Annotated in this window: 78 protein-coding genes and 2 pseudogenes; 36 read left to right on the plus strand and 44 right to left on the minus strand. The window is 38.4% G+C overall.

Translation table 11 applies throughout. The features are described 5' to 3' along the window. A partial coding sequence (locus L656_RS0102525) for an ATP-dependent DNA helicase (RefSeq protein ID WP_029750603.1) occupies positions 1-509 on the minus strand: 509 nt, incomplete at its 3' end. A 342-nt stretch (positions 510-851) separates the two neighbouring features. Between L656_RS0102525 and L656_RS0102530 the strand changes: the two genes are divergently transcribed. Both L656_RS0102530 and L656_RS0102535 read left to right on the plus strand, forming a co-directional pair. Further along, complete coding sequence (locus L656_RS0102530; protein ID WP_024598079.1) at positions 852-2,135, plus strand: cation:proton antiporter; 1,284 nt, start codon at positions 852-854, stop codon at positions 2,133-2,135. A 283-nt stretch (positions 2,136-2,418) separates the two neighbouring features. Beyond that, complete coding sequence (locus tag L656_RS0102535; protein WP_024598080.1) at positions 2,419-4,275, plus strand: cytochrome c/FTR1 family iron permease; 1,857 nt, start codon at positions 2,419-2,421, stop codon at positions 4,273-4,275. A 112-nt stretch (positions 4,276-4,387) separates the two neighbouring features. Here L656_RS0102535 and L656_RS0102540 read toward each other — a convergent pair whose 3' ends face one another. After that, entirely contained in the window at positions 4,388-4,621 is a 234-nt protein-coding gene (locus L656_RS0102540; RefSeq protein ID WP_024598081.1) for a hypothetical protein, read from the minus strand. Positions 4,622-5,040: 419 nt separating this feature from the next. On the opposite strand from L656_RS0102540, the gene hisG reads away from it, so the two are divergent. The 10 genes from hisG to L656_RS0102595 all read left to right on the plus strand — a co-directional run bounded on the left by hisG (position 5,041) and on the right by L656_RS0102595 (position 12,979). After that, positions 5,041-5,940 carry an ATP phosphoribosyltransferase gene (gene hisG, locus L656_RS0102550; RefSeq protein ID WP_024598082.1) on the plus strand — a complete coding sequence of 300 codons (900 nt, stop codon included), beginning with the start codon at positions 5,041-5,043 and terminating at the stop codon, positions 5,938-5,940. A 5-nt stretch (positions 5,941-5,945) separates the two neighbouring features. Continuing rightward, complete coding sequence (gene hisD / locus L656_RS0102555) at positions 5,946-7,247, plus strand: histidinol dehydrogenase (RefSeq protein ID WP_024598083.1); 1,302 nt, start codon at positions 5,946-5,948, stop codon at positions 7,245-7,247. Beyond that, positions 7,237-8,346: a histidinol-phosphate transaminase gene (gene hisC / locus L656_RS0102560; RefSeq protein WP_024598084.1), complete on the plus strand. Its 1,110-nt coding sequence runs from the start codon at positions 7,237-7,239 to the stop codon at positions 8,344-8,346. The genes hisD and hisC overlap by 11 nt, the downstream gene beginning before the upstream one ends. Beyond that, a complete protein-coding gene (hisB, locus tag L656_RS0102565; protein ID WP_024598085.1) occupies positions 8,343-9,404 on the plus strand; it encodes a bifunctional histidinol-phosphatase/imidazoleglycerol-phosphate dehydratase HisB in 1,062 nt (353 codons plus the stop codon). The genes hisC and hisB overlap by 4 nt, the downstream gene beginning before the upstream one ends. Next, positions 9,401-9,991, plus strand: a complete 591-nt coding sequence (gene hisH, locus L656_RS0102570; RefSeq protein ID WP_024598086.1) for an imidazole glycerol phosphate synthase subunit HisH — start codon at positions 9,401-9,403, stop codon at positions 9,989-9,991. Before hisB ends, hisH begins: the two co-directional genes overlap by 4 nt. 33 nt (positions 9,992-10,024) lie before the next feature. Continuing rightward, positions 10,025-10,759 (plus strand): 1-(5-phosphoribosyl)-5-[(5-phosphoribosylamino)methylideneamino] imidazole-4-carboxamide isomerase, encoded by a 735-nt coding sequence (locus L656_RS0102575; RefSeq protein ID WP_010552951.1) that lies wholly within the window; start codon positions 10,025-10,027, stop codon positions 10,757-10,759. After that, on the plus strand, positions 10,741-11,520 hold the full coding sequence (gene hisF / locus L656_RS0102580) for an imidazole glycerol phosphate synthase subunit HisF (protein ID WP_024598087.1): 780 nt from the start codon (positions 10,741-10,743) through the stop codon (positions 11,518-11,520). The genes L656_RS0102575 and hisF overlap by 19 nt, the downstream gene beginning before the upstream one ends. Beyond that, positions 11,511-12,125 (plus strand): bifunctional phosphoribosyl-AMP cyclohydrolase/phosphoribosyl-ATP diphosphatase HisIE, encoded by a 615-nt coding sequence (gene hisIE, locus L656_RS0102585; protein ID WP_024598088.1) that lies wholly within the window; start codon positions 11,511-11,513, stop codon positions 12,123-12,125. Before hisF ends, hisIE begins: the two co-directional genes overlap by 10 nt. Positions 12,126-12,233: 108 nt before the next feature. Then, entirely contained in the window at positions 12,234-12,788 is a 555-nt protein-coding gene (locus L656_RS0102590; RefSeq protein WP_024598089.1) for a hypothetical protein, read from the plus strand. 2 nt (positions 12,789-12,790) lie between these two features. Then, on the plus strand, positions 12,791-12,979 hold the full coding sequence (locus tag L656_RS0102595) for a DUF1289 domain-containing protein (RefSeq protein WP_002960277.1): 189 nt from the start codon (positions 12,791-12,793) through the stop codon (positions 12,977-12,979). A 39-nt stretch (positions 12,980-13,018) separates the two neighbouring features. On the opposite strand, the gene L656_RS0102600 is transcribed toward L656_RS0102595, so the two are convergent. Beyond that, entirely contained in the window at positions 13,019-13,567 is a 549-nt protein-coding gene (locus L656_RS0102600; protein ID WP_024598090.1) for a gluconokinase, read from the minus strand. Between the two features lie 149 nt (positions 13,568-13,716). Between L656_RS0102600 and gntU the strand changes: the two genes are divergently transcribed. Beyond that, positions 13,717-15,060 (plus strand): gluconate transporter, encoded by a 1,344-nt coding sequence (gene gntU / locus L656_RS0102605; RefSeq protein WP_024598091.1) that lies wholly within the window; start codon positions 13,717-13,719, stop codon positions 15,058-15,060. A gap of 95 nt (positions 15,061-15,155) precedes the next feature. Here gntU and gntR read toward each other — a convergent pair whose 3' ends face one another. The 5 genes from gntR to L656_RS0102630 all read right to left on the minus strand — a co-directional run bounded on the left by gntR (position 15,156) and on the right by L656_RS0102630 (position 22,716). Continuing rightward, positions 15,156-16,166, minus strand: a complete 1,011-nt coding sequence (gene gntR / locus L656_RS0102610; RefSeq protein ID WP_024598092.1) for a gluconate operon transcriptional repressor GntR — start codon at positions 16,164-16,166, stop codon at positions 15,156-15,158. Positions 16,167-16,370: 204 nt separating this feature from the next. Continuing rightward, positions 16,371-17,987: a M56 family metallopeptidase gene (locus L656_RS0102615; protein WP_024598093.1), complete on the minus strand. Its 1,617-nt coding sequence runs from the start codon at positions 17,985-17,987 to the stop codon at positions 16,371-16,373. Between the two features lie 11 nt (positions 17,988-17,998). Further along, complete coding sequence (locus tag L656_RS0102620; protein ID WP_002960288.1) at positions 17,999-18,379, minus strand: BlaI/MecI/CopY family transcriptional regulator; 381 nt, start codon at positions 18,377-18,379, stop codon at positions 17,999-18,001. Between the two features lie 258 nt (positions 18,380-18,637). Beyond that, complete coding sequence (locus tag L656_RS0102625) at positions 18,638-19,909, minus strand: O-acetylhomoserine aminocarboxypropyltransferase/cysteine synthase family protein (RefSeq protein WP_002960290.1); 1,272 nt, start codon at positions 19,907-19,909, stop codon at positions 18,638-18,640. A 287-nt stretch (positions 19,910-20,196) separates the two neighbouring features. After that, entirely contained in the window at positions 20,197-22,716 is a 2,520-nt protein-coding gene (locus L656_RS0102630) for a putative bifunctional diguanylate cyclase/phosphodiesterase (protein WP_024598094.1), read from the minus strand. A 205-nt stretch (positions 22,717-22,921) separates the two neighbouring features. On the opposite strand from L656_RS0102630, the gene L656_RS0102635 reads away from it, so the two are divergent. Then, positions 22,922-23,128, plus strand: coding sequence for a ParD-like family protein (locus L656_RS0102635; protein ID WP_024598095.1), 207 nt, complete (start codon positions 22,922-22,924; stop codon positions 23,126-23,128). Continuing rightward, positions 23,121-23,897, plus strand: a complete 777-nt coding sequence (gene map, locus L656_RS0102640) for a type I methionyl aminopeptidase (RefSeq protein ID WP_002960299.1) — start codon at positions 23,121-23,123, stop codon at positions 23,895-23,897. Before L656_RS0102635 ends, map begins: the two co-directional genes overlap by 8 nt. A 109-nt stretch (positions 23,898-24,006) precedes the next feature. Here the strand turns inward: map and L656_RS0102645 are convergent, their stop codons facing one another. The 3 genes from L656_RS0102645 to L656_RS0102655 all read right to left on the minus strand — a co-directional run bounded on the left by L656_RS0102645 (position 24,007) and on the right by L656_RS0102655 (position 30,335). Beyond that, complete coding sequence (locus L656_RS0102645) at positions 24,007-26,178, minus strand: S46 family peptidase (RefSeq protein WP_024598096.1); 2,172 nt, start codon at positions 26,176-26,178, stop codon at positions 24,007-24,009. A 98-nt stretch (positions 26,179-26,276) separates the two neighbouring features. Next, a complete protein-coding gene (locus tag L656_RS0102650) occupies positions 26,277-28,367 on the minus strand; it encodes a bifunctional diguanylate cyclase/phosphodiesterase (RefSeq protein WP_024598097.1) in 2,091 nt (696 codons plus the stop codon). A 180-nt stretch (positions 28,368-28,547) separates the two neighbouring features. Then, positions 28,548-30,335 (minus strand): M61 family metallopeptidase, encoded by a 1,788-nt coding sequence (locus tag L656_RS0102655; protein ID WP_024598098.1) that lies wholly within the window; start codon positions 30,333-30,335, stop codon positions 28,548-28,550. Between the two features lie 204 nt (positions 30,336-30,539). On the opposite strand from L656_RS0102655, the gene L656_RS0102660 reads away from it, so the two are divergent. The 6 genes from L656_RS0102660 to L656_RS0102685 all read left to right on the plus strand — a co-directional run bounded on the left by L656_RS0102660 (position 30,540) and on the right by L656_RS0102685 (position 37,635). Next, a complete protein-coding gene (locus tag L656_RS0102660; protein ID WP_024598099.1) occupies positions 30,540-32,075 on the plus strand; it encodes a GGDEF domain-containing protein in 1,536 nt (511 codons plus the stop codon). 65 nt (positions 32,076-32,140) lie between these two features. Beyond that, on the plus strand, positions 32,141-33,484 hold the full coding sequence (gene ppnN, locus L656_RS0102665; RefSeq protein WP_024598100.1) for a nucleotide 5'-monophosphate nucleosidase PpnN: 1,344 nt from the start codon (positions 32,141-32,143) through the stop codon (positions 33,482-33,484). Positions 33,485-33,494: 10 nt separating this feature from the next. Further along, on the plus strand, positions 33,495-34,268 hold the full coding sequence (gene xni, locus L656_RS0102670; protein WP_007580680.1) for a flap endonuclease Xni: 774 nt from the start codon (positions 33,495-33,497) through the stop codon (positions 34,266-34,268). 69 nt (positions 34,269-34,337) lie between these two features. Beyond that, on the plus strand, positions 34,338-34,721 hold the full coding sequence (locus L656_RS0102675; RefSeq protein WP_024598101.1) for a DUF3192 domain-containing protein: 384 nt from the start codon (positions 34,338-34,340) through the stop codon (positions 34,719-34,721). An 11-nt stretch (positions 34,722-34,732) separates the two neighbouring features. Then, positions 34,733-36,421, plus strand: coding sequence for a hypothetical protein (locus L656_RS0102680; RefSeq protein ID WP_024598102.1), 1,689 nt, complete (start codon positions 34,733-34,735; stop codon positions 36,419-36,421). 206 nt (positions 36,422-36,627) lie between these two features. Beyond that, positions 36,628-37,635: an isocitrate dehydrogenase gene (locus tag L656_RS0102685; RefSeq protein WP_024598103.1), complete on the plus strand. Its 1,008-nt coding sequence runs from the start codon at positions 36,628-36,630 to the stop codon at positions 37,633-37,635. A gap of 57 nt (positions 37,636-37,692) precedes the next feature. Here L656_RS0102685 and L656_RS0102690 read toward each other — a convergent pair whose 3' ends face one another. Beyond that, positions 37,693-40,689 carry an immune inhibitor A domain-containing protein gene (locus tag L656_RS0102690; protein ID WP_024598104.1) on the minus strand — a complete coding sequence of 999 codons (2,997 nt, stop codon included), beginning with the start codon at positions 40,687-40,689 and terminating at the stop codon, positions 37,693-37,695. Positions 40,690-41,177: 488 nt separating this feature from the next. On the opposite strand from L656_RS0102690, the gene L656_RS0102695 reads away from it, so the two are divergent. Together L656_RS0102695 and ilvN are read left to right on the plus strand one after the other, a co-directional pair. After that, positions 41,178-42,902, plus strand: coding sequence for an acetolactate synthase 3 large subunit (locus L656_RS0102695; RefSeq protein ID WP_024598105.1), 1,725 nt, complete (start codon positions 41,178-41,180; stop codon positions 42,900-42,902). Continuing rightward, a complete protein-coding gene (ilvN, locus tag L656_RS0102700) occupies positions 42,902-43,399 on the plus strand; it encodes an acetolactate synthase small subunit (RefSeq protein WP_007580691.1) in 498 nt (165 codons plus the stop codon). The genes L656_RS0102695 and ilvN overlap by 1 nt, the downstream gene beginning before the upstream one ends. Positions 43,400-43,491: 92 nt before the next feature. Here the strand turns inward: ilvN and L656_RS0102705 are convergent, their stop codons facing one another. From L656_RS0102705 to L656_RS0102780, 15 genes are all read right to left on the minus strand, one after another. Continuing rightward, positions 43,492-43,767, minus strand: coding sequence for an HU family DNA-binding protein (locus L656_RS0102705; protein ID WP_002962474.1), 276 nt, complete (start codon positions 43,765-43,767; stop codon positions 43,492-43,494). A 210-nt stretch (positions 43,768-43,977) separates the two neighbouring features. Then, positions 43,978-44,517: a DUF3833 domain-containing protein gene (locus tag L656_RS0102710; protein WP_024598106.1), complete on the minus strand. Its 540-nt coding sequence runs from the start codon at positions 44,515-44,517 to the stop codon at positions 43,978-43,980. Between the two features lies 1 nt (position 44,518). Next, a complete protein-coding gene (locus L656_RS0102715; protein WP_024598107.1) occupies positions 44,519-45,007 on the minus strand; it encodes a chalcone isomerase family protein in 489 nt (162 codons plus the stop codon). A 55-nt stretch (positions 45,008-45,062) separates the two neighbouring features. After that, positions 45,063-45,563 (minus strand): DUF2878 domain-containing protein, encoded by a 501-nt coding sequence (locus L656_RS0102720; RefSeq protein WP_024598108.1) that lies wholly within the window; start codon positions 45,561-45,563, stop codon positions 45,063-45,065. Beyond that, positions 45,541-46,803, minus strand: coding sequence for an SAM-dependent methyltransferase (locus L656_RS0102725; RefSeq protein WP_024598109.1), 1,263 nt, complete (start codon positions 46,801-46,803; stop codon positions 45,541-45,543). Before L656_RS0102725 ends, L656_RS0102720 begins: the two co-directional genes overlap by 23 nt. 37 nt (positions 46,804-46,840) lie before the next feature. Continuing rightward, positions 46,841-47,578, minus strand: coding sequence for a DUF1365 domain-containing protein (locus L656_RS0102730; RefSeq protein WP_024598110.1), 738 nt, complete (start codon positions 47,576-47,578; stop codon positions 46,841-46,843). Further along, positions 47,571-48,827, minus strand: a complete 1,257-nt coding sequence (locus L656_RS0102735) for an NAD(P)/FAD-dependent oxidoreductase (RefSeq protein WP_024598111.1) — start codon at positions 48,825-48,827, stop codon at positions 47,571-47,573. Before L656_RS0102735 ends, L656_RS0102730 begins: the two co-directional genes overlap by 8 nt. After that, positions 48,824-49,534, minus strand: coding sequence for an SDR family NAD(P)-dependent oxidoreductase (locus L656_RS0102740; protein ID WP_024598112.1), 711 nt, complete (start codon positions 49,532-49,534; stop codon positions 48,824-48,826). The genes L656_RS0102735 and L656_RS0102740 overlap by 4 nt, the downstream gene beginning before the upstream one ends. A 2-nt stretch (positions 49,535-49,536) precedes the next feature. Continuing rightward, a complete protein-coding gene (locus tag L656_RS0102745) occupies positions 49,537-49,965 on the minus strand; it encodes a nuclear transport factor 2 family protein (protein ID WP_024598113.1) in 429 nt (142 codons plus the stop codon). A gap of 1 nt (position 49,966) precedes the next feature. After that, a complete protein-coding gene (gene phrB, locus L656_RS0102750; protein ID WP_024598114.1) occupies positions 49,967-51,361 on the minus strand; it encodes a deoxyribodipyrimidine photo-lyase in 1,395 nt (464 codons plus the stop codon). Then, a complete protein-coding gene (locus L656_RS0102755) occupies positions 51,361-52,314 on the minus strand; it encodes a YbgA family protein (RefSeq protein ID WP_024598115.1) in 954 nt (317 codons plus the stop codon). Before L656_RS0102755 ends, phrB begins: the two co-directional genes overlap by 1 nt. Before the next feature lie 8 nt (positions 52,315-52,322). Beyond that, positions 52,323-53,003, minus strand: coding sequence for a ChrR family anti-sigma-E factor (locus L656_RS0102760; RefSeq protein ID WP_024598116.1), 681 nt, complete (start codon positions 53,001-53,003; stop codon positions 52,323-52,325). Continuing rightward, positions 52,996-53,619: a sigma-70 family RNA polymerase sigma factor gene (locus L656_RS0102765; RefSeq protein WP_024598117.1), complete on the minus strand. Its 624-nt coding sequence runs from the start codon at positions 53,617-53,619 to the stop codon at positions 52,996-52,998. The genes L656_RS0102760 and L656_RS0102765 overlap by 8 nt, the downstream gene beginning before the upstream one ends. Before the next feature lie 68 nt (positions 53,620-53,687). Beyond that, complete coding sequence (locus tag L656_RS0102770; RefSeq protein ID WP_024598118.1) at positions 53,688-54,266, minus strand: LON peptidase substrate-binding domain-containing protein; 579 nt, start codon at positions 54,264-54,266, stop codon at positions 53,688-53,690. A gap of 235 nt (positions 54,267-54,501) precedes the next feature. Continuing rightward, entirely contained in the window at positions 54,502-54,774 is a 273-nt protein-coding gene (locus tag L656_RS0102780) for a hypothetical protein (protein WP_024598119.1), read from the minus strand. A 299-nt stretch (positions 54,775-55,073) separates the two neighbouring features. On the opposite strand from L656_RS0102780, the gene L656_RS0102785 reads away from it, so the two are divergent. After that, positions 55,074-56,759, plus strand: coding sequence for an alkaline phosphatase D family protein (locus tag L656_RS0102785; protein WP_024598120.1), 1,686 nt, complete (start codon positions 55,074-55,076; stop codon positions 56,757-56,759). A 64-nt stretch (positions 56,760-56,823) separates the two neighbouring features. On the opposite strand, the pseudogene L656_RS01000000121840 reads toward L656_RS0102785, so the two are convergent. Both L656_RS01000000121840 and L656_RS0102795 read right to left on the minus strand, forming a co-directional pair. Continuing rightward, positions 56,824-58,309 (minus strand): annotated as a pseudogene (locus L656_RS01000000121840) (cellulase family glycosylhydrolase). A 388-nt stretch (positions 58,310-58,697) separates the two neighbouring features. Continuing rightward, on the minus strand, positions 58,698-59,048 hold the full coding sequence (locus L656_RS0102795) for a hypothetical protein (RefSeq protein ID WP_024598121.1): 351 nt from the start codon (positions 59,046-59,048) through the stop codon (positions 58,698-58,700). 185 nt (positions 59,049-59,233) lie between these two features. Here L656_RS0102795 and trhA point away from each other — a divergent pair, with 185 nt between their 5' ends. The 3 genes from trhA (at position 59,234) to L656_RS0102810 (ending at position 62,700) form a co-directional block, all read left to right on the plus strand. Beyond that, the gene (gene trhA, locus L656_RS0102800) at positions 59,234-59,863 is read left to right on the plus strand and encodes a PAQR family membrane homeostasis protein TrhA (protein ID WP_024598122.1); all 630 of its coding nucleotides are present in this window, start codon (positions 59,234-59,236) and stop codon (positions 59,861-59,863) included. Between the two features lie 369 nt (positions 59,864-60,232). After that, positions 60,233-61,663, plus strand: coding sequence for a hypothetical protein (locus L656_RS0102805; protein ID WP_024598123.1), 1,431 nt, complete (start codon positions 60,233-60,235; stop codon positions 61,661-61,663). A 98-nt stretch (positions 61,664-61,761) separates the two neighbouring features. After that, a complete protein-coding gene (locus L656_RS0102810) occupies positions 61,762-62,700 on the plus strand; it encodes a HEPN domain-containing protein (protein WP_024598124.1) in 939 nt (312 codons plus the stop codon). Between the two features lie 134 nt (positions 62,701-62,834). On the opposite strand, the gene L656_RS0102815 is transcribed toward L656_RS0102810, so the two are convergent. Continuing rightward, positions 62,835-63,140, minus strand: coding sequence for an MGMT family protein (locus L656_RS0102815; protein ID WP_024598125.1), 306 nt, complete (start codon positions 63,138-63,140; stop codon positions 62,835-62,837). Continuing rightward, a complete protein-coding gene (locus tag L656_RS0102820) occupies positions 63,130-64,032 on the minus strand; it encodes a LysR family transcriptional regulator (RefSeq protein ID WP_024598126.1) in 903 nt (300 codons plus the stop codon). The genes L656_RS0102815 and L656_RS0102820 overlap by 11 nt, the downstream gene beginning before the upstream one ends. Before the next feature lie 122 nt (positions 64,033-64,154). Here L656_RS0102820 and L656_RS0102825 point away from each other — a divergent pair, with 122 nt between their 5' ends. Then, positions 64,155-65,237 carry an efflux RND transporter periplasmic adaptor subunit gene (locus L656_RS0102825; RefSeq protein ID WP_024598127.1) on the plus strand — a complete coding sequence of 361 codons (1,083 nt, stop codon included), beginning with the start codon at positions 64,155-64,157 and terminating at the stop codon, positions 65,235-65,237. A gap of 2 nt (positions 65,238-65,239) precedes the next feature. Next, complete coding sequence (locus L656_RS0102830; RefSeq protein WP_024598128.1) at positions 65,240-68,308, plus strand: efflux RND transporter permease subunit; 3,069 nt, start codon at positions 65,240-65,242, stop codon at positions 68,306-68,308. 110 nt (positions 68,309-68,418) lie between these two features. On the opposite strand, the gene L656_RS0102835 is transcribed toward L656_RS0102830, so the two are convergent. After that, complete coding sequence (locus tag L656_RS0102835) at positions 68,419-68,751, minus strand: PBPRA1643 family SWIM/SEC-C metal-binding motif protein (protein WP_010552992.1); 333 nt, start codon at positions 68,749-68,751, stop codon at positions 68,419-68,421. 242 nt (positions 68,752-68,993) lie between these two features. Between L656_RS0102835 and L656_RS0102840 the strand changes: the two genes are divergently transcribed. Continuing rightward, on the plus strand, positions 68,994-69,248 hold the full coding sequence (locus tag L656_RS0102840; protein WP_024598129.1) for a hypothetical protein: 255 nt from the start codon (positions 68,994-68,996) through the stop codon (positions 69,246-69,248). A 49-nt stretch (positions 69,249-69,297) separates the two neighbouring features. Further along, entirely contained in the window at positions 69,298-69,882 is a 585-nt protein-coding gene (locus L656_RS0102845; RefSeq protein ID WP_024598130.1) for a hypothetical protein, read from the plus strand. A gap of 190 nt (positions 69,883-70,072) precedes the next feature. Here L656_RS0102845 and rluF read toward each other — a convergent pair. The 10 genes and pseudogenes from rluF to L656_RS0102895 form a co-directional block, all read right to left on the minus strand. Then, positions 70,073-71,085 (minus strand): annotated as a pseudogene (gene rluF / locus L656_RS01000000121845) (23S rRNA pseudouridine(2604) synthase RluF). Between the two features lie 86 nt (positions 71,086-71,171). After that, positions 71,172-72,242, minus strand: a complete 1,071-nt coding sequence (locus L656_RS0102855) for a DUF418 domain-containing protein (protein ID WP_024598131.1) — start codon at positions 72,240-72,242, stop codon at positions 71,172-71,174. A 30-nt stretch (positions 72,243-72,272) separates the two neighbouring features. Beyond that, positions 72,273-73,487 (minus strand): EAL and HDOD domain-containing protein, encoded by a 1,215-nt coding sequence (locus L656_RS0102860; RefSeq protein ID WP_024598132.1) that lies wholly within the window; start codon positions 73,485-73,487, stop codon positions 72,273-72,275. Between the two features lie 89 nt (positions 73,488-73,576). Then, positions 73,577-75,112 (minus strand): glycogen synthase, encoded by a 1,536-nt coding sequence (locus tag L656_RS0102865; protein WP_024598133.1) that lies wholly within the window; start codon positions 75,110-75,112, stop codon positions 73,577-73,579. Positions 75,113-75,195: 83 nt separating this feature from the next. After that, entirely contained in the window at positions 75,196-76,497 is a 1,302-nt protein-coding gene (glgC, locus tag L656_RS0102870; protein ID WP_024598134.1) for a glucose-1-phosphate adenylyltransferase, read from the minus strand. 14 nt (positions 76,498-76,511) lie between these two features. Continuing rightward, entirely contained in the window at positions 76,512-79,049 is a 2,538-nt protein-coding gene (locus L656_RS0102875) for a glycogen/starch/alpha-glucan phosphorylase (protein ID WP_024598135.1), read from the minus strand. Further along, positions 79,042-81,105, minus strand: a complete 2,064-nt coding sequence (glgX, locus tag L656_RS0102880) for a glycogen debranching protein GlgX (protein WP_024598136.1) — start codon at positions 81,103-81,105, stop codon at positions 79,042-79,044. The genes L656_RS0102875 and glgX overlap by 8 nt, the downstream gene beginning before the upstream one ends. Then, positions 81,098-83,338, minus strand: a complete 2,241-nt coding sequence (gene glgB / locus L656_RS0102885) for a 1,4-alpha-glucan branching protein GlgB (RefSeq protein ID WP_024598137.1) — start codon at positions 83,336-83,338, stop codon at positions 81,098-81,100. Before glgB ends, glgX begins: the two co-directional genes overlap by 8 nt. After that, positions 83,339-85,333, minus strand: coding sequence for a 4-alpha-glucanotransferase (malQ, locus tag L656_RS0102890; RefSeq protein WP_024598138.1), 1,995 nt, complete (start codon positions 85,331-85,333; stop codon positions 83,339-83,341). 9 nt (positions 85,334-85,342) lie between these two features. Next, positions 85,343-85,645, minus strand: a complete 303-nt coding sequence (locus L656_RS0102895) for an isoamylase early set domain-containing protein (protein WP_007580752.1) — start codon at positions 85,643-85,645, stop codon at positions 85,343-85,345. 383 nt (positions 85,646-86,028) lie between these two features. On the opposite strand from L656_RS0102895, the gene L656_RS0102905 reads away from it, so the two are divergent. Continuing rightward, positions 86,029-86,973: a hypothetical protein gene (locus L656_RS0102905; protein ID WP_024598139.1), complete on the plus strand. Its 945-nt coding sequence runs from the start codon at positions 86,029-86,031 to the stop codon at positions 86,971-86,973. 29 nt (positions 86,974-87,002) lie between these two features. Here L656_RS0102905 and L656_RS0102910 read toward each other — a convergent pair whose 3' ends face one another. Continuing rightward, on the minus strand, positions 87,003-87,431 hold the full coding sequence (locus L656_RS0102910; RefSeq protein WP_024598140.1) for an Lrp/AsnC family transcriptional regulator: 429 nt from the start codon (positions 87,429-87,431) through the stop codon (positions 87,003-87,005). A 195-nt stretch (positions 87,432-87,626) separates the two neighbouring features. Between L656_RS0102910 and L656_RS0102915 the strand changes: the two genes are divergently transcribed. Genes L656_RS0102915 through L656_RS0102930 form a run of 4 tightly spaced genes read left to right on the plus strand, consistent with a single transcriptional unit; the run spans position 87,627 to position 92,230 of the window. Next, entirely contained in the window at positions 87,627-88,832 is a 1,206-nt protein-coding gene (locus L656_RS0102915) for an aspartate aminotransferase family protein (protein WP_024598141.1), read from the plus strand. A 50-nt stretch (positions 88,833-88,882) separates the two neighbouring features. Continuing rightward, positions 88,883-89,917, plus strand: coding sequence for an arginine N-succinyltransferase (astA, locus tag L656_RS0102920; RefSeq protein WP_024598142.1), 1,035 nt, complete (start codon positions 88,883-88,885; stop codon positions 89,915-89,917). A gap of 7 nt (positions 89,918-89,924) precedes the next feature. Continuing rightward, positions 89,925-91,391, plus strand: a complete 1,467-nt coding sequence (gene astD / locus L656_RS0102925; protein ID WP_024598143.1) for a succinylglutamate-semialdehyde dehydrogenase — start codon at positions 89,925-89,927, stop codon at positions 91,389-91,391. A gap of 35 nt (positions 91,392-91,426) precedes the next feature. After that, positions 91,427-92,230, plus strand: coding sequence for a DUF1338 domain-containing protein (locus L656_RS0102930; RefSeq protein WP_024598144.1), 804 nt, complete (start codon positions 91,427-91,429; stop codon positions 92,228-92,230). A gap of 71 nt (positions 92,231-92,301) precedes the next feature. On the opposite strand, the gene L656_RS0102935 is transcribed toward L656_RS0102930, so the two are convergent. Continuing rightward, positions 92,302-93,036, minus strand: a 735-nt coding sequence (locus L656_RS0102935; RefSeq protein WP_024598145.1) for a flavohemoglobin expression-modulating QEGLA motif protein, incomplete at its 5' end; no start/stop codon positions are given.

The raw sequence follows: 93,036 nt of genomic DNA on the forward strand, positions 1-93,036 counted from the left end.
TCGGCTGTTGAATTTACATAAGGCAATACTTTGGCATCATCTTCTATACCAATACAATCGGCCAAATCGCCCGATTGCGTTTCGCTTGCAAACTTAGCTACCATAGCTAGTTGATGCATTACGTCAGAGTCGTCAGTAGGCACATGTGCAACATGCTGATTAAGTCGATAGGTACATAGGTAATTGGCACGCCCTTTTAATAAGGCGGTTTTTTTAGAGGCGCCAAGCGCTTTCACTAATTGAGGTAAATCGCGGTGGTATAACTGCTCTTGCAAGGCTTTTGAGCCTGTCGATATTATCGTTCGGCCTTTTGATTTTAGTGCTGGAGCTAAATAGGCAAACGTTTTACCCGTACCAGTACCTGCCTCAACGACCAATTGCGAACTGTTTTTTAATGCATCTGCAACAGCTACTGCCATATCAATTTGTGGTTGGCGAGGCGTATATCCATCTAAGGATAACGCCAAAGGTCCGGTTGCACTAAACAGCTGTTTGATAATACCAATCACTTTAAAGTAAATAATAGCGGGATTTTACGTAAGCAAAGCATTAAGGGCAAGCAATTACAAAACCCACTTTTATTTTGTAGGTTAACACGGCTTTATTTTCCGACTCTAGAGAGTAATTTATTATTCAATTTTACAATATACCCTGTATTTATAACGTACATTTAATTTAATAATGACAATATTTACAAAGCCACATTTCTTATTAACCATTACTGAAAATAATCCTTATTTAAAGCTATATAAAGGCATAAATACTGTGACTCTCAAATATTACAGGAGTACCATACGCGGGTTTATAATCCTCCTTTTTGTGTGTCGTTTAAAAATAGTTAAGGTTAATCAATGAATGCTTGGTACCTCATTTGTTTTCTCTCTGCAATTGCAATATTTATAGCCTTTGCAAACCAGTACATCCTCAAAATGCAAACTACCATTGCCATTACAACCGGCTCTGTGGTTATTTCTTTATTACTGATCATTGCCGTTAAATTATTAGGCGATCAGAACGCATTAGCAATGACCCAAATTGTTTCCAGTATTAATTTTAACGAGTTGCTACTCAAAGGCATGTTAGGTTTTTTACTTTATGCTGGCGCACTGGAAATTAACCTTATGGCGCTTCGTAAACAGCGATGGGAAATTACTGCCCTGGTATTATTTTCAACCATCGTGTCCACATTTATAGTGGGTTATTTAAGCTTTTATTTATTCCCCGTTTTTGGTTTTGATGTTCCTTTTATTTATTGTTTATTGTTTGGCGCGCTTATTAGTCCAACCGACCCTATCGCTGTACTTGCTATTATTAAACAAATGCGAGCGCCAGAAGGTATATCGGTTCAAGTAGAAGGTGAGTCGCTATTTAACGACGGTATTGGTTTAGTAATATTTACCACTATATTTTCTGTTGCTTTTTATGGCACAGATGCACAATTTGGTGACATAGCAGAGCTATTCTTTGTTGATGCAATAGGGGGCATTGCGTTTGGTTTAGTCATTGCATTAGTTGGCCACTTTTTAATTATTAATAGCCGCGATGTAAATATTCGCCTATTAATTACCTTAACTATCCCAACTGCAGGTTTTGCTGCAGCAAATATTTGGGAAATATCTGGCGCACTTGCCATGGTAACGAGCGGCATATTAATGGGTAATATTACCCGCACCAAAGCAACCGAGCGCACGGGGCCTGAAGACACTCGTTACGTAAAAGATTTTTGGCATGCAACCGACAGCTTTTTAAATGCCCTACTGTTTTTAATAATTGGTATGTTGATAGTCACTATGCCAATTACCCTTGGCGAAATTGGTTTAGGTTTATTAATGGTGCCGGCTGTATTACTTGCACGCTTTATAAGTGTAGGCGCACCATTTGTAATTTTTAAACGCTTTAGAACTTACGATAAACACAGTGTTAAAATTTTGACCTGGGGTGGACTACGTGGTGGCCTTGCTCTGGCAATGGCAGCAGCAATCCCACGCGAGCAAGTTTTTGTAGGCGGCTCTGACCTACATAACCTAATAGTAATTGTTACTTACGTAGTGGTTATATTTTCTATTATTGTACAAGGCTTAACTATTTCGCCGCTTATTCAAAGCAGCATTAAGTCCGCTGAGCAAGCAAAGTAATAAATGCTTTACCTGCAACACACTCAGTAACCAAGTTATTAAAAAAATCACTTGGTTACTGTTACTCACGTGTTACAAAAACACTTTAAAGTTCTATAAATTGTTATCCTTTTTATTTATCTGCTTTGTTTAAATTAATCTGCTTGAAATGCAAATGAAAACAATTATAATTTTGGCTTTTCCTCTGCAGGGCTTTTCAATGTCCATAAATAATTCTCACATGTTTATTAACTTTGTGTCTGTAAGCAAGCGTCAGCTTAATTTCATTTTTGCACTTTTGATCATGATGACGGCAAGCTTTAGCGTTTCTGCCTCACCCGATCAACAAATAAAAATAAAGCAAATTGCACAGCTTGCAGAGTACGTAGGTGTTGATTACGTGGCAGCTGTTGGGAATGGTGAAATACTCGACCCCGACGAATATCAAGAAATGACTGAATTTTCGAACGTCATTATTGAGCAAGCTGGGCAGCTATCAAGCCAAACAAATGAGTTTGATACAGTAAAGGCACAAGCTAAAGCTCTGCATACAGCGATTGCCAATAAAGCGAGTGTTGCCAATGTACGCGCAGCAAGCTCTGCGCTTCGTGAGTCGCTACTTACCTTTATGCCGCAACTATCGTTACCTACATCACTACTTCCTGTTGAGCAAACCAAAGCGCTTTTTGCTGCTAACTGTTCAATGTGTCACGGCCCAAGTGGTCAAGGAGACGGCCCGCTTGCAAAAGACTTATCGCCAGAGCCTACCAACTTTACCGATGAAGAACGCGCAACTAACCGCTCATTAATGGGTTTGTTTGACGCTGTTAGTAACGGTATTAACGACACGCCAATGGTTGCTTTTACTCAATTTAATGAACAACAACGTTGGTCTTTAGCTTTTTATGTAGGTAGCTTGGCATTTAAAGATGTTCAAAAACCACAAAATTTAGCGCAAAACATTACCGCTTCGCAGATTGTAAACTTAAATCCAGCACAATTGTCGGCAGGTCAAAGTGAAACACAAGCACATTACGTTAAATGGCTTCGTGGTAATCCAGAGCAACTATTTACCGGTAAAAAGAATCCGATAACGGTTACCCGCACGCAGTTACTAGCAGCGCAAGCCGCGCATGCTAAAGGCAATTACTCACAAGCAAGTGATTTAGCAATTAGCGCTTACCTAGATGGCTTTGAACTTATTGAAAACAACTTAAATGCCTACGACGAAACACTGCGCAAAAACATCGAAGTACAACTGATGAACCTGCGCCAAACATTTAAAAACGAGAAAGATGCAGCCATCGTTGGCGAAAAAGTAAGTGCAGCGCTAGCTCAACTCGCTAAAGCAGATAGCATGCTAAACGAAACTAAACTAACTGATGGTGCACTCCTCTCAGCAAGTTTGGTTATATTGCTACGCGAAGGCCTAGAAGCACTCCTCGTTATTATTGCCCTTATGACCGTACTTATTAAAACTAAACGCCAAGATGCGCTTAAATATGTACATGTTGGTTGGGTAACCGCACTTATTGCAGGTGGTTTAACGTGGGCTGCGGCGCAAACATTAATAGAAATAAGTGGTGCAAGTCGCGAAGTAATGGAAGGTGCTGGAGCATTGTTTGCAGCTGTAATATTGCTGTATGTTGGCGTATGGATGCACAGTAAAACGAGTGTACAGCAATGGCAAAAATACATAAAAGACAATATAGATAAGCGTCTTGAGTCGGGTACATTATGGGGTTTAGCAGGGCTTTCTTTTATTGCCGTATACCGTGAAGTATTCGAAACCGTGCTGTTCTATCAGTCTTTATTAACACAAAGCTCGCCGGCTCAATATTCATCTATTGCATCGGGTTTTGCCATAGCTGTAGCAATACTGGCTATTATTACGTGGGTATTAATTAAATACTCAATTAAATTACCGGTTGCTAAGTTTTTTGCAATTACCACTTACCTATTATTTGCACTCTCGTTCGTGCTTATGGGCAAAGCAGTTATTGCACTGCAAGAGGCCGATATAATAGGTATTGCTTCACTGCCAATTAGCTTTGATATAGCATGGCTTGGTATAAAATCGACATGGCAAGGTATTGTGGCTCAGGTATGTGTGTTCGCAATATTTAGCTTTTATATATTTAAAAGCAAAAGCCAAGAGTAATGCCAATCTGCTTAAGAGTTTAAGCTAATTGGCATAAGTAAAATACCTAGTAAAAAGGCCCGCAAGGGCCTTTTTGATTTGATTGCTTATGTATTTAGTAAAATTGCTGTTATCAAGCCCATGTATCTAAATGGGGGTTTTCGTCATCATCTAAGTTGGACTTTTTACTATTTTGATCATCAAGCATATTGAGCTTTTTCTTTTTTTGTAACTCACGCCTTTTTTTATTCTCTAGTTCAACTTTTTCAGCGGCAGCCCCACTTTGCACACCCGCAATATGAAAAGCACTTTTTGACTCAACTTCTAGCCTAGTTATTCTTCCTAAATAAGGGATCATAATATCCATGCGTACTTCCTTATTTTTTCATTTTATTCATTAACCACTTGGTTTGAGTGATAAACAACCAATTGTTGGCGAAAATTGCGCTTATTATCTTAATATTATCGACAGTTATAACATATGCTTTAATTAAGCTAAAAAAAACTTGCCATAATATAGCTGTTTATGTTTTTATGAATGCGAAATTTATTTAAACAGATAACAATCGCACGTTCACAAAACAACGGGCAGTTAAATAGGATAAAAAATGCGCTTAAACCTGACAACAGTACATCATCACCACCATTCACCGGAATAACCTGTCAGGTCTTTCGCTGAGAGGTTATTCCTAAAAGGAACCTCTGGCGATTCAAATAACATTGATTCATTTTCGCCCTGAGGTTCCCCTCGGGGTTTTTAGTTTTTAAATTAAAGGAAAATGAATAATGAACAACAGTAATCGTCTACGTATCGCCATCCAAAAAGGCGGCCGCCTATCAAAAGATTGTCAAGATCTGCTTAAACAGTTAGGTGTTAAACTTAACCTTCGTGAACAACGCTTAATTGCACACTCAACTAATATGCCAATTGACGTACTACGTGTACGCGATGACGATATTCCGGGTTTAGTAATGGACGGTGTATGTGACCTAGGCATAGTTGGCGAAAACGTACTAGTAGAAGTTCAAGCAGAACGTGAACGCCAGGGTGTTCCAAGTGAAGTAACCAAACTTTCAAAACTAGACTTTGGTTACTGTCGTCTTGCACTTGCATGGCCACAAGAGCTTGGCGCTCGCGATAAGAGCTGGTTTGAAGGCAAACGTATTGCTACTACCTACCCAGAAATTTTAACTCAGTGGTTAAAGCGCGAAGGCATTAACGCAAGTACTGTAATGCTTACGGGTTCTGTTGAAGTAGCACCGCGTGCGGGTTTATCTGATGCAATTTGTGATTTAGTATCTACCGGCGCAACACTTGAAGCTAACGGCTTAATTCAAGGCGAAACAATTTTAGAATCAAACGCGTGTTTAATTCAAAATAAAGATCTTCAAGATGCAGACAAACTAGCACTAATCAATAAGCTTATGCCGCGCCTACGTGGTGTTAGACAAGCTAAAGAAAGCAAATACATCATGCTACACGCACCAAAAAACAAACTTGATGAAATTTGTGAGATTTTACCAGGTTCTGGTCAGCCTACTCTACTTGCCCTTGCTGGTAACGATGAATACGTAGCACTTCACATGGTAAGCAGCGAAACATTATTTTGGGAAACAATGGAGCAGTTAAAAGTCCTAGGCGCTAACTCTATTTTAGTTATGCCAATTGAAAAAATGATGGAGTAAGTGCCATGCTTCGTTGGAATGAGGAATCTTCACAAGTACAAGCAGCGGCGCTAATGCGCCCTGCAGTTTCTGCCAGTGCCAAGGTTGAAGCTATATGCAAAACTATTTTAGCTAACGTAAAAGAGCAAGGCGATGAAGCCTTACTTAGCATGGCTAAAAAGTTTGATAATAGAGCTAACCCTCGCTTATGTGTTCCGCTTGATGAAATTAACGCATCAGAGCAAGCACTAAGTGCAGAGCTTAAATACGCAATTGATACAGCTTATGCAAACGTTAAACGTTTTCACGAAGCGCAATTGCCAAAAGATATTAAATTATCGACCCAACCAGGCGTTGTATGTGAACTGAAATATCAAGCCATCGAAGCAGTCGGTATTTACGTACCCGGTGGCAGTGCTCCACTGCCATCGTCGGTTATTATGCAGGGTGTATTAGCGCAATTAAGCGGCGCAAAAACCGTTGTACTTGCTACACCAGTACAAGGTGATAAAGCGATTAACCCTGCTATTTTATATGCAGCTAAGTTATGTGGCATTACTACTTTAATAGAAAGTGGTGGCGCAGGCGCAATTGCAGCAATGGCTTATGGCACCGAATCGGTTCCTAAAGTGAACAAAATATTTGGCCCAGGTAATAGCTTTGTAACAATGGCTAAACAGCTCGTTGCGCAAACTATTCCAGGTATGGCAATTGATATGCCAGCAGGCCCATCTGAAGTATTAGTTATTGCAGATGAACGTGCGAACCCAGAATTTATAGCCGCCGATTTACTCTCACAAGCAGAGCACGGCGCAGACTCGCAAGTTATTTTATTATGTAACAGCGAAAGTATTATAGAACAAACTCAGCTGGCACTTACACGCCAGTTAGCTAACTTAAGCCGCAAAGAAACAGCCGAGCAAGCGCTCGCTAATTCTTCACTTATTTTGGTTGATTCAGTTGCGCAAGCATTTGATGTATCGGCGCAGTACGGTCCAGAACATTTAATTTTACAACTAGGCGATGCAACACCGTACCTAGATAAAGTTAAAAATGCAGGCTCAGTATTTGTAGGCGACTACACGCCAGAATCTGCAGGCGATTACGCATCGGGTACTAACCACGTGTTACCAACCTATGGTTACAGTGCAACATATTCTAGCTTAAACTTGCTTGATTTTTTCCGTACATACACAGTGCAAACAATTACTAAAAGTGGATTAACTGAGCTTTCAAAAGCAATTTTACCACTTGCAGATGCAGAAGGCCTTGATGCCCACGCTAATGCTGTTTCAATTCGTTTAGAGGCAATTAAAAATGAGCAATGAGAGCGCACAAGCGTCTAGCTTATTACCTAAAAATATTGCAGCCCTTGCTGCATACAGCTCTGCAAAAAGTGAAAAGCTAACCGGTACTACGTGGCTAAATGCTAACGAAAGCCCGTATGCTAAAAATCTTGAACTGAGTATTGAAGATTTAAATCGCTACCCCGATCCACAACCGCAACTGGTTATTGACAGGTATGCCGCTTATACAGAGCTTGCAAGTGAAAATGTATTAATGACCCGCGGCGCAGATGAAGGCATTGAGCTTTTAGTACGCACATACTGTGAACCATCTAAAGATAGTATTGCGCTATTTTTACCAACCTACGGTATGTACAAAGTAACCGCCGATACACACAACGTTGGTATTAACGCGCTTACCCAAGAATTATTATTAAGTGGCAGTGCTGACGAAATAGTCGCAGCTGTTGGCAACTCAAAACTGGTATTTATTTGTAACCCAAATAATCCAACGGGCAGCTTAACGCCACTAGATAAAGTGAAAGCGATTGCAACAGCACTTGCAGGTAAGGCATTAGTTATTGTTGATGAAGCCTATATAGAGTTTTGTCCAGAGCAAAGCGCCACTAAGCTTATTAATGAGTTTAGTAATGTAGTGGTTTTACGTACGCTCTCAAAAGCCTTTGCGCTAGCAGGCCTTAGAACAGGCTTTACGCTTGCACAAGCAAGCGTTCTTGCGCCAATTCGTAAAGTTATTGCGCCGTATCCAGTATCGGGCGTAGTAGCAAGTATTGCAGCGCAAGCAATTGCACCCGATGCAATTACATCGATGCGCCGCCAAGTGACTATTTTAAATAGCTTAAAAGCTAAGTTAGTGGATTGGCTAAACGCCTCCCCTGCTGCATTAAAAATTCTCACTGGTGAAGGTAACTTTGTTACTTTAAAATTAGCCGATAAAAACTACTTTAAAATTGCACTTGAGCAAGGTTTGGTTATGCGCGCTTTTACTCTATACGGTGAAGACGACTGGCTACGCATTTCAATTGGCAGCGAACAAGAACTTGAACAAGTAAAAATTTGGTTAGATGGCTTACAAACGCCGGCTACCAAAGCATCTTTAGCAGGAAACGAAGTATCATGAGTAACCCCTATTTATTTATCGACCGCGACGGCACTATCATTGAAGAGCCAATTACCGACAAACAGGTAGATAGCCTAGAAAAGCTAGCATTTTTACCTGGCGTTATACCTGCGTTATTACAATTACAAGCTGCAGGTTACCGTTTAGTAATGGTATCTAACCAAGATGGTTTGGGCACAGACAGCTTCCCGACTGCTGACTTTGATATAGCACAAGACAAAATGATGGACATAATGCAAAGCCAAGGCATTAGCTTTGAGACCGTATTAATTTGCCCACACTTTAACGAGCAAAACTGTGATTGCCGTAAACCTAAAACAGGCTTACTTACCGAGCTTATGCGCTCAGGCAAAGTAGATTTAGCACGCTCTTTTGTTATTGGCGACCGTGAAACTGATATTGGCCTTGCTCAAAACCTATGTTGTGAAGGTATTTTATACGACGGAGATTGGAGTGCGATAGTAACTAAATTGACGACTGCAAACCGCGAAGGTCGTGTTACACGCAACACTAAAGAAACCCAAATTGATGTAGCCATAAACTTAGATCAAACTAAAAATGGCAGCATAGACACCGGACTTGGCTTTTTTGATCACATGCTTGATCAAATTCGCACGCACGCAAACATTGGCTTAAACATTAAAGCCAAAGGCGATTTACACATAGACGAGCACCACCTTGTTGAAGACATTGGTATTGCTCTTGGTGTTGCACTTAAACAAGCGCTTGGCACTAAATCGCAAATTGCACGCTATGGTTTTGCGCTTCCTATGGATGAGTGTAAAGCTGAAGCACAAATTGATTTATCGGGACGTGCATCATTTGTATTAAACGCTAACTTTAGTCGCGAAAAAGCAGGCGATTTAGACGTACAAATGGTTGAGCACTTTTTCAAAAGCTTAAGTGATAATGCCGCTATTAGCCTTATTTTATCGGTAAGCGACGGTAACTGTCATCACCAAGTTGAAGGCTTATTTAAAGCATTTTCACGTGCTCTTCGTATGGCAGTAGCACAAGACACGACCCAACAAACAGCCAGCTCTAAGGGATGTTTATGATTGCCATAATTAATACCGGTTGTGCCAATATTAATTCCGTACGCTTTGCGTTTGAACGCTTAGGCCAAACGCCAACAGTAATAACATCACCAGAGCAATTAGCCGGATATGAACGCGCTATATTGCCAGGTGTAGGTCATGCGTCGGTTGCTATGAAACGCCTAGTCGATAACGGCTGGCAACAAGCTATAAATGAATACCAGCGCCCGCTTATGGGTATTTGTTTAGGCATGCAGTTACTGTGCGAAAGCACCGAAGAAGGTAACGTACAGTGCTTGGGTAAAATACCAGGGCAAGTAAAAGCGCTTGATGTAGGCAATTTAACGTCGCCGCATATGGGTTGGAATAACTTAACCGTTAATAAAGAGCATGCATTAACTAAAGGGCTAACATTCGATGAGCAAGTGTACTTTGTTCATAGCTTTGCTCACACCGTAAACGACGCCACACTAGTGAGTGGCGAATACGGTCAAACCTTTTCAGCCATTGTTGCTAAAGACAATTACGCGGGCATGCAATTTCACCCAGAGCGCAGCGCAAAAGTTGGCGCACGTTTATTACAAAATTTTGTTGATTGGCAGTTGTAAGCTGCCCATTAACTAACAATAAAGAGATTATTTGTGATTATTCCAGCATTAGACGTATTACAAAATCAAATTGTGCGCTTGTACCAAGGTAAATACGACACAGCACAGTTTTACCCTTTCGAACTTGGCGCGCGTTTAAAAGAATACGCCGACAGCGGCGCAGGTAAACTACACCTTGTTGATTTAGAAGGTGCACGCGATCCAAGTAAAAAACAGTGGAAACATATTCAAGCTGCAACCAAAGCACTTAATGTACCGTATCAAGTGGGCGGCGGTATTCGCTCAGAGCAAGATGTAAGTGATTGGCTAAAAGCCGGTGCAAACCAAGTTGTTATTGGTTCAATGGCAGTAGAAAAACGCGAACAAGTAAAAGCCTGGATTGAACAATTTGGCGCAGAGCACTTTGTAATTGCCCTTGATGTAAATAAAACAGCCACGGGCTGGGCACCTGCTACGCACGGTTGGTTAAGTGAATCTGAATTTGGTTTACTTGAGCTGGTAGATTTTTATGTTGGCTTAGGTGTTATCGACTTTTTATGCACGGACATCAGTAAAGATGGCACCATGACTGGTCCATCGTTTGAGCTTTACGAAGATTTAACTCGCCACAACAGCACAATTAAAGTGCAAGCCTCAGGGGGCGTAAGCTCACTTGACGACATTAAAAAGCTTAAAGAGCTCGGTGTGGGCGGCGTTATTTTAGGTAAATCATTGCTTGATGGCGCATTTAGCGTTGAGGAGGCACTGGCATGTTATCAAAACGCATAATTCCATGTTTAGACGTTAAAGACGGTCAAGTAGTTAAAGGCGTTAAGTTTAAAGGTCATGAAATTGTTGGCGATATTTTAACAATGGCTAAAGCCTACAGCGAAGCTGGCGCCGATGAACTGGTTTTTTACGAAATCAGCGCAAGCGTTGAAAAACGCCTACTTGATGTAAATTGGGTAGAGAGCATTGCACGTAATATCGATATACCATTTTGTGTAGCCGGCGGGATTAAATCAGTGGCTGATGCAGCGCGCGTACTTGAGCGCGGTGCAGACAAAATTAGCATTAACAGCCCTGCTATTGCACGCCCTGAACTTATTAAAGAATTACACGATGAGTTTGGCAAACAATGTGTTGTTGTAGGTATAGATAGCTTTTTTGATGAAACGACCGGTGAGTATTTAGTTTACCAATTAACCGGCGATCCTAATGCATCAAGCCGCACGCGTTATAAAACACAAGAATGGGTTAAACGTGTACAAGACCTAGGCGCAGGCGAAATTGTATTAAACTGTATGAACCAAGATGGCGTTCGTAACGGTTACGACAACGAGCAGTTAAGTAAAATTCGCGAGCTATGTCACATTCCTTTAATCGCCTCTGGCGGTGCAGGTAGCATGCAAGATTTTGTTGATGTATTTAAACAAAGTAAAGTGGATGGTGCATTAGCCGCCAGCGTTTTTCATAAAAATGTGATTAACATTGGCGAACTAAAACAATTTTTAACCGATAACCAAGTGGCAGCAAGATTATGCAAGTAACACAACAAAACCAAGCTCAAGTCGATTTCGCTAAAAGTGACATGATCCCTGCTATTATTCAAGATGCCCGCTCTGGTGTTATTTTAATGCAAGGCTTTATGAACAGCGAAGCACTAAACGTTACGCTTGAGAGCAATAAAGTAACGTTTTACTCGCGTTCAAAATCGCGTTTATGGACTAAAGGTGAGTCATCAGAAAACTACTTAAATGTAGTGTCTGTGCATACCGATTGTGACTACGATTCAATTTTAGTCCTTGCCAACCCAGAAGGCCCAACGTGCCACTTAGGTACACAAAGCTGTTTTGGTGATGATGCAAAACCAAGTTTAAGCTTTTTAGCACAGTTAGAAGATGTGATTGTTGCGCGTAAAAACGACGATCCTGAAAAAAGCTACACAGCGTCATTATTTGCAAAAGACTTAAGCCGTAGTTGTCAAAAAGTAGGTGAAGAAGGCGTAGAAGTTGCCCTTGCCGCTATGAAACACGATAACGATGAGCTAACAAACGAGTCTGCTGATTTAATTTATCACCTGACAGTATTGCTACAACGCCAAGGCTTAGCCCTTGAAGATGTAGTTAAATGCTTGCAAGGTCGCCATAAATAGCATTAGTTGTGACTAACAAAGAGGCTCATATTTATATGGGCCTTTTTATTTTTACAGTAAATCACGTGTGATATAGTGCGTGGCTAAATTAATCGGTTACTGTGAACTATGAAAAACTATATTATTCCTTCTATTGGCGCATTTACTTTAGTTAGCGCGTTTATTTTAGCGGGCTGTACCAGCAAAACTAATCAGACTACAACTACAGCAACCACTACTACAACGAATCACTCTGTAAAAACCACAGTAACAACCAATGAATGCAGCACCATAAATAACCTTATAAGCAGTTATGAGTCTGGTTTTAATTCAATAAAAACAGATAAAGTAAATAACCAGTTTACTAATCAATGGCGTACTAATACTCATATTATTGGAGCAACCTGTACAGTTACATTAAATAAGTCTGAGCAAGCAAGCTACCAATGCCAAACACCTGTTAAAACACAAACGAAAACAATAAAGTCTCATCAAACACTTGCTAAGCAATTACGCCAATGCTTAACCAAAACAGGTTGGTTTGAAAGCCAAAAAGAAACAGCAAGTTCAATTTACAGCACCTTTGTACTTGATACTAAAAATCCGGTTATTACACTTTCTACCAATCAAGAAGGTAATGGGTTTTCTACTCGCTTTGAAATTGCACCACCGTTAGGACTTTAATAATGCGCCAATTAAATCAAAACAAAAAACCATCAAAATTTAAAACTGATTGCTTAGGAATATGCGAGAGGCGCAGCGGTTACTGCACCGGCTGTGGGCGTACCAACGAAGAAATTTTTGATTGGATAATATTATCTGAAGATGAAAAAAAAGCGATTTTAGAAACACCACGAGCAGATGCTAACTCATAACAAATAAAATCCTAAATGTTAAAAGTAACAGTTAACTGATTAACTAAAAACTTTTTGCTTGTTGTGGCTATTCATTTTAGTTGCGCTAATACAGCTTTCGACTACTTGCTCAAATGAGTTATTAATATCTATATTTATAACATTGGGCTCATCTTCTTTTGGAACTTCTAGCGCTTCAAATTGGCTTTTGAGTAAGTCAACAGGCATAAAATGCCCTTTTCTGTCCTGCATACGGCTTTTAACCAGCTCAAAATCACCAAAAAGATGTAAAAAGGTAATGCCTATATTACCGTCACATATTTGCTCTCGGTATTTCTTTTTTAATGCAGAGCAGACTATTACCGCGACTTCATTTTTCTTTTCAATGCTAAATGCAGCATCACGTATTCTTTCTAGCCAAGGCACACGATCAGCATCATTTAAAGGCTGCCCAGATGACATTTTTAATATATTAGCCTTGGGATGTAAGTCGTCTCCGTCGATAAATTTAGCGCCAATGCGCTTTGCTAATGCATCACCCACACTTGACTTTCCTGTGCTTGAAACCCCCATTACAATATAAACACGACCTACATTTGTGTTACTCATGTATTTACCCTCGCCTTAATTTAATAATTAATTATTTTCAATGTATATATTATATTGAGTTACGGGTAACATGTTACGCGTAACAAATACGAAAGTGAAGTTAAACACACACTAAACATATAATTCACACTGAATATAAGTAGGGAAAAATGTCAGATTTATCATTAATACTAACAGCGGTAGGCTCCATATTTTTATTGCTTTTTTTAGTAATGAAAGTACGACTACATGCTGTAGTCTCTTTGATCCTTGTTTCTATGATTGCAGGATTATTCTCAGGAATGAGCCCTGAAATAATTGCCGCTACAATTCAAAAAGGAATGGCCGGAACACTAGGCTTTGTAGCGGTGGTAGTCGCTTTAGGTGCCATGTTTGGCAAAGTAATGGAAGAAACCGGCGCGCTGGATCGTATTGCCCACACACTTTTACACCGTTTTGGAGAAAAAAACGCTAATTGGGCGCTTACCTTTACGGGCTTTATTTGTGCCCTCCCCCTGTTTTTTGATGTGGCCGTTGTACTTTTAATCGGTATTGTTTTTGCTGTGGTAAGAAAAGGCGGTGGCAGCGTTGTTAAAATTGGTATTGGGCTACTTGCTGGGATAGCGTCTTGTCAGGCGTTTCTTATTCCTGCGCCAGGGCCGATTTTGGTTGCCTCTCAATTAGGCGCTGACTATGGCTATATGATTTTATTTGGCCTTATTGCTGCTATACCAGCGATGATTATAGGAGGTCCAATTTGGGGCTCTATTATTTCTAAATCTATTCATGTAGAACTCCCACAGCACGAACAAATCGACGATAACCAAAGAGTTGGTAAAGGCACACCTAGTTTTGGATTAGCATTAGGTTTGATTGCTTTGCCATTAATTATGATTAGTTTAAATACTATTGGTAGTCGCTTTGTTGAAAAAGACTCTGATTTATATAATTGGTTAGCCTTTATAGGTCATCCATTTACAGCAATTTTAGTTGCCTGCCTAATGGCATTTTATTTACTCGGCGCAAGGCGCGGTGTCCCTAATGCTAAAATCATGGAAATTTGTGGTAGTGCCTTACAACCTGCAGGAATTATTATTCTTGTCACTGGTGCCGGTGGGGTATTTAAACAAGTATTAGTTGATTCAGGAGTAGGTACGGCACTAGGTAATTACTTAGCTGGCTCAGGCTTACCGATTGTAATACTCGCTTTTGTATTATCAGCCGCTGTGCGGGTTATTCAAGGTTCTGCGACAGTAGCTATGCTTACAGCGTGTGGCTTAATTATTCCAATGCTTCAGCCTTTAGGGCTTGATGGAGCGCAGCTTGCCGCTGTCACTATCGCTATTGGTGGGGGCTCTATTGTGCTCTCCCATGTAAACGACTCAGGATTTTGGCTAGCGAGTCGCTATCTCGGTTTGAGCGAAATGCAAACTCTTAAAACATGGACGGTAATGGAAACCATTATTGGTACTGTTGGCGCACTTGTCGCTATGATGATTTCTCTGTTTTTATAAAATTACAGGGTATAGAGTTATCATCACACATATAAAAATCACCTAAGCCTTTTGTTATTTAGGCTCAGGTGATTAGGCTCATGTACTTAGAGGATTTAAACACTCTCACCTAGATGAACTATATAACCAGTATCAATTACTTGCTTATAATTAATGCTAGCATCCAAATCGGAATTAATCCGGCTCAACAACTCTCTTCCCGCAACATTACCTATCTGATAACGAGGGGTGATCACACTTGCTAATTGAGGCACCATTGCTTGGCCAATATCATGACCATGAAAACCCACAATCCCCATTTGGCTAGGCACTAAGATGTTGCTTCGCTGGCATTCAAAAATAGCCCCAATTGCTAAATCATCATTAGTACAAAACAAACAGTCAGTATCTGGGTAGTCAGTACGCGCTTTTTGTAAAAGTTCAGCGCCTAAACTATAAGATGAAGCTTGATCAGTCATCACACTTTTAGGCGTAAAGCCTTTAGCTAACATAGCATCTGAATAACCTTGAAATTTTAGGCGTGTTCGTACATCGAGCCTTGCACCTATATAAACAATATTGCGATAGCCTTTATTTAAAAGCGCTGTCGTCATATCAAAAGCGGCTTTAACGTTATCAAAACCAACCGCTTGCTGCATAGGAGAGTGATGAGTATCCATTATTTCAATCACAGGCACGCCTGACATTTCAATCATTTTTAGCGTTCTGTCTGTGTGTGTGGTTTCTGATAAAATTAAACCATCAACGTGATACGACAATAAATACTCAACCCGTTTTTCTTCAATTTCAGGGTTGTAACCATAATGGGCCAACATTGTTTGATACCCTGCAGGCCCAGTCACATCTTCAATGCCTCTTATAACTTGAGCAAATACGTGGTTCGTTAACGATGGGACTAGTACACCAATAGAGTAGCTTTTAGCATTAGAGAGTAAATCAGGGGCTTTATTTGCAATGTAACCTAGCGTATCAATAGCTGCACTAATTTTAGTGCGAGTAGACTCTGATACTTTTTCGGGATTGCGTAAATAACGACTCACCGTCATTTTGGTTACACCAACCGCATCGGCAATATCTTGAAGAGAAGAACGTTTGTTTTTTTTCATCACACACAATTAAATAAGATGTTACTTGTAACATACCAACTATTGCGAAAAATCACTACTTTTAGCCATTTTTATTTAAGTTATCGCTAAGCGGTTGCCCAGAGATTTAAATAACCTAGACCTATTTTAATGAATAAATCTGTATTTGTACCAATAACATTAAACAGAGGCTCAGATACTCCGAGCCTCATCGTAATTAAAAACTTATAGCAATCTCAACAATTGCGAACCAGATACGCCGCTTTGTGGTAATAACGCGGGGGTAACTGCAAATGCTTCTGGTATTTTACTTTTGATTTCATCCATCTTTTTACGGTTATTTTGTTTATCATAAACATAATATTTAAGGATATTTCCGTATACATCATCTTTTGCATCAACCTGCTCTAGGGTTTTTAATGCTTTATCGTAATCATCAAGGTAAATGTATGCCAGTGCTAAGTTATCAGCTGAGCCAACATGTAGCTTACCTTCAAGCTGTTTTGATAAATTTTCAAGCTCTGCAACAGCAAGCTCATAACGCCCTAGCTGTATATAGGCCGTTGCTAGTGAATTTTTTAAAAAGTAAGGTGGGTTACTGCCCTGCTCGTACCATTTTTCGTAAGCACTCAGTATGTCTTCATATTGCTCAAGTTTAGAGTAAACGTGATTTAGCAGCCTAAAGCTTTGTAGTTTGATTTCAGCTTCTTCAAAACCAGTAAGTTTGTCTCTATTCAAGTGCCAATCTTGAATGCCTTGCGCAGCTTGGTTTAACAGTTCAGGGTTATCACTTTTTGCCCCAGCAGCACTTTTTAGAAGCTGTGCAAGTTGTTGATTATAAACTTCACTTTTAACAGGAGCCTGAGACGTATTATTACTTTGCTGTTTGTTATCTGAACTACCGTCTACAATTTGCGCTGCAGCTAAAGCACTAAAAGACATTGCCGCCGCAACCATAACCAAATATTTACTTTTCATTGTTTTTTCCTTGTTTAACATTTTGATCCTCTGAATATTAAAACTCTTAGAGTGAGCAATATTCAAAAGTGGGGGGGTAAAAAAGTTAGGCGAGCTTTTAGCACTTTGCTCTTGTAGCAATAAACTGGCTAAATCCAATTGGTATTTACCTTTTAGCTTTTGCATACACAACTCATCACAGCTAAGTTCGAGTTGCTCTTTTGCTAAACGAGTTAACTTTAAGCAAATAGGATTCCACCAAAAAACGCTTTCTATAAAACAAATAAGCCACGTCCAATAAATATCACCTTGTTGTAAATGAGTTACCTCGTGTTGAATGACTGAATCTAATTCTTTACGGTGTGTCATCGTCGACTCTAACCAAATAACAGGCTTTATTAACCCGGTAGCAAAAGCAGGTTCTGTATGGGTTGTTAGTCTAATTGGATACTGATTGTTGATGTGGTTAAGTTCAGGACTTGGCTTTGAGTTAATGTATAAATTTTTTATAAGCTTTACATATAAGCCCACGCGTAATAAAAACAATCCAAAACCAGCTAAAACTAAAACCATGAAAACATTACTAAGTGATGGCAATAAGTCCCATATAACCATATCGCTTTGTAATTCGTCCTTAGTTGCTACTTGTTCAGCATTTGGTATTAATGCTTTAACATCGGGAATCAATTGCGCCACGTTAAATGTGTAACGATTTGCCCCTTCAAATAAGGATAACTGGGAAAAATATTGCCAAGGGACAAACCAACATGCCAAGGCAATCATTAAAATGTAAAAGTTTAATCGTGCTGGGGCATTTTTAAGCCCTTTTACTGTAAGCAAAATACATAAGCTAATAAGTGTGCAAGTTAGTAAATAATCCGTCATTACCCTCTCCTTTAATCTAATTTCTTATTTTTTAAAAGCGTTTGTAAATATTCTATATCTTCATCATTTAGCTTTTCTTCTTTGATAAAGTGGGCAATTAAACTACGAGAATTACCTTTAAAAAATCGTTGCATAAAACTAGGCATAGCTTGCTCCGATAATGTGTCTTGAGTAACTATTGTTCTAAAAACAATAGCTCGCCCTTCATGTCCACAACGCTCAATCGCTCCTTTGTGTTCTAACCTATCTACAATAGTTTTAACTGTTGTATAGGCTACTTTTTTATCTTTTTGCTTATCAGCTAAAAGCACCTTATGTAGTTGACTCGCGGTACAGGGTTCTTCCTGCCAGAGCAGCTGCATAATATCCATTTCAAAATCACTAAGTTTCATTGTCGCTCCTATTACTACACTTGTAGTGGTACTGTTACAAATGTAGTAGTAAGTAATCTTAGTGTCAATACAAAATTGACATGTGAATAAAAAACAAACGGTAAAAATATAAAAGCCTTAGGAAGGTTTTATAAAAAAGGTATATAAAATAAGGAGGTATACTTATTAATAGATTTTAAAAAAACATAAAAAACGATAGTTTATTTTCAACTAACGCTTTTTATGCTTTAAAGTTTTTTATGAAAGGTAGTGAGGTAACTATGCTTTATCGAGCGCTTGGCTTACATCGGCAATTATGTCTGCAATGTTTTCAATACCAACCGACAAACGAATTAAATCGCGGCTTACGCCCGCATTAGCAAGCTCTTCATCATTTAATTGGCGGTGTGTAGTTGACGCAGGATGACACGCAAGCGACTTGGCATCGCCAATATTAACTAAGCGTAAAATCATGTTTAGCGCATCAATAAAACGAGTACCTGCTTCTAGGCCACCTTCAATACCAAAGCTTAAAATACCCGATGCTTTACCACTGGTAATTTTTTGACTCATTTCGTTATACGGGCTTGATTTAAGCCCTGCGTAATTAACCCAAAGCACTTTTGGATGATTTTCTAAATACTCAGCCAAGTGCTGTGCATTTTCGCAGTGGCGATCCATTCTTAAGCCTAAGGTTTCAAGGCCGATTAAAATGTCAGATGCGTTTTTAGGCGCAAGCGCTGCGCCAGTATTTCTAAGTGGCACTACTCTGCAGCGTCCAATAAATGCAGCTTCAGCAAAGGCTTCGGTATACACCACGTTGTGATACGACGGATCGGGCTCGTTCATCATTGCAAAACGCGTAGCATTTGCTTTCCAATCAAATTTTCCTGAGTCGACAATCATGCCACCAATGGCTGTACCGTGCCCGTTTATATACTTTGTCAGTGAGTGAACCACTATATCGGCGCCCAGCTCAAATGGGCGGCATAAATACGGCGTAGCCACGGTATTATCAACTATAAGCGGCACACCTTTGCTGTGTGCAATACGTGCTAAACGCTCAATATCAACAATATTACCTGCCGGGTTACCAATAGATTCACAAAAAACAGCGCGGGTGTTGTCGTCAATTGCATTCTCGAACGCGGTAAAGTCATCGGCCTTTATCATGCGTGCTTCAATACCTTGCCTAGGTAAGGTATGTGCAAATAAGTTATACGTGCCACCATATACTTGGCTGGTACTCACAATATTAGTGCCTACTTCACACAAACATTGAATAGCATACGTAATAGCGGCCATCCCAGAGGCAACAGCTAGCCCACCAATACCCCCTTCCATTGCAGCAATACGTTGTTCAAGTACGGCATTAGTTGGGTTCATTATGCGGGTGTAAATATTTCCAGGTACTTTTAAATCGAATAAATCAGCGCCATGCTGCGTATTATCAAATGTATAAGAAGAAGTGTGATAGATAGGCACGGCTGCCGATTTGGTCGTAGGCTCAGATTCGTAACCGTGGTGCAGTGCTAATGACTCTAATTTCATAATTTATTCCTTCAATTAATTTACCACTAACCTAGCACTTCTTGGTTATAAAATGCACATGAAATATATTAAAGGGTGTTGAGGTGATTTGATTTAAGTTAAGGCGGTTAATAGCTATGAGTTCAGGATTATGTTCTTTTGAACTTTTTAGAAAAACCATATAAAAAAGACTTTATATGGCTGTGTTCTTCCATTAGGTATTAATGAATTAGTATTAAGCACTAAATAAAACAAGCTTAATCGAAATGTGTATTAGAAACTTTAGAGGACAACATAAATTACTAATATTATTTGTATTGTATGGCTCGAATATATTCAATAAGTTGGTCAACAGGAAGCGGCTTTGAGAAAAAGTATCCTTGGATCCTAATATCTTTATATCTAGATAAATGTGTAATTAGCTTTTCATCTTCAACACCCTCTACTACCACTTTTTTGCCTAAGTCATAACAAACTTTGATAATGGTATCTAAAAGCTTTCGTTCTTTCGTGTCTTTATCAGCTCCAAGAGTAAACTCTCGATCAATTTTAATAATGTTCGCGGGCTGATTAGCAAGATATGACAAACTTGAAAAACCAGTCCCAAAATCGTCTATAGCAACATTCAAACCTGAATTAATTAATTCGAGTAATGTTTTCTCTATAGATGTCTTTTCTTGAAAGGAGGACTCAGTGACTTCAACAGTGAAATTTTTATATGTGATGTTATTTTGAGTAAGTAAATGGAGTAAGTCGATAGAAAAGTTGTCTTTAATAATCTGCTTGGTTGAAAAATTAACTGCTACGGTTATATTTTGCAGTTGTGAGTGTTTTTTTATATCGTGAAGGACTTGATTTAAAACTTGTTTACCTACTTGAACTATTTGACCCGTAGTTTCTGCTACAGGTATAAATTTTGCCGGAGAGATCCATTCACCGTTACAACACCACCTAACTAGCGCTTCAACACCTACAATTTGGTTCCCATTCAAGTTATGTATAGGTTGGTAGAACACTTCTAATTCGTTGTTCTTTAGAGCCGAGTGTAAATTATTTCGGATAATAATTTTTTCGCTGTGTTTATCATCCATTAATTGTTGATAAAAGTGTATTTGATTTCCTCCAAGTTCTGTAGATTTTTCAAGGGCTATATTTGCTTGCTGAAGGTTAAGCTTAAAATTAAATGATTCGGGGGTTTGATAAAATACCACTCCAGCACTTGCAGTAAGATTGAAGTCAAATGTATCTATACAGTACGCTTTAGATAAATCGAGTATTAAAGCCTCTATTTTTTGCTTAAGGATAGCTGGTGTAGTATCTGTAAAATATAAAACAAAGCTATCGTTAATTCCCTTAGAAATTAATACTCGGTTATCGACATTTATGCTTATTCTTTCAGAAGCTTTTTTCAGAATTTTATCACTGATTTCATAACCTAAAGAGTTATGTATCTCTTCATAAAAATCTAGTTTAACTATTACAGTTGCAAAATTACTACATCCTCTAACCGATCTAAGCTGCAGAAACTCTTCTTCCAAAGCTTTCAATCTCAGTAAACCAGTTAATTCATCATGCTTTGTACTAAACTCTAAGGCTCTTGATGAATCAGCTACCAGTACAAAAATAAATATAAATAGAAACGTAAACCATAATATTAATTGATCAATTATGGTATCAATGTGTATTGCTTCATAGTCATTGATAAAGGTATAGACATTATGTTCAACTAAATCCATCACATTTATTTTTTCAGTGATAAAATGGTTATAACGACTAGTTAGCTTGTTTAAATCAGCCTGAGTTTTATTTTTATAGTCTACTGAAAAGTATATATTTGGAGTTAATTCTAAATATGTATCATACCGGCTAAGATATTTTAAATAACTTTTCTCTAATAATAAGTTCATATCTAGTAAATTTAATATATAAAAACGACTTTGATTCGCAAGTTTAACGGGAGCTAAAAACATTAAAATTGGTATATCGGAGTCTAAAGTTAATGAGTTAGCTGCAAATTGGACTTCCTCTATATCTCTTTTAAGCCATAATTTTATTGTAGGTTTTTCTAGCATTCCATTTAAGTAAAAACTGCTAGAAAAATTATCGCCTGAAATATAATTTAATTCATTATCAAGAACTAAAACACCTTTGATTATACTATAATCACTAATGTAATTTTTTGAGTCTATATTAATTAGACGCATAAAATCTTCAAAACTAACTTTTTCTACTCTAGTCTTTATTCTAGCTAGAGCTTTTTTCTGTGAAGCCAAAGAGCGGTTTATCATTGTTTCTAATAAGTGTATTTTTTCTCTTGCATTAGCATCTTGGGTTCTGACTAGATTCAAAGATGACTGATGCCACACAGTTGAACCGATTAATACAACTATAAATACGACTAATTTTATTTTTTTCATTTCATTTATTTTTATATTTTTATGAAAAGCTTTGATAGTAATTGCTGAAAAACAAGTAAACATAAAAATGGCGTACAATGATAAAGTAAATGGGTTGTTATCAAGACTTCCCAGATCGAAATTAACCTGCATATGAAATAAAAAAGAAAACTGAATAAATAGAAAACACAGTGCAGCAACTGTAGCTATTGCGATGCAATACTTCTTTGTATATAGGCTTACTTTTTTTATGGTTGCTAAAACGCCAGCAATTAACAATGAAATTATTGCCGTCGTGGGGCTTATCACCTTCATTAATTCATACCCAGAAAAAGTAGATTCAACCATTCCTAGTGTAAAAATAATACAGTGAAAATACAAAATAGCGCTATATAAAATACTAGTCGCACTTCTTGTCACATTCAATCTCATATCATAACCCATTAAATTTATCAGCTGCCCCAATGTAGTTTAAAAGGATTGCTTATATAATTCAATGCAAACATAAAGAACTACTTTTTAATCGTTTTTCTTGTGAAGTGGCCGAGAAACATACTTTTAGATTGTAAGACCTCCAAGTTGACATCCATGTTTTCACTATATACGATATATGTATAAATCATATATGGTACATGTAATGGGAATAGTAAAAATATCAGACGGGCTGCATGAAGAAATTAGAAAGTCGAGTAATATCATGTCCAGATCTATCAATTCACAAGCAGAGTTTTGGATTAAAATAGGCATGCTTGCTGAGTTAAATCCGACACTTACCTACCATGAAATAATTAAAAAACAATTAATAAAAGAAAAGCTTACTATTCAGGAGCTTTTGCATGAGTAAAGCAACAATAAAAACTGATGCAGAAATTGAGCTCATGAGAGAATCAGGAAAGCTTTTAGCTCAGGTATTTAAAATGCTTGATGATTTTATTTGCGAGGGCATAACTACGTTAGATATAGACACTAAAGTAGAAAGCTATATTACCAACGAGTTACATGCTCGTCCTGCCAGTAAAGGCCAATATGGCTATCGGTATTCATTAAACTCATCTGTTAATGACGTAGTGTGCCATGGTGTACCCAATAATATTTATAAATTAAAAAACAAAGATATTTTGAATATTGATATTACCTTAGAGAAAAATGGTTATATCAGTGACTCAAGTAAAATGTATACTTTTTCAGCGACAAGCTCAGAAGCTAAACGTCTGGTTAAAACGACTTATGATGCTATGTGGGAAGGTATTAAGGTGGTAAAGCCAAAAGCAACGCTTGGTGATATTGGCAATGCTATTCAAAAGCACGCTGAGTCTTCTGGTTATAGTGTAGTACGTGAATATTGCGGTCATGGTATTGGTAAAGAAATGCATGAAGAGCCGCAAGTTTTGCACTATGGTAAACCTCATACAGGGTTAGTACTTGAAGCAGGTATGACCTTTACTATAGAGCCTATGATCAACCAAGGTTCCAAAAAGGTAAAAACTAAAAAAGATGGATGGACAGTCGTAACAAAAGACAAGAAACTTTCTGCTCAATGGGAGCATACCGTTCTAGTAACAAAAACGGGCTTCGAAGTTTTAACACTTCGCGATGAAGAGAAGCGTGCTTAGCAAAACTAAGTTAGGTTATGCTACTGACGTATACAAACCGTAACCCATTATGATTAATAAAAAGGCGCTTCCTTTACGGTAAGCGCCTTTCTCTTATCTCACTAATTACTTATTTTACGATTGTCATTTCGTCTAACAAGTTTTGTGCATTATCTACTTTATCCATTACCCACAGCATGTAGCGTGAATCAACGTGGATTGAGCGATTAAGCTCAGGGTTGTAATCCCAGTCACCAATTATACTTTCGTAAACACCGTCAAACAGTAAGCCTACAAGCTCTGCTTTACCGTTAAGTGTTGGCGAACCTGAGTTACCACCGGTAGTGTCTACATTTGATAAAAAGTTAACGGGTACTGTATTCATGCCACCCGTGTAATCACCGTAAAGCTTGGCTTTAATTTGCTCTTGTAACTTTTTAGGTGCATTAAATGGGTCAACATCGGTGTTTTTAGCAAGTAATCCTTCAAGCGATGTAAACGGTGTTGCTACCAAGCCATCTTGAGGTGAATAGCCACCTACAGTGCCATAGGTTACTCGTAGTGTGCTGTTGGCATCGGCGTATACAGGTTTGTTTTTAGCTTTGTTAAACGCAATTATTGCGCTCATTAACTCTGGGCGAGCTGCTTGTAATTTACCTGCAAGTGCTTTTGATTTATCTTCCTCAGCTTTCATTACTTTAAAGATTGCTTTAGCGTACTGCACAAATGGGTCTTGGCTTTGATTTAGCTGGCTAAACGATTGCTCAAATAATGAATTGCGAACAGTGGCATTATCGAGTCTTGACTGCTCATACATGCTATCAAGTAACGCGCTTTGGGTTGCTTTATCAAACCCATTTTGTACTTTAAATACGTTATCAACGTCGCTAAAACGCTCTTCTTTTGGAAGTGCTGCATACAGTTCTAAAAAGTGCAGTAAAATAGCTTTGTCTACTTTGCTATCATAACGGCGCGTCATGCGCTCAAGCCCTGCTTTAATGCGAGGTAAGTCACGTTCTTGATAACCAGATTCGCGTTCGCTATTTGGCTTTTGTTTTTCATAAGCTAAACGGTATAAACGTCGTGCTGTGCTGATCATTTGTGAGCGATGTACATAACCTAACATACGGTCGCGTTCGCTGTGCTCTTGTGATTGCGCAATTAGCTCAGATAGCTCACCTAATACGCTTCCGTATTGCTCTTTACGCTCACTATCGCTATTGATCCATTGTGTTAACTCTTGCTCAAACTGTTTTTTGCGCTCAAGCATAGTGCCTTTTTTGAAGCTTTCGATCATCGAACCAAAGTTTTTAATATAGTTGTTATAACCTGCAATGGTGCTTTCGTAAGCAATACGCGCTTTACTGCCGTCTTCTGAGTTTTCTTCGATAAGCGACACGTATTTTGAATTATGAACACGTGCTTTAGGGTAGCTGTCGTTAAATACGTTATCTACCTCTGTTGCTATACGGTAGCGGTTAGTACGTCCTGGGTAGCCTGTAACCATTACAAAGTCGCCTTCTTGCACGCCTTTGGCACTTACTTTTAGGTAAGAGTCAGGTACGTAAGGTACGTTGTCTTCGCTGTACTCAGCTGGTTTTCCATCTTTGCCTACATAAGCGCGGTAAAAACCAAAGTCACCTGTGTGGCGCGGCCACATCCAATTATCTATATCGCCGCCGTATTTTCCTACGCCCATTGCCGGTGCATAAGTTAAGCGTACGTCTTTAATTTCAAGTGACTTAATTAGGTAAAACTCTAAACCACCATGAAACGAATACACATTACAACGATAGCTTTCGTCGGCTTCACACTGGGCTACTAGCGCTTTTTCATTTTTTTCGAGTGCGTCGTAACGTGCTTTTGCTGTTAGCTCGTTAGTACCTTTAATTACTTCATCTGTTACGTTGGTAACCGTTTTTGTTACATAGACGCGTGAGCCCGGCGCTGCTGGTAAATCTTCTTTAGGACTTTTAGCTAAAAAGCCATTTTCTAAAATATTGTTCTCAGGCGTTGAGTTGTACTGAACCGAGCCATAAACACAGTGGTGGTTTGACACAACTAAACCCTTAGGCGATACAAACGATGCTGTACAACCACCTAGGCTAATTACTGCATTCATTGGGAATTCGGTTAATTTAGAAATAGATTCAACATCAATTTCAAGCCCTTTGGCTTTTAATATTGACTCTAACTCTGGAAGTTGGTGTGGTTGCCACATGCCTTCGTCGGCTATGGCACTACTTGAAAGTGATAAAGAAAATGTGGCTACTAATGTAGCTACAAGAGGTTTTAAACGCATTATAGAATCCTTTTTATTTGTTTCTATAACAGGTTACTCGCGATGGGACAATAAGGTCAATAGCCGTGCAATGAATTGTTACAATCGAGTGTTTAATCTTACTTTTTATCAAAATTCATCGAAAAATCAAGAAACTGTTTTGCTGGTATTGGTTTACTAAAATAGAAGCCTTGCATAAAATCACAACCCAATTCGTTCAATAAAGTATGCTGCTCTTTTGTTTCTACACCTTCGGCTACCACTGTCAGTCCTAAGCTGTGTGACATAGCAATAATTGCCTTTACGAGATTACAATCTTCATTGTTTAGTACAATACCGTCAATAAAACTTCTATCTATTTTGAGTACATTAAAAGGGTATTCTCTCAAATAACTTAATGACGAATAACCTGTACCAAAGTCATCCATTGATAAGTTAATGCCTAATGCAGTAATTTCAGTCAGTATATCAACAACATTAGTGTGGCAACTCATCAATACTCCCTCAGTTATTTCAAGCTCTAAACTTTCGGGGTTTACGTTTGCTTCACTCAATGAGTTTTGAATAAAACTGAGTAGTCCTACGTCTCTAAATTGGCGAGGAGATAAGTTAACAGCCATGGTGTATTTTTGTTGGCGTTTACAGGTACTTTGCCATGTGTTTAAAAAGTGTAATGCTTGGCTAATTACAAACTTACCAATAGGTACAATTAATCCTGTATTTTCGGCGATAGGTATAAACTCATCGGGTGTTACATTACCTAGCACAGGGTTATGCCAGCGTAATAACGCTTCTGCACCAATGATGTGTTTATTTTTGGCGTCAAATTGGGGCTGGTAGAATAACTCAAATTCATTACGCTCAAGGGCGCCACGCATCTGCTCTTCTATTACTAGTCGGCGCTGAATAATTACGTTCATTTTTTTAGTAAAAAATGAATAAGTATTACGACCATATGATTTTGCTTGATACATTGCAGTGTCAGCATTTCGTAATAAATCAGCAACGGTTGTACCATTTTCTGGGTATATGGCTACACCAATACTTGCTGTTAGTATGTGTTCCCGGCCCTCAATTTTAAAAGGGGCTCTAAAGTTATTGACCAATTTTTCAGTGATTTTTAGCGCTGCATGGTGATCAGTTATACCTCGTAGTAATACGATAAACTCATCTCCACCTAGGCGCCCTACCGTGTCGTCTTTTCGCAGTGCCTCTTGCAGCCTTTGCGCTGATTCAATTAAAAGTTTGTCTCCTGTTTCATGGCCTAAAGAATCATTTATTTTTTTAAAATCATCTAAATCCAAAAACAGTACCGCCGCTTTCTCGTTATTTCTTTGTGCTTCAATAAGCAATTGCGACAAACGATCAAGTGCTAAAAAACGATTTGGGAGTAAAGTTAGACTATCGTAATACGCTTGATGTCTAATTATTTCATCTGATTTATGCTGTTCTGTAATATCTCGAATAATAACCATTAACTGGTTATGTTCTGTTATTTTATTTATTCTTGCTTCAAAAAAAACGAGCCCATGGGGCAAAGCTAGCTCGTATTTAAAGCTCATCATCTGCTCTTTTTCTAATACAAGGCTGATATAGGTTTCAAATTTTTTGGCTACTTCCTCAGGTAATACATCACCCATTTTTTTACCAATAAACTGCATTGGCTTGGTATAAAGATCGGTTTCATTGCTCGCATGATACTCTAGGATAGTTCCATCATTTTCCATCAGGAAAAATAAATCAGGGATTGCCCCAAAAATAGTTTTTAGCATATCCTCATTAAATGAAGCCTCTGCTTGTGCTTTTTTCACATCCGACAAATCGATATCAATACAGTACATTTGTTTTGTATTGTATTGATTTGTAAACATAACGTGGCTGGAAAAAACCGATACGTTGTTTCCATCCTTGTCTTGTAAGATAATTTCAGATGCTGGAATTTCTATATCTTTTTTTACCCAATCACTGTGCGCGTCAATAACAAATTCACACATTGGCTCTGGAATTATAAGATCTTCTATTTTTTTCCCTATGGCTTCTTCTTTGGTATAGCCATAAAGTCGCTCACTGCCTTCATTCCAATAAATAACACGACGTTCATTGTCATAACCTTGAACAGAAATAACATTTACTGCATCAAATAACTGATGCAAATAGTCGTTAATTACAAATTGATGGGTTAAGTTTGAAGTCGGGTTATCTGATTTCATTTTAAGGCTATATCCATAATAATTTTATTTAATAATAGAGAAATACTAAATAATAATTAAATTTAACTTTAATGTTAAATTTCCATATACATTTTATACGTCATTATGCAAAACAAAAAAAGAGCCGAAGCTCTTTTTTTAATGGTAGTTATTTATATTTAAACACTATAAAAACTGAGTTTAATTTTTTGTCACATCATTTGGATGTTCCACGCCAATCCATGCTTTAAATAGTGCTTTTTGCTCAGGCGTTGCCTCTTTATCAGCAACTACTTTTTTAGGCTTATCAAACTCTTCTGATAATACTAATGTTAAGCTTTCAAGAGCATCGCGACGAAGATAGTCAATAGTTACTTTATCGCCTGTTTTAAACGTTTCTAAGCTGGTTTTTAAATCTTTACCTACGTGATGTTTGTTTATAGCAACAATTTTATCATCGGTAGTTAAACCAGCTTTCCACGCACTGCCACCACGGCGAACGTAACTTAACGTAAGTACCTCACCTGTGTTTTTAGCAGTAGCATCAATACTTGCAAGCGCTTTTGCTTTTTCAGGACGCTCAAATTTCAAGCCTACTTTAGTAAGTAAGTCGTCAAAGTTGATACTTGCAGGTGACTCTACGTTGTCTTGCCACCAGCTAGAGTAATCACGCCCGGTTAAATCTTTTAAAATATTAAGCACATCTACGTCTGTAAAGCCTGCTGGTATTTTATGATTGTCATAAAGTGATTTGTGAACGTCTCGGTAACTTATTTTACCTTGGCTTTTTTCTAGCAAGTCGATATCTAAAGCAAGTGAAATTAACGAACCTTCTGAATAAATATTGGTGCTGTAGTTACGTGCATGATCGCCACCTTGGTTAATCCATTTATCAAAGCTTGTTTCGCTTGCGCTTTGCACTTCACGGCCCGGAGTTTGTAAATGACGATTAATGGTTTTACTCATCACTTTAAAAAATTCATCTGTTGTTTGAATGCCTGAGCGCACTAATAGATGATCTTCAAAGTAACTTGTTGAACCTTCGGCTATCCACAGTAGTTTTGAGTAGTTCATGTTAGTGTAATCGTACGGCACCAAACCTTGAGGGCGGTATGCTTTAACATTCCACGTATGAACAAATTCATGCGCAGCGGTACTAATAAACGCTAGGTAATCTTCGCGGCTACCAAATCTATCGCGTGGACGTTGAATAATTGTTGAGTTTAAATGCTCTGTTGCACCACCGGCAAACGATGTAGCATGAACCATAAATACATAACGTTCATATGGGTAGCCATCCCAAATTACATTACCAGTAGCAACCAATTTTTTAAGATCGGTAAGCATTAGTTCTACATCGTAGTTACCATCACCCCATATAACTAAATCGTATTCACGGCCATCTACTTCAAATGTGTGTAGTTGGTTAATACCCGTTTCGATTGGAGAATCAACAAGTACGTCGTAATCTGCTGCTTTAAATGTATTTGTCCCTTTTAAATTATCCATACCCGATACAGAGCGCCACTTTTTAGGCACGTCTAAATTAACGGTTACTGGCTCTTGGCGAAATGATTCACTAAACATAAAAAAGCCTGACGCATCTATAAATGCATGGCTGTCGTCAATGTGACGTGCGCGCTTACCAAGCTCATTTGCATACACTTGGTAGTCAACATTAACTTCTGTTGGCTCATTAAGATGTACACGCCACGTACTGTGATCTATTTTTTCCCACTTTAATTCTTTGCCGTCTTCATCTTTAGCTTTGAAATAACGAACACCATTGGCAAGGTTAAGCATTTCATAGCGACCGGTTCGCCATGCTGGAAGTTTTATATCAAGATGTGCTTGCGCTGTTTTTGGAAACTCTACACTTACATCGCCTAAATGGTGTTGAGGTTGTGAGATTTCTAAAGAATAATTTACATCGGCAAATACAGGTGCTGAACACGCAGCTAAAATAGATAGGGCTAATAACTTTTTCATAGAGACTCTTAGTGGAAACTTAATTACCTATAAGACTAACAAGCCCCTATTTAAAAGTGAATTAAATACGACAAATTGCCCTGTATACGAGTTTATACGTAGTAGCTTATTAAAATTTCTAAGTTTTTTACTAGATAACTACACATAATAAAAATTTGTTGTAAACTGAAGATAATAAAATTAATTTGATGGCGGTACGCTTAAGTGTCTGAAAGATCTAATCCAACAGATAAAAAACTCAAACAAGCAATTGATGCTCGTATGGCTGTTGAGAGTGCACGCAAACATCAAGTTGATATTTTGTGTGACTTTGCAGCTAAACTTTCGCTAAGCTGCAAAGGGCTTGATATTGAGTTAGATAATCGCCTTGCTAAATTTAGAAGTGCACTCAACAAAGGTATGAGCTTTGAAGACCTCTCTCCTCTTGTTAGTGAAACTTTGATATTACTTAAAAATCAAGAATCGATTCAGCAAGCTCAGCAACGTGATTTATTTAACAGTGTACAAAATGCAGGTAAACAGTTACAAAAAACCAAAGGCTTACCTGATGAAACTCGCAGAGCCCTGAGAAATTTACTCGATCAAGAGATTAATAACGTTCAATCAACTCATGGTTATATTCCGCTACTTGATCAACTTATTCTCTTTTATCACGAAGCATTACTAACTAAACAAAACCCTGAAGTTAATAAGCAACGGCCTGCTAAACAGGCTCGTGCAAAAAAACTACTTGAGCTAGCTAATGAACTTATACTTGAAGAAGAAGCTACACTACAAATTAATAGTATAAAAAATAGTATTACGGAAAGTGACACTATAGATGCACTACTCGATGTCGCCATAAAGATAATTGAAGTCGTAGTAAAAAATATTAGTAATGAGCGTAAGTCTGCGCAAAGCTTTTTAGTTTCGTTAAATCAAACCCTCGAAGATTTACATAATTCTATTGTCTCTACTAGCAGGCACTCTGAATCGATGAGTGTTGAATTTGATTCGTTAAATAAAAGCATTGAACTAAAAATTAAAAATCTCAACGATCAAACGCAAAAAGCAACGTCGATTTCATCTTTAAAAGAACTCGTAGATAACGAATTAAAATCACTAAGCGAAGACTTTTTAGCAAAAGAAAAGTTAGAGCGAAAAGATAGAGAAATGCTTAGCGCTAGCTTTAGTGAAATAAATAAACGAATTGTTACTTTAGAAGACAAGTTAACAACGTATAAAAAACGCTTAAACGAACAGCGCTTTAAAAGTTTACTTGATGGGCTCACAAAACTGCCTAACCGAGCTGCATTTGATGAACGTTACAGCCATGAAATGCACTTGTTTAATGTTCAGCCCTCTGATGTTACGCTTGCAGTTATTGATGTTGACCACTTTAAATCTATCAATGATAGATTTGGCCACACCGCTGGTGACATAACACTTCAAGTTATATCAAAAGCGTTGCAAAAGTCGGTAAGAAAGTCCGATTTTATAGCGCGTTACGGCGGTGAAGAATTTGTATTGTTAATGCCAGGTGTGTCGCTTGAAAACGCAACATTACCTCTGGATAAAGTTAGAAAGGTAATTAAAAATATACCTTTTAAATTTAGAGAAAAACAAATTGAGATCACTATTTCGGTAGGTGCTACTCAGTTTAAAAAAGGCGATACTCTGTTAAAGGCATTTGATAGAGCAGATGATGCTCTTTACGAGGCCAAAAATTCAGGACGAGATAGACTTTGTACCAGTAAATAATGTCATAGCTATTATAAATTTTATGACAAGTAGTTTTTTACGATTTAGCAGTAAGGAGAACGTCTATGTTAATACAGTTAAACCCAACTGGGGTTTTAGATTTACTGTCGCAATTAGAAGTTGATTTATTAGAGCAATCTTCTGCTAGTGAGCGTTATAGGTTATTTAGAAACTGCGTATTAGCAGTACTTAATGTAGGTAGCCATACCGACGAAAGTAGCGATATATACGACAAATACAAAGATTTTGATATTCGTTTAGTAAGCCGCGAACGAGGCATTAAAATTGAGCTTGAAAACCCACCCGAAACCGCATTTGTTGATGGCGAAATAATTACCGGAATTCACGAGCATATATTTTCTGTTATTCGCGATATTTTGTTTATTTGTCAAAAATACGAAAAAGATTTAAAAGAGCAAAAAGCCATTACTCATATGGTGTTCGATATGCTCAGAAATGCAGGTGCTTTGCGTGTTAATAGCGAGCCAAGTATGGTTGTTTGCTGGGGCGGACACTCAATAAACGAAATTGAATATAAATACACAAAACAAGTTGGTTACGAACTAGGCTTACGTGGGTTAAATATTTGTACTGGTTGTGGCCCTGGTGCCATGAAAGGGCCAATGAAAGGTGCCACTATTGGCCATGCAAAACAGCGCAATACCAATAACCGTTACTTAGGCCTAACAGAGCCAAGTATTATTGCTGCAGAGCCACCAAACCCTATTGTTAACGAATTAGTTATTTTACCTGACATTGAAAAGCGCCTTGAAGCTTTTATAAGAACAGCCCACGCTATTATCATTTTTCCTGGTGGCGCAGGGACTGCTGAAGAATTGCTATATTTATTAGGCATATTACTGCATCCAGATAACACCAAACAATGTTTACCTGTTATTTTAACTGGCCCAAAAGAAAGTGAAGCGTACTTTAAAGAGCTGTGTGAATTTATTGAAATGACGCTGGGTAAAGAAGCATTGGATAAGTTTGAAGTTATTATTGATAATCCGCAATTAGTAGGTCAAAAGCTAAGGTCGGCTATGGCCAATGTTCGTGATTACCGTAAAAGTGAAGGCGATGCCTACTACTTTAACTGGACATTAAAAATAGATAACGATTTTCAACAACCTTTTGCACCAACACACGAAAATATGGCAAGTCTTGATTTACATCTTGATCAACCAAAACAGTTATTAGCGGCTAATTTACGCAGAGCTTTTTCAGGTATTGTAGCTGGAAATGTAAAAGACGAAGGCGTAAAAGCCATTAAGCAAAACGGTCCATACATTTTAAGTGGCGAGCCTGCCCTTATGGAAAATATGGATACGTTATTACAAGCATTTGTTGATCAGGGCCGTATGAAACTCCCTGGCAGCAAATACATTCCGTGTTACAAAATAAAAGCATGAGTTTTATAGTTTGAAACCCCATTTACTTCTTATTGATGCGCTTAATTTAATTAGGCGCATTTACGCCGTTGACGCAAATCAAAAACATCACAGCGATGAGCAAATGATACAAACGTGCTGTGCACGTGTAGCTCATGCGTGTAAAAAGCTTTTAGATACAAGTAATGCAACCCATGCGATTGCAGTATTTGATGGTGACAAAAGCTGGCGTTATCATTTTTATAAAGACTACAAACACTCACGTGCGCCAATGCCTCAAGTACTAAAAGATGCCTTAGAGCACTTTAAAACCGCAATAGAAGAAACTGGTATTGTTGTATTTGAGCCTATTAACGATGAAGCCGATGACATTATTGCAACGCTTGCGTTTAAAGCATCAAATAATCAAATAGCTAATACTGTTGTTTCTACTGATAAAGGCTTTTTACCCTATTTAGGCCCCTACATTACAGTTTATGATTACTTTAAAAAACTCTATTTAGATGAGACTAGTATAAAAGAGCGTTTTGGTGTTGAGCAAAATAAGCTCGTTGATTTTTGGGCTTTAGCTGGTGATAAAACAAATGATATTCCTGGAGTAAAAGGAATAGGTACCAAGTCTGCGCAGCAAATAGTTAATAACTATAATTCAATTGAGCATGCGGCCGAAGATGAGTCTCTAAGCCCAAGTATTAAAGCAAAGTTAGCCGCTAATATGGATATGTACGTAATCTCAAAGCACCTGGTTAGTTTACGCACCGATATAAATTTAGGCTTTAGTTTAAAGCAGTTAAGACTTAATTAGTCGCAAGTTAATAGCCTCTGAACATTACAAAACATATACTATTATTAGTTACCGGAGTCAGAGTAAATCATATTGAAAAAATTTATCCGATATTTAATCTTAGGTTTAGGGCTATATGCACTGATAGCAACGTTGGTGATCACCTTTTATAAAGACGATCCTCAGGCTATGATCTGGCAAGACCGAGAAGCTTTTAATAAACGTTATATCGAAAAACTATCACTTGAGCAGCCAACAACACTAAATACTGTGCTTGATTATTTAGGCAGCCCTGACCTTACTTATGCCAAACGCGATGGTGAACAGGTATTTCAGATAGTTTTTTATCGTACACAGCATAAAACATCTGACGGTATAACCACTATGGATGAATGTACTGGGTTATTATTTAAAAATGGGCAGCTATTTTTATGGGGTCCTAGTGCATATAATAAATATCAAGAACAAAATTAGGTGAAGGTTTAATGGATGAAGCTGTTTCAACTACTTTAGAGCAGCTGCTTAATAATACGCAGCTGTTTTTAAGCTATTATAACAATAAACAAAAGTGGACAGCCTTATACCCCATGGCAAGTAAGTTAGCTGAGCAATATAGAGTGCTCTATAGCGAACAGCCATTCGCATTACAAGCACGTTTAACACTTTATAATCCTAATTATTCTTATGCAACCAACTTAGTTGTTAGTCAGAGTGTAATAACCGCTGCACTTTGTAAATCTCAACACTATAACAATGCCCTAAGCGAGCTATACATAGCAGCTTCACTTATTGAGCATTTATGTGTAGGAGCGCAATTAAACAAGCTCTGTGAGCAAACACCTTTTCAAGACTCCGATAAAAAAACATGGCAAGTGCGTCATCAACTAGCAGCAAAAGTTATACTATCCGGTGGCGATTCTGCCAAACCCGTTACGCAATTGTTAGCTAAATTAAGTAAATATAAACAAGCATTAGTAAGTGCCCCTAAAATTATGCTTTACGATGGGGGCATAACACTGATTGCTTTAGCAAATATTATTAGCATGAACATCACTAGCAATACGGCTAATAAACATATGAGTTTATTTAAAGCACTTGCTGATTTGTACATTCGCACTCCCAACTTATTTGCACTGCAGCTAATCAAATCACTTATAGCTCATTTGGGGCCACTGTTACCGGGAAGCCGCGTTTTTTATGCCGAGCAAACCATGATTTATTTAGCGACTGATGCGCAGCAAAAACATATTTTAATTAGTACCGCTAATCCAAATAAATTAGCTTGGTTTAGCGTTAAAGCAACTCTTAACGACAACCCAAAACAATGGCATTGCGCTGATAAAACTATTAACTTTAAAGTGTTCAACAGTGAACATGTAAAGTCGAAAAGTGCAGTTGACGTTGATAAAGCACAGTCTTTACTTGAACTAATAAGTAATATTAAGTTGCAGCACGAATATAGCTATAAAGGGTTAAGCCAACTAATGGCGGTTCACCCTCAGGTAGTCGCGAATTTATGTGAGGCAGTAAAACCTTACAATAAGGAGCATCAGGCCGCTAAAGACTTAAAGCATAGCTTATCGATGGTCGGTTATTATAATGCGCCTGCGATAATTCAAAGAGTTGTTTTTGAGCAATTAGTTAATGTTACCCCACACCCTCTGCAAGCATACGTTACTAACAGATTAAATTGTTTAGTGAAAATAATGGCCTTATTAGTCAGTAAAAATAAACACGACCAATTTGAACACATTACATTACCTTTATATGCTTATGCTCATTTTTTATTAACGCAATGCAGTACACAGCTTTCTCGTAAAACGCTGATTGACGAGACACCAAATAAAACATTGAGTGCTCCTATTAGCTCATTTTTTGGAGTGGATTCAATTAATAACGAGCAACTAACGCAACAACTTACCCACTTATTAAGTGACAACCCATGGACAACGGCACTTTTAGAAGCAGAGCAAACACCTAAAAAACATTTAACTGACTCTCATAAACTCTGGATCACGCTTAAAATTGTTGCGCAGAGTGTTTTTAAACCGGAACTTGCGCTTACAGCGTGGCAACTGCAAACATTAAACGAACAACTGAAAATACTAAAGTGGCAAAATCTAACTGATTTCAATCAAAAATTAGAATCGCTTGCGCTATTTAATAGTATTTAATTTATAGAGGACTATTTAACGTTCTTATACCCATTATAACTTTGGTGTATACCCGGTATTTCCTGTATAAACTAGCAAAATGGGCGATAACTTGGTATAAATGCGCCCTTAAATTTTCAAGCACGTTCACATAAATGACCTAACAAGCTATTACTCTCTCAGGGTAATAATTTATGTGCAAATCAAACTCTTTAAAGGAAAAGTCAATGGCCAAACAAACCATCACAGTGATCAAAGGCGACGGCATCGGTCCGAGCATTATCGACTCAGCACTTGAAATATTAAAAGCCGCAGGTTGCGACTTTGATTATGAATTTGTTGATGCTGGCCTAGCTGCACTTGAAAAAACAGGTGAATTACTTCCACAAGACACGGTTGATACAATAGCTAAAAACAAAATCACTCTTAAAGGCCCATTAACAACGCCTGTAGGTGAAGGTTTTACGTCTATTAACGTAACACTTCGTAAGCAATTTGGTTTATACGCTAACGTACGTCCTGTTAAATCATTTGTTGGTACTAAAGCTCGTTACGACGATATTGATATCATTACTATTCGTGAAAACACGCAAGGTATGTACTCAGGTGCAGGCCAAATAGTAAGTGAAGACGGTAATGAAGCAGAAGCAAAATCAATAATTACGCGTGAAGGCGCAGAAAAAATAGTAACTTTTGCATACGAGCTAGCGGTACGTGAAGGCCGCAAAAAAGTAACAGCTGTTCATAAAGCTAACATTTTAAAATCAACATCTGGTTTGTTTTTAAAAGTTGCGCGTGAAGTAGCTGAACGTTACCCACAAATTGAATCAAACGAAATGATTGTTGATGCAACGTGTATGAAACTGGTAATGACACCTGAAGAGTTTGACGTAATTGTAACGACTAACTTATTTGGTGATATTTTATCTGACCTTTGTGCTGGTTTAGTTGGCGGTTTAGGTATGGCTCCAGGTGCTAACATTGGTGAAGACGCAGCAATTTTTGAAGCTGTACACGGTAGTGCTCCAGATATTGCTGGCAAAAACCTAGCTAACCCAACGTCTGTAATTTTAGCATCTATCCAAATGCTTGAGCATTTAGATATGGGCGACACAGCAGAGCGTATTCGTAGTGCTGTTGCTGATGTAATAAAATCTGGCGACCGTACAACTCGCGATTTAGGCGGCAGCCACGGTACAACTGATTTCACTCAATCAGTAATTGACCGTTTATAATTAATATTTGTTATTAATTTCAAAAGCCCGCTAATTTAGCGGGCTTTTTTGTGTTTGCTAGCTGCGTTTTATCCTAGGTAAGCATAAAAGTAATAACACTAATAAACCTGCCAATGATCCGCCACTTGAACCAGAACTACTTTGCTGCTTTTGCACTGTAAGGGATAGCTCTTTAGTAAAAGTATCATTTGTTTGAGTATCAGTAACACTCAACGTTACATTAAATGCCCCGTCAGCTTGATAAGTATGTATTGGGTTTTGTAAATTTGACACCGCACTGCCATCACCAAAATCCCAACTGTAAGTATAACTATTAAAGCCACCGGTCACTTGCGCATTAAATTGAGCGCTTAAATCATTTACTGTAACGTTTGCATCTATGCTAAGCGGAACAACTGCAGTTACATCAACCGCTTTAGTTTGCTCCGTGCCTTCGTTATCTGTCACTGTAAGCGTTACTTGGTAATCACCAGAGTATAAATAATTATGGGTGATCGATTGCGTCGTTAAAGTACTTCCATCCCCTAGCTGCCAATTATAAGTATACGGTGCTACTCCACCTGTAAACGAAGCTTGAGCTATTAATATTCCTTGGTTTACTTCATATTCAATTTCATTTACAGATAATGGTTTAACTAGTGTAACTTCAACTACAGTTACTTGCTGTGAAGTACCACTGCTAGCAGTAAACTCAACATCGTAGGTGCCATAGTTTTGGTATGTATGCGTTGGATTTAACTCTGTGCTTGAGCTGCCATCGTCAAAAGTCCACGCAAATTTATCCGCAGGTGTTAGGGCTAAACCTTCTATATTAAAATCAACGATTAAACCTGTTTTGGTAAAATTAATACCCTTAATAACATCGTAATTAAGCTGTACTTCTATGTCTTCACTGTCAGATGACTGGTTTATAATATTAAACCCAAAACCAACCTGTGGAAGCATAACGCCTGATGGCTGTTGCGCTGAAAAACTATAGTCGGTTTTATCAGTAAACTCTGTGATAGCTGATAAATCATCATCACCTAACCCTGCCCTTTGTTGATATAGGCTAAAAGCAGCATCACGTATTTGAATTGCTGAAGCAGCGGAAGTTTGCGTGCTGCCTTTATTTATTGAACGCTGATCGGCATCTACCACTAATGCAAAACCACTGCCCGGATGCTCTGTCGTGTTGTTATCTGCTTGAGATTCATCGCTATACCACAACAATAATCCTGGTGAGTACTGCTCTGCTTGCAAACTGCTGTCAACACCTGTGTACGAACGCAATTGTAAATAGTAATGTGATGGCGATGCGTACGTATAACTACCAACTTTTGCAAAGCCATTAAATTCAGTGTTAATTTGATCTTGTGCATTATTGTGCCAAATTAAGGTATCACTTTGCTCAATACGCATATCATCAACAACAAAACCATAATAATGTGTGTTCGCATCTGTAATATATTCAATTTTCAAATCTATTATTTGCCCAGCATAAGCTGATAAATCAAACTTATGAGTTAAATATCCATTGGGTTGCTTAGCATCGCTATTTAAAAATGAATCACCTGAAATATACGGACCAATATTGCCATAATATGGGTTAACTGCTTGTGTATAATTACTAGCAATAGGCTCCCCATTTACTTTTACTTGTACTAAATCGTAATCGCGCTCAATACTGTAATAAGCAATAAAGCTTAAAGTAAGTGCCTCAGTTGTGCTTGGCAGCGCTATGGTATTAACTAAGCTGTTGCTAACATTGTCACCCGTATTTGAATAGTATTGAAAATCACCTTCTACTGGCGTTTTAAATTTTTCAAGCCTTGGAGGCAGTGTTACTTTTATTTGGTTTTGTAGCTGTGAAGTGCTCGCAGTATTAATTAATGTCTGCTGTGAGTTAGCGTCTATCTCATCCATATCAAGCGTTAGCTGATTAACCCAATTTCCCTGGTATCGATTTTGTAAATACTCAAGTGCGTAAGGGCTAAACATAACGGGCTCTGAACCTCTTGGCGAACCTGCCCAACTTCCTGTAGACATAACTGACCAAGACGCGACGGGCTCACCTACCGTGTTAGATTGTAAGTCGTATTCATCCAATAATCCCAAGTCATGCCCAAACTCATGTACCACCACGCCAATACCAGCATCAATTGGATTAATTGTGTAACCAAAGAGCTTAATACTGCTGCCTGCAATCTCGCTCGGCCCGCTATTTTCGTCAAATACATAATAACGATGGGACCAAATAGCATCGGTGCTTAGGTAGCCACCACCTGCTTCTTCGCCAATACTTGAATGAAAAATCATTACATGGTCAATAATGCCATTAGGCTCGTTAAGGATTCCATCGCCATCAATATCATCTAAATCAGTTAAATCATAATCGGCTAAATTAATATTAAACTTTGCAACTGCCTTCTCCACAGCCTCTTTGACTAAAGCGGGCGCATTTTTATCTCGTGTTGTACCTTGGCGTTCACCATATACTTTTGCGTTATTATCAGCGCTTACCCAACCATATACTTGCCCGGTAAAGTTTAAACTATTACCAGACGCTGCTTTATAATAATCAGCAGCTGTTGATAAGCTTTGCCCATCAGGACCCGCATAACCTTGGGTATTAAAAAGCATTTGCTGATAGTGCTCAGTTGAATATTCAACGTAAAACATCTCTGTATCTTGATCTACAAGCTGATTATCGTCATGTTTGAGATCAGGAAAATCAATTAAGATAGCTAACACTTTTACATCATTAATGCTTTGATCTGGCACTAGCGACGTTGAAAAAGCGGCTTGTTGTTTATTTGTGTTTGAAAAATCAGTAGAGGAGGATTTAAATTGCCTAAAGCCATTTTTAATTGAGTGATTGGCAACCTCAATATTACTCATATACGACTTAAATGAACTATCTAACTCACTTGAAGGTACTTGGTCTCTTTTTTTAAGCCAATATAAAATACGTTCTTCGTTAGTTATACCAACATCGTGTGGGCTTAAACTATTAGCCGCTACGATAGGGCTTAATAGCGTAGATAAAAGCGCAATTAACGTCACTTTTTTCACTGTGTTTTCCTCAAACAGAATTATGTAGTAATCATACCTAATAATAAAAATTTAAACATGCGATAAAAACATATAGTTAACATATGTTCTGATAATTATGGGTTCATAAATACTTTTATATTCTAATTTTATAGTACAGCCAATAAATGCATAATTTCTGCTAGGTAACTCACTTAACGTTAATATTTTTGCAGTTTTAAATTAATAAAAGACGAAAAACGAATTTAAAATGCAAATAAGCACTTTCAAGGTTGACATGAAGGCTCAAAACCCTTAAAAATAAACCCATACAGAATTTTTAATTTAAAAGCAGTGTTTTGCTAATAGGGTAAAAACTATGAACACACATATTAACCTTTTAGTCGTACTCGTACTGGTCTTAGTTATAAGCCCAGCGGGGATGTATTAAAAGGTGATACTGCTTTTTAAAAACCCTCGCACTACGCGGGGGTTTTTTTATGCATAAAAAAGCGCACAGAGGAATGAGGATGAGCAAACAAGAATATAATGGCTCTGAACTAGTAGTTCAGGCATTAAAAGAGTTAAAGGTAAAATACATATTTGGCTACCCCGGTGGTTCGGTTTTAGACCTATATGATGCACTTTTCCAGCAAGATGATATTGAGCATATACTAGTTCGTCATGAACAAGCTGCAACGCATATGGCTGATGGTTATGCCCGTGCTACAGGAGACGTTGGTGTTGTACTTGCAACCTCAGGCCCAGGCGCTACAAATTGTATAACGGGTATTGCAACAGCATACATGGATTCAATTCCTATGGTTGTATTATCAGGCCAAGTGCCTACAAATTTAATTGGTGATGATGCATTCCAAGAAACTGATATTGTTGGCTGTTCTCGCCCGGTAGTAAAACACAGCTTTAACTGTCGAAGTGCTAAAGAAATCCCAACAATCTTAGCTAAAGCCTTTTACATAGCCAGCACAGGCCGCCCGGGGCCTGTTGTAGTTGAGCTTCCTAAAGATATGCTTAACCCTGCCATTAAGTTTGAATACGAATTTCCTAAAACAACAGAGCTAAGAACATACAGCCCTAATACTAAAGGGCACTCAAAACAAATTCGTAAAGCGGTAACGACTATTTTAGAGGCCAAAAAACTGGTTATCTATTCTGGCGGTGGTATTGTTATTTCAAATACGTCAGAGCAATTAACGCATTTAGTTGAATCGTTAAATGCACCCATTACAAATACACTAATGGGGCTTGGCGGTATATCAGGTGTACATCCAAACTTTGTAGGTATGCTTGGCATGCACGGCACACTTGAGGCTAACAAAGCAATGGCCAATGCTGATGTGATATTAGCGCTTGGTGCACGTTTTGATGATCGTGTAACAAATAACGTTAAAAAGTTTTGTCCTAATGCCACAATTGTACATGTAGATGTAGATCCAACTTCAATTTCAAAAACAATCAAAGCGCACATACCGGTTGTAGGTTGCTTAGCAACAGTACTAGAACAACTACAAGCTGGAATTGATAAAAGCCCAATTAAAATAGATCGCAGCGCACAAGAAGATTGGTGGCGTCAAATTATTAGTTGGCGTGAACAAAAATGTTTAAGCTACAACACTGATGGCGACAAAATTAAACCACAAGCCGTAATTGAAGCTGTTTATAAAGCCACTAATGGCGATGCTTATGTAAGTTCTGACGTTGGTCAGCACCAAATGTTTGCAGCGCAATATTACCCATTTAAGCACCCTCGTCAGTGGATAAATTCAGGCGGCCTAGGCACTATGGGCTTTGGCTTACCTGCAGCAATGGGTGTAAAACTAGCCTTTCCAGACAAAGAGTCTGTATGTATTACGGGTGATGGCTCTATTCAAATGAATATTCAAGAGCTATCTACCTGCTTACAGTACAACCTAGCGGTAAAAGTTGTATCACTTAATAACCGCTCTTTAGGTATGGTACGCCAATGGCAAGATATGGTTTACGGCGGACGTCATTCATCATCTTACATGGACTCGCTACCTGATTTTGTTAAGTTAGTTGAAAGCTACGGGCATGTAGGAATACAAGTAAATACACTTGATGAATTGCAGCCTGCTATAGATAAAGCAATGTCAATTAACGACCGGCTAGTCTTTTTAGACATAAACGTTGATGAGAAAGAACATGTATACCCAATGCAAATCAAGTTAGGTGGCATTGATGAGATGTGGTTACGTAAAGGAGTAAAAGCATAATGCGTCGTATTTTATCTATTCTATTAGAAAACGAACCCGGTGCACTGTCGCGTATTGTTGGACTATTTTCACAACGAGCATACAACATTGACAGCCTAACCGTTGGCACAACTGATGATCAATCATTGTCACGTATTACTATTACTACTATGGGTGACGACAGAGTTGTTGAGCAGATCACAAAGCAAGTTAACAAGTTAGTAGATGTGCTTAAAATTATCGATTTAACAGAAATGAGCCACATTGAGCGCGAGCTATTACTTGTTAAAGTATTTGCTCAAGACGAGACGACTCGAGCAGCGGTTACTCGCGTAGTTGATGTATTTCAAGGTGTAATTTTAGATATGGGCCGACAAAGCTATAGCCTGCAACTAGTGAGCAGTACAGACAAAATAGAATCGTTTTTAGACACACTTCGCCATGAAACCGATATTATTGAAGTTGTACGTTCTGGTGCTGTTGGTATTGGGCGAGGCGATAAAGCGCTAAAAGCATAACACTCATCTATTAAAGCCGTTATATAGCGGCTTTTTAAACATAAAAAAAAAGAGCTAAATAGCTCTTTTTTTAATTTAATTCGTTAAACCTATTAAGGGTTTACTTGGTCTTTAAGACCTTTACCTGCTTTAAAGCTTGGGATAGTTGCCGCTGCGATTTGGATCTCAGCACCCGTTTGTGGGTTACGGCCAGTGCGAGCTGCACGTTCTTTTACTGAGAAAGTACCAAAACCAACTAATGCTACTGAATCACCTTCTTTTAAAGAAGAAGTTACAGCACCTGTAAACGCGTCAAGAGCACGAGTAGCAGCGGCTTTAGAGATTTCTGCATCAGTAGCAATTTTTTCAACTAATTGAGCTTTATTCATTGTTAGATTCCTATTCGTTATTATTTTGCCTTCGCAAAACCTATCTTTATGCATTTTTAAAGAGTTAGCAACAGCAAATTGCATTTTTTGCTTAAATTCTTAAAAAATGAGTAAAATTTAAATAATTCTCGGTAAAATACAGCATGTTGGGTTAACAAAGACTTAATTTGAGTACAATTTTGGCGCAAGTTAAGCAACTGGGTAAATAAGCTATATTTTTTCGATAACTAAGGTCACTTCCCCGACCTCGACTCCAAACTTAACAATAGACGTGCGGTTTATCAAGCGCGATTGTGTAACCAAGTACATCCAATCGTCAAAATTCACTTCCAAAGTACTGCCATCGTATGGAAGTTCAACATCATAATTCCAGTGAAATACACTGCCATCACTTTTACCTTTTGCTGTACCTATAACATCAGCTGCCGACCCCGTTAAACTATTGTCTTCATTTAACGTTATTTTCCAGATTCGCTTTTGGGTTTCACCATCATCATAAACAAAGTCTTCTTCAATAACGCCCTGGTTACCGTCCCAAGTCGCATTCATATCTACGACAAGCTTTCGGGTCAATTCGCCTTTAAAGTCTTGTACAACACCATAGGCTTTCAAATTTCCGCTAAAAAACGTTTTAAAGTCGAAATTTGGCGATGTATTTTTATAATGTTCAACATTTGGTGCCGAACAGCTAATTAAAAGTAGAGCCGAGACGGTCATTACAGCTGCTTTCAACGTGTTTAATATGTTCATATTAATTCCCTAATAGTTGCTTTCGTAGTTTTGGCTCAGAGGTTTTTTTATCAAGCCAAATGGCTAAAAAGTCACTCGAAAATTGAGGCTCATTAATTTCACCAATTTTTTCATCATTATGATAAAAAGTGCTCATACCTTGCTCATTTGTGATTAACGTTAGCGAGTCACCCTTTTTTATATCAGGCCAAATAGACAACAATTTACTGCCATATTTGTCAGCTAATTCTTTTTTTCCAAGATGTTCCCACTGCTCATTTGTTGCTTTAATTATTTCTTTAGCTTCAAAGTCGCGTAAATAGGTAAGCTTAAACTTAACAGGATGTGTTCCTGCGCTGTAATTACCTGAAGGGGTAAATAGCACAGCGTCATATACATCCCAAAATAAATACTCCATTCGTGCTTCGCCTACTTTATTAAATTGTGTGTTAGCTAAAACAATTGAAGTTGTAAGCAAATAAAAAGTAACTGCCTTTAATAAAAATTTCAAAATAAGTTCCCTTTGAATAAGTGAGTAATGTTGCAAAATGAAAATTTGTGGGCGTTCAGCGATTAATAAACAACTTAATTTTTTGGTTTATAAAAAGGATAGCGGTAAACACTGCAGACCATATCGCTCCGTAAACAAGCCAAAATTGCCATAAAGGTAATCCTAGGCTTATTACTTCAAAACGAGCACCTGCCCAATAACTTGCAGGCGCAAAAGCAATACATACCAAAAAGGCCTGCCAAAGTTTTAATCTACTTAAAAAAACCATAGAGGTATTTAAAGAAAGTAATAATGCAGCCCATAAAAAAGCGAGCCATAGGGGGAAGGGATATACTTTAAATTCTAACAAGCCTAGCTTTACCGCTATAAATTCTAATAACAGGGCTAAAGGTAGGGCTTTAATTAATAGTAAGGAGTCTTGTTTTTTCTGCTTTGACAACAAAAACATTAAAACAATAATCAAGCCACTAAAAAGTAGCGAATCAGCTTCAAGCAGTAATGATAAAAACCACACTGCTTGAAACAAAACAAAATTAGTAATTGAGCGCAATATCATCGTTATCGCTAATAAAACGTGGTTTACGCGCCATTAAATGCACTGTACTTGTTGCTCTAGCTCTAAATGCACCTTCACAATAAGCAAAATAAAATAACCATAAACGATAAAAACGTTCATCAAATTTAGAGCGGTCCAAATCAGGCCAGCTTTTTATAAAACGAGTACGCCAATCCGCTAATGTTCGTGCGTAGTGAGCGCCAATATCATTAACAGTATGAATAACCATATCGGTATTATTTTTGATTTGCTCACTCATTTCGTTAAGTGATGGCAAGCACCCACCTGGGAAAATATACTGTTGGATAAAGTCAGAGTTTTTTAAGTAGTGCTTATAACGCTGATCGCCGATAGTAATTGCTTGAATAAGCATTGCGCCGTCGTCTTTTAAGAGCTCACCACACTGAGTGAAGAAGCTAGGTAAATAGTCATGACCAACCGCTTCTATCATTTCAATAGAAACAAGTTTGTCGTATTTACCTTTTAGTAATCTGTAATCGAGCTTGAGTAATGTTATTTTATTCTCAAGACCAAGTTCAACAATTTTTTTAGCTACATAATCATGTTGCTCATCAGATATGGTGGTTGTTGTTACATGGCAATCGTAATGTGTGGCTGCGTATATAGCAAAAGCCCCCCACCCTGTACCAATTTCAATTACTGAATCATTTTTTTGAAGCTCAACTTGCTCACAAATGCGTTTAAGCTTGTATTGCTGCGCATCTTCAAGTGTTGCTTCTTTTGTAGGATATACAGCACTTGAGTAAAGCATTTCTTTACTTAAAAATGATTCGTACAAATCATTACCTAAGTCGTAATGAGCAACAATGTTCTTTTTAGAACCCGATTCTGAATTTTTATTTTTTATGTGATTAAATCGGTGTGCGATATTACTAAAAAATGCGAATTTTTTTTCAAACTCATCGAGTTGCTTTTCGTTTATAGCAAATATTTCTATAAATGAAGTTAAGTTGTCACAAGACCAGTGACCCAAGATATACGCTTCACCAGCGCCAACGCTCCCAGATAATGCAAACGCTTTATACATAGCTTTATCGTTAACTGTTACTGTGGCTTTTAACGCAGACGATACATCGCCAAAAACTGTACGCTCATTTCCTTCAATTAAAACAACTTGACCTGTTTCAATTGACGAAAAGGCTTTAGTCACTAATTTTTTATATATATTAGTTAACCAACTAGTGCTTTGTTCGCAATTTAAGCTCGACACTTTATCCATTAAAATACCTATTAATTGTCCTGACTACCTATGTGATTTATGGCTTACCTGAGTGACCTAAAAAAGGCACTCGTTTTATAAACAACTTCAGTGCCTGATAATAAATACCTTTGAAAATAGACCATGTCATGGCCGGAAAACGTTTAAACAACTTATTAATCTCTTCGTTAGTGAGTTCTTTACGTTTTAAACGAAGTGTTGCATCAAATAATAACTCTTCATTTCGCTTATTTTCAATGTGTATCAATGTTTTATCAGGCGATTGTTTGACATGCCAATGATAGTTCATATCCAGATTCATAAAAGGTGATACGGAAAAAACCTTCTTAAAGTTCACTTTTTTTTCTAAAGAGACTAAATAATAATGACGTTCGTTCCATGGTGTATTACTTACTTCAGCAATCATATACTTAAAACGAGTATCGTTGTGGCCAAAAAAATAAAAATTAACAGGGCTAAAATACACACCAAAACAACGAAATTGCCCTAGCATGTAAATATGAGAAAAGGTTTCGGTAATACCTAAATTGGCAAGTTGTTCATGTGCACGCTCAATAAGAGGTCGTTTAGCAAGTTGTGAGGTGCCTTTAAGATAATCAGCTTCATTAAATTTTAACGCTTTTAATCCTGACGTACCTATGTGTTTATGCACACCATTTAGTTGTTGAGGATTATTTAAGTCTACCCACATCATATACAATGGATAACTAAAACGATGTTCTTTAACAGCAAAACGGCGATGTTTTACATCGCCTAAATACACTGCACTAGTCAAATTCGACCCCAAGTTGCTTGGCTACATCTACACCACTGTGTACGCCATCTTCATGAAAACCATTGTACCAATAAGCACCACAAAAATAACTATTGTTTTGTCCATCAATACTGTGTTTAAGTTTTTGAGCAGCAATTGACTCTTGGTTAAATACAGGGTGATGATAAGTAAACTCGCGCAAAATTTTACTTTGGCTTATTCCTTCAAGGTGATTAAGCGTTACACAAAACTGTGTATCCGATTGTATACCTTGCAAAATATTCATTTGGTAAGTAACAACAGCTGCTTTATCAGTGTTGTTATTAAGTAGGTAGTTCCAACTTGCCCATGCTGCTTTTCTATCTGGTAAAAGGTTTGTATCGGTGTGCAGCACCACTGAATTCTCAGTGTAAGCTATTGCACCCAATACTGACTTTTCTTGCTCAGTCGCATCACCAAGTAGTGCAAGCGCCTGATCTGAATGACAAGCAAATATTACTTTATCAAACTTACTTTGCTCACCACTGGCAAACTCTATTGTTACTTCATCATTTTGACGCGTAACAGATTTAATGTTTGTATTAAGATTAACTTTATCGGCAAAGCCTCTTATCAGCGGTTTAATGTACTGACGAGAGCCACCAAGTATAACATACCACTGAGGCCTGTTTGTTATATCTAACAGACCATGGTTGAAAAAAAACTTAACAAAAAACTCTACGCCTACATTTTCCATTTCTTTAATACTGGTAGACCAAATAGCAGCCCCCATAGGCAGTATGTAATGGTATTTAAAAAAGTCATTAAAGTGATTGTCACTAAGCAGTTGCCTTAATGATTGATCAGACTGGTAATCATCTTTTTCATGTAGTGCTTTACACAGTTTGTTAAACCTAACAATGTCGTACAATAATCGCCAAAACTTAGGTCTAAAAATATTACGGCGCTGTGCAAACAGGCTTGTAAACGTATGGCCATTGTATTCAAAGCCCGTGGCTTCGTTATGAACACTAAAGCTCATTTGCGTTGTTTGTTTATCTACACCAATACGCTTTAGCAGCTTTTCAAAGTATGGGTAAGTTCGGTCATTAAATACAATAAAGCCAGTATCTATTGCGTATTTTATGCCGCACACATCAACATCAACCGTTGCAGTGTGGCCACCTATATAATCATTTTTTTCAAATACGGTTACATCGTAATGTTTATGAAGCAAATGCCCACATGTTAAACCAGATACACCAGTTCCTATTATTGCTATTTTTTTCAACGGGCTAATCCTTTTGCGATTTTAAGCCAAATTGGGAGTGGTAAAATACGTAATGCTTTTAATATAAGCGTAAAACGGTACGGAAAGTGAACATCTTTTCGGCGCTTATGTATTCCCTTAATCATATAGTCTGCGGCTTTTTCAGCGGTAACGGCCATAGGCATCGGGAAATCATTTTTATTAGTGAGCGGAGTTTTCACAAAGCCTGGATGAACTAAAGTCACATCAACATCATCTAAATCAACAGCTAAGCTTTTTGCTAAATAACTTACACCCGCTTTTGATGCACCATAAGCTTCTGAACGAGGTAGCGCAAGATAAGTAACACTTGAGCTAACTAAAACAAGCTGGCCGCCTGAATTTATTTTAGGAAGTAGCGCTTCAAGGCAATACCCCATAGATAGTAAATTCACGTTAATTACACGCTCAAACAATGCACTATCAAAATTTCGCGCGTCATCTATGTATTCACAGTTACCCGCGTTTAAAATAACACGGTCAAAATGAGGGAAGCCAATAGTAGACTCTTTAATGTCATGTAGATTAGTTGCATCAAATTTACATGCTTGAATATTGTCGTATTTAGCAAGCTCAGCGAGCTTTTCACTATTACGGCCACAAGCTATAACAGTGTCTCCCAACTGCGCATATTTAATTGCTAACTGCTCACCAATACCTGAAGTAGCACCCGTAATTAATGTGATCATAATTAACCTGCCCTTTTATCAATTAGCTTTATAACACTACCAAGTAAAGGAATATGCTTATATAACAACTCGCCTACATTAAAGTAATCTCTGTGCTTGATAATTTTGCCATTTTCAAAAATAAGCTTACTATGACCTTCTACCGAGATAGTTTTACCTGATGAAAGTTTTGGATGTGCGTAGTGCATAGTCCAATAAATAAAAGCATTGTTTGTGCTATTAAACGAATCACTAATATCAAACTGGCAATGCTTAACATTGCTATATAAGTTAGCAAAGTACCTGCGCAATTCTACAATGCCATTAATTTCATGCATCGGATCTATAAACTGTATGTTGTCACAGTAAATATCACTCAATAAATCAAGGTTGGTGCTATCAAGCTGTTGGTATATTTCAACAAATTTATCTACTGGTAACTGGTTATCCATATCACACCTTAAATGCAGCAAGTGCACGTTCGCGTGCCGCTTTATGATCAACTATTGCTGGCCAGTAACATTCCTTATCTTTACCTATTGCGGCTAAATAAGTGTGTGGAAAATGAATGTGTTTATCTGGCACGTTTTCAAGCTCTGGCAAATACTTACGGATAAACTTGCCAGTTGGATCAAAGCGCTCACTTTGTCTGATAGGGTTAAAAACTCTAAAGTAAGGCTGAGCATCACACCCGGTACTTGCAGCCCACTGCCAACCACCATTATTTGAGGCTAAATCGCCATCAATTAGGTGCTGCATAAAAAAGCGCTCACCTTCGCGCCAGTCTATTAATAAATGCTTAGTTAAAAAGCTCGCAACAACCATACGTAAACGATTGTGCATCCAACCGGTTTGCTTTAGTTGTAGCATTGCAGCATCCACTAACGGGTAACCTGTTCGCCCTTCACACCATGCTGTAAATTCATTTTCGCTTTTACGCCACACTACGGCGTTATACTTTTCGTTAAAGTTATCACCGCGCGAAAGCTTCGGAAATTCAGCAATTAAATGCCTGTAAAATTCGCGCCAAACAAGCTCGTTAATCCACGTAAACGTTTTACTTTTTGACGTAGTTAAAATATCAGGATAACGCTGCTGAATATTAATAAGCAGCTGTTTAGTGCTTACAATACCCAATGCTAAATACGGGCTTAAACCTGATGTGCCTTTTACGCTGGGTATATCACGCTGATCGTCGTAGCTTGTAAGCTTGTCACATATAAAGTTATCGACCACGGTAGACAGTGTATCGTCGTCAACCGGCCACTTATCTGAGCATCCATCACTTTTTAGTAAGTCGCTTTCATCAAATTTTATTGGATCAGAAGTTAGAGGCCATTGAGGCAAACTAAAGTGTGTATCTTGATACTGCTTTAGCCATGCTCGCTTAAATGGAGTAAACACTTTATACATTTCATTACTTTGATTTTTAACCGTTCCAACAGGTGCAATCAAATCACCTTCGTACAAAGTAAAAGTAATAGAAAGCTCATCGCATTCGTGCAAAATTGCTTTATCGCGGTTTACTTCATTAAGCTCATATTCTGTATTAGCAATTACATGTTTTACATCGTTTGATTTACAAAAATCAATAAGCTCACGCGTACAATCGCCAAAGCTAGGCGCTTCAATAACATGTAAGGTAATGCCATAATCAGCAAGCTGAGATTGAAGATAAGTAACTCGGCGCTTGAGTAAGTCAATCTGGATAGGCGCAGCTTGGTGTTGTTGCCACTGCTTTTCAGACACAAAAAAAATGGCGTGTTTAGCGCCATTATTTAGCGCTTGAATTAACGCTTCGTTAGAAAAAAGGCGCAAATCGCGCCTAAACCAAAATAATGTATCCATTAAATACCAAATCGTAGTTTTAAATCGTGAGGATAAGGGTTAAAAAACACTTGTTTTTCAAGGTACTCATTTGGGTGAACCTTCAAATGATGTTTTAGCAAAGTAAGTGGTACATACAATGGCACCAATCCTTCGCGGTATTCATCTATTGCATCACGAAGTTCTTGTTTTTCAACCTTCGATAAAAATGTTTTAAAGTAACCTTGTAAATGCATTAGCGTGTTGCAGTTATTTCTTCGAGAAGCTGGCTTTTTAAGACCCATCATCAAACCTAAAATATATTCATCAGCAACTGCGCTTATATCGTCACCTACATATGTTCCTAACAGGTTACCCAAATCGCGATAAGCTTGATAATTATGAGCCATTAGCAAGTACTTATACTGAGAATGAAATTGAGTAAGCTTATGAACCGTAAGCGGCTCTTGTACTAATTTTTGCCAGTTTTTAAATACGTAAATTCTCATTACAAAGTTTTCACGTAAGTGCATGTCATTTAAACGTCCGTTTTCTTCACATGGCAATAATGGGTTGTGCTTCATTATTTGCTCAGCAAAAAAACCAACACCTTCTGAGGTGTTACCTGTTCCTGCTTCATTGTAGATTTTAATGCGCTCCATGCCGCAACTTGGGCTTTTTGCACAAAATACAAATCCGCTTAGTTCTTTAGCTTGTTCAGTTGCAACTTTTTTACCATATTCGGTAAGTTGCTGGCCTACTTCACCGGTGCCATCTGGGCGGCATACTTTAATAGTATCGCCCACTTTAACCTGGCGAATAGTTGGACGGGGTATTGGTAAACCTACCGCTACTTCCGGACAAAACCGTGTGTATTCAACGTGTTTACCTAGCTCATCCATACAAAAATTTGACTTTTTATGTCCTGTGTCAAATCTAACTTTTTCGCCTGCTAAGCAGGCGCTTATACCTATTTTTATTATATCTGTATGCATATATTCTCTTAGTAAATCAAATTACCTATTGGATTTAGTAACTTGCTGAAGCCCTTATTAAAATGTAGCGCACTACTGACAACTGTAAAGCATAAACATCCATCTTTTGTTAAAGGTGTATGTTGATGACTACCATCTTGCCAAATAAAGTCGCCTGGTACGTAATTACCATCTTCATCACTAAACTCACCGTCTAGTAGTAAAGTAACTTCAAATCCGGTATGTGTATGCTCAGGAATTTCGCCGCCAGCATCAATATGTAGCAAGCTAGAACGCAGCGCACCATCATCTAATGCAACACGAGAACGCGCTAACTTACCAACTTGTGTGAATTTGCTATGAGTAATACGTGTTAGAGCACGTGGAAGTTGATAGTTATGCTCATTCACTTTAATAGATACAGGCTCTACTTCGTAAACTTCATCAATAGAATCATCAGACATGATCATATCAAGTACATTTAGTTCAAACTCTTCAAGTAAATCAGATTTCTCAGTTTGAGGTTTCTCAAATTTAGCAGGCTCTTCACTAAATAATGCATTTGCATTACTTGCTTCAATTTTAGCTACTTTAGCTTGGCACACAGGGCACATATCTACGTGAATAGAAACGGCTAAACTCAATGATGTAGCAAGTGATGCATCGCAATACTGTGTCAGTAAAGTTTCACTCGGGTGATGTTTAATCATGCTGATCTCCCATTTCATTACGTAATTTTTGCAAGGCCAAACGTAACCGTGATTTTACCGTGCCTACTGGAATATTAAGTTGATGTGCAAGTTGCTCTTGCGACATGTCTTGGAAATAAACGCCTCTTACCACTTCGCGTTGAGCAATTGGTAATTTGTCTAAATAGCGCTTAATTTGCTTATCTTCTAAATGATCACTGTACTCATGATGCGTATCTTGTGAGTCGTTTAGTAACGGCCAAATATCTTCGCTTATATTTTCTTCTTTATTACTTTTCATTTTACGAAGCATATCGAACGACGCGTTACGCATAACGGTATAAACCCACGTAGTCGCTGCACCTTTATCACTGTGATACAAATGTGCTTTACGCCAAACAGAAGTTAGCGTTTCTTGCACAAGCTCCATTGCTTGAGCTTCAACACCAAACTGCTTTATTCCAAAGCGTTTAATTTTTGGCGCAAAGTATTCAAATAAATAAGAAAACGCTTTTTTGTCGCGTGATTGCGCAACATCTATAAGCGCTTGCATGAGCTCTTTACTCGGCGTTTCTGGCATGGCAGTGTACTTACCTGTATTAGGTTCACAACGTGGTGACTGTTGTTGACTTACCATAATAATTTATCCCGTTATTGCTTTTGTATTAAGTAATACGGGCAATAATTAATTTAGGATCATAAAATTTAGGCAAATTCGTTATTAATCACAGTATGGAGGAAATTCAGTAAGTTATCAAAATTCGTTTCAAATGCAAGTTGCTGTTTTTTCTCAATAGAAACAGGTAGGAGTTCAAGCCAACGTGCTGCAATCCAAGGAAGCTTGTCAAAATGAGTTTTCTTGTACAACAAATTAAGTTCCGTATTACCATCAAACACGTTTTTAAGCGCGTCGTGTAATAGGTAATGTTCACCAATTTGATTGTTAGAATCGTTGTACCAATACGGCGTATTACAAGGCGATACTAAGCCATGACGTAATTCGTCTTCGTCTTGATAAACGTCATTAATTTGCACATTTTGCGATGCAAATACATCAATTAATAATACATCGTTATCGTCTTGGTCAAAATCAATAATATCAACAAGGCAACCTTGCGCGCTTATATTAAAAGGCGTGTCATGCTCAAACGTACAAAGCACAAACCCTGTATTATTTTTTAATGCGGTTTTAACCATATTTAAATAACGAGGCTCAAATATGCGTAATCGCGTATAACCTTCAGGTAACATAAAAATGGGTAATGGAAAAATCGCACGTTTCATAAAGTCTACTTATTTCAAACACTCTGCCTTTATTTACGTGCGCTTTTGCTAAGTCGATCAGCTTTGTATGAATCGAATTAATTACCAGCTATATAATTGGCTAAAGATTAAACCAACCTCCCATAGCTTTAAACACTTGTACCGAGTAATAAGCGCTAATCATGCTGACTACGGGTGCTAACATTAATGCAAATAATCCAAGTTCACTGCTCATCGTTTTAATCCTTTAAATGATTTATTTTACGTTTTTAATACTAGTGTCAGTATTTTTAAGCGTTGTGCTATCTGTTAAAGCGGGCTCATCTAATAAACTCTCTAAAACAGTTTTGGCATCAAAATAAAGCGTTTCCTTTAATGATTTTTCAAGTTCAATTGTGGTTTGCTGAACATAGCTTGCTACACTTTGAGTTAATATATCAGTTACATCTAGGTCCACCTCTACTGCATGTACTTGCGCAGAACCTAATACTAATAAACTTGCCATAGCGATTTTAATTGAATGTTTCATAATGGTATTCCTTGTTTGTGTATTGTTTAGACGTAATTACATACTCAAGGGTTGTGCCAACATAAAAATAAAATTTAAACAACTGTAATTAAAGAACTTTATACAAATAGCTTTAATTTAAAAAATTCATCTCTTGTTAATTTAACCATTAAATTTAATTTTTTGACTACTTTTTAGTTAATAAATAAAAGAGGTTTAAGTGTATTAATATCGTCACACTAAATACATTTAGCGTTTATAAAAACGTCATATCTAATCGTTAAAGTGCGCACCACTATTAATAATTAAAAAAGTGCAGTATGACTCTTTCATCACGTCGAAATTTTTTAAAAACCTCAGCAGCAAGTATATTTACCGTCGCAGTATCGAGTGCTATTACAGGTTGTGCTCAAACATTAATAAACAAACCTCTATCGGCTATTGAATTTAAACACGGTGTAGCGAGTGGCGATCCGCTTAGTCATGCTTTAATTATTTGGACACGTGCAACTACTTCTCAATCAAATTTTGAAGTTACTGCTGCTTGGGAACTGGCAAGAGACTCTCAATTTAAAAACATCATCCGCAGCGGGCGCGAACAAACAGATAAAAGCAGAGACTTTACGATAAAAATAGATGTGCAAGAACTTGCTCCAAACACAGAGTACTTTTATCGGTTTATGGGTTTAAATACACAAAGCCCAATTGGCCGTGCTAAAACACTACCAATAAATAACATTGAACAAGTAAAAATGGCTGTTGTGTCGTGCTCAAACTATCCTGCTGGGTACTTTAATGCCTACACAGATGCCGCTAAGCAAAAAGATTTAGATGTGGTACTGCATTTGGGAGATTACATTTACGAATACCCAATGGGCGGATACGCTACCGAAAATGCTGAAAAAATTGGCCGCNCAGCCGATAACAGTGGTGAAATTATTACCCTTAGCGACTATCGTAAGCGCTATGCTATTTACAGAACAGACCAAGGCTTACAAGCACTTCACGCTGCAGCGCCATTTATCGCAATATGGGATGACCACGAAGTTACCAACGATACCTATAAAAGTGGTGCTGAAAATCATACCCCTGATGAAGGTGACTTTTTTAAGCGCCGTGCAGCAGCTATTCAAGCCTATTACGAATGGCTGCCAATTAGACCGCCTATGGGTGAACAAAGCCCGCAAATATACCGCACCTTCGATTTTGGTAATTTAATAAGCTTACACATGCTAGATACTCGCGTAATAGCACGCGATAAACAACTCGCTTACAGCGACTACAAAAATCTAGAGACCAAACAAATGGATGTTGCGCGCTTTGTCAGTGATTTAAATAATCCAAAAAGGCAGTTACTAGGTAACACACAACTAAACTGGCTCACCAGTGCGATAACTAAATCAAATGCAAAGTGGCAAATATTAGGCCAGCAAGTATTAATGACTAAAATGTGGCTACCTACTGAAATATTCTCGCAATCCGATCGCACTAAAATACCCCTGGTGTTAAAAGAGCTTGTTGCCATTAAAAAAGCCGTGTTAGCTAATAAAGCGGTAACACCCGCGCAACTCGCACGCGTAAATACTTTAATGCCTTATAATTTAGATGCGTGGGATGGTTACCCAAGCGAGCGCGAAGCATTATACAAAAGCGTTACCGCATTAAATAAAAAGTTAGTAGTGGTTGCAGGTGATACGCACAATGCGTGGCATGGCACATTAAAAAATGCAAAAGGAGAAAGCGTAGGAGTAGAGTTTGCAACACCTGGTGTTACATCCCCGGGTATGGAGCATTATTTAGCGCTTAATACAGCACAAGCAAAGCAAATGGCTGACTCGCTTACATTGCTAATAAACGACTTAAATTATTGTGACTTATCACACCGTGGATATATGTTACTGACTATTACTAAAGAGCAAATCACAACCGATTGGCGCTATATAGATAACATAAATTCCCCAAGCTACAACATTGCTGCTCAACACCAAAGTGTCTATAAGGGCTAACATTTTGTATAAAAAGAGAAGGTAAACACATTATTTACCTTCTCGTTTATTTTATTAAACGCGCTTAATTACAACTATAAAGAAACGTCCACGAAGCATCACTTCCTGGAAGACTGTTTGTATACCAATTTGCGCTGTATGCATTACCCTGATATTGCATTTTATCGTCGGTGTTATTGTGAGTAAACGGACCACCTGAGTAATCTTTGTTCACCCAATTAGGGTATGCATTAATACCATTACAATCTGTTGAACTTACAACACTGCATCCATTTGTATCAACACTTGTACCAGCGGGTGTATTTGGGCACTGATCAATATCATCATTCACTCCATCGTTATCCGCATCGCTTTGTGGCTCAACTACTTCAACAACACAACCTGTATTATTAACAGTTTCACCTGCAGGTGTATTAGGACATTGATCAACATTATCGCTTATACCATCGGCATCGCTATCGGTTACCGCNGCAGCCAATACTATCAACCGTTGTACCTGCGGGAGTATTATCGCACTAATCAAGGCTGTCACTTACGCCATCCCCGTCGCTATCTAAATCAACATTGCTACTACCACCACCCCAACCTTGAATGATCTCTTTAACTTTAGAGCCTGACGATGTTAGTGAATTCCAACTACCGCCTGGAGTAAATAACGAAGCACCTTCGTTTTTATCGTTTAAAGCCCAGTTAGCGTGGCTAATATTGTTTGTTTTAAAAAATGCCATCCATGCATCGGTTTCATTAATATTAACACCACCATTACCATCAGCATTAACCGTTCCCCACTCTGTGGCAAACAAAGCAATACCGTTATCGAGTGCTGTTTGTGCTTTATTTCGATACGATTGACCATGCGTGCCAGCATAAAAATGCAGAGTGTAAGCAATATTGGCGCGATCTATCGGATTTTGTGATGCCACATCAACATCTTGCGACCACGTAGGCGTTCCAACCACAATTAAGTTATCAGGGTCGATTGCTCTGATTTTATCAATAACTGTTTCTGCATAAGGCTTAATATCGTTAACCCACGAGATTTGTAACGGCTCGTTATAAATTTCATAAATAACATTGTCGTACTGTCCATATTTGGTAGCTACGTCTTCAAAAAAGCGAACTGCAGTTGCTTGATCGGTATGTGCTTCATGGCTATGAAAATCAATAATAACGTACATATCTTCGCTAATAGCTGCGTTCACAACAGTATCAAGACGGCTCATATTGCCCTCCCAATCAAAGTTCAAACTACCACCAGTACTGGTACCATGGCCAATAGCTGCACGAATTAATGTTGCATTAAATTCAGTTTTTGCTTTTGCTACTGTTTCTGCTGTATAAAATTTTTCAGCGCCCCACCCCGTATTACTCCAAAATAGGCTAGGTCCTGCAAAGCTTGAGTTTTCTCCACCCGCAAGAATTTGGTTCCCACTCACCGTTAACTTCTCAACAGCGGCATTGGCCATTGTTGAGCATCCTAATAATAAAGCTAACGATAAGCTCGCCACTTTAAAATCCTTTCTTTTGTGATTATTTGAACTGTTATTCATCGTATTTCCTTAAATTGAAATTATCAGTCGTCATTGCTTGACGTAATAAATTGACACCAAACCAATACTTAATAGTTAAACAAAGTTAATTTGGCGAGCAGAAAGTATCATTTACTTATTAACATTAAATGAATAAAAAGGTACAAGGAGAAGGACTTTAATTAACTAAATATTAACAATTGAGCGTTTTAACGAGGTTTGAGGATTTTACTGGGTATATACAGGCATTTACACGATGCAGGCAAAAAATCTCGGTTACAAGAAATATATATAAAAATGAAAAGGCGGCAATAATAATTATTACCGCCATTAATAATAGCTAAATATCAGGAATAAATATTAGGGAGGCAATTAATAAGCCAACCAAACCTAGCTCTAATTAATTGGCTTATTTTTTTGTGGGAAGTACTTTTCTGCCCAAACGGTATGCATCAATCATGCTCAGCACCCAAATTATAATCATTAAAGGTACATACTTATATTCAGCGAGTTTAGCGCAGGCGTCGGAAGGTTGTTGCGCGGCTTTTAAAATGGCCGTAACCGACATGGGGATTTTACCGTGTACAATTTCATTTGCAGTACACTGTGCAATCGCAAATATATCTTGAAAGGTTAAAATTAAAAAAACAGTAAATACACCCGCAAAAATAGCGCCTATTAGGTGTTTTTTTAGAGAAAAATGCCCCGCTCCAGGATAAACAATGGCGGTAAGTAAAGCAGCTTTTAGATCTTGTTTCATGGTTATTTCAGCTCGTAATATGTATTACACTAGACACCAACATAGTGAATTAATTCTCTTTAAAATCAAGTAAAAGCTAAAGTAGCGTATCAAATAAAGTTATTTAGAATTACTCACAGCTAAGATTGAAAATTTCAGCGTACAGTTGTACACTGAAATTAATTCCAATAGTGGTAGGAACAGTTATGTCGTTAGAAGCGCCTTATTCCCGTAAAGAAGAGAAATTAAACGTAATCAGCCATGCACTCGGTATTATATTTGCCGTATTTGTAATGTGGGATTTATTTAGCCAAGCCACCAGCACTAAAGCATATATTAGTACTGCAATTTACGGCAGCAGCCTATTTGTGCTGTTTTTGTCATCCACTTTGTACCACGCCAGTATTCAACCGCGCTTAAGAGCCTTTTATAAAAAGTGCGATCACTGCGCCATATACTTATTAATTGCCGGCACCTACACTCCCTTTTTATTAATCTCATTATCCGGTGCTTGGTCATGGGCCACACTTACATTTATTTGGGCGGTGGCACTGGCGGGCGTGGCGTACAAAGTATTTGTAAAAAACGGTAATAAAAAAATATCACTCGCCACTTACTTGCTCATGGGTTGGTTCGCACTGGCTATTGTATATCCGCTTTATTCAAATGTTGATGTAAAAGCACTTTACTGGCTACTTGCCGGCGGTATTTTTTATAGTTTAGGTACATTATTCTACAGCGCTAAAAGCACCCAATTTAGCCACGCTATCTGGCACTTATTTGTTATTGCTGGGTGTGTTTGCCATTATATTTCAATTAGTAATTATGTTTATTAGGCAGGTAAAGCCAATTAGAATGGTCTGGTTTGAGCGATAACCGGACATTGAGATTGGACAAAGACTGTCGTGAATTGATTGGTTAAACAGCTCTTTGCGTATATATTCACGAAAATGAGCACTGAGCGCATATTGTTCCATTTAACTTTACTTAAAAGTTTTAGAAAACTTAGTGATAGTAATACCTTAGGTTATTTGTTAAAACTATATAGTGTAAAAATATTCGCGACAAGCGCACTATAAAATTTTAGCCGCTTGAGATATAGCAGTGTTATAAGATATCAACTTTCAAGGGGGGGCGCAGTGGGCGCTTCGTATGAAGGGTGGTTCGAATCCACCCCCTCCAACCCAAATTATTATAGGTTCAGAATGAAGTTAAAGCTAAACTTAGCATGGAAAATAGTAGTTGGGGCTCCTGATAAAGGTGTGGACTATTGTACTGCTATCAAGCACTTTAACGTAAAAACTGCAAAGAACTTTATAAATAAAATTGGTGGGATATCATCTTTGGATTTCTACCCCAATACCTTAGAGCCGACAAATGTCTTTTATAATGCCATAGAGTCATATAAATCAGAGTATGGGTTTGTTGGTAAAAGAATTCCGTTTGAAGGAACAATTGCTGATGTAAGAGCATCACTAAAAATAAAAATACACCAATTCTCTTCTGATCTTGTCATTATTTCTATATCGGCCGATGGAATAAACTTTAGCGGAAGCATTGATGATTTACATAAGCTAATAAGCATTGAAACCCATAAAGAACTATCAACCTTAGTTAGAGTGATCTGCTCAATAATTTGTTCAGGTGGGAAAGAAAGTAGCCCTGTTCTGCGTAAACTTAAGGCTTATCCATATATTGCATTAGAAAGTAATTGCAGCGATAACTTAGTTGAAAATGAAGCAGCAGTAGAGCTGCTTACTCGACATAAGAGTCCAAAGCCAGAAATCGTACAGAGCGTTATTTCTAAAAATGATGATCATCAGCTAGACAGAAATAGCATTCTAATAGATCGGCAAGGTATTTTAGCTAGATATACTTTAGAAGCTAATGAAAGACAACCCATTAAAAGGAAATTTGAAAGCTCTCACTATTTATTTGAGTTAGCCATTTCTCTGGCTCATATATTGGAAAATGATCAATTTTCATCTTTAAGTGAAGATCAGAGAACCTCAATTACTAAGCTAGTCACAAATCCTAAAATTGTATTCACAAAAAGTGTTACAGCCTACAAAACCTGGACGCTTCTACTTGATGAATTTAGACTTAGTGAGCTTTATACCAATTATGTGAATGATATAAAAGAAAATATTGCTAAAGAGCCTACTACTAATAATAAAGAGTGGTCCGAACTTAAGAAGTGGACAATGGGGGTTTTGAGCACGTTAGTGGTAGGATTAGTGGTATGGGGTGGAAGTAGTCTTTATCAAGAATTTAGCCCTTTCAAAGATAAACCTATAAAACTTTTTCAACCACTCGATGGAGAGCAAATCAGCAACAATACCGCCGAAATAAATTTCGACTGGGAAGATGTTGAAGGTGCTGCTAAATATATACTTATTATTGAGAAGTATAATGAAAAGAATAAAAAGTGGTTTCTACTTGAAAGTGAAGGTAGAAAAGTTGAGTCATCGCCCTCTAGCTCTATTTCTATGACAAATGCGGGAAACTTCAAATGGAACATTGTTGCTAGAGATAAAGATGAAGAAGAAATGGCTGAGTCCGTGTGGTTTTTCTTTGAGGTAAAAAAAGTAGAATCACCTAACAAGGGCGTGCAATCAGACCTTCGGACACAGTGACCTTTTTTGTAATAAGCTAAAGGGGGTTTCAGACATTAAACTCCTGCTCCTCCTCTTATGTAAGAGTTAGTCTAATAAAATTGTTCAATGGATCATTAATGAAAAAATACGCACTTGTAGCAGCGGTTATAGACTTAAATTTCGATAGTAAGCTCTCTGCACCTATCAAAATTCAAAACGACACTTATATTTCAAATAATACAACTCATTTCAAACGTTTTATAAAACCTGAAACCTATTACGTAATTGGAAGCCTTGAGGGTGAACTTTTATTCAAAGGAGGCCCTGTAGTATACAAAGAATGTAAAGTTACCAGTATTGAAGAATCTCATGTTGAACTAGTTGAATTTATGAGAGACATACAAGCATTTTTTTTGTCAATGTGGATGATTAAGGATAACAGTGCAAATATTGAGTTAGCATTTGCAATAAGCCAAAGTGATAGCCATGTTCATAGTAACTCTTTGTCTTGTTGTAACACCCAGCAAAATACGACAAATAGCTTGGTAATATATTCGACTCAAGAACTTCAAAGTAGTGCCGATTGGTGCAATGCGAAACTGAAAGGTATGAATGCAGCTCAAGAACCCAAATTCACAATTTCTCAAAAGCAGATAAATAGACTAAATGTGGCTGCATCTTTTTTACAGCAAGCGAGATCGTCTAGTGATATAGGAGTTAAAATTGCCAACTACTGTTCGTATTTCGAAGCTTTAATGAGTACGAGTAGTGCAGAGCTAACACATCAATTAGCTGAAAGAGCCGCATTTTTACTCCGAGAAAAACCTGAAGATAGATATGAGCACTTTAAACTAACTAAGAAAGCTTATGCCGTTCGGTCTAAAGTTGTCCACGGTGATGTATTATCAAACAATCAGTTACAGTCTATCGAAGACGTTAGTAATCATTGTGATCAAGTTGCAAGAGAGCTATTAATTAAAGCACTTTCCGATACCAATTTCTTTGCTGCTTTAGAAGCTAGAGATCATTCGATACTCGATAAATTTCTGATTGAGAAAGTATTCGGTATAAATTAGCCTATCAAGAACTTTATAGGGAACAGAAATATTTGGCTAAAATAGTGTAGCGAAGCATATCCAACTGCTTATGTCTGCTTAAATGGACGTGACCAACGTCCGCTGTTGGCACTTACCTGCCAATAATAGTCACATCACTCCCATCGGCACTCGCGCATATTCACTTTGTCGTTTTTAAACAGTACACCTTCTGATAATAACTTTTCGCGTTGTTCTTGGTATTTTTCGCTACCTGCAGGGAATGATATTTTACCTTGGCCATTCACTACCCTATGCCAAGGTATAACTGAGTCGTTTGGCATCACTTTTAATAAGCGCCCCACCAACCGTGAGTTTTGAGGGTAGCCTGCAAGAGCAGCAACTTGCCCGTAACTTGCTACTTTTCCTACTGGTATGCCTGCGATAACAGTATAAATAAGCGTTTCTTTATCAATATCCATTGTTGTTAGAATATTCCTTACTTAATTGTTTAAATTGCTCCCAGATAGTACGCGCTACAGGGCCGTGGTGCATTGCATGCTGCCTAAAGGCTCTAATTTGCGCGCTAAATTTATGCTCTCGGTCAGTTATGTGTATTTCTTGAAGTAAGCCTGCTTTTATTTCAGGGTCGCAGTGCTCTAGGCTCATCATTGCCCAACCCGCGCCTGAGAGTAAAAACGATTTTAGGGTCGATACATCATCAATTTTCATCATGGCGGAGCCTTTTGAGTACGATAGCCTGTCGCTGTCGATACTCAAGTCACTTTCAAACATGGCTAAACATGGATACGTTTGCAGTTCGCTATAGGTGAGCTTTTGAGGGAGTACGCCTTTAGCGCTCACAATGCCAATAGCAAGCTTACCAATTGGTACACTTTCTAAATCGCCTGTTGCATGAAATAAGTCAAACCACGGGCCAATGCCTAATTCGGCTTGCCCACTGTTTACTTGCTCTAACGAAATAAAACGCTTCCCGCTTGTTAAGCTAAACTCTGTGCTGGTAAACAACCTAAAAGTATTACTTATGATCTCGTTGTAACTCTGCATATGGCACAGTTGTTCGTAACAAATTCTAAATTGAGGCTCATTACCGAGTGCCAATTCTTCAGCAAGTTGTGCCAGCTCGTCGTTGGCATGCAGGAGCTGCTTCGCTTCGCGGTGAAAAATACGCCCTTTTTCAGTGAGCTGTAATCGGTATTTACTTCTGTCTAGTAACTCAAATCCTATTTTGGCTTCTAAGTTTTTAATGGCGAGTGTAAGCGCTGGCTGTGTTTTATGTAGCTTTAGTGCTGCTCCGCTTAAGCTTGCGCTTTGTACTATGGCATCTAAAATTATTAATTGATTCAGCTTCATATACCGCCCTACAACATTATAAGTAAAACTTATTGAGTTTCTAAAATTTAATGATTTTTATTTTATATGTTTGCAGCGTATGCTGCACTTAATTATTTTGCCATCATTGCAACGGAGAAGACATGAAACTCTTTCGTCTATGTTTATTAACAACGACCTTACTTAGCTTAATAGCCTGTTCTGAGCCAGAACAACAAGTTAAAGAAGAGCCTATTCGCCCTGTTAAATTATTCAACATAGGTCATGATTCTCAAACTAACATTCGTAGTTTTCCTGCTGAAGTTGTTGCAAACCAAGGCTCTTACCTAGCTTTCAGGGTAAACGGCGAACTTATTAAGTTTCCTGTGCTTGCTGGTGAACACGTTGAAAAGGGTGATTTATTAGCAAAACTAGACCCAGAAGATTTTCAGTTACAGTTTGACGAACGTAAAGCACGCTTTGAATTGGCAAAATCACAACTTGGCCGAATTGAGCAATTGTTTGAGAAAAAAATCACCAGCCAATCAGAATTAGATGAAGCCACTGCTAATATGCAAATTGCTGAGTCTGCATTTAAAATTGCACAAACAAACCTTGAGTACAGCGAGCTACGCGCGCCATTTTCAGGCACTGTCGCTAAGGTGTTTGTTAAAAACTTTGAAAATATTCAAGCAAAGCAAAATATATTACGCTTAGAAACACGCGATTTAATGGACGTAGAAATTCAGGTTCCTGAAAAAATAGTCGCTCGCTTTAAAAAAGGCACCGATTACCACCCTACTGTAAAGTTTGATGGCTTTGACGACAAAGAATACATACTTGATATTAAAGAGTGGGATACCCAAGCAGATCCTGCAACACTTACTTATAAAGTTGTATTTTCGCTACCAGTACCTGAGGACTTTAATTTACTAGCCGGTATGACGGGTAGCGTGCTTATTGATTTAAGTAAAGTAACGCGCTCGCAAGTTGCTTATACAATCTTACCTATCGAGTCGGTGTTTTCTGAGCCGCAAGAATCAATTGAAGATAACGCCTACGTATGGCTTTTTGATTCAAAAACTAGCCAAGTGCATAAACAAGCTGTAAAGGTTGGCCAGTTGCACCGCGATGGTATTGAAGTGTTAAGTGGTATTAAAGAAGGCCAAATTGTAGTTTCGGCCGGTGTGCATTCACTAAAAGAAGGCATGAAAGTAAGAGCATGGAATAAAGAGCGAGGCTTATAATTATGAGCTTTGCACAACTCTCCATAGAGAAAAAAGTAATCAGTTGGATGTTTACGCTGCTGCTATTAATTGGCGGTAGTGTGTCGTACTTTGATTTAGGGCAACTAGAAGACCCTGAGTTTACGCTTAAAAAAGCCATGGTTATTACCATGTACCCTGGCGCTTCGCCGCAGCAAGTTGAAGAAGAAGTTACTTTTCCGATTGAAAACGCGATTCAGCAACTCCCTTATGTTGATTACGTTACCTCCATTTCATCTAACGGTAAATCGCAAATTTCAGTAGAAATGAAAAGCAATTATCGTAAAGAGCAGCTTCGCCAAATTTGGGATGAAATGCGCCGTAAAATTAACGACCTTTCTCCGTCGTTACCCAGTGGTGTTTATCCTAGTACTATTTTGGATGACTTTGCCGATGTTTACGGTGTTATGTATTCGGTAACCGGCGATGGCTACTCGTATGACGAGCTTAAAGATTACGTCGATTTTTTAAAGCGTGAGCTGGTATTGGTTAAAGGCGTTAGTAAAGTAACCGTTGCGGGGCAACAACAAGCGCAAGTAATGGTTGAAGTTTCTACGCGTAAGCTTGCTCAATTAGGTATTGCGCCAAGCCATATATTCCAGTTATTGCAATCGCAAAACACCGTATCTAACGCAGGTAAAATTCGTGTGGGCGATGAGTCAATTCGCTTGCACCCTACTGGCGAATTTAAAGATGTAAAAGAGCTCGAAACCTTATTAATTTCAAAATCAGGGGCCAATGAGCTTATTTATTTAGGCGATGTAGCAAAGGTTTACAGAGAGTACGCAGAAGTACCAAATAACATTATTCGTTATAACTCTCAGCAAGCTTTACTTATTGGCGTGTCGTTTATGTCGGGTGTTAACGTGGTTGATGTGGGTAAAAACATAGACGAGCATTTAGCATCACTTGAATATCAACGCCCTCATGGTATTCACATAAATTCGGTATACAACCAACCACAAGAGGTCCAAAAATCGGTTGATGGTTTTATTATCAGCTTACTTGAAGCCATTGCGATTGTTATTGTTGTACTGCTGTTATTTATGGGCTTAAAAAGCGGCATTTTAATTGGTGGTATTTTACTGCTTACCGTACTGGGTACGTTTATATTTATGAAGTTGTTTGCTATCGACTTGCAACGTATATCGCTTGGAGCACTTATTATTGCTCTTGGTATGCTAGTTGATAACGCCATAGTCGTCACCGAAGGCATACTTATAAACCTTAAACGTGGCCAAACAAAACTAAAAGCGGCTGTTAATATTGTTGAACAAACAAAATGGCCCTTACTTGGTGCAACAGTAATTGCAGTAACTGCGTTTGCGCCAATTGGTTTAAGCTCTGATGCCAGTGGTGAATTTGCCGGTAGCTTGTTTTGGGTGTTGTTTATTTCGCTTTTATTAAGCTGGATAACGGCCATAACGTTAACGCCATTTTTTGCCAATTTAATGTTTAAAGAAAACGAATTTAAAAACGAAGAAGGCCAAGAAGATGAAGACCCGTACAAAGGTTTTATTTTTAATGGTTATAAAGCGATTTTAGATTTAGCGCTGCACTTTAGAAAAACCACGCTTATATTAATGGTTGTTTTGCTGTGTACTGCGGTTGTTGGTTTTGGCTCTGTAAAACAGTCGTTTTTCCCTGCCTCTAATACACCTATGTTTTATGTAGATTATTGGCAAGAGCAAGGCTCTGATATTCGCTCAACCCTTGAAGGCGTTAAAAAGCTTGAAGAGTTTTTGCAAAAAGAAGACCTTGTTGAAGAAGTGACAAGTACTACAGGCCAAGGTGCACCGCGCTTTATGCTTACCTACGCGCCTGAAAAATCATATCCCGCGTATGGGCAATTAATTATTCGTGTTGCCGACAGAGAAGCCGTAGCAACTGTAATGCAAACAGTGCGTGATTACTCAAGCAATCATGCACTCTCTGCACAGCTTAAAATTAAACCGATGGAAATTGGCCCTTCTACTGATGCAAAAATAGAAGCGCGCTTTTCAGGCCCTGATCCTGTTATTTTAAGACAACTAGCCGCTAAAGCCGAAGAGCTGATTGGTGAAGACGAAGGTGCATATAATATTCGTGATGACTGGCGCGCACGTACCAAAATGATTCGCCCGCAGTTTAACGAGCAAAAAGCACGTCGATTAGGTATTAGTAAATCAGACTTAGATAATGTGTTGCTAACGAGCTTATCGGGTAAACAAGTGGGCGTATATCGCGATGGTACACAGTTACTACCTATTATTGCTCGCTCTCCTGCTAACGAGCGCTTAAACGTAGAAAGCGTACACGACCTTCAAATATACAGCCCAGTTCTTGGTGTATTTATACCAGTGACTCAAGTTGTAGACGAATTTGATGTGCAGTGGGAAGACAGCCTAATAATGCGCCGCGATCGCAAACGAACTATTACAGTAATGGCCGATCACAATGTATTAGGGGACGAAACACCCGCTAAATTATTTGCACGTATTCGCGGCCCAATAGAGAACATGGAACTACCACGTGGTTACCAACTAGAATGGGGCGGTGAGTTTGAGTCATCAAGCAAAGCGCAAAAAGCAATATTTGGCTCATTACCACTGGGCTATTTAGCTATGTTTGCAGTAACCGTACTACTTTTCAACTCGCTTAAACAGCCGCTTGTAATTTGGGCAACTGTACCCTTGGCTATTATTGGTGTAAGCGCGGGCTTACTAGCGATGAATGCTCCGTTTAGCTTTATGGGGCTACTTGGTTTGTTAAGCTTAAGCGGTATGCTAATTAAAAACGGTATTGTATTAGTTGATCAAATAAACCTTGAATTAAGGGAAGGTAAATCGCCCTATGAAGCCGTGTTTGACTCTGGTGTGAGCCGTGTACGACCAGTTGCAATGGCAGCTATAACTACTATTTTGGGTATGATCCCGCTGTTATTTGACGTGTTCTTCCAGTCAATGGCGGTAACAATTATGTTTGGTTTGGGCTTTGCTACAATTTTGACTCTAATTGTAGTGCCGGTACTGTACACCGTGATATTTAGAATTGATTACGAGCCTCGTAAGTAGTTAAACATATAATTGGTTAACATTAAAAAATGCCACAGGTTCAAAATCCTGTGGCATTTTTATTTAATACTGATAAAAAAAGAAAGGCTACATATTTAGTTGTTAAGAAACTAACCGCAACACTTTTTATATTTTTTGCCACTACCACATACACAAGGTGCGTTACGCTCTGGTACTTTATCAAATACTTGTGGTGTGGATTTACTAAGCGCAAAGTCTAGTTCGCGAATATCTTCTGGTACGTCTGCTTTAACTTCAATTGAAGCAAACAGCGAATGCTCTTCTAGTATGGCTTCTATTTCTGATTGTCGTTCAGCTGAGTTTACAATTAGCGTTAACGGGTGTAACTCTGTGCCTACCTTTGCGGTACGATTTGGCGCAAATCCATTACTGTTATTTTTACCCATTATGTCGGGCTTACCCATAAAGAAAAATTTTGACATGTTACTTCTATAACCTTTCTACATTATTAAGACGGCGCATCTTAACAGCTTACCCAACATATAACTAAGGTGTACTTGCTAATGCACAATATAAATCAAGCTTTAGCGTATATACGCCTAATATAGCGACATAATGAGGACATTTAATGGATTTAGGCAAAATTTGAATTCGAAATATAGTAAAATTATACTAGCTAGACTCAGTGGCGTTTTAATATCTAACTCAATATTATGGAAAAGCCTTGGAAAACTTTAAAATTGCACTACTAATAGCGGGCAGCCTTTTTATACTTTTTGGTTATTTACGTTTTATAACTGACGATAATGGTAATGTAAACTTAAACAACTACCGATTTACAGGTGGTTTACTACTTGTGATTTCAGGCATGGTTGATGGTACACGCGATCTAGCTAAACGCCTGCGCTCTAAAAACGCATTATCTGCGATTGCAATTTATTTAGGTATACTCTTATTTTACATCGGTTTTAGCACTTAAGAGCTAATTGAGGCTTCATACAAAGCAACACTTTATAAGCGGATAACCTGTGACCTTTAAACAACTATTCAATAGCGCTCTGCTATTTTTAGCAACTGCTCCCCCACTTGCTTTACTTGCATGGGATGAACAAGCCGATCCCGCTTTTATCTCCAATGGTATGTATGACACTTTAACGTTTACGTTATTTCCTATAATGACGATAGTGCTGTCGGTAGTTTTATTTAGGCACTTATATAAAAAGTATAATAGTAACTTTGAATTTAAACATACGGTCAAAGATTATATTGATGTGCATGGGAAGTTCCGCAGCGCATTTATACCACTGTTTTTGCCTATTTTAATTTACTTATGGTTGTGGACGTCGGTATGTATTTCAGCAAAGTTACTTGCCAATAAGTACAGCGACAATATATGGCAGCAAGAATATCAATTACTTGAAGTAGGCACTTGCCCAACTGATTATGAATACAGTTGCTCAAAACTGACTGTGCTCGACTTAAAAAGCTACAGGAAACACAGTTTTAGATGGTATTTAGATAAGAGTAAGTTGGTGAGCTTGCAAAATAACAATATAAATTTAGTGGGCGTTAAAAGCCCACTGGGTAATATAGTACAAGAAATACAGTGGTAGTGATAAATACCAATCCGCAATAATACTTAATCAATTTGAGGGCTTAAACCTGACGCTAACTGTGTTAAAAATTTCTGATATAGAACAACTAAATAACGAAATTTTTGCCTTGTTATCGACACGGTTTTCTTACCTCAAAATAGCTCAATTAATTAAGCAGATTGGTATAATACCATCATTTAGCTGCACACTATTTTTTTAGGCTGAGAATACGGCCTGAGCTTGGTTTTGAGTCTGATTTAGCATTAGACGACTTGTTTTCTTTAATGCTTTTTGGCTTACCCACATACGTTGTAGAACGCTTTTGGTAAGGAGTATTAGTTCGCTCATTTTTGCGCTCTCCGTTAGCATTGCTACGCTCAGAGCTACGATTTGTATTTCGCTCATTACTACGCTCACTATTTCGATCACCATTATTAAAGCGTCGTGGGTTTTCGCCCTGAAAATCACGTTTTTTAGGTGCTAAAGGTGCATTATTTTCTGATTGCTTATTAGCATCAAGCGAGTGCTCTTGGGTTTTACCTGAGTCAGAAATCGAATCGTTTATTTGCGCCATTTCAATATCTGATAGATGACGCCACTGCCCTACTTTTAAACCTTTAAGTGTTACGTTCATTATGCGCGTACGCTTTAAGGTTACAACTTCGTAGCCTAAGTATTCACACATGCGGCGTATTTGACGGTTTAAGCCTTGGGTAAGTACTATTTTAAATTCTTTGGGACCGCTTTGCGTTACTTTACATTCTTTAGTGACGGTATCTAAAATAGGCACGCCATTCGCCATTTTTGTAACAAACTGACGATTAAGCGGTTTATCTACCGTAACAACGTATTCTTTTTCGTGATTATTGCCAGCACGCAAAATTTTATTAACGATGTCGCCTTCGTTGGTTAAAAATATAAGCCCTTCAGACGGTCTATCTAAGCGCCCTATTGGGAATATACGCGTTGGATAGTTAACTGCTCGTATAATATTACTTTGAATTTTACTTTCGGTAGTACACGTTATGCCAACGGGTTTATTGTAGGCAATGTAAACGCGCTTTGGCGTGGCTTTAAGAGGCTTACCATCAATTAATACAACATCGGTAGCGGCTACNCATTAACGCTGACACGACCTTGCTCAATATATTTATCGGCTTCGCGGCGTGAACAAAATCCTGTTTCACTAATAAATTTATTTAAACGTTTTAATTCGGTCATGGCACTTATAGCGTAGTAATTTTTAAGGCGAGTAGTGTAAACCACCCGCACTATTTTTTCGCCCCTAATTTACTATTTATAGGTGTTTAAGCATTAATTTTTGCTTTCGTTAATTTACGCCATACACATTCAAGCGGGCCTTGATTAAAATAGCGGCTGTATAAAAAGGTAAATATGAGCTGCAGCGCAACTAATGCCGATGCAACTAACCAATAGTCAATACGATCAAAACTGAGCACCCAATGCGTAAATAGCACTTTATATAACAATAATTGCACGAGAGTTTGGCTAATATATAAAGTAAATGCTAAGCGCCCTGCTTGTTGAATAAGTGTGCCAACGTTTGCGCTGTTACTGCAAAATTTAACAATTAGATGAATATACAGCGTAGCCATACCCAGGGCTGCAAACATATTTACAAACTCTTGCACCCCATACCCTAAGCTGCCATTAAGCTGTGATGCATAAAGCCTGATTCCACAAAAAACAAGGGTCATTACACCGCAAACTATTAATTGCTGAGTCGTTAAGCCTTTACTAAAAACGTCTTGTTTATATAAATAAATGCCAATGAGCATAAGGCCCACGCACATCCACATTGTCATTATTGGCACCATAACAAGCATCAATGTGTTCATAGCGAGGTTACTAATAAAGTAATCAATATAGTGTGGGTTATATAAATCTATAAACTGTGCTGAATCGCGGTAAATCACTTCATCGGGTACGCTAGATACTATAAGAAAAGTAGCTACCCCCGATAACAAAATAAACTCAAGTCCTCTTTTTAAAAGTACGCTGTTATCACTCTCTAGATATTTAATAACAAACCAGCCAGATACACCGTAAACAAATAAAATATCACCTGCCCAAAGTAAAAAACCATGTGCTAACCCAAAGAGGATTAACCAATAAAGTCTGCTTTTTAACTGCAATTCAGACTTATAACGTTGCCACTGAATGTAAAGCCCGGCACCAAAAAGCAAACTAAACAGCGTTCTAAAACGCCCGTCTACAAACACGCTGCTAAAGGTATGAATAATTGAGTCGCTAACAGGAGGATTAGTTAAGGAGGTATATCCGTATTCAAAAAGGCCGAAGGCGTAAGCATTCATGTAAACTAGGCCAAGCACGGCAACGCCGCGAATAAAGTCCATATTATAATTGCGCATTAAAGCTATTATCCGTTAAATATTGTTCTTATAACTGTCAGCCCAATCGACTGACTGCTGGTAAAGTGGAGGTAGTATAGCACTATCTATATTTAGCAGAAGTACGGCTTGCTCAAGTGCCCACCAGCTTCCTGTTTCGTATGCTTTAACAACATTTAAAATATAATACAGTGTGTTTTTGTCCCCTAATAATGCCGTTTTTATTTCATCAGGAAAAGGTAGCTTTTCAACAAGCAAGCTCATGGGTTGATCAAGGATTGCATCGAGCAACGAAAATAACCCAGTTAAAAATGCTTCGCCTGACTGGCTCTTATTAACCTTTTTTGCCAAAAGCTCACAAAAGCGAGCACGTACAACACACACTTGCATTAGCTCTGCAGGTTTTTTACCTGCGGTATGAGCAGTAACAATAAGGCTGACAAACTTTTTAAGGCGTTCATGCCCTAAATACACAAGCGCTTGCTTCAATGACGATATTTGGCTTTGTATAGGAAAAACGCCACTGTTAATTAAACGCAGCAATTTATATGCTAGTGCAGCATCAAGCTCAAATAGTCCAGATATAGTTTTTATATCTGGACTTGTTTTCATTATTTCGGCGTAAATAGCGACAACTAAACCATAGTTATAGTCAATGTCGTTTTGCTTTATCATGGTGGGTTTTGCAAAAAAATAGCCTTGAAAATAATCAAACCCCATATCAAAGGCTAGCTTATAGTCATCTTGTGTTTCTATTTTTTCGGCAAGTATTTTTATTTGTTTATGTGCTTGTAACTTTTTAATTATTGGTTGTATTTCACTAAGAGGTGTAATTGCAATATCAAATTTAATGAGCTTCACAAGCTTTAAAAAACGATCCCACTGTGGTTTATACACAAAGTCATCGAGTGCGAGCTTATAGTTACTGTGAAATAAACCTCGGCATAGTTCATAGTTGTCGTCGGTAGGTTCAATGCTTTCAAGCAACTCAATAACAACATCTTGGCATGGTAAAAAAGCACATAAATCGAGTTTTAATGATTCAGGCCCTATATTAATAAGTGCCTTTTTGCCTGATGTAATATGGCGTGTGCCTAAATTTAATTGATTTTCCATAATAAGCCTTGCTGTTGCTTGGCCTTCGGCAATATCTGGAAAATAATTTTTAGGACTATCACGAAAAAGTAGCTCATAGGCTACTACTTTTTTACTTCGATTGAATATTGCTTGCCTTGCAACAAATACAGACACATTACCTACTTCTTAGTTTTTATATAATACTAAGTAATTAAACCCTAAGCAGGCACAATTGTCACTAAACTTTGCAATACAGTAACGATTTACCGGTATAAGGTTGTTATATAATCAGCTGCCACTTGCGGCCACGAAAAACGCATTTGCTCTGCGCTCTGCTTTATTTTATGCCACTTTTTAGGATTCTGCTTTTTAATTAAGAGAGTTTCGTCTAAACAGCTAATTAAATTACTCGTTTGTGTTGCTAACGTGTCGCCATTAAAGCTAAAACCATTTTCATGATGTTTTACCGTATCTTTTAATCCGCCAACACTGTGTACTAAACAGGGTTGCCCGGCACGCATTGCTAGCATTTGGCTAATGCCACAGGGTTCAAACGAGCTTGGCATTAAAAATAAGTCACCTAGTTGATACATTAAATCGCCAACACCTTGACCATAACCCTTCAAAAATAAAAGATTAGAATTTCGCGCCATTGCTTTGGTAAATATGCTTTCGAGTTCTTTGTCACCCGAACCTAAAACAATGAGTCTGCCGTTATATTCATTAATAACTTGGCACACTTTATCAATAGCTAATACTCCATTAACCTGCTGGCACAATAACAACACTTTTTGATCTGTAAGTCGGCCAACGCTTGTGACTAATGGGCCATTATTAATCGTTGCTTTAAATTGCTTTAGTCGTTGGTGGGCAATATAGTAGCCGCTTTGTAACTGCTCGCTATTTGCCATCCAAGTAAATAAAGTGTTCTCGGCTTGGCTATAAAAATTGGCAAGAGTTACCCCTTCAAGTTCATTACTTGGATACTCACATCCGTTTAAAATACCGACAAGCTTACCTTGGCTTGCTGCATTTTGCAGATCTTGCTCAAGCCCTTCGCCACCAAAAAAACCATGCTCGTAATTACTAGGTTCAAGAACCTCTTGGCTGTAGGTTGGTGATACAACATGTATTTTATCGCACAGATTTATTGCACTGCGCATAGGGTTAAAGCAATGCGGATAACGCGGGTCACATAGTTGCTGGCCATTATAGCTAAGTGACGGAAACCATGCCTCTAAGCTTGAATCATCATGTTTAAAGGGTCTTATACCTTGCAGTGCAATATTATGCACTGTGTAGGCAATGGGTAAGGTATTAAGTGAGCTATAACGTGGCTCAAACTTAAGTAAAACTGCAACGCAGGCGCTGTGCCAATCATGTAAATGTAGCGCTGTAGGGCGCTTTAATACACCTTGTAATAATGCTTCGCAGACGGCTGCATTAAATAAAGCAAATTTTGTCGCATCAGTTGCAAAAGGTCTCCCCGGTGCATCGTTACAATATACACTGCCTGATTCACTAAATAGCGGGTGGCTGATAACAATTTGGCTTACATTATTTTGGGCTTGTTGTACTTTAAAAACTGTTAATACATGCGGTTGAGCATTAAATGCAACGGTTACTTCACCTATATAAATACGCTCAAGCGGCTCAAACCCGTAGTCAGGAATAACAACGTCAACCGTTATACCTTGCTTTGCGAGCGCCCTTGGGGCATCGCGTACTACATCTGCCACACCGCCTACTTTTGCGCCTGGTAACGCGTCATTTTCTGCTGCAACCATTAATACATGCATTAATTTACTACTTCCTTTAAACCTGTGTGGGCTTGCTCATAAATGAGCAAGCTTTGTTGTCGTGCTTAATATTTAACTTATTGTTACGCTAGCTTTTTATTCTCACGCGCTTGGCGCTCTAACTTTTTTGCAAGCTCAGTGAGCATATCACGAGTAACAAGAACGATGCCTTTCTTAGATACCCTAAAGCCGTTTTCTTCATCTGTTTTAGGGTCAAAGCCTATTTCAAGGCCTGCAGGTATTTCACAGCTTCTGTCTATTATCGCACGCTTAATTTTACAGCCTCGGTTTATAACTGCACCGGGTAAAATTACCGACTGCTCAATGGTACAAAATGAGCGAACATGCACATTAGAAAACAAGAGGGATTTTCTAACTGCGGAGCCCGAAATAATACACCCACCCGACACGGTTGAGTCCAAGGCCATACCGCGTCTATCATCGTCATCAAAAATAAACTTAGCAGGTGGTAGCTGCTCTTGATATGTCCATATTGGCCACGTTGGGTCGTATAAGTCGAGTTGTGGTTCTGGCATTACCAGTTCCATATTAGCCTCCCAGAACGAATCTAGTGTACCTACATCACGCCAATAAGGTTGCCCTTCTTGATTTGGATCTCTAAATGGGAACGCAAATACATTATGCTCTTCTATAATCGCGGGGATAATATCGTGACCAAAATCTCGGCCAGAACCTTCATTTTCAGAATCTTTTTTAAGTTGCTCAAACAAAAATTCAGTATTAAAAATGTAGTTTCCCATTGATGCTAAACATGTACCTGGCTTGCCAGGTACAGAACTCGGCATTGCTGGTTTTTCATCAAAACGGCACACTCTATTTTCTTCATCAACGGTCATTACACCAAATGTGTCTGCAGCTTCTTCAACAGGCACTTCAATACAACATACCGTCATATCAGCCCCTTTTTGCACATGTTCAGCCAATAAAGCGCCATAGTCCATGCGGTACACATGATCTCCTGATAAAATCATCACATATTTAGGGAGTTCGTGGCGAATAATATCTATGTTTTGAAAAACAGCATCGGCGGTGCCACAGTACCAATCATCACCTTGGCGCTGAGATGCAGGTAGTATTTCAACCGACTCACCCAGCTCTTTTTTAAAGTGGCCCCAAGCTCGGTTTACATGGCGAATTAATGAATGCGATTTATATTGTGTGGCAATACCAACGCGTCTCACACCCGAGTTAATGCAGTTTGATAGTGGAAAATCGATAATTCGATGTTTACCACCAAAATAAACTGCTGGCTTTGCTCGCCAATCGGTTAGCTCATGCAGGCGAGAACCGCGTCCGCCTGCCAGTATTAACGCGTAAGTTTCTCTGGTTAGGCTACTTATGTAGCGATTTGCATAATTGGGCATAATACTCTCTCCATTTAGTCTAGGCTGTTAGTGGCATGGCTTTTAGTTGTCGTTAAGTCTGTTTCACTAATATTGAGGGGTTCTAAATGCCAAATGTCTTCACTGTATTGGCTTATGGTTCTATCACTTGAAAACATTCCACTGGCTGCCGTATTTAAAATACTCATTTGTGTCCAGTAGGTTTGATCTGCGTAAGCTTTATCAACTTCTTTTTGAGCTGCTACATAACTTTCAAAATCGTGCGCAACAAGCCATGGATCGTGCGGGCTCTTAATTGCATTTGTTATATCGTCAAATAAGCATGGTTCAAACAAGTTAAAATGGCCGCTTTCGAGTAAGTGCATTACATTATTTAAATCGCTATTTTGTGCGATTAAGTGCTCAGGATTGTAACGCGATTTAATATCATCAATTTGATGCGCTTGTGCCCCAAACAAAAAGAAGTTGTCTGCACCAACGGCATCTCTAATTTCAATGTTTGCACCATCGAGCGTCCCTATCGTCAATGCACCATTCATCATAAACTTCATGTTACCAGTACCCGACGCTTCTTTGCCTGCAGTAGATACTTGCTCTGACAAATCGGTTGCAGGGCAAATAACCTCCATAGCGGTTACGTTGTAATTAGGTAAAAAGGCGACGCGTAAATACGGGGCTGCTAACGGATCTTTATTTATAACCTCTGCCACGTTATTAATAAGCTTAATAATTTTTTTAGCCATGTAATAACCCGGTGCTGCTTTACCACCTAATAAAACACAGCGAGGAACAAGCCCTTGGGTATCACCACGGCGAATACGGTCATATAAATGAATCACATGAAGTATGTTTAATAGCTGACGTTTGTATTCGTGAATACGCTTTACTTGTACGTCAAACATCATCGATACGTCAAAATCAACATCGCAGCGTGCTTTAACTAAATCAACTAAACGCTGTTTGTTTTCGCGTTTAGCATTTTGCCATTGCCCATGAAATGCTTTGTCATCGTAAAAACGACGTAGGTCGCTAATTGTTGAGAAGTTCTTAACCCAGTCATGACCAATTTTTTCGCTGATTAATTTACTTAAAACAGGATTACAATGTGCAAGCCAACGTCTTGGTGTAACACCATTTGTTTTGTTATTAAACTTATCAGGCCACAGCGCGTAAAACTCTTTAAATAGGCCCGCTTTTAACAGTTCGGTATGCAGTGCTGCTACGCCATTTACAGAGTAACTACCTACAATGGCTAAGTAAGCCATACGAATTTGCGGCTCATCGCCCTCTTCAATCAACGACAATGCACGCTGTTTATTAACATCACCCGGCCATTGCTGTGCAACTTGTGCTAAAAAGCGTGCGTTTATCTCGTAAACTATTTCTAAAATGCGTGGTAATAATTTTGAAAACAACGAAACAGACCACTTTTCAAGCGCTTCAGGAAGTAGCGTATGATTTGTGTAGGCCATCGTTTTGGTGGTGATTTGCCACGCATCGTTCCAATCAAGTTCGTAATCATCAATTAAAATACGCATCAGCTCTGCAACAGCAATACTTGGGTGCGTGTCGTTTAACTGAAAAACATGAAAGTCAGCAAAGTCGCTAAAGCTCTCGCCATGTTGGGAAACCCACTGATCAACTACGTCTTGAATACTCGCAGATGATAAAAAGTATTGTTGGCGCAATCTAAGCTCTTTACCATTTTCGCTGCTGTCGTTTGGATACAGCACCATGGTAATTTGTTCAGCTAGGTTTTTTTGTGCAACGGCTTCTGAGTAACTGCCTGCATTAAATTCGGTCAAATTAAATTCATCTGTCGCTTCTGATTTCCATAAGCGTAGCGTATTTACAATATTGTTTTTATAACCTGGGACAGGTACATCGTAAGGTACAGCTAATACATCTTGTGAACTCATCCATTGACGATGCTCTCGGCCAAATTTATCTGTGTAACTTTGCACATAACCGCCAAATTTCACACGTTTTGCATGCTCTGGCGCGCTTAGCTCCCATGGGTGCCCTTCGCGCAGCCAGTTATCTGGTTGCTCAATTTGGTTGCCATCTTTAATGGATTGGTTAAACATGCCGTATTCGTAACGAAGACCATAACCAATTACCGGTAACGCAAGACTTGCACAGCTATCTAAAAAACAAGCAGCTAGGCGGCCCAAACCACCGTTACCTAAGCCTGCGTCGTGCTCGGCATCTTCAAGCGTTTCTACTGTTGTGCAGTATTCTTGTAATGCAGCAGCAACTTGGTCGTCTAAATCTAGGTTTAGTATTGCATTACCCAGCGCACGTCCCATTAAAAATTCAAGAGAAAGGTAAGCCGTTTTGCGGCGTTTTTCTTGCTTAATTTGTTGATTCGTTTCTCTGCAGCGGGCAACAAGTCTGTCGCGAATAGTCAGCGCTAAAGCATGGTATAAATACAGTCTTGATTCGCCGACCTTATCGCGACCTAGGGTATAATAAAAATGCCGTGTTAAGTCATCTTTAAGCGTACTTTCATCTATAACAGGACCTTCTTGCCAGCCCTTTACTACACACACTTGTTCACTTTGTTTAGCCATGACTTACATCCTCTAAATTAGCACTAAAAACCCAACTACTTTGTGCTGAAATTTCAACCATCGCATCTTCATTACTACTCACAGATGCATTATTTACACTTGATAAAACCATTTGCCACGGCGCATTAATAGGCGAAGGCGGCATTTGGCAAAAAACTGTTTTTTTACTGGCATTAAATACCATCAGTAATGCATGATTGTTTTGCTTATCAAGTAAGCTATACATTAAAAACTGTCTGGTATCTTCATGCCAATGAGCGTCGGTCATGGTTTTACCTTGTTCGGTAAACCACTTAACGGTAAAACGCTCGTCTATATCATCTAAAAATACACTGTGTTTGAACGCACTGTGCGCGCGTCTAATTTTTAAAGCATCATCAATAAATCGTGTTAGCGAATGATTAAGTTGAGAATCTTTCCAGGCAAGCCAGCTAGTGCGATTATTTTGGCAATAAGCATTGTTATTACCCCCTTGAGAGTGCGCCATTTCGCTGCCAGCGGCAATCATGGGTACACCTTTTGAGAGTATCAAAGTAAGTAAAAAGTTCTTTTGTTGCTGCAAACGCAGTGCGTTTATTTTTGAGTCACTAGTAAAGCCTTCTACTCCACAGTTGAACGAATGATTTGCGCTGTGTCCATCTCTGCTTTGCTCACCATTAGCTTCGTTATGCTTTTCCTCATAACTCACTAAATCGGCAAGCGTGAAACCATCATGACTCGTTATAAAGTTAATGCTATTAAGTGGTCCACGTTGGCTGTGCTCAAAAATATCAAACGATCCATGCAAACGTTTTGCAACGTTGGCAATAATGCCCGTTTCACTTTGCCAAAAACGTCTAATTACATCGCGATATTGATCGTTCCATTCTCGCCATGGCGGCGGAAATGCACCCAACTGATAGCCACCAGGACCTATATCCCAAGGCTCACTTATTAACTTAACCTTATTAAGCACAGGGTCTTGAGCTACCACTTGTAAAAAAGTATGTGCAGAGCTAAAGCCTGCTTTTGAGCGCCCTAAAATCGTCGCTAAATCAAACCTAAAACCATCAACCCCCATTACCTCAACCCAATAACGAAGGCTATCAAGAACAAGTTGTAGTGTTTTAGGGTGATCAATATTTATTGTATTTCCACAGCCGGTATCGTTTATATATACATTAGGCTGACCCTCTACTGTGCGGTAATACGCTAAGTTATCAAAGCCTCTTAGCGATAATATTGGGCCATCGGCCCCTGCCTCTGCTGTATGGTTATAAACAACGTCTAAAATAACTTCTATGTCGGCAGCATGAAGCTCGCGCACCATTTGCTTAAACTCGTTTATATCGTCGTTCACCAAATAGTCTTTATGGGGGGTAAAAAAGTTAAGCGTGTTATAACCCCAATAGTTTTGCAGCCCTTTTCCTGTTAAAAATTGCTCACTAATAAAAGAATGAACAGGTAAAAGCTCAACTGCTGTAACGCCAAAGCTTTGTAAGTGCTCAATAAAGCTTGGGTGGCTTAATCCTAAAAACTTCCCTTGTAGAGATTTAGGTATTTTAGGATGACGACACGTTGTTCCCTTAACATGGCACTCGTAAATAACCGTGTTTGACCAAAGGTGGTTTGGCTTTTTATGCGCGTACAACGTAGGAGCAGCTACTTTTGATTTAGGTATATCAATCGCATTATTTACGGTGCTTTTAGTACCAATTGGCATTTGCCCATAATGGCGTTCACTCCATGTGAACTCACCAAACAAGTCCTTTGCATATGGATCTATAAGTAGCTTATTTTCGTTAAACAGTTGGCCATTTTTAGGGTTATATTCACCCTCGACTCTAAAACCATAAAGTGCGCCGGCGTTTAATGGCGAAATATGAATACTCCAAATGCCACCTTCGTTAATATTCATCGCCATTTTTAGGATTTCTGAATGGCCACTTTTATCAAACAAACACACATAAGCTTGGCTTGCACCTGGCGCATAAAGCGAGAAGTTAACTCCATTATTGATAACACAAGAGCCTAGCGGTTCTACATTACCGGGGGCTACATCAAATCGGTTACTCATCATCAACCTTTTGTAAGTAAATAGTTGTTAAGCCACCAATGGCAATTGAAATACTGTGTTTAAAGCCATGATTTGATTCATTTTTAGCGTGAACTATCTGCGATGAATCTTTAATTACCTCAACGCCAGAGCCAAAAAACTGAGTATTGTCTGTATTTAAGATAACCTTGTAACGCCCTTTACTCGGTACGCCAATAATATAGTTTTCATATGACGCGGGGGTAAAATTAGCAATAACAACCACAAAGTCTTTTGCGTTTTTAGCATAGCGGACAAAACTTAAAATACTCTGCTGATTATTATTGTTATCTATCCAGGTAAAGCCAGCCGCACTCGAATCTAACTCATACAACGCGGGTTGGTTTTTATAAACGGTATTTAGCGCTTTTACGGTTTGCTTTATACCGTTATGACTTTGGTGTTCAAGTAAATGCCAATCGATAGAATGATCGTGCCCCCACTCTTTTCTCTGAGCAATTTCACCGCCCATAAACAAGAGTTTTTTACCCGGGTGTGCCCACATAAATGCGTAGTAAGCGCGTAAATTTGCAAATTTCTGCCAATCATCGCCTGGCATTTTTTCAATTAACGAGCCTTTACCGTGTACTACTTCATCGTGGCTTAATGGCAATATATAGTTTTCGCTAAAAGCGTATACCATCGAAAAAGTCATTTCGTGATGATGATGCTGACGATAAAGAGGGTCGTGCTGCATGTAATGCAAACTATCGTTCATCCAACCCATATTCCACTTATAGCCAAAGCCTAAACCGTTGTGCTCAACACTTTGGGTGACACCCGGCCACGCTGTTGACTCCTCTGCCACCATCATAATGCCTGGGTTGTTTTTATAACTGCGCATATTGACTTGCTTTAGACACTCAATTGCACCTAAGTTTTCGCGCCCGCCATAACAATTAGCAACCCACTCGCCTTCTTTTCGGCTGTAATCTAAATATAACATAGAGGCTACGGCATCTACACGCAGACCATCTAATCCAAATTGATGTAACCAATACATAGCATTTGAAATCAAAAAGCTTTTAACTTCAGGGCGGTCGTAGTTATAAATGTAGGTATTCCAATCAGGATGAAAACCTTGGCGCTTATCGGCATGCTCATATAAATGAGTGCCATCAAATCGGTGCAAACCATGCGGATCACTAGGAAAATGCCCTGGTACCCAATCAAGTAAAATACCCAAATTCGCTTTATGGCACTGCTCTACAAAGTATTTAAAGCTGTTGTAGTCGCCAAAACGGCTAGTAGGAGCAAATAAACCAACAGGCTGATACCCCCACGAACCATCAAACGGGTATTCACTTATTGGCATAAGTTGTAAGTGAGTAAAATTCATTTCAAGGGCGTAGCTAACGAGTTTGTCAGCAAGCTCTGTGTAACTTAAATAACGGTTGTTTTCAGCGCGTTGCCATGAGCCTAAATGCACTTCATAAATACTAATTGGCGCATCAATATGATTGCGTTTTTGCCTGTTTTGAAGTGCCTTTTCGCCAAGCTTTATAGGTTCCGGTTTATACTGCAGAACACTTGCAGTACCCGGTGCTTGTTGCATTTTAAAGGCATAGGGGTCGGCTTTTTCGAGTACTTCTCCACTTTGCGCGGTAATTGCAAATTTGTAGCACATGTCGGCTTTAAGACCCGGTACAAATAACTCCCATACACCACTTGCAGGATGAAAACGCATAAAGTGGCGATTAGCTTGCCAAAAATTAAACTCACCAATAATAGAAACACTTGCTGCATTGGGTGCCCATACACAAAAGCGCACACCCTCTACGTTTTGTTGAGTACTAAAATGTGCACCAAAATGAGAGTAAGCATGTTCAAGGCTGCCTTCGTTAAATAAATACATAGCCTCTGCATCAAGTGTGCTTTCAAAACTATATTCATCATAAAAGGTAATGCTGCTATTTGTGTACTTAGCAATGCATTGATAAGGCGCGGTGGGTAGAGCATCAACTTTAGCTATAAATAAGTCACTTTGTTGGTAGCGCTGCGCCTCAATGCTTTTATTATTTAATGTAACACTTACGTTTATTGCACAAGGTAAGTAAAGACGGATTTCAACTTCGGCATCTGTTTTATGTGCCCCTAAAAAGCTAAATGGGTCTTTAAATCGTCCTGTATTTAATGCATGTACTTGTGCATCATAGCTATTTTCTTCTACTGAGCTGTCCTGTGCTGACGATTTTTTATTAATTGTACTGCTCATTTAACTTTTCCTTATTGAATCGATAGCAGCTAAAAGTGAGCCATTTTTAGTAAATATTTCTTCACTGGTATGCGTTAATACACGTCGCCAATTAGGATATTCTTTATCTGTCCCGGGGATATTAACCGGGTATTTCTGCTCATCTAAATCGTCTATTTGAATTGCAAATAGACGCGATTGAGAACCTGCCAAACACAATGCTAGTGCGTTATATACTTCGACTGAATTACTATCTAATAAAAGCTCGGTCGTATTGGTATGGCGATTAATAAATCGTAGTATCCTATGCTGCTCTTCTATTCGTTGTTGCTTTAATTGCTCGTATTCACTGCAAGTTATAAGCTTGTATTGTTGCTTAATATTTAAATCAGCATGCTGCCACCAACCTGTAAAAGGCGGTACATCATGATTGGCTATCATTAACAAACACTGTGCTGCTAGCTCATCTGTCGCTAAAAACTCTCCACTGTGTTGTTTTTCAAAATAAAATAAGCTGTTAGAAAATATACCGCTTGAAGCTAGAGCCTGCCTTACCTCTGGCGGCACAACGCCTAAATCTTCTCCAATAACAATACTCTGATTAATATGTGATTCAATTTTTAAAATGGCGAGTAAGTGCTCAAACGGGTAGTAAACATAACAGCCACCTTGTTCGCCATTATTTTCAAAGCACCACCATAAGCGCCTAATAGCCATTACGTGGTCAATTCTAAGTCCACCTACATTTTGCATATTTGCGCGAATGAGCGAGCGATAATATTGGTAGTGATTATTACTAAGACTTCGAGGATTTAGTGCTGGAAGCCCCCAATTTTGGCCAGCTTCGGCCCATGGATCAGGTGGAGCACCTACACTTGCACCTTGGCTAAACAGTGGCTTTTGATTTTTAAATTCAGCCCCATCACCCGCACAGCCAACGGCTAAGTCGTTAATTAAGCCAATTGCCATACCTAGCTCTGCACAACTTTTTTGACACAATGCCAATTGCATATGCGCTTGCCACTGCAAGTAATAATCAAATGTTACGTTATCTGATTCGAGGGTCTTTAACGTAGTTGAATGAGTATCACAAAAATCTGTAAATGCACGGCGACGCTCATCACTTGCCGTTAATTCAAACTGATTATAAAGCGCCTCAAATAACGCATACTTTATACGGCTTACATTTTCATAATCTATAAATTGATCATTACTTTTTATAAGTGTGATTACATCGTCTCGTTGCATGAGGTCATGTAAAACTGCGTTATTTTGTGCGTCTTCGCTTAATACTATAGAAATATAAAGAGGGTTTAATAAAGCCCGGCTATTAGGGCTATAAGGGCTGGCTCGCTCTGCCATATCAGCAAATAACAAATGCAGTGGATTAAGTAATATGTAATCCATATTTTGCGAGCTGCATAATTTTGTAAGCGTTAGTAAATCGTCAAAGTCGCCAATACCTAAATGAGCTTTATTTTTTAATGTGTAAAGCTGAATAGATAACCCAGTGCGCTTTTTGTCTTCAACTTGGTAAACTTGCTCAGGCACATACCAAAGTTGCGTAATTGCATGCTGTTCACCTACTTGAACCTGTGCTTCATGGTAACCTATTGGCATCGTTTCTAAAGGCAGTGCAAGCTCAATATAGCGAACGCCATGTAAATAATATTCACCTGTAATCGCCAAATTATAAAGGTTCTCAAGAACTATATTCATCCCAAGAGAAGGAACATTAATATTAGCGGCTAAATACTGCTGACGTTCATCTATACGAAGCTTTAAAACACATGTTTTTTGCTCAACTAAGCTCACACTGGGTACTAAATCCAGCCAAAGCGATGCATCTAAATCATAAGTTAGTTGAGTTATTTCAGCTTCGTTATTTGTATCAACACCACAACATTGCAAAGCACGTTTACGCGTGTCTTCACTAAAAAACACTTGTTCACCTGTATACTTAGTGAATTCAAAGCCAATACCATGCAGATAAAACAACTGCGAAAGAGCATCCATTGAATCGCCTTAATTAATGCGTTGAGTATTTACTATGCTGTTTTCTGTGCCAAATGTATTGCCAATATAACCATCAGCCTGGTGGTCGTTATCCCAAATGTCTCCATTTATTAAATAACGAAAGTGAAATTGTTGATCGATAGGTAAGCGTTGCTTAAATTTAAACACACCTTGTTTTTTATTAAGCTTCATTGGCACAGGTTGCCAATCATTAAATTCACCTAGTAAGCAAACTTCTTCAGCCTCTGGATGAGAGAATTCAAAGGTTACTTCAGCTTCATCTTTTGTTTTAAAAAAACGTTTATTCAACATAGCAGGCTCCAACTAAACCAAAAAGGGTACTTAATCTTTGCCACAGGCCATACAACTAAACAAAAAGGCGATGTGGATTCCATTCAAAATCATTAAACACGTTTTAAGTTAACCAAAACTTTATTTACGCATTATTACAGTGCAACAATTCATTTTTTCTGCACCTAAAAAGTGCGGTTAGTATATAAACAATCTTTTTTAAAAAGCTCATTAGTACAGAGCAATATTTGAACCAACTAAGCGTACATCACATATTATTTAATTAACTGAATTTAACGTGAAATAATCCAAAAGTATTGCCTAAATTTATAAAACCCTTTTGTTCTGTACTTTCATCAGTGATAATACACAGCATCTTAATACTCTGAAATATCATAATTTTCATGTTGAAAAAAAGCATTTTAATAACTATAGCAATCGCCTTTTTAATAATAGCCACACTTGTTGGTTCTTCAATCTATACCCTTTATAGTAAAAAAGAAATCTCAGTTGATCCTAAATTAAAAGAAATCTCAGGTATTGAATTTGATAAACAAAAACGTCTATGGGCGATAAACGATGGAGGCAATGAACCCAAGCTTTACCGCCTTAATCAAGATGGCTCTATCGCCAAAGAAATACTAGTTGAAAACGCTAAAAATATTGACTGGGAAGATATGACCCAAAATAAATTTGGGCACTTTTTTTTAGGGGATTTTGGCAATAACAAAAACGACCGTAGATGGCTCACTATTTATAAAATAGAAAACCCGATAGATATAAAAACAGATACAACCCAAGCCGAAATAATCAAGTTCACCTACCCCGAAATGGATGGCAGTCCAATAAAACCTAATAACCGTAATTTTGATTTAGAGGCATTTGTAGCACTAGGTCGTCACTTATATTTATTTACCAAAAACCGTACTGAGCCTTTCGATGGTATTACTAAAGTGTATAAAGTAGGCGATCATGCGGCTAATTTTAAGGCTGAGTTAATCGACTCTTTTAAAACATGTACCACGCTTGAAAAACTATGCTGGATAACCTCTGCAGCGCTTAGCCCTGATCGTAAAAAATTAGTCTTACTTGATTCAACCAGTCTTTGGTTATTTGAAAACTTTGAAGGTGATAAATTTTTCTCTGGTGATGTTTCAAAAATAGATTTAGGAATTGTTACACAAAAAGAAGCGGTCACCTTTTTTGACGACAACACCATTGTATTTACAGATGAAGAGTTTAAAGGCATAGGCGGTAATGCTTATTTTATAAAATTAGATGAAGCAACCAAAGAAGTGATTAAAAGAGCAAAAACAACACCTATCACAATCAATGCAGCAACAAATTAATTTGCTGCTGGGATCATAAATGCTCTGGTTCATCGCTTAAATTTAGTCTCTAAAATAACCGATGACGTTGTGCGCTCTACTCCATCAAGATTTCCTATATCGTCAAGTAAATGGCTTAATTGCTCTAAATTTTGAGCCTGTACCACAGCAATTAAGTCAAACTCACCACTTATGGCATAGAGCTGCGAAATTGCATCAATTTGCTTAAGCTCAATATTTGTTTTAGTTGTTAATTTTTGCTTAACTTTAATAGACACATGAGCTGATACCATTTTACTGAGGTAGTCATCTCCATAATCTACGCTATACCCTTTAATTACACCCGTTTCTTCTAATTTAAGCATACGGCTTTGTACCGTTGAACGAGATAAATCAAGCATGCGAGCAAGGTCTGAAATACTGGCTCTTGCGTTTGTTTTTAATACAGATAGTAGCTTTTCATCTTGTGGAGTTATCATAATGGTTATTTGTTTCGTTATTTTGACTTTTATTTTAATCATTTTTCACAAAATAGCACTGCAATTTTAACAGCTAACCTTCGATAATGACGCCCTACAAGAAATAATAACGTGTTTGCTGAAGAATAAAGGCTATATTCTTCTTTGATTTAGCAACTAATCTTTTATCTAAGCCCTTCAATTTAGGTGTACAAAATGCAAGTAACAAGAGACTTATTTAACGACGTAATGGTACCAAACTATAATCCTTCTGCTGTTATCCCAGTTCGCGGTGAAGGCTCACGCGTTTGGGATCAAAATAATAATGAATTTATTGATTTTGCTGGTGGTATTGCCGTTAACTGTTTGGGTCACTGTCATCCTGCATTAGTTAAAGCATTAAAAGAGCAAGGCGAAAAAATTTGGCATTTATCGAATGTTATGACTAATGAGCCAGCACTTCGTTTAGCTCAAAAAATGGTTGAAGCCACATTTGCTGATAAAGTTTACTTTGCAAACTCAGGCGCAGAAGCAAACGAAGCGGCGCTTAAGCTAGCCCGTCGTTTTGCACTTGATGTTTACGGCGCTGAAAAAACGCAAATAATTGCATTTAATAAAGGTTTCCACGGCCGTACTTTTTTCACCGTAACCGTTGGCGGACAAGCCGCTTACTCAGATGGCTTTGGTCCAAAACCTGCTGACATAGTACATTGTGACTTTAATGACATTGCTGCATTTGAAGCGCTGATCAGCGATAAAACATGTGCCGTTATGATGGAACCATTGCAAGGTGAAGGCGGTATTATTTCACCAACAGATGGTTTTGCTAAAAAAGTACGTGAACTTTGTACTAAACACAATGCGCTACTTATTTTTGATGAAGTGCAAACAGGTGTTGGCCGCACAGGCGATTTATACGCTTACGAAGGCTTAGAGGTTGTACCTGACATTTTAACAACGGCAAAAGCATTAGGCGGTGGTTTTCCTATTGGCGCTATGATCACTCGCACACACATTGCTGAGCACTTAAAAATTGGTACGCATGGCTCTACTTACGGTGGTAACCCACTTGCATGTGCTGTTGCAGAAGCTGCATTTGATACAGTAAATACACCAGATGTACTAAACGGTGTTAAAGAGCGCGAGCAATTATTCCGTGACGGATTAAACGCAATTAACGAAAAATACAACGTGTTTAGTGAAGTGCGTGGTAAAGGCTTATTAATTGGCGCAGTATTAAATGACAAATTTGAAGGCCGTGCACGCGACTTTTTAGTAGCAAGTGCTAATAATGGTTTAATGAACCTTGTAGCTGGCATGAATGTAATTCGCTTTACACCGTCTTTAGTTATTCCGTTTGAAGATATTAAAGAAGGCTTAGCGCGCTTTGAAAAAGCGGTTAGCGATGTAGTAAACGGTTAATATAGTTTAAATTAGCACGCCTACTGGCGTGCTATTGGAGCAAGCAATAAATGCAAGTATTACGTCCTATTACTGCCAATGATTTTGAAGCGCTTAAACAAATAGCAATTGAGTCAGGCCATGGGTTTACCTCTTTGCCTGTGGACGATGCACAGCTTAAAGAAAAAATTGAACGTGCTGAAAAAAGCTTTGCCAAAAACATTAACCAGCCACTTGATGAAAGCTATTTATTTGTTTTAGAAGACAGTGAAACAGGTGACGTTATTGGTACAACCGCTATAGAAGCTGCGGTAGGTTTATCGGTGCCTTTATATCATTATCATTTAGGTAAAACAGTACACCACTCACCTACTTTAAATGTATATAACACCGTTGATATTTTAAGCATGTGTAACGACTACACAGGCTGCTCTGAAATATGCACATTATTTTTGCGCGAAAATAGTCGTAAAGGCCTAACGGGTCGATTTTTATCGCGTTCACGCTTTTTGTTTATGGCTCAGCATAGCGAGCGTTTTGCCGATACTGTTATCGCAGAAATGCGCGGTGTTAGCGACGAAGATGGCCATTCTCCTTTTTGGCAATGGCTGCAAGAACACTTTTTTAGTATCGAATTTCCAGAAGCGGATCACTTAGTGGGCTTAGGCGATAAGGTATTTATTAGCGAGTTAATGCCTAAATACCCTATTTATGTGAACTTGCTTAGCAAAAAAGCCCAAGCTGTTATTGGCCATGTGCATGAAAAAACAAAACCTGCGCTAAAATTATTAGAAAAAGAAGGTTTTGAGCACAGAGGCTACGTTGACTTATTTGACGCAGGCCCAACGGTTGAAGCAAAGCTTGGTAATATTCGCAGCATTCGCGACTCTCAAGTTTGCCCTATTACTATTGGTGAGCTTGATCACATATCACAAAATAGCTCAGATACGCTGGCTGTATGTAATCAAGGCGTAAGTGGCTTTAGAGCAACATTTACCAAAGACGCACATTACAATCATGCGAAACATACTCTCGTCATTAGCCAAGATGTGGCTAAGGCACTTAATTTAAGCCAAGGAGACGCAGCGCGATTTTTCCGCCTGTAAATAATTTATGAATACACACCTAATTAATAACCAATGGCATACAGGCCTTGGCCCAGTATTTGAGTCAATCAATCCAAGTAATGGCGATGTCGTATGGCAAGGTAATGGCGCAAACGCTGATCAAGTAGATTCGGCTATAAAAGCAGCCAGAGCTGCGCAATTACAATGGGCAGACAAACCACTTGAAGAGCGTATAGTCATTCTTGAAAGCTTCGCAGCACAATTAAAAGAACACAGCGAAGAATTTGCGACCATAATTGCACGCGAAACAGGAAAGCCATTATGGGAAACCCGCACCGAAGTAGGCGCAATGACAGGTAAAGTAGCTATATCTGTAAAAGCCTACCATGAGCGTACCGGTACAACCGAAAACCCAATGCCCGGTGCTAAAGCGTTTATTAGACACAAACCGCATGGCGTTGTGGCTATTTTTGGCCCGTATAACTTTCCTGGGCATTTACCAAACGGACATATTGTTCCTGCAATTCTAGCTGGCAACACTGTGGTATTTAAGCCATCAGAGCTTACTCCGCACGTGGCAGAATTTACCCTCTCACTTTGGCTAAAAGCGGGCTTACCTGCAGGCGTCATTAACCTTGTGCAAGGTGAAATTGAAACAGGTAAAGCACTTGCCTCTCATAAAGATATAGATGGCTTGTTTTTTACCGGTAGCTCAAACACAGGTCACTTATTACATAAACAGTTTGCTGGACACCCCGGTAAGATTTTAGCGCTTGAAATGGGCGGTAATAATCCACTGATTGTAAAAGATGTGAGTGATGTAAGCGCTGCTGTGCACGATATTATTCAATCAGGCTTTATTACCTCAGGTCAGCGCTGTACGTGTGCACGCCGCTTATTTATTGAAAAATCAGCCAACGGCGATGCTATTTTAGAAAAGCTAATAAGCGCAACTAAAAATATAGTTGTAGACGACAGCTTTGCTACAGAGCAGCCTTTTATGGGTGCGATGATAAGCGAAAAAGCAGCACTGGGTATGGTTGCCGCGCAAAGTGAATTAGTCTCAAAAGGCGCACAAATCCTTGTTGAACTTAAGCAATTAAAACCAAGCACGGGCTTTGTAAGCCCGGGCATTATCGATGTAACAAACATTACCAACATGCCAGATGAAGAACATTTTGGACCGCTAATTAAAGTATATCGCTTTGATGATTTTGACAGCGCAATCATTGAAGCCAACAACACAAGCTTTGGTTTATCTGCAGGTTTACTTAGCGACAGTGAAGATGACTACACTTACTTTTTAAAGCGTATTCGTGCTGGTATTGTTAACTGGAACCGCCCTATTACGGGTGCCTCAAGTGCAGCTCCATTTGGCGGTATTGGCGCCAGTGGTAATCACAGAGCCAGTGCCTATTATGCCGCCGATTATTGCGCATACCCTGTAGCATCTGTTGAGTCAGACAAAGTGAGCTTACCGCAAACCCTAGCGCCGGGCTTAATAATTGAATAAGTAATAAAACCAAATTTTAGATTTAAGGACTTAACATGCATACTGATGTAAATACATTATTTAATAACCTTTGGAAAAATTACTTAAACGTAACTCCATCGGCAGACAAAATTCATGACCTTTTAGGGTCAACGCAAAAAGATGACATCATTAACGATCATATTGCGCTGCGTACATTTAATATTGAAAAAGTGGGTCTTGAAAAACTCGCAGCGCACTTTCTAGCGATTGGTTACAAAGAATGTGGTGAGTACCACTTTGAAGCTAAAAAACTTTACGCAAAGCACTACGAGCATAGCGACCCTAATCAGCCAAAAGTGTTTATCTCTGAACTGTTAGTAGAAAAATGCTCGCCAGAGTTACAAGCCATCGTAACTGACATGGTAAGCCAAATTGATGAAAGCGCAGTAACTGCTGATAACTTTTTGTATTCAGGCACGCATTGGCAAGTAAGCACCGATACTTACAAACAACTGCTAGCTGAAAGCGAATATGCAGCGTGGATGTCGGCGTGGGGTTACCGTGCCAATCACTTTACCGTAAACATTAATACGCTTGCTAAGTTTGATAACATTCATGATGTTAACCAAGCTCTAAAAGATGCTGGCTTTTCGCTTAATACGTCAGGCGGCGAAGTTAAAGGCTCACCAGAGGTGTTACTAGAGCAATCGTCAACACTGGCTGATGAATACTCAGTGACCTTTAGTGACGGTGATATGAGCATTCCTAGCTGCTTTTATGAGTTTGCGATTCGTTACCCTAAAGCAGACGGCGAGCTTTATACTGGTTTTGTAGCAGCCTCAGCTGACAAAATATTTGAAAGCACCAACGCTCGATAGCTAAACCTAAAGTACTTTATTTTAAAAGCCCATTATGGGCTTTTTTTATGTTGGTAAGTTATGTTAATTAATTATAAAAATAACGGTTTATAATCGTTTTCTAACTTTTCAAACGATAAGTCACCAATAAAGCGACCAAAGCTCAACCAAGTGGCCAAACCGCGTAAATCTTTAAAGTGTGGCGGCACAAACTGCGGGCTCTCTATTACACCTAAATCATGAAGCTGCGATATTAATCTAAAATCATCTATCGATATTTTACCTACCAATAATAAAGGGAGCCTATCGATTCGACCTAGCTGTATTGCCACACGTATTAAGTTATAAACCAGCACAAAGCCTTTAATGTAGGCAATATCTTTTGTAAAAGGCAGACCTGTTGGCGTACTACCTCTAAATACACGCTGCGCAAGTGTGTAACTGTCATCTTTTGATAAGCCTTGCGCTACATAATCACGGTATATATCTACAAACTCAGCGCCATCTATTACCTTTGTAACTGCTTGAATCCGGTTAACTAATTTAGATAAACGCCTTGGGGTCGATTTTAATGTAATAATTTCGGTTAATACCGCTAAGCCTTCTTGGGTAATAGTGGAGCTAGGCGTACCTTTACTTAAACACGTTAAATACGGCTGAGCTAGACCATTTTGAGTGGTACCTACGTGTATCCACCCTTCATGAACTTCTAAAATATCAAGCTCACGCTGAGAAAACTTAACATCTTGATTAAGCTTAATATTATTAGCACCGGCGGCTGCATCACTGACAATACCATCGCTAAGCATTACCTCTACGTTTATACC

Origin of the sequence: Pseudoalteromonas sp. TAE56 (genome assembly GCF_000497955.1) — a bacterium.
GTDB lineage: Bacteria > Pseudomonadota > Gammaproteobacteria > Enterobacterales > Alteromonadaceae > Pseudoalteromonas.

What these genes read in the sequence shown, in the direction of transcription:
- hisC (WP_024598084.1), top strand. Translation starts at nt 7,237, where the DNA reads ATGAGCAATGAGAGCGCACAAGCGTCTAGCTTATTACCTAAAAATATT.
- hisF (WP_024598087.1), top strand. Translation starts at nt 10,741, where the DNA reads ATGTTATCAAAACGCATAATTCCATGTTTAGACGTTAAAGACGGTCAA.
- map (WP_002960299.1), top strand. Translation starts at nt 23,121, where the DNA reads ATGAGTAAAGCAACAATAAAAACTGATGCAGAAATTGAGCTCATGAGA.
- L656_RS0102825 (WP_024598127.1), top strand. Translation starts at nt 64,155, where the DNA reads ATGAAACTCTTTCGTCTATGTTTATTAACAACGACCTTACTTAGCTTA.
- L656_RS0102615 (WP_024598093.1), bottom strand. Translation starts at nt 17,987, where the DNA reads ATGACGGATTATTTACTAACTTGCACACTTATTAGCTTATGTATTTTG.
- L656_RS0102630 (WP_024598094.1), bottom strand. Translation starts at nt 22,716, where the DNA reads ATGAGATTGAATGTGACAAGAAGTGCGACTAGTATTTTATATAGCGCT.
- L656_RS0102595 (WP_002960277.1), top strand. Translation starts at nt 12,791, where the DNA reads ATGCGCCAATTAAATCAAAACAAAAAACCATCAAAATTTAAAACTGAT.
- L656_RS0102895 (WP_007580752.1), bottom strand. Translation starts at nt 85,645, where the DNA reads ATGTTGAATAAACGTTTTTTTAAAACAAAAGATGAAGCTGAAGTAACC.
- L656_RS0102905 (WP_024598139.1), top strand. Translation starts at nt 86,029, where the DNA reads ATGTTGAAAAAAAGCATTTTAATAACTATAGCAATCGCCTTTTTAATA.
- ppnN (WP_024598100.1), top strand. Translation starts at nt 32,141, where the DNA reads ATGTTAATACAGTTAAACCCAACTGGGGTTTTAGATTTACTGTCGCAA.
- L656_RS0102765 (WP_024598117.1), bottom strand. Translation starts at nt 53,619, where the DNA reads ATGGTAAGTCAACAACAGTCACCACGTTGTGAACCTAATACAGGTAAG.
- L656_RS0102865 (WP_024598133.1), bottom strand. Translation starts at nt 75,112, where the DNA reads ATGCATGTATTAATGGTTGCAGCAGAAAATGACGCGTTACCAGGCGCA.
- L656_RS0102810 (WP_024598124.1), top strand. Translation starts at nt 61,762, where the DNA reads ATGAAAAAATACGCACTTGTAGCAGCGGTTATAGACTTAAATTTCGAT.
- L656_RS0102720 (WP_024598108.1), bottom strand. Translation starts at nt 45,563, where the DNA reads ATGATATTGCGCTCAATTACTAATTTTGTTTTGTTTCAAGCAGTGTGG.
- L656_RS0102805 (WP_024598123.1), top strand. Translation starts at nt 60,233, where the DNA reads ATGAAGTTAAAGCTAAACTTAGCATGGAAAATAGTAGTTGGGGCTCCT.
- L656_RS0102755 (WP_024598115.1), bottom strand. Translation starts at nt 52,314, where the DNA reads ATGCATACAGATATAATAAAAATAGGTATAAGCGCCTGCTTAGCAGGC.
- hisB (WP_024598085.1), top strand. Translation starts at nt 8,343, where the DNA reads ATGAGTAACCCCTATTTATTTATCGACCGCGACGGCACTATCATTGAA.
- astD (WP_024598143.1), top strand. Translation starts at nt 89,925, where the DNA reads ATGAATACACACCTAATTAATAACCAATGGCATACAGGCCTTGGCCCA.
- L656_RS0102740 (WP_024598112.1), bottom strand. Translation starts at nt 49,534, where the DNA reads ATGATCACATTAATTACGGGTGCTACTTCAGGTATTGGTGAGCAGTTA.
- L656_RS0102795 (WP_024598121.1), bottom strand. Translation starts at nt 59,048, where the DNA reads ATGAAACAAGATCTAAAAGCTGCTTTACTTACCGCCATTGTTTATCCT.
- glgC (WP_024598134.1), bottom strand. Translation starts at nt 76,497, where the DNA reads ATGCCCAATTATGCAAATCGCTACATAAGTAGCCTAACCAGAGAAACT.
- L656_RS0102915 (WP_024598141.1), top strand. Translation starts at nt 87,627, where the DNA reads ATGCAAGTAACAAGAGACTTATTTAACGACGTAATGGTACCAAACTAT.
- L656_RS0102680 (WP_024598102.1), top strand. Translation starts at nt 34,733, where the DNA reads ATGGATGAAGCTGTTTCAACTACTTTAGAGCAGCTGCTTAATAATACG.
- L656_RS0102910 (WP_024598140.1), bottom strand. Translation starts at nt 87,431, where the DNA reads ATGATAACTCCACAAGATGAAAAGCTACTATCTGTATTAAAAACAAAC.
- gntU (WP_024598091.1), top strand. Translation starts at nt 13,717, where the DNA reads ATGTCAGATTTATCATTAATACTAACAGCGGTAGGCTCCATATTTTTA.
- hisH (WP_024598086.1), top strand. Translation starts at nt 9,401, where the DNA reads ATGATTGCCATAATTAATACCGGTTGTGCCAATATTAATTCCGTACGC.
- astA (WP_024598142.1), top strand. Translation starts at nt 88,883, where the DNA reads ATGCAAGTATTACGTCCTATTACTGCCAATGATTTTGAAGCGCTTAAA.
- L656_RS0102780 (WP_024598119.1), bottom strand. Translation starts at nt 54,774, where the DNA reads ATGAAACATTCAATTAAAATCGCTATGGCAAGTTTATTAGTATTAGGT.
- L656_RS0102770 (WP_024598118.1), bottom strand. Translation starts at nt 54,266, where the DNA reads ATGAAACGTGCGATTTTTCCATTACCCATTTTTATGTTACCTGAAGGT.
- L656_RS0102830 (WP_024598128.1), top strand. Translation starts at nt 65,240, where the DNA reads ATGAGCTTTGCACAACTCTCCATAGAGAAAAAAGTAATCAGTTGGATG.
- L656_RS0102745 (WP_024598113.1), bottom strand. Translation starts at nt 49,965, where the DNA reads ATGGATAACCAGTTACCAGTAGATAAATTTGTTGAAATATACCAACAG.
- L656_RS0102930 (WP_024598144.1), top strand. Translation starts at nt 91,427, where the DNA reads ATGCATACTGATGTAAATACATTATTTAATAACCTTTGGAAAAATTAC.
- L656_RS0102725 (WP_024598109.1), bottom strand. Translation starts at nt 46,803, where the DNA reads ATGGATAAAGTGTCGAGCTTAAATTGCGAACAAAGCACTAGTTGGTTA.
- L656_RS0102815 (WP_024598125.1), bottom strand. Translation starts at nt 63,140, where the DNA reads ATGGATATTGATAAAGAAACGCTTATTTATACTGTTATCGCAGGCATA.
- L656_RS0102820 (WP_024598126.1), bottom strand. Translation starts at nt 64,032, where the DNA reads ATGAAGCTGAATCAATTAATAATTTTAGATGCCATAGTACAAAGCGCA.
- trhA (WP_024598122.1), top strand. Translation starts at nt 59,234, where the DNA reads ATGTCGTTAGAAGCGCCTTATTCCCGTAAAGAAGAGAAATTAAACGTA.
- L656_RS0102620 (WP_002960288.1), bottom strand. Translation starts at nt 18,379, where the DNA reads ATGAAACTTAGTGATTTTGAAATGGATATTATGCAGCTGCTCTGGCAG.
- L656_RS0102710 (WP_024598106.1), bottom strand. Translation starts at nt 44,517, where the DNA reads ATGAACATATTAAACACGTTGAAAGCAGCTGTAATGACCGTCTCGGCT.
- L656_RS0102705 (WP_002962474.1), bottom strand. Translation starts at nt 43,767, where the DNA reads ATGAATAAAGCTCAATTAGTTGAAAAAATTGCTACTGATGCAGAAATC.
- phrB (WP_024598114.1), bottom strand. Translation starts at nt 51,361, where the DNA reads ATGGATACATTATTTTGGTTTAGGCGCGATTTGCGCCTTTTTTCTAAC.
- L656_RS0102590 (WP_024598089.1), top strand. Translation starts at nt 12,234, where the DNA reads ATGAAAAACTATATTATTCCTTCTATTGGCGCATTTACTTTAGTTAGC.
- L656_RS0102535 (WP_024598080.1), top strand. Translation starts at nt 2,419, where the DNA reads ATGATGACGGCAAGCTTTAGCGTTTCTGCCTCACCCGATCAACAAATA.
- L656_RS0102655 (WP_024598098.1), bottom strand. Translation starts at nt 30,335, where the DNA reads ATGAAAAAGTTATTAGCCCTATCTATTTTAGCTGCGTGTTCAGCACCT.
- glgX (WP_024598136.1), bottom strand. Translation starts at nt 81,105, where the DNA reads ATGAGTAACCGATTTGATGTAGCCCCCGGTAATGTAGAACCGCTAGGC.
- gntR (WP_024598092.1), bottom strand. Translation starts at nt 16,166, where the DNA reads ATGAAAAAAAACAAACGTTCTTCTCTTCAAGATATTGCCGATGCGGTT.
- L656_RS0102835 (WP_010552992.1), bottom strand. Translation starts at nt 68,751, where the DNA reads ATGTCAAAATTTTTCTTTATGGGTAAGCCCGACATAATGGGTAAAAAT.
- L656_RS0102695 (WP_024598105.1), top strand. Translation starts at nt 41,178, where the DNA reads ATGAGCAAACAAGAATATAATGGCTCTGAACTAGTAGTTCAGGCATTA.
- L656_RS0102875 (WP_024598135.1), bottom strand. Translation starts at nt 79,049, where the DNA reads ATGGCTAAACAAAGTGAACAAGTGTGTGTAGTAAAGGGCTGGCAAGAA.
- L656_RS0102685 (WP_024598103.1), top strand. Translation starts at nt 36,628, where the DNA reads ATGGCCAAACAAACCATCACAGTGATCAAAGGCGACGGCATCGGTCCG.
- hisG (WP_024598082.1), top strand. Translation starts at nt 5,041, where the DNA reads ATGAACAACAGTAATCGTCTACGTATCGCCATCCAAAAAGGCGGCCGC.
- L656_RS0102760 (WP_024598116.1), bottom strand. Translation starts at nt 53,003, where the DNA reads ATGATTAAACATCACCCGAGTGAAACTTTACTGACACAGTATTGCGAT.
- glgB (WP_024598137.1), bottom strand. Translation starts at nt 83,338, where the DNA reads ATGAGCAGTACAATTAATAAAAAATCGTCAGCACAGGACAGCTCAGTA.
- hisD (WP_024598083.1), top strand. Translation starts at nt 5,946, where the DNA reads ATGCTTCGTTGGAATGAGGAATCTTCACAAGTACAAGCAGCGGCGCTA.
- hisIE (WP_024598088.1), top strand. Translation starts at nt 11,511, where the DNA reads ATGCAAGTAACACAACAAAACCAAGCTCAAGTCGATTTCGCTAAAAGT.
- L656_RS0102540 (WP_024598081.1), bottom strand. Translation starts at nt 4,621, where the DNA reads ATGGATATTATGATCCCTTATTTAGGAAGAATAACTAGGCTAGAAGTT.
- ilvN (WP_007580691.1), top strand. Translation starts at nt 42,902, where the DNA reads ATGCGTCGTATTTTATCTATTCTATTAGAAAACGAACCCGGTGCACTG.
- L656_RS0102855 (WP_024598131.1), bottom strand. Translation starts at nt 72,242, where the DNA reads ATGGACTTTATTCGCGGCGTTGCCGTGCTTGGCCTAGTTTACATGAAT.
- malQ (WP_024598138.1), bottom strand. Translation starts at nt 85,333, where the DNA reads ATGGATGCTCTTTCGCAGTTGTTTTATCTGCATGGTATTGGCTTTGAA.
- L656_RS0102600 (WP_024598090.1), bottom strand. Translation starts at nt 13,567, where the DNA reads ATGAGTAACACAAATGTAGGTCGTGTTTATATTGTAATGGGGGTTTCA.
- L656_RS0102650 (WP_024598097.1), bottom strand. Translation starts at nt 28,367, where the DNA reads ATGAAATCAGATAACCCGACTTCAAACTTAACCCATCAATTTGTAATT.
- L656_RS0102645 (WP_024598096.1), bottom strand. Translation starts at nt 26,178, where the DNA reads ATGCGTTTAAAACCTCTTGTAGCTACATTAGTAGCCACATTTTCTTTA.
- L656_RS0102530 (WP_024598079.1), top strand. Translation starts at nt 852, where the DNA reads ATGAATGCTTGGTACCTCATTTGTTTTCTCTCTGCAATTGCAATATTT.
- L656_RS0102625 (WP_002960290.1), bottom strand. Translation starts at nt 19,909, where the DNA reads ATGAAATTAGAGTCATTAGCACTGCACCACGGTTACGAATCTGAGCCT.
- L656_RS0102635 (WP_024598095.1), top strand. Translation starts at nt 22,922, where the DNA reads ATGGGAATAGTAAAAATATCAGACGGGCTGCATGAAGAAATTAGAAAG.